The organism is Nitrospirota bacterium (assembly GCA_040755395.1).
In the GTDB taxonomy this organism is placed as follows: Bacteria; Nitrospirota; Nitrospiria; order Nitrospirales; family Nitrospiraceae; genus DATLZU01.
In genome coordinates, this window is the sequence record JBFMAX010000008.1 from 1 (window position 1) to 113,903 (window position 113,903).

The 113,903-nt window shown below is 60.5% G+C and carries 119 protein-coding genes and 2 pseudogenes (1 of these 121 running past the window's edge); 27 read left to right on the top strand and 94 right to left on the bottom strand.

What is annotated here, in order from left to right:
• Positions 1–339: 339 nt before the first annotated feature.
• The 7 genes from AB1555_12475 to AB1555_12505 form a co-directional block, all read right to left on the bottom strand.
• Positions 340–636, bottom strand: a complete 297-nt coding sequence (locus AB1555_12475; GenBank protein MEW6247503.1) for a DUF302 domain-containing protein — start codon at positions 634–636, stop codon at positions 340–342.
• On the bottom strand, positions 608–805 hold the full coding sequence (locus AB1555_12480; GenBank protein MEW6247504.1) for a hypothetical protein: 198 nt from the start codon (positions 803–805) through the stop codon (positions 608–610). Before AB1555_12480 ends, AB1555_12475 begins: the two co-directional genes overlap by 29 nt.
• A gap of 32 nt (positions 806–837) precedes the next feature.
• Entirely contained in the window at positions 838–1,788 is a 951-nt protein-coding gene (locus tag AB1555_12485) for a DUF1152 domain-containing protein (GenBank protein MEW6247505.1), read from the bottom strand.
• A gap of 76 nt (positions 1,789–1,864) precedes the next feature.
• The gene (locus tag AB1555_12490) at positions 1,865–2,422 is read right to left on the bottom strand and encodes a hypothetical protein (GenBank protein ID MEW6247506.1); all 558 of its coding nucleotides are present in this window, start codon (positions 2,420–2,422) and stop codon (positions 1,865–1,867) included.
• Positions 2,423–2,571: 149 nt separating this feature from the next.
• The gene (locus AB1555_12495; protein ID MEW6247507.1) at positions 2,572–2,955 is read right to left on the bottom strand and encodes a hypothetical protein; all 384 of its coding nucleotides are present in this window, start codon (positions 2,953–2,955) and stop codon (positions 2,572–2,574) included.
• A 16-nt stretch (positions 2,956–2,971) separates the two neighbouring features.
• The gene (locus tag AB1555_12500) at positions 2,972–3,355 is read right to left on the bottom strand and encodes a hypothetical protein (GenBank protein ID MEW6247508.1); all 384 of its coding nucleotides are present in this window, start codon (positions 3,353–3,355) and stop codon (positions 2,972–2,974) included.
• A gap of 107 nt (positions 3,356–3,462) precedes the next feature.
• Complete coding sequence (locus AB1555_12505) at positions 3,463–4,365, bottom strand: ATP-binding cassette domain-containing protein (GenBank protein ID MEW6247509.1); 903 nt, start codon at positions 4,363–4,365, stop codon at positions 3,463–3,465.
• Between the two features lie 150 nt (positions 4,366–4,515).
• Between AB1555_12505 and AB1555_12510 the strand changes: the two genes are divergently transcribed.
• Entirely contained in the window at positions 4,516–5,196 is a 681-nt protein-coding gene (locus AB1555_12510; protein ID MEW6247510.1) for a hypothetical protein, read from the top strand.
• Positions 5,197–5,215: 19 nt separating this feature from the next.
• Here AB1555_12510 and aspS read toward each other — a convergent pair whose 3' ends face one another.
• The 8 genes from aspS to AB1555_12550 form a co-directional block, all read right to left on the bottom strand.
• Positions 5,216–6,979 (bottom strand): aspartate--tRNA ligase, encoded by a 1,764-nt coding sequence (gene aspS, locus AB1555_12515; protein MEW6247511.1) that lies wholly within the window; start codon positions 6,977–6,979, stop codon positions 5,216–5,218.
• Positions 6,973–7,821 (bottom strand): pseudouridine synthase, encoded by an 849-nt coding sequence (locus tag AB1555_12520; GenBank protein MEW6247512.1) that lies wholly within the window; start codon positions 7,819–7,821, stop codon positions 6,973–6,975. Before AB1555_12520 ends, aspS begins: the two co-directional genes overlap by 7 nt.
• Before the next feature lie 142 nt (positions 7,822–7,963).
• Positions 7,964–9,520, bottom strand: a complete 1,557-nt coding sequence (gene guaA / locus AB1555_12525) for a glutamine-hydrolyzing GMP synthase (GenBank protein MEW6247513.1) — start codon at positions 9,518–9,520, stop codon at positions 7,964–7,966.
• 99 nt (positions 9,521–9,619) lie between these two features.
• Positions 9,620–11,086 carry an IMP dehydrogenase gene (guaB, locus tag AB1555_12530; protein ID MEW6247514.1) on the bottom strand — a complete coding sequence of 489 codons (1,467 nt, stop codon included), beginning with the start codon at positions 11,084–11,086 and terminating at the stop codon, positions 9,620–9,622.
• A 30-nt stretch (positions 11,087–11,116) separates the two neighbouring features.
• Positions 11,117–14,083, bottom strand: coding sequence for a 6-bladed beta-propeller (locus AB1555_12535; protein ID MEW6247515.1), 2,967 nt, complete (start codon positions 14,081–14,083; stop codon positions 11,117–11,119).
• A gap of 255 nt (positions 14,084–14,338) precedes the next feature.
• Positions 14,339–15,184 carry an SMC-Scp complex subunit ScpB gene (gene scpB, locus AB1555_12540; protein ID MEW6247516.1) on the bottom strand — a complete coding sequence of 282 codons (846 nt, stop codon included), beginning with the start codon at positions 15,182–15,184 and terminating at the stop codon, positions 14,339–14,341.
• Complete coding sequence (locus AB1555_12545) at positions 15,181–15,969, bottom strand: segregation/condensation protein A (protein MEW6247517.1); 789 nt, start codon at positions 15,967–15,969, stop codon at positions 15,181–15,183. The genes scpB and AB1555_12545 overlap by 4 nt, the downstream gene beginning before the upstream one ends.
• 101 nt (positions 15,970–16,070) lie before the next feature.
• Positions 16,071–17,168 carry a pentapeptide repeat-containing protein gene (locus AB1555_12550; protein ID MEW6247518.1) on the bottom strand — a complete coding sequence of 366 codons (1,098 nt, stop codon included), beginning with the start codon at positions 17,166–17,168 and terminating at the stop codon, positions 16,071–16,073.
• Positions 17,169–17,287: 119 nt separating this feature from the next.
• Between AB1555_12550 and AB1555_12555 the strand changes: the two genes are divergently transcribed.
• Positions 17,288–17,956 carry a S16 family serine protease gene (locus AB1555_12555; protein MEW6247519.1) on the top strand — a complete coding sequence of 223 codons (669 nt, stop codon included), beginning with the start codon at positions 17,288–17,290 and terminating at the stop codon, positions 17,954–17,956.
• A gap of 13 nt (positions 17,957–17,969) precedes the next feature.
• On the opposite strand, the gene AB1555_12560 is transcribed toward AB1555_12555, so the two are convergent.
• The 4 genes from AB1555_12560 to AB1555_12575 all read right to left on the bottom strand — a co-directional run bounded on the left by AB1555_12560 (position 17,970) and on the right by AB1555_12575 (position 21,432).
• Entirely contained in the window at positions 17,970–18,413 is a 444-nt protein-coding gene (locus AB1555_12560) for a hypothetical protein (protein MEW6247520.1), read from the bottom strand.
• A gap of 214 nt (positions 18,414–18,627) precedes the next feature.
• Positions 18,628–19,080 carry a hypothetical protein gene (locus tag AB1555_12565; protein MEW6247521.1) on the bottom strand — a complete coding sequence of 151 codons (453 nt, stop codon included), beginning with the start codon at positions 19,078–19,080 and terminating at the stop codon, positions 18,628–18,630.
• 167 nt (positions 19,081–19,247) lie between these two features.
• Positions 19,248–20,240, bottom strand: coding sequence for a PKD domain-containing protein (locus AB1555_12570; GenBank protein ID MEW6247522.1), 993 nt, complete (start codon positions 20,238–20,240; stop codon positions 19,248–19,250).
• A 13-nt stretch (positions 20,241–20,253) separates the two neighbouring features.
• Positions 20,254–21,432, bottom strand: coding sequence for an alpha/beta hydrolase (locus AB1555_12575; protein MEW6247523.1), 1,179 nt, complete (start codon positions 21,430–21,432; stop codon positions 20,254–20,256).
• Between the two features lie 80 nt (positions 21,433–21,512).
• Between AB1555_12575 and AB1555_12580 the strand changes: the two genes are divergently transcribed.
• On the top strand, positions 21,513–21,893 hold the full coding sequence (locus AB1555_12580) for a cupredoxin domain-containing protein (protein MEW6247524.1): 381 nt from the start codon (positions 21,513–21,515) through the stop codon (positions 21,891–21,893).
• A 172-nt stretch (positions 21,894–22,065) separates the two neighbouring features.
• On the top strand, positions 22,066–23,550 hold the full coding sequence (locus tag AB1555_12585; protein MEW6247525.1) for a hypothetical protein: 1,485 nt from the start codon (positions 22,066–22,068) through the stop codon (positions 23,548–23,550).
• A 9-nt stretch (positions 23,551–23,559) separates the two neighbouring features.
• On the opposite strand, the gene AB1555_12590 is transcribed toward AB1555_12585, so the two are convergent.
• Positions 23,560–23,889 carry a hypothetical protein gene (locus AB1555_12590; protein ID MEW6247526.1) on the bottom strand — a complete coding sequence of 110 codons (330 nt, stop codon included), beginning with the start codon at positions 23,887–23,889 and terminating at the stop codon, positions 23,560–23,562.
• A 303-nt stretch (positions 23,890–24,192) separates the two neighbouring features.
• On the opposite strand from AB1555_12590, the gene AB1555_12595 reads away from it, so the two are divergent.
• From AB1555_12595 to AB1555_12605, 3 genes are all read left to right on the top strand, one after another.
• Complete coding sequence (locus tag AB1555_12595; protein MEW6247527.1) at positions 24,193–24,387, top strand: type II toxin-antitoxin system HicA family toxin; 195 nt, start codon at positions 24,193–24,195, stop codon at positions 24,385–24,387.
• A 6-nt stretch (positions 24,388–24,393) separates the two neighbouring features.
• Positions 24,394–24,609, top strand: coding sequence for a type II toxin-antitoxin system HicB family antitoxin (locus AB1555_12600; protein ID MEW6247528.1), 216 nt, complete (start codon positions 24,394–24,396; stop codon positions 24,607–24,609).
• A 705-nt stretch (positions 24,610–25,314) separates the two neighbouring features.
• Entirely contained in the window at positions 25,315–27,636 is a 2,322-nt protein-coding gene (locus AB1555_12605; GenBank protein MEW6247529.1) for an SEC-C metal-binding domain-containing protein, read from the top strand.
• Between the two features lie 525 nt (positions 27,637–28,161).
• Here the strand turns inward: AB1555_12605 and AB1555_12610 are convergent.
• Positions 28,162–28,488, bottom strand: coding sequence for a hypothetical protein (locus AB1555_12610; protein MEW6247530.1), 327 nt, complete (start codon positions 28,486–28,488; stop codon positions 28,162–28,164).
• Here AB1555_12610 and AB1555_12615 point away from each other — a divergent pair.
• From AB1555_12615 to AB1555_12625, 3 genes and pseudogenes are all read left to right on the top strand, one after another.
• The gene (locus AB1555_12615) at positions 28,402–28,602 is read left to right on the top strand and encodes a phage integrase N-terminal SAM-like domain-containing protein (GenBank protein ID MEW6247531.1); all 201 of its coding nucleotides are present in this window, start codon (positions 28,402–28,404) and stop codon (positions 28,600–28,602) included. The genes AB1555_12610 and AB1555_12615 overlap by 87 nt on opposite strands.
• Positions 28,572–28,811 (top strand): annotated as a pseudogene (locus AB1555_12620) (tyrosine-type recombinase/integrase). Before AB1555_12615 ends, AB1555_12620 begins: the two are co-directional and overlap by 31 nt.
• Positions 28,812–29,024: 213 nt before the next feature.
• Positions 29,025–30,032 carry a hypothetical protein gene (locus AB1555_12625; GenBank protein ID MEW6247532.1) on the top strand — a complete coding sequence of 336 codons (1,008 nt, stop codon included), beginning with the start codon at positions 29,025–29,027 and terminating at the stop codon, positions 30,030–30,032.
• A 402-nt stretch (positions 30,033–30,434) separates the two neighbouring features.
• Here the strand turns inward: AB1555_12625 and AB1555_12630 are convergent, their stop codons facing one another.
• The 7 genes from AB1555_12630 to recG form a co-directional block, all read right to left on the bottom strand.
• The gene (locus AB1555_12630; protein MEW6247533.1) at positions 30,435–30,950 is read right to left on the bottom strand and encodes a hypothetical protein; all 516 of its coding nucleotides are present in this window, start codon (positions 30,948–30,950) and stop codon (positions 30,435–30,437) included.
• Between the two features lie 335 nt (positions 30,951–31,285).
• Positions 31,286–31,414 (bottom strand): hypothetical protein, encoded by a 129-nt coding sequence (locus AB1555_12635; protein ID MEW6247534.1) that lies wholly within the window; start codon positions 31,412–31,414, stop codon positions 31,286–31,288.
• Between the two features lie 23 nt (positions 31,415–31,437).
• Positions 31,438–31,668, bottom strand: a complete 231-nt coding sequence (locus tag AB1555_12640; protein MEW6247535.1) for a type II toxin-antitoxin system HicA family toxin — start codon at positions 31,666–31,668, stop codon at positions 31,438–31,440.
• Entirely contained in the window at positions 31,649–31,942 is a 294-nt protein-coding gene (locus AB1555_12645) for a hypothetical protein (GenBank protein ID MEW6247536.1), read from the bottom strand. Before AB1555_12645 ends, AB1555_12640 begins: the two co-directional genes overlap by 20 nt.
• A 563-nt stretch (positions 31,943–32,505) precedes the next feature.
• Positions 32,506–33,471: a Ppx/GppA phosphatase family protein gene (locus AB1555_12650; protein ID MEW6247537.1), complete on the bottom strand. Its 966-nt coding sequence runs from the start codon at positions 33,469–33,471 to the stop codon at positions 32,506–32,508.
• On the bottom strand, positions 33,468–33,791 hold the full coding sequence (locus AB1555_12655) for a hypothetical protein (GenBank protein MEW6247538.1): 324 nt from the start codon (positions 33,789–33,791) through the stop codon (positions 33,468–33,470). The genes AB1555_12650 and AB1555_12655 overlap by 4 nt, the downstream gene beginning before the upstream one ends.
• A 29-nt stretch (positions 33,792–33,820) precedes the next feature.
• Positions 33,821–36,418, bottom strand: coding sequence for an ATP-dependent DNA helicase RecG (gene recG, locus AB1555_12660; GenBank protein MEW6247539.1), 2,598 nt, complete (start codon positions 36,416–36,418; stop codon positions 33,821–33,823).
• A 345-nt stretch (positions 36,419–36,763) separates the two neighbouring features.
• Between recG and AB1555_12665 the strand changes: the two genes are divergently transcribed.
• A complete protein-coding gene (locus tag AB1555_12665) occupies positions 36,764–38,203 on the top strand; it encodes a tetratricopeptide repeat protein (GenBank protein MEW6247540.1) in 1,440 nt (479 codons plus the stop codon).
• Here AB1555_12665 and AB1555_12670 read toward each other — a convergent pair.
• The 26 genes and pseudogenes from AB1555_12670 to AB1555_12795 all read right to left on the bottom strand — a co-directional run bounded on the left by AB1555_12670 (position 38,085) and on the right by AB1555_12795 (position 58,143).
• Positions 38,085–39,032, bottom strand: coding sequence for a hypothetical protein (locus AB1555_12670; protein MEW6247541.1), 948 nt, complete (start codon positions 39,030–39,032; stop codon positions 38,085–38,087). The two genes, AB1555_12665 and AB1555_12670, sit on opposite strands and share 119 nt — an antisense overlap.
• A 141-nt stretch (positions 39,033–39,173) precedes the next feature.
• Positions 39,174–39,536, bottom strand: coding sequence for a DUF393 domain-containing protein (locus AB1555_12675; protein MEW6247542.1), 363 nt, complete (start codon positions 39,534–39,536; stop codon positions 39,174–39,176).
• Positions 39,537–39,962: 426 nt separating this feature from the next.
• A complete protein-coding gene (locus AB1555_12680) occupies positions 39,963–41,033 on the bottom strand; it encodes a methyltransferase (protein MEW6247543.1) in 1,071 nt (356 codons plus the stop codon).
• A 65-nt stretch (positions 41,034–41,098) separates the two neighbouring features.
• The gene (locus tag AB1555_12685; GenBank protein MEW6247544.1) at positions 41,099–41,533 is read right to left on the bottom strand and encodes a hypothetical protein; all 435 of its coding nucleotides are present in this window, start codon (positions 41,531–41,533) and stop codon (positions 41,099–41,101) included.
• On the bottom strand, positions 41,530–42,357 hold the full coding sequence (locus AB1555_12690; protein MEW6247545.1) for a tetratricopeptide repeat protein: 828 nt from the start codon (positions 42,355–42,357) through the stop codon (positions 41,530–41,532). The genes AB1555_12685 and AB1555_12690 overlap by 4 nt, the downstream gene beginning before the upstream one ends.
• A gap of 4 nt (positions 42,358–42,361) precedes the next feature.
• Positions 42,362–42,958, bottom strand: a complete 597-nt coding sequence (locus AB1555_12695) for a hypothetical protein (protein ID MEW6247546.1) — start codon at positions 42,956–42,958, stop codon at positions 42,362–42,364.
• A gap of 120 nt (positions 42,959–43,078) precedes the next feature.
• Entirely contained in the window at positions 43,079–43,318 is a 240-nt protein-coding gene (locus AB1555_12700; protein ID MEW6247547.1) for a hypothetical protein, read from the bottom strand.
• 115 nt (positions 43,319–43,433) lie between these two features.
• Complete coding sequence (locus tag AB1555_12705; GenBank protein MEW6247548.1) at positions 43,434–43,973, bottom strand: TlpA disulfide reductase family protein; 540 nt, start codon at positions 43,971–43,973, stop codon at positions 43,434–43,436.
• Between the two features lie 222 nt (positions 43,974–44,195).
• Complete coding sequence (gene purF, locus AB1555_12710; GenBank protein ID MEW6247549.1) at positions 44,196–45,674, bottom strand: amidophosphoribosyltransferase; 1,479 nt, start codon at positions 45,672–45,674, stop codon at positions 44,196–44,198.
• Between the two features lie 26 nt (positions 45,675–45,700).
• Positions 45,701–47,953, bottom strand: a complete 2,253-nt coding sequence (gene purL / locus AB1555_12715; GenBank protein ID MEW6247550.1) for a phosphoribosylformylglycinamidine synthase subunit PurL — start codon at positions 47,951–47,953, stop codon at positions 45,701–45,703.
• A 56-nt stretch (positions 47,954–48,009) separates the two neighbouring features.
• Positions 48,010–48,279 (bottom strand): annotated as a pseudogene (locus AB1555_12720) (restriction endonuclease).
• Between the two features lie 214 nt (positions 48,280–48,493).
• The gene (locus AB1555_12725; protein MEW6247551.1) at positions 48,494–49,126 is read right to left on the bottom strand and encodes a winged helix-turn-helix domain-containing protein; all 633 of its coding nucleotides are present in this window, start codon (positions 49,124–49,126) and stop codon (positions 48,494–48,496) included.
• A gap of 244 nt (positions 49,127–49,370) precedes the next feature.
• The gene (locus tag AB1555_12730) at positions 49,371–49,667 is read right to left on the bottom strand and encodes a type II toxin-antitoxin system RelE/ParE family toxin (protein MEW6247552.1); all 297 of its coding nucleotides are present in this window, start codon (positions 49,665–49,667) and stop codon (positions 49,371–49,373) included.
• Complete coding sequence (locus AB1555_12735) at positions 49,664–49,942, bottom strand: type II toxin-antitoxin system Phd/YefM family antitoxin (protein ID MEW6247553.1); 279 nt, start codon at positions 49,940–49,942, stop codon at positions 49,664–49,666. Before AB1555_12735 ends, AB1555_12730 begins: the two co-directional genes overlap by 4 nt.
• 86 nt (positions 49,943–50,028) lie before the next feature.
• On the bottom strand, positions 50,029–50,151 hold the full coding sequence (locus AB1555_12740; protein ID MEW6247554.1) for a hypothetical protein: 123 nt from the start codon (positions 50,149–50,151) through the stop codon (positions 50,029–50,031).
• A 1-nt stretch (position 50,152) separates the two neighbouring features.
• A complete protein-coding gene (locus tag AB1555_12745) occupies positions 50,153–50,476 on the bottom strand; it encodes a type II toxin-antitoxin system RelE/ParE family toxin (protein ID MEW6247555.1) in 324 nt (107 codons plus the stop codon).
• A complete protein-coding gene (locus AB1555_12750; GenBank protein ID MEW6247556.1) occupies positions 50,461–50,649 on the bottom strand; it encodes a hypothetical protein in 189 nt (62 codons plus the stop codon). The genes AB1555_12745 and AB1555_12750 overlap by 16 nt, the downstream gene beginning before the upstream one ends.
• Before the next feature lie 18 nt (positions 50,650–50,667).
• Positions 50,668–51,396 (bottom strand): phosphoribosylformylglycinamidine synthase subunit PurQ, encoded by a 729-nt coding sequence (purQ, locus tag AB1555_12755; protein ID MEW6247557.1) that lies wholly within the window; start codon positions 51,394–51,396, stop codon positions 50,668–50,670.
• 88 nt (positions 51,397–51,484) lie between these two features.
• The gene (gene purS, locus AB1555_12760) at positions 51,485–51,727 is read right to left on the bottom strand and encodes a phosphoribosylformylglycinamidine synthase subunit PurS (protein MEW6247558.1); all 243 of its coding nucleotides are present in this window, start codon (positions 51,725–51,727) and stop codon (positions 51,485–51,487) included.
• The gene (locus AB1555_12765) at positions 51,724–51,948 is read right to left on the bottom strand and encodes a hypothetical protein (GenBank protein ID MEW6247559.1); all 225 of its coding nucleotides are present in this window, start codon (positions 51,946–51,948) and stop codon (positions 51,724–51,726) included. The genes purS and AB1555_12765 overlap by 4 nt, the downstream gene beginning before the upstream one ends.
• Before the next feature lie 257 nt (positions 51,949–52,205).
• On the bottom strand, positions 52,206–52,913 hold the full coding sequence (purC, locus tag AB1555_12770; protein MEW6247560.1) for a phosphoribosylaminoimidazolesuccinocarboxamide synthase: 708 nt from the start codon (positions 52,911–52,913) through the stop codon (positions 52,206–52,208).
• Positions 52,914–52,925: 12 nt separating this feature from the next.
• Positions 52,926–54,260 carry an adenylosuccinate lyase gene (gene purB, locus AB1555_12775; protein MEW6247561.1) on the bottom strand — a complete coding sequence of 445 codons (1,335 nt, stop codon included), beginning with the start codon at positions 54,258–54,260 and terminating at the stop codon, positions 52,926–52,928.
• Positions 54,261–54,330: 70 nt separating this feature from the next.
• The gene (nusB, locus tag AB1555_12780) at positions 54,331–54,786 is read right to left on the bottom strand and encodes a transcription antitermination factor NusB (GenBank protein MEW6247562.1); all 456 of its coding nucleotides are present in this window, start codon (positions 54,784–54,786) and stop codon (positions 54,331–54,333) included.
• Positions 54,787–54,794: 8 nt separating this feature from the next.
• Positions 54,795–55,325 carry a 6,7-dimethyl-8-ribityllumazine synthase gene (gene ribH, locus AB1555_12785; GenBank protein MEW6247563.1) on the bottom strand — a complete coding sequence of 177 codons (531 nt, stop codon included), beginning with the start codon at positions 55,323–55,325 and terminating at the stop codon, positions 54,795–54,797.
• A gap of 279 nt (positions 55,326–55,604) precedes the next feature.
• A complete protein-coding gene (locus AB1555_12790; protein MEW6247564.1) occupies positions 55,605–56,813 on the bottom strand; it encodes a bifunctional 3,4-dihydroxy-2-butanone-4-phosphate synthase/GTP cyclohydrolase II in 1,209 nt (402 codons plus the stop codon).
• A 127-nt stretch (positions 56,814–56,940) separates the two neighbouring features.
• Complete coding sequence (locus tag AB1555_12795) at positions 56,941–58,143, bottom strand: MFS transporter (GenBank protein MEW6247565.1); 1,203 nt, start codon at positions 58,141–58,143, stop codon at positions 56,941–56,943.
• Positions 58,144–58,482: 339 nt separating this feature from the next.
• Between AB1555_12795 and umuD the strand changes: the two genes are divergently transcribed.
• The gene (umuD, locus tag AB1555_12800) at positions 58,483–58,893 is read left to right on the top strand and encodes a translesion error-prone DNA polymerase V autoproteolytic subunit (protein ID MEW6247566.1); all 411 of its coding nucleotides are present in this window, start codon (positions 58,483–58,485) and stop codon (positions 58,891–58,893) included.
• Positions 58,894–58,899: 6 nt separating this feature from the next.
• Entirely contained in the window at positions 58,900–60,168 is a 1,269-nt protein-coding gene (locus AB1555_12805; protein MEW6247567.1) for a Y-family DNA polymerase, read from the top strand.
• Between the two features lie 30 nt (positions 60,169–60,198).
• Here AB1555_12805 and AB1555_12810 read toward each other — a convergent pair whose 3' ends face one another.
• From AB1555_12810 to AB1555_12830, 5 genes are all read right to left on the bottom strand, one after another.
• Positions 60,199–60,726: an FKBP-type peptidyl-prolyl cis-trans isomerase gene (locus AB1555_12810; protein MEW6247568.1), complete on the bottom strand. Its 528-nt coding sequence runs from the start codon at positions 60,724–60,726 to the stop codon at positions 60,199–60,201.
• A 94-nt stretch (positions 60,727–60,820) separates the two neighbouring features.
• Entirely contained in the window at positions 60,821–61,120 is a 300-nt protein-coding gene (locus AB1555_12815; GenBank protein MEW6247569.1) for an RNA-binding protein, read from the bottom strand.
• A gap of 254 nt (positions 61,121–61,374) precedes the next feature.
• The gene (locus AB1555_12820) at positions 61,375–62,241 is read right to left on the bottom strand and encodes a hypothetical protein (GenBank protein MEW6247570.1); all 867 of its coding nucleotides are present in this window, start codon (positions 62,239–62,241) and stop codon (positions 61,375–61,377) included.
• A 53-nt stretch (positions 62,242–62,294) separates the two neighbouring features.
• On the bottom strand, positions 62,295–62,594 hold the full coding sequence (locus AB1555_12825) for a hypothetical protein (protein MEW6247571.1): 300 nt from the start codon (positions 62,592–62,594) through the stop codon (positions 62,295–62,297).
• On the bottom strand, positions 62,594–64,687 hold the full coding sequence (locus AB1555_12830; GenBank protein MEW6247572.1) for a thioredoxin domain-containing protein: 2,094 nt from the start codon (positions 64,685–64,687) through the stop codon (positions 62,594–62,596). Before AB1555_12830 ends, AB1555_12825 begins: the two co-directional genes overlap by 1 nt.
• A gap of 70 nt (positions 64,688–64,757) precedes the next feature.
• On the opposite strand from AB1555_12830, the gene AB1555_12835 reads away from it, so the two are divergent.
• On the top strand, positions 64,758–66,299 hold the full coding sequence (locus AB1555_12835) for a M20/M25/M40 family metallo-hydrolase (protein MEW6247573.1): 1,542 nt from the start codon (positions 64,758–64,760) through the stop codon (positions 66,297–66,299).
• An 8-nt stretch (positions 66,300–66,307) separates the two neighbouring features.
• On the opposite strand, the gene AB1555_12840 is transcribed toward AB1555_12835, so the two are convergent.
• The gene (locus AB1555_12840) at positions 66,308–66,694 is read right to left on the bottom strand and encodes a hypothetical protein (protein MEW6247574.1); all 387 of its coding nucleotides are present in this window, start codon (positions 66,692–66,694) and stop codon (positions 66,308–66,310) included.
• Between the two features lie 109 nt (positions 66,695–66,803).
• Here AB1555_12840 and AB1555_12845 point away from each other — a divergent pair, with 109 nt between their 5' ends.
• The 6 genes from AB1555_12845 (at position 66,804) to AB1555_12870 (ending at position 71,591) form a co-directional block, all read left to right on the top strand.
• The gene (locus AB1555_12845) at positions 66,804–68,357 is read left to right on the top strand and encodes a TolC family protein (GenBank protein MEW6247575.1); all 1,554 of its coding nucleotides are present in this window, start codon (positions 66,804–66,806) and stop codon (positions 68,355–68,357) included.
• Positions 68,358–68,364: 7 nt separating this feature from the next.
• Positions 68,365–69,090 carry a CPBP family glutamic-type intramembrane protease gene (locus AB1555_12850; protein ID MEW6247576.1) on the top strand — a complete coding sequence of 242 codons (726 nt, stop codon included), beginning with the start codon at positions 68,365–68,367 and terminating at the stop codon, positions 69,088–69,090.
• A 112-nt stretch (positions 69,091–69,202) separates the two neighbouring features.
• The gene (locus AB1555_12855; protein ID MEW6247577.1) at positions 69,203–70,228 is read left to right on the top strand and encodes a ribonuclease Z; all 1,026 of its coding nucleotides are present in this window, start codon (positions 69,203–69,205) and stop codon (positions 70,226–70,228) included.
• A gap of 266 nt (positions 70,229–70,494) precedes the next feature.
• On the top strand, positions 70,495–70,833 hold the full coding sequence (locus AB1555_12860) for a DUF3147 domain-containing protein (GenBank protein MEW6247578.1): 339 nt from the start codon (positions 70,495–70,497) through the stop codon (positions 70,831–70,833).
• 309 nt (positions 70,834–71,142) lie between these two features.
• Complete coding sequence (locus tag AB1555_12865) at positions 71,143–71,325, top strand: hypothetical protein (protein MEW6247579.1); 183 nt, start codon at positions 71,143–71,145, stop codon at positions 71,323–71,325.
• On the top strand, positions 71,322–71,591 hold the full coding sequence (locus tag AB1555_12870; protein MEW6247580.1) for a type II toxin-antitoxin system RelE/ParE family toxin: 270 nt from the start codon (positions 71,322–71,324) through the stop codon (positions 71,589–71,591). Before AB1555_12865 ends, AB1555_12870 begins: the two co-directional genes overlap by 4 nt.
• Positions 71,592–71,836: 245 nt before the next feature.
• On the opposite strand, the gene AB1555_12875 is transcribed toward AB1555_12870, so the two are convergent.
• Positions 71,837–72,172 carry a hypothetical protein gene (locus tag AB1555_12875; protein MEW6247581.1) on the bottom strand — a complete coding sequence of 112 codons (336 nt, stop codon included), beginning with the start codon at positions 72,170–72,172 and terminating at the stop codon, positions 71,837–71,839.
• Positions 72,173–72,506: 334 nt separating this feature from the next.
• On the bottom strand, positions 72,507–73,085 hold the full coding sequence (locus AB1555_12880; GenBank protein MEW6247582.1) for a hypothetical protein: 579 nt from the start codon (positions 73,083–73,085) through the stop codon (positions 72,507–72,509).
• A gap of 249 nt (positions 73,086–73,334) precedes the next feature.
• Here AB1555_12880 and uvrA point away from each other — a divergent pair, with 249 nt between their 5' ends.
• On the top strand, positions 73,335–76,172 hold the full coding sequence (gene uvrA / locus AB1555_12885) for an excinuclease ABC subunit UvrA (GenBank protein MEW6247583.1): 2,838 nt from the start codon (positions 73,335–73,337) through the stop codon (positions 76,170–76,172).
• A 15-nt stretch (positions 76,173–76,187) separates the two neighbouring features.
• Here uvrA and AB1555_12890 read toward each other — a convergent pair whose 3' ends face one another.
• The 7 genes from AB1555_12890 to AB1555_12920 all read right to left on the bottom strand — a co-directional run bounded on the left by AB1555_12890 (position 76,188) and on the right by AB1555_12920 (position 82,593).
• Entirely contained in the window at positions 76,188–77,390 is a 1,203-nt protein-coding gene (locus tag AB1555_12890; GenBank protein MEW6247584.1) for a PDZ domain-containing protein, read from the bottom strand.
• 83 nt (positions 77,391–77,473) lie between these two features.
• Positions 77,474–78,043 carry a YqgE/AlgH family protein gene (locus tag AB1555_12895; protein ID MEW6247585.1) on the bottom strand — a complete coding sequence of 190 codons (570 nt, stop codon included), beginning with the start codon at positions 78,041–78,043 and terminating at the stop codon, positions 77,474–77,476.
• A 55-nt stretch (positions 78,044–78,098) separates the two neighbouring features.
• Positions 78,099–78,890 carry a nitrilase-related carbon-nitrogen hydrolase gene (locus AB1555_12900; GenBank protein ID MEW6247586.1) on the bottom strand — a complete coding sequence of 264 codons (792 nt, stop codon included), beginning with the start codon at positions 78,888–78,890 and terminating at the stop codon, positions 78,099–78,101.
• 110 nt (positions 78,891–79,000) lie between these two features.
• A complete protein-coding gene (gene smbP, locus AB1555_12905) occupies positions 79,001–79,354 on the bottom strand; it encodes a small metal-binding protein SmbP (GenBank protein MEW6247587.1) in 354 nt (117 codons plus the stop codon).
• Between the two features lie 108 nt (positions 79,355–79,462).
• Complete coding sequence (locus tag AB1555_12910) at positions 79,463–80,341, bottom strand: sulfurtransferase (GenBank protein MEW6247588.1); 879 nt, start codon at positions 80,339–80,341, stop codon at positions 79,463–79,465.
• Positions 80,342–80,368: 27 nt separating this feature from the next.
• Complete coding sequence (locus tag AB1555_12915) at positions 80,369–81,652, bottom strand: multiheme c-type cytochrome (GenBank protein ID MEW6247589.1); 1,284 nt, start codon at positions 81,650–81,652, stop codon at positions 80,369–80,371.
• Positions 81,649–82,593, bottom strand: a complete 945-nt coding sequence (locus AB1555_12920; protein ID MEW6247590.1) for a histone deacetylase — start codon at positions 82,591–82,593, stop codon at positions 81,649–81,651. Before AB1555_12920 ends, AB1555_12915 begins: the two co-directional genes overlap by 4 nt.
• A 170-nt stretch (positions 82,594–82,763) precedes the next feature.
• Here AB1555_12920 and AB1555_12925 point away from each other — a divergent pair, with 170 nt between their 5' ends.
• Complete coding sequence (locus AB1555_12925) at positions 82,764–83,078, top strand: tetratricopeptide repeat protein (protein ID MEW6247591.1); 315 nt, start codon at positions 82,764–82,766, stop codon at positions 83,076–83,078.
• Positions 83,079–83,098: 20 nt separating this feature from the next.
• Here AB1555_12925 and AB1555_12930 read toward each other — a convergent pair whose 3' ends face one another.
• Positions 83,099–83,956, bottom strand: coding sequence for a hypothetical protein (locus AB1555_12930; protein MEW6247592.1), 858 nt, complete (start codon positions 83,954–83,956; stop codon positions 83,099–83,101).
• Positions 83,957–84,007: 51 nt separating this feature from the next.
• Complete coding sequence (locus AB1555_12935) at positions 84,008–84,463, bottom strand: hypothetical protein (GenBank protein MEW6247593.1); 456 nt, start codon at positions 84,461–84,463, stop codon at positions 84,008–84,010.
• Positions 84,464–84,484: 21 nt separating this feature from the next.
• Here AB1555_12935 and AB1555_12940 point away from each other — a divergent pair, with 21 nt between their 5' ends.
• Together AB1555_12940 and AB1555_12945 are read left to right on the top strand one after the other, a co-directional pair.
• Complete coding sequence (locus AB1555_12940) at positions 84,485–86,302, top strand: M3 family oligoendopeptidase (GenBank protein MEW6247594.1); 1,818 nt, start codon at positions 84,485–84,487, stop codon at positions 86,300–86,302.
• Positions 86,303–86,485: 183 nt separating this feature from the next.
• Positions 86,486–86,698, top strand: a complete 213-nt coding sequence (locus AB1555_12945; protein MEW6247595.1) for a (2Fe-2S)-binding protein — start codon at positions 86,486–86,488, stop codon at positions 86,696–86,698.
• A 140-nt stretch (positions 86,699–86,838) separates the two neighbouring features.
• Here AB1555_12945 and AB1555_12950 read toward each other — a convergent pair whose 3' ends face one another.
• The 3 genes from AB1555_12950 to AB1555_12960 are packed head-to-tail and all read right to left on the bottom strand — an operon-like array spanning position 86,839 to position 87,902.
• On the bottom strand, positions 86,839–87,540 hold the full coding sequence (locus AB1555_12950; GenBank protein MEW6247596.1) for an NAD(P)H-dependent oxidoreductase: 702 nt from the start codon (positions 87,538–87,540) through the stop codon (positions 86,839–86,841).
• A gap of 33 nt (positions 87,541–87,573) precedes the next feature.
• A complete protein-coding gene (locus AB1555_12955) occupies positions 87,574–87,759 on the bottom strand; it encodes a hypothetical protein (protein MEW6247597.1) in 186 nt (61 codons plus the stop codon).
• Entirely contained in the window at positions 87,756–87,902 is a 147-nt protein-coding gene (locus AB1555_12960) for a hypothetical protein (GenBank protein ID MEW6247598.1), read from the bottom strand. The genes AB1555_12955 and AB1555_12960 overlap by 4 nt, the downstream gene beginning before the upstream one ends.
• 132 nt (positions 87,903–88,034) lie before the next feature.
• On the opposite strand from AB1555_12960, the gene AB1555_12965 reads away from it, so the two are divergent.
• Positions 88,035–88,394 (top strand): DUF192 domain-containing protein, encoded by a 360-nt coding sequence (locus AB1555_12965; protein MEW6247599.1) that lies wholly within the window; start codon positions 88,035–88,037, stop codon positions 88,392–88,394.
• A 1-nt stretch (position 88,395) separates the two neighbouring features.
• Here the strand turns inward: AB1555_12965 and AB1555_12970 are convergent, their stop codons facing one another.
• From AB1555_12970 to AB1555_12990, 5 genes are all read right to left on the bottom strand, one after another.
• Positions 88,396–89,907 (bottom strand): mechanosensitive ion channel family protein, encoded by a 1,512-nt coding sequence (locus tag AB1555_12970; protein MEW6247600.1) that lies wholly within the window; start codon positions 89,905–89,907, stop codon positions 88,396–88,398.
• A 61-nt stretch (positions 89,908–89,968) separates the two neighbouring features.
• Positions 89,969–92,149 carry a bifunctional (p)ppGpp synthetase/guanosine-3',5'-bis(diphosphate) 3'-pyrophosphohydrolase gene (locus tag AB1555_12975; GenBank protein ID MEW6247601.1) on the bottom strand — a complete coding sequence of 727 codons (2,181 nt, stop codon included), beginning with the start codon at positions 92,147–92,149 and terminating at the stop codon, positions 89,969–89,971.
• Positions 92,150–92,157: 8 nt separating this feature from the next.
• Complete coding sequence (gene recJ / locus AB1555_12980) at positions 92,158–93,858, bottom strand: single-stranded-DNA-specific exonuclease RecJ (GenBank protein ID MEW6247602.1); 1,701 nt, start codon at positions 93,856–93,858, stop codon at positions 92,158–92,160.
• A gap of 282 nt (positions 93,859–94,140) precedes the next feature.
• Positions 94,141–94,341, bottom strand: coding sequence for a ubiquitin-like protein Pup (locus AB1555_12985; protein MEW6247603.1), 201 nt, complete (start codon positions 94,339–94,341; stop codon positions 94,141–94,143).
• A 139-nt stretch (positions 94,342–94,480) separates the two neighbouring features.
• Positions 94,481–96,538, bottom strand: coding sequence for a sodium-translocating pyrophosphatase (locus AB1555_12990; protein MEW6247604.1), 2,058 nt, complete (start codon positions 96,536–96,538; stop codon positions 94,481–94,483).
• A gap of 245 nt (positions 96,539–96,783) precedes the next feature.
• On the opposite strand from AB1555_12990, the gene AB1555_12995 reads away from it, so the two are divergent.
• Entirely contained in the window at positions 96,784–97,038 is a 255-nt protein-coding gene (locus AB1555_12995) for a hypothetical protein (GenBank protein MEW6247605.1), read from the top strand.
• Between the two features lie 8 nt (positions 97,039–97,046).
• On the opposite strand, the gene AB1555_13000 is transcribed toward AB1555_12995, so the two are convergent.
• The 13 genes from AB1555_13000 to AB1555_13060 all read right to left on the bottom strand — a co-directional run bounded on the left by AB1555_13000 (position 97,047) and on the right by AB1555_13060 (position 110,866).
• Complete coding sequence (locus AB1555_13000; GenBank protein MEW6247606.1) at positions 97,047–98,291, bottom strand: multiheme c-type cytochrome; 1,245 nt, start codon at positions 98,289–98,291, stop codon at positions 97,047–97,049.
• A gap of 68 nt (positions 98,292–98,359) precedes the next feature.
• Positions 98,360–99,655 carry a multiheme c-type cytochrome gene (locus tag AB1555_13005; GenBank protein MEW6247607.1) on the bottom strand — a complete coding sequence of 432 codons (1,296 nt, stop codon included), beginning with the start codon at positions 99,653–99,655 and terminating at the stop codon, positions 98,360–98,362.
• 43 nt (positions 99,656–99,698) lie between these two features.
• The gene (locus AB1555_13010) at positions 99,699–100,238 is read right to left on the bottom strand and encodes a PDZ domain-containing protein (protein MEW6247608.1); all 540 of its coding nucleotides are present in this window, start codon (positions 100,236–100,238) and stop codon (positions 99,699–99,701) included.
• Between the two features lie 44 nt (positions 100,239–100,282).
• Positions 100,283–101,113: an ethylbenzene dehydrogenase-related protein gene (locus tag AB1555_13015; protein ID MEW6247609.1), complete on the bottom strand. Its 831-nt coding sequence runs from the start codon at positions 101,111–101,113 to the stop codon at positions 100,283–100,285.
• Between the two features lie 57 nt (positions 101,114–101,170).
• Positions 101,171–102,427, bottom strand: coding sequence for a hypothetical protein (locus AB1555_13020; protein MEW6247610.1), 1,257 nt, complete (start codon positions 102,425–102,427; stop codon positions 101,171–101,173).
• A 47-nt stretch (positions 102,428–102,474) separates the two neighbouring features.
• Positions 102,475–102,774 carry a twin-arginine translocase TatA/TatE family subunit gene (gene tatA, locus AB1555_13025; protein MEW6247611.1) on the bottom strand — a complete coding sequence of 100 codons (300 nt, stop codon included), beginning with the start codon at positions 102,772–102,774 and terminating at the stop codon, positions 102,475–102,477.
• Between the two features lie 26 nt (positions 102,775–102,800).
• Positions 102,801–103,613, bottom strand: a complete 813-nt coding sequence (locus AB1555_13030) for a tetratricopeptide repeat protein (protein ID MEW6247612.1) — start codon at positions 103,611–103,613, stop codon at positions 102,801–102,803.
• Positions 103,614–103,637: 24 nt separating this feature from the next.
• Positions 103,638–104,756, bottom strand: coding sequence for a hypothetical protein (locus AB1555_13035; GenBank protein ID MEW6247613.1), 1,119 nt, complete (start codon positions 104,754–104,756; stop codon positions 103,638–103,640).
• 102 nt (positions 104,757–104,858) lie between these two features.
• The gene (locus AB1555_13040; GenBank protein ID MEW6247614.1) at positions 104,859–106,640 is read right to left on the bottom strand and encodes a radical SAM protein; all 1,782 of its coding nucleotides are present in this window, start codon (positions 106,638–106,640) and stop codon (positions 104,859–104,861) included.
• A 340-nt stretch (positions 106,641–106,980) separates the two neighbouring features.
• Positions 106,981–107,934 carry an ethylbenzene dehydrogenase-related protein gene (locus AB1555_13045; protein ID MEW6247615.1) on the bottom strand — a complete coding sequence of 318 codons (954 nt, stop codon included), beginning with the start codon at positions 107,932–107,934 and terminating at the stop codon, positions 106,981–106,983.
• A gap of 103 nt (positions 107,935–108,037) precedes the next feature.
• A complete protein-coding gene (locus tag AB1555_13050) occupies positions 108,038–109,000 on the bottom strand; it encodes a molecular chaperone TorD family protein (protein MEW6247616.1) in 963 nt (320 codons plus the stop codon).
• Between the two features lie 224 nt (positions 109,001–109,224).
• Positions 109,225–109,839 (bottom strand): 4Fe-4S dicluster domain-containing protein, encoded by a 615-nt coding sequence (locus tag AB1555_13055; GenBank protein ID MEW6247617.1) that lies wholly within the window; start codon positions 109,837–109,839, stop codon positions 109,225–109,227.
• A 25-nt stretch (positions 109,840–109,864) separates the two neighbouring features.
• Positions 109,865–110,866: a hypothetical protein gene (locus tag AB1555_13060; protein MEW6247618.1), complete on the bottom strand. Its 1,002-nt coding sequence runs from the start codon at positions 110,864–110,866 to the stop codon at positions 109,865–109,867.
• A gap of 222 nt (positions 110,867–111,088) precedes the next feature.
• Here AB1555_13060 and AB1555_13065 point away from each other — a divergent pair, with 222 nt between their 5' ends.
• Entirely contained in the window at positions 111,089–112,195 is a 1,107-nt protein-coding gene (locus AB1555_13065; GenBank protein ID MEW6247619.1) for a WD40 repeat domain-containing protein, read from the top strand.
• A gap of 2 nt (positions 112,196–112,197) precedes the next feature.
• On the opposite strand, the gene AB1555_13070 is transcribed toward AB1555_13065, so the two are convergent.
• Both AB1555_13070 and AB1555_13075 read right to left on the bottom strand, forming a co-directional pair.
• Positions 112,198–113,649, bottom strand: coding sequence for a sigma-54 dependent transcriptional regulator (locus AB1555_13070; GenBank protein MEW6247620.1), 1,452 nt, complete (start codon positions 113,647–113,649; stop codon positions 112,198–112,200).
• Positions 113,646–113,903, bottom strand: partial view of a PAS domain S-box protein gene (locus AB1555_13075; GenBank protein ID MEW6247621.1) — the final stretch only. Its footprint extends 2,922 nt past the window's final position; only the last 258 of its 3,180 coding nucleotides appear in the window; the start codon falls outside the window, past its right edge; the stop codon is at positions 113,646–113,648. The genes AB1555_13070 and AB1555_13075 overlap by 4 nt, the downstream gene beginning before the upstream one ends.

The window sequence follows — 113,903 nt, forward strand, 5'->3', positions numbered from 1 at the left end:
CGGTGCTGTGCTCTGCTCCTTCACGGCGGTGCCTCCTTTCATGGCCGGAATGCCTCCGGCTGGGTTTGGTCACCCGAAAGGTTGCCACCGCCTTTTTCCTATTTCCACACTTTCTGACTATACCTCCATTCTCATATTTCTGTAGGCATAACCGGTATGCTTTGACGAACTCAGCCGTTTCCTGCCTTAACTCTGCGTCGGCCTTCCGTTGTCTATACTCCTGACACGCTATAGCCGCTGCGCCCACCAACTCATCGCAGTTGCGCTGGCCAAAGACGCATCCTGCTAACACGCCTGACAAATTCCTCCGGGCTCACTGGCGAAGGAAACCAGATAGCTTCACTCCACAGCCTGCTCCAGCAACCTGCCAACAGGATCGAGCTTGTCGGCGAGTTCCGTCGGCAGGCCGTGTCGCTCTTGCAACAGCACGGGCGAGTTATAGGTGAGCCACACGTTGCCGTCCTTGTCCTGCCAGGCCAAGGCTTTCATGGGGAGATCAATCGCGACCGTTGGCTTGGCCTTCATCAGGGCAGTTCCTCCTTTGGGGTCGCCGAAAATCAGGAGCTCCGTCGGCTTCATTTCCAGTCCGACACTTTTCGCCTCTCCGCTATGATTGATACGGACGAAGATTTTCATCCCTTTCGCCGTTACGGCCTTCTTCGATACCATTGATCGTTTCGGGAACCGAATACTTGCTCGGCTTGGTCACCAGAGTGCGGTCCGCCCGAGCTAGACCAATAAGCACAACTAAGCTCCCCAAACCGACATACAGAAGGTCATTCAAGAGCGTACGAAAGGACATCATGGGCGACTCCTTCTGCTCTTTCCCATAGAATCCTACAGCGGAGTGCTCGGCGTCGTGCGCTTCGGCAACGAGGAGGTCGCCGACACGACGGCGTGAAGGGCGTCGAGAAACGTGTCGGTATTCCGAAGCGCGGCTAGGAAGTAATTGCGCCGGGCCACAGCGGGCAGATCAAAGAACCAGTACCAAGACATGAGCGGTGAAATATGTAACCGGCTGCCCCCGGTTTTCTCTGTCAGGTGATGATCGCCGAAATACCCTCGCGTGGCGGAAATGATGCACGAGTTGATCACGCTCGGGTCCTGGTAGCGTTTGCCCTGCGCATACAGGACCGCCTCTTCGTACAGTCGATACGCGTCCATTTGCGGCGCCAATGCGCAGCCGCCCAGAAAGGCATTGGTCTCCATGAGCCCCGCCACGTTTTCCAGTACTTGCGTGTGTGCGACATCCGGTTCGATAGTCAGTCCCAGGCAAGCATGAATTCGCACAGCCAACTGTTTGAGTTCGTTGACGGCGAAGAGCGAGATCGCATCCTCAACGAACGTGCCCATCCCAGACTCATCCCCTCGAACCAGACTGTCCACCCCGCCGTCGATCAGGACGATGCCGTCAATGGACAGCCGCTCGATCAGCACCCGATAGTTCTCCAGTAACGGTTTGGCACCGGTTTTGTGAAAGGACCAAATGGTGACACGTTGGTTGCGCTTCTCCGCAAACCACTGCGCCAGGGAGAGCTCGGGAAAATAGGGCAAAAAATCCGTGAGACCGGCATCCACGCCGACCAGCGTCGGCGACACACGGGTACCGTCCTGCAGCGACGCGATATCCGAGAAGCTGAAGCTGGCCAGGTGGGCCTCTTTTCCTCGATACTGCAGCTCGAAATAAATCGGCAACCCGCAGAACAGATCGAACCCGCCGCCCATTCCGGCGATCAGGAGATTTTCGCAAGAGGCCAGCTGATCAATGATCGGCAGGTTGAGGTGCACGCACACCTCTCCGCTCAGGAAGGCAAGGGGAAAGAGATCCGCCCGTTTCGAGACAATCGGGTGAAGGGAGGCCGGCTTACCGCACCGTAGTGGCGTCTCCGACCCTGCCGCGGGATTTGAAAAACACGACCGCGAACTTTTCGATCAGGCTCCGCAGGCCTTTTCGGATGCTGTCGGGCACCTGGTCTTTCGGCCCATAGCCAAGCAGAGCATGACCCCACACCGCGTTCGGCGCTTTGAGTGCCACGTACGGACCGGCGTTGCAATCCACGTGATAGGCCACGATGTACTCTTCCCCGACCGTCCACACTTCGCAATTGATAAAGCCGACCTGATTCGGCCGCTCGACTCCGTCAAGCGACGGTCCTCCGGAACCTTCCAACGCCACCCCGGGAAAATTGTTCAGGAACGCCAGTCTCGTGAGATCGGTCAACTCGGCGCTCTTGAGCCCGAGCTTCTCCGCGCTGCCCTGTGTCTGCACCTCGACAGAGACGAATTTTTTAATCTGCTGTAACTCGGCAATGGGGGCCCGTTCAGGATGCTTATCCGCCTCCGGCGCCGCCCGTGTGAGGGTGGGCGCCACACTCACGAACAAGGCGCAGAGCACGAGAGCGAGCTTACGACCCAGAACCATCGTGCCACCTCCTGCGTCGCCCGGTTAAGCATTCGAGGCCCCAGTTTGCCATAAGTCGGGCGGGCCGATCACGGCAAAAGCGATTTGGCCGCTCCTTCCCCTCCTGCCCTTCCGCTCGCCGTCACGGATCCGGATCGAAGCCATCGCTCTCACAAGGCCGGCTTCTGCACTCCGATCGTTGTATTGCACGCGAGCGGCATCAACTCACCGCCGTGGAGAAACGACTTGTGGGTCCAGTGCCTGAGCACCCCGTCAGTGTCAAACCTGAGCGTGTACTCATCGCACCATGACCCGGTGGTTGCCCACGTATTCTGACTTCCCGGCTCCAATTGCCGAACCTCGTACACCCAGACCGGTTCTCCAGCCTGAGTGATCGCCACCCGTTGCGGTTCTCCTAGTTGTTGTCTGACGTCCTCCAGGGTGGCCCGGTCCTGCGCTGACTCCAGATAACGGCTTTCCTCGGGAACGAACAGGGCACATCCCGCCGTCAGCACGCACAGACCGAGAACAGGGATGTGAAGGATGGTCTTCATCGTGCACCTCCGCCTGTTAGAGCTGGTCCGACGTTTTCACTTGATAGCCGCCGGGCACGCAATAGGTCGGCGCGTACTCGCCGCCATGAAAATAGGACTGATGCGTCCACCGCCGCAGAACGGCTTGGTCGTCGAACGTGAGGACGTATTCGTCGCACCACATGCCCGGCGCCGTCGTCCGATTCCCCGGCTGCTGCGTCCGAATCTGGTAAACCCAGAGCGCTTCCCCCGTCTGCGTGGCGGCTGTCAGCGTAGGCGGTCCGAGTCGCTGCCGGACTTCCTCCTGCGTCGCACGATCTTGAGCGGTTCGCAAGTAGGCCGTTTCTTTGGGCTCGACCATCGCGCAGCCCATGGCAATCAGCACGAAAGCCGACAGAATGATCAGACGGCTCCTGTTCAAAGAACACCTCCCGGACGCGGTCTGTCCTCGTCGTTCACCATCTGACATTCTACACCCAGGCTTTCCTCCTGGGAACAGGCTGCCTCGGCTTCGTTCGGTGCTCGCACTTACGGAGCCTTGCCCGGCAAGACCTGATAGAAGCCGTTGACCTGCATCAGCTCTACCGCGGTGTCGAACAGAGCACTGAGCGTCTTGCTTGAGAAGATCTCTTGCTTGGGCCCGTCCGCGACGATTCTTCCCTTTTTCAAGAGCACGATTCGGGAGACCTCGGGCGGAATCTCGTGAATGTGGTGGGTCACGAGGATCAGCGTCTTGCCCTGCCGCATGAGATTCCGGACGAGATCGAGGTAGTGAAAACACGCCTGCAGGTCGAGGCCGCACGTCGGCTCATCCAGCACCAGCGCGGCGGGATTGTGAATCAGGGCGCGCCCGAGCAGAAAGCGTCGCTGCTCACCCGCGGACATCCGGCCGAACAGCCGATCTGCAAGATGGGCGATCCCAAGTTCTTGCATCACCTGGCCGGCTCGCTCGCGCTGCGTCGCACCGAATATTTGGTATTCGTAAGTTCCGATGCTCGCGTCATACCCGGACAGGATCACGTCCTCCCCCCTCACGTGTTCCAAGTACTGATGCTGCAGATCATGGGACACGACGCCCAGATGCTGACGCAGGTCCCACACGTTCCAGCCTTCCTGTCCGAACAGGCGGAGAGAACTGCCTTCGCGTGAGACGGGATGAAGCTCACAGGAGAGAAGCTTGAGCAGCGTGGACTTGCCCGCGCCGTTCGGGCCGAGGATAGCCGTATGGCATCCGGCGGGAATAGTCAGCGACAGATCGGTCAAAACGCGGGTGTCACTCCGATACGCGGTGACATGCGAGAGCTCGACGATGTTCGAATACGTCATCGACCGCAAGCCGGTCTCGCGGGATTCGTCGTGCGACCCTGACGATGCCTGCGCATCCCGGGAATATCCTTCCATCCTGCCCTCTTCGCCGAGACAGGTTTCCATGAAACCTCACCTTTTCCTGAAACGCAACTCGATTGCGACGCCGCCTGTCGACAGGAGGCTCACCCGGCACTTGCGCTTCAGTCGTACAGTCGGCACTATCGGCCCTGCCACCGTCTGAACCTTCAGCCGGCAGAAAGGAGACGATGCCCCGTGTCTGTCTACAGCACAACCGCTCGACTTTTGCAGATCATCGTTCTCTTACTGGACGTTCTGACAACCATTGGCCTTAGCCATGGATTCCCACTGGGCACGGCGGAGGCGGAGATCCGGCCGCATCTGAAGGTCGGCACCATCGCCTGGGATCAACTGGGCGGCGTCGGCGGGCACAAGTCGCTGGTCGGCGCCGGGCTCACCACGAACGTGGACTGGGAACGCGTCGGAACCAGGCTTGCCGTTGAGAAATGGTGGGTGGCCGAAGGCTTGGATGACGACCGAGGGATCATTCCCAAGGAAGGCTATAGCCTCTCCGCCGACGCCAGGTACGACTTCAGAACCGGATCGGTCCGGCTCTTTCCGTTCGCCGGCCTGGGCTATGACACCTGGGAAGACCGCGGCGCGCCGGCGAGTTGGGATACCCTGCGATTTCTCAGTTGGCGGGCGGGTGCCGGCCTCGACCATGACCGGGGATACATTTCAGCGGGACTGCTTCGGCCGTTTGCCGTAAATGCCGTCGGCGGCCCGGATCCCAGAGCTCGATACGGATTCACGCTCGAAGGCGGAATCCGCGTGAACGCCGTGACGATCGGCCTGTTCTACAAATCTCTCGGGTTTCAGGACCCGGACGCCAAAATGGTCCAGAGCGGCGTGTTCGTGGGATATCACTTTAAGTGACGGCGAGCCGAGCCGGTCGTTACTCGATGAGATCGAGCTTGATCCGCAACTCTTTCAACTGGTCGGGGCTGACCGGCGAGGGAGCCTCGGTCATGGGACACTGGGCCTTCTGAGTTTTTGGGAAAGCGATCACATCGCGGATGGAGTCGGCGCCGCCCAGAATCATGATCAGCCGGTCAAGCCCGAAGGCAATCCCGCCGTGCGGAGGGGCGCCATACTCGAGGGCTTCCAGCAAAAACCCGAACTTGGCCTCCGCCTGCTCCTTGCCGATGCCGAGCAGGTCGAGGATCTTCATCTGCACATCGCGTCGATGGTTGCGGATGCTTCCTCCGCCGATTTCATTCCCGTTCAAGACCATGTCGTAGGCCTTGGCTCTCGCCCTCAACGGATCAGAATCGAGAAACTTCACGTCGTCATCCAACGGCGCCGCAAAGGGGTTGTGCATGAACACGTAGCGTTTCGCCTCCTGATCGTAATCCAGCAGCGGGAATTCGATGATCCAGAGCGGCCGCCACGCAGACTTGTCGATCAGGTTCAGTTCCTCCCCCAGCAGGAGCCGCAGCCGGCCCAGCACGTCGTGCACCACGCCGGGCTTGTCCGCCACGAAGAGCACCAGGTCGCCGACCGCCGCGTCCGGCAAGACCGCCAGCAGCGCCCTGGCGTCCAAGAACTTCGCGATGACGGAATCGAGCTGTCCCTCACCGACGATCTTGACCCAGGCCAATCCCTTCGCCCCGAAACTCTTGGCCGTCTCGCCGAGCCCGTCGATCCGCGTCCGCGAAATGGCCGCGCCGCCCTTGACGATCAACGCCTTCACGAGACCGCCTTTGGCGACGGCGTCTTTGAACACTTTAAATTCGCTCTTTGCCGCGAAGTCCGTCAGGTCATAGAGCGGCATGTCGAACCGCAGATCCGGCTTGTCGGAGCCGTAGCGGCCGACGGCTTCCGCATAGGTCATCCGCGGAAAGGGCGTGGGCAACTCGACGCCGGCGGCTTCCTTGAAGACCGTGCTGATCAGCCGTTCCGTCAACGACATGACCTGGTCGCGGTCCGCGAAGGACATCTCGATATCGATCTGCGTGAACTCCGGTTGCCGGTCGTTGCGCAAATCTTCGTCCCGGAAACAACGGGCGATCTGATAATAGCGATCCATCCCGCTGACCATCAGGATCTGTTTGAACAGTTGCGGCGACTGCGGCAACGCGTAGAACGAGCCGGGATTGACGCGGCTGGGGACGAGATAGTCCCGCGCGCCTTCCGGCGTGCTTTTGGTCAGCATGGGGGTTTCGACTTCCAGGAAACCCTGCGCATTCAGGAAGGCCCGTGTGTGCTGCGTGACCGCGTGGCGGAGGGCGATCAGGCGCTGCATGGTCGGCCGTCGCAGGTCCAGATACCGGTACTTGAGCCGGATCGCTTCGGTGACGTCGGCCTCGTCCTCGATGAGGAACGGCGGCGTCTTCGACTCGTTGAGAATCTCCACGGAATCGACCAGCACTTCGATCGCACCGGTCGCAAGGTCGGGATTCTCCGAGCCTTCCGGCCGCAGCGCCACCTGTCCGCGGACCGAGACGACATATTCGCTCCGAAGATCATGGGCGTGCTGATGCGAGGCCGGGCTCCGCTCCGCGTTGAACACGATCTGCGTGATCCCGTGCCGGTCTCGGAGGTCGATGAAAATCACGCTGCCATGATCCCGGCGCCGTTGCACCCAGCCGTTCAACACGACGGTCTGCCCCACGTGGGCCTTGGTCAGCTCGCCGCAGTGATGGGTCCGCATCAACATGCGCGCCTCCGGCGCAGGTGCGAGGCGGGGGGCGAGAGGCGAGAGGCGTGACCGGGGACGGGCTCATGGGTTTCATGGACATTCGCACCGCCAGCCGCTCGCCTCGTGCCTCTGGCCACACGATCTCGAACGAGATCGCGGATCGCGTTCGCTTCCCGATCCGTCAGATACCGAAACTCACCCGGTTCGAGGTCTCCCAGCGACAAGGGACCGAACCGAACCCGCGTGAGTTTAAGCACCGGGTGCCCGACCGCCTCCAACATGCGTTTCACCTGATGCTTCCGGCCTTCGTGAATCGTGATTTCCAGCCAGGAATTCTGCTCCGCCTTCCGGACCGGCCTGACCGTCGCCGGCCCGGTCGGCCCGTCCTCCAGCGTGACCCCGCGCGCCAGCCGATCCATTTGTTCGCGCGACAACACGCCTTTCACCTTGATCAGATAGGTCTTCGGCACATGATACCGCGGATGCAACAACGCCTGCGCGAGTTCGCCGTGATTCGTCAGCAGCATCAGGCCTTCGCTGTCGAAATCCAGCCGCCCGACCGGAAACACCCGCACGCTGACGCCGCGCAGCAAATCCTTGACCGTCGGCCTGCCTTCGGGATCCTCCAAGGTGGACACGACACCCTTGGGCTTGTTCAGCATGAGATAGACGTAAGGCTGCACGGCCCTGAGATGCCGGCCGTTCACCTTCACATGGTCACGAGTCGGATCCACTTTCGTGCCGAGTTCCCGCACGACCTTCCCGTTCACCGTGACCAGCCCTTCGGCGATCATCCGCTCCGCCTTCCGGCGTGAGGCCAGGCCGGTGCCGGCGATGAGTTTCTGCAGGCGAATTTCCATAAACCGTATCTCGTCGCTCGTGAAGCGTATTTCGTATTTCTGAACCGCCGTATCTCGTGAAGCGTTACTCGTAACTCGCGAAGTATCGCTAGAGTTAGTGGGGCGACTTCCTTCTTCACGCTTCACGCTTCACGTTCTTCCGCTACTCCCATTCTATCGTGCTGGGCGGCTTCGAACTGATGTCGTACACCACCCGATTGACGCCTTTGACTTCGTTGATGATGCGATTGGAGATCCTCCCCAACAGCTCCGGCGGCAGTCTCGCCCAGTCGGCGGTCATGCCGTCGAGGCTCGTCACGGCCCGGATGGCGATCACATGCTCATAGGTCCGCTGATCCCCCATGACGCCGACGGTGCGGATCGGCAGCAACACGGCGAACGCCTGCCACAACTCTTGATAAAGCCCGGCCGCGCGGATCTCCTGATCCACGATCATCTCCGCGTCACGGAGAATCGCCAGTCGCTCCTGCGTGACGGCCCCCAGCACACGGATGGCGAGCCCCGGTCCGGGGAACGGCTGCCGCCAGATAATGTCGTCCGGCAGGCCCAACTCTTTGCCCAGCACTCGCACCTCGTCCTTGAACAGTTCGCGCAGCGGCTCGATGAGCTTCAGCTTCATCCGAGCGGGCAACCCGCCGACGTTGTGATGCGTCTTGATCGTCGCGGACGGCCCTTTGAAACTCACGCTTTCGATGACGTCCGGATACAGCGTGCCTTGCACCAGAAACTTGATCGCGCCCAGCTTCTTGGCCTCCGCCTCGAAGTTTTTGATGAAGAGCCGCCCGATGATCCTGCGTTTGCGCTCCGGATCGGTCACGTTCTTGAGCGCGGTCAGGAACTGCGGCGAGCGGTCGAGGAACCGGAGATTCAGCTTCAAGTGCGACGCGAAGGTCTTTTGCACCTGTTCACCCTCCCCGGCCCTGAGGACGCCGTTGTCCACAAAGACGCAGGTCAACTGGTTGCCGATCGCCTGATGGGTGAGCGCCGCGGCCACCGAGGAATCGACCCCTCCGCTCAAGGCGCAGATCACCTTTTCCTTCCCGACTTGTTCGCGTATCTGCCGGACCGCCGTGTCCACATAGGATCGCATCGTCCAGGTGGGTTTGCATCCGCAAATGTCGTAGACGAAATTGCGCAGGATACGGGTCCCTTCGACCGTGTGCGCCACCTCCGGATGAAACTGAAGGCAGTAAATTTTTCGGCCGCCTCCGTCCATCTTCATCGCGGCCACCGGCGAATTCGCCGTATGGGCGATCGAGCGGAACCCCTTCGGCATGCGCTCGATGCGGTCGCCGTGGGACATCCAGACCGTGGTGGAGGAGCCCTCGCCCACGCCGTTGAACAGATCGGAGCGATCGTCGATGACCAGATCCGCGCGGCCGTATTCCCGCCTGGTCGCTTTCGCCACCTCCCCATCCAGCAGGTGCGTGACCAGTTGCATGCCGTAGCAGATGCCGAGAATGGGAATATCCTGATCCAGCAGTTGCTTGGAGATCGACGGGGCCTTGCGCTCGTAGACACTGGCGGGCCCTCCCGACAGCACGAGCCCCTTGGGACGATACGCCAGAATGGTCGCGAGCGGCGCCGAACACGGAAGGATCTGGGAATACACCTGGGCTTCGCGGATGCGGCGGGCGATGAGCTGCGTGTATTGGGACCCGAAATCGAGGACGAGGATGCGATCGTGCCAGAGTTCCATGAAGACGTTAATCGTGCGGCGTTAAACGTTAACCGAAAGAGAAAATTGACGGGAGGCTTCCTACGATTAACGATTCACGATTAACGTTTAACGAGGAGATCACTCCCAATCCGTGCGGTAGTTCGGCGCTTCTTTGGTGATGATCACGTCGTGGACGTGGCCTTCGCGCAGTCCGGCCAGAGTCTGGCGAATGAACGTCGCTTTCTGCTGCAATTCCGGAATCGTCCGACAGCCGCAGTAGCCCATGCCGGACTTGACGCCGCCGACCAACTGATAGACGACGCCGGCGAGCGGGCCCTTGTACGGCACACGGCCTTCGATCCCCTCCGGAACCAGCTTCTGCGGGGCACGCCCGCTCTGTCCGTATCGATCTCCCCCGCCCCGTTCCATGGCGGCGATGGAACCCATACCCCGATAGACCTTGTACGTCCTGGCCTGGAACAACACCGTCTCGCCGGGCGACTCTTCGGTTCCGGCCAGGAGCCCGCCGAGCATCACGGCCGACGCGCCGGCCGCTAGAGCCTTCGTGATGTCGCCGGAGTATTTGATTCCCCCGTCGGCGATGATCGGGATGCCGGTGTCGCTCAGCGCCTTCGCGCAGTCCGCCACCGCCGTCAGTTGCGGCATCCCGGCGCCCGACACGATGCGGGTGGTGCAAATGGAGCCCGGGCCGACTCCGACTTTCACCGCATCGGCGCCGACTTTCGCCAGATCCTTCGCCGCTTCGGCCGTCGCGATGTTGCCCGCCACCACGTCCAGATCCGGATGCTTCTTCTTGATGAATTTCACGGTATCCAATACGCTCTGCGAATGCCCGTGCGCCGTGTCCACCACCACGAGATCGACGCCGGCCTTCACCAACGCCGCGACCCGCTCCTCGGTATCCGGCCCGACGCCGACCGCCGCGCCGACCCGCAGCCGGCCGTGCGCGTCCTTGCAGGCGTTCGGATACTTGATCCGCTTCTCGATATCCTTGATCGTGATCAGTCCCTTCAGCTCGAAGTTCTTGTTCACGACCGGCAGCTTCTCGATCCGATACTCGTGAAGAATCTCGCGCGCCTTTTCCAGGCTCGTGCCCTCCGGCGCCGTGATCAGCTTTTCCCTTCTCATCACCTGCGAGACCTTCAGGTCCATGCGCGTCTCGAAGCGCAGGTCCCGGTTGGTGAGGATGCCCACCAGTTTCCCGTTTTTCGTCACGGGAATGCCGGAGATCCGATACTTCGCCATCAGGTTATGCGCGTCGCGGATCGTCTGGTCCGGCGAGATCGTGATGGGATCGAGAATCATCCCGCTTTCCGACTTCTTGACCTTGTCCACCTCGGCGGCCTGGTCGGCCGGCGCGAGCACGCGATGAATGATGCCGAGCCCGCCCTCCCGGGCCAAGGCGATGGCCAGACGCGCTTCGGTCACCGTATCCATCGCCGCGCTGACGATCGGAATGTTGATCGTGATATGTCGGGTGATCGAGGTCCGCGTGTCGACTTCGCTCGGCAGAATCTGCGATTTGGCTGGCACCAGTACCACGTCGTCGTAGGTGAGCCCTACGCGAACCTCTTTGTCGAGCATCACGCCTCTCCGTCGGCTCCGACCCGGAGCTTAAACCTGCGCTGCACCCTGCGCCTTTTCGAGTTCCGCAGCCGCTTCGGCTTCTTCCCTCAGCCGCTCGCTGCCTTCCTCGGCTGGCATGAACTGTTGCACGCGCGTGTTGCCGCTGTCGACGACATACACGCTGCCCTTGGCGTCCACGGCGATCCCGTACGGGAAGTTGAACTGCCCGTCGCCGTTGCCGAAGCCGCCCCATTGGGTGACAAAGTTGCCCTCTCGATCGAACTTCTGCACGCGATGATTGCCGGTATCGGTGACATACACGTCGCCTTGGCTGTCGACGGCGATTCCCCACGGCGACCGCAACTGGCCGGCTTCCTGGGCCTGCGGGCTGCTCGCATGGCCTGGCTCCGAGCTGCCGCCCCACTTGGTCAGCAACTGCGGCAGTACGTTCGTGCTGGTGTCGAATTTCTGAATCCGATGGTTGCCCATGTCCACGACGTAGACCGACCCGTCCGCCTGATCGACCGCGATGCCGCGTGGAAAATAGAACTGGCCGTCGCCGTTGCCGAAACTGCCCCACGACATGATGAACTCGCCGGTCATGTCGAACTTCTGGACCCGGAAGTTCGCGCTGTCCACGACGTAGATGTAGCCCCGCACTCGGTCGATCGCGATCCCCCAGGGCGAGTTGAATTGGCCTTCGCCGTTGCCGCGCGAGCCGAACTTCATCAGGTACCCGCCCAGCTTGCCGTCGAATTTCTGCACCCGGTGGTTGTTCGTATCCACGACGTACACGTCGCCCTTGGCGTCGCAGGCGACGCCGGTCGGATTATGGAAATTCGCGTTGGCCGACCCGAAGTTGCCCCACAGGATGATGAAATTGCCGGCGCTGTCGAACTTTTGCACGCGGTTGTTGCCGTTGTCGACCACGAAGAGGCAGCCCTGCTGGTCGATGGCCAATCCATAGATCGGCGCCATGAATTCGCCGCCGTGCAGCAAGGAGGCGCCGCGTCCCGGCTTGCCCCATTTCGACACGCAGAGATAGCCTGACGTATTGACCAGGATGCTGGCTGAGGCGGGGGTCGAGACGTTGTTGCCTGCGTCCTTGAACCACACATAGATGGTTTTTTGCCCGTCCCCTGGAGAGAGCACGAACGGAATCGTCGCGCCGAACTTTTGCGCCGGCTCGACATCGACCCAGCCGGGCGTGCCGGCCATGGGCGTCACAGGATTCTCGGAGATATAGTACGCGGCGACTCCCGTATCCACATCGACCGCGGAGATCGTGACCACCACCTCCGGGGAGTTCGTCATGAACGCCCCGTGGTTGATCAACGCGTTGGCGTTCTGCGGCGCGGTCATGTCGATAAGGACCGGCGTCGCCGTCACTTCCTCCGACAGGGGGCTTTCGGCCCCGTCCTCATAGACCGCCGTGAGCGCGTAGTAATATGGGATATCGTTCGTCAGGCCGGTGTGGGTGAAGGGGCTTGTGACGCCTTCGATCTTGGTCGCTGTCTGCATCGCCAGGTTCGGCGACGTATTGAAGTAGAGGTTGTAGGAGACCGCTCCCGGCACCTCCAGCCAACTGATATACGTTTCCGTGTCTCCGGGCTTGACGGCAAGACTCCTCGGCGGCGCATGCTCGCCCGATTCTTTCGGCGCGGCCTTTTGCTCCTGCGCCAACTGCTCTTCGGTCGGCACGTACTTCAGAACACGGTTGTTGCCGCTGTCCACCACATAGACGCACCCTTCTTTGTCGACCGCGATCCCGGAAGGGAAATTGAGCTGTCCTTCCGTCTTGCCGCGGTTGCCCCACGCGCACAGGAAGGTGCCGTTGCCGTCGAACTTTTGAATGCGGTGATTGCCGCTGTCCACCACATAGACGTTGCCGAGCGCGTCGCAAGCCACCCCCCAAGGGGCCTTGAATTGGCCGGGGCCGCTGCCTTCGCGACCCCACTTGGTGAGGAAGCTCCCTCTGGCGTCGAACTTTTGGATGCGGTTGTTTCCCTCGTCGGCCACAAAGATATTGCCGACGAAATCGACGGCCACCCCACGGGGGAAGAAAAATGCGCCGTCGAAGCTGCCGTCGCGTCCCCATTTCAGCAGCGGCGTCCCGTCGGACTTGAACTTCTGGATGCGGGAATTGCTGGTGTCCGAGACGTAGATATTGCCTTCCTTGTCGGTGGCGATACCCCAGGGCACGTCGAATTTCCCCAAGTCGGCGCCGCGCCACGCGAAGCCGAACCTTCCCCAGGCATGCATGCAGTTGCCGTCGGAATCGAACTTCTGCACCCGGTTATTGCCGCTGTCCGCGACATACACTTCGCCGTCGGGACCGATCGCGAGGCCGCGCGGATAATAGAACAGGCCTTCTTCCTGGCTCGGTTCGCCGCCCCAACGCGCGATGAACTTTCCGTCCTTGTCGAATTTCTGGATCGAATGATTGTCGGTATCGGCGACGTAGATGTTGCCGTCGTTGTCCAGCGCGATACCGGTCGGCGAGCTGAATTCCCCGTCGTCGACGCCCTCCTGCCCGAACTGCATGGCCAGTAGATAGGGCGACGGGATCGCCATCACTTCCTGCGACTCCGGGCTCTCGCCTTTCGGCGTCACCACCGTGACGACGTAGTGGTAGCAGGTGCCGTTGGCAAGATCGTCGTGTACGAACGGAGAGGCCGCGCCTTCGATGCAATTGCCTTTTTCCTTGGTCACGCCGATGGTGTGTTTGAAATCCTCGGGACCGGCGATCGGCCGGGTGAGCTCCGAAAACTTGATTTGAACGCCCTTGGACGTCATGAAATAGAGGTTGTAGTACATGGCGTCCGGCACGGGATCCCAGGTCAGGGTGACCCGGCCGTTCCCCGGTTTGGCAGTCAACCCGGTCGGCGGCGGCGGTGGCTGCTCCTCTTCCTCGATGACCGAATCCCCCGCGCCCCACTCTTCCGGGCCGCCTTCCGCCCGCAACGCCGGCCGATCGAACCTGAACATCTCATCGAGTAACCAAGCCTTCATCATGGTTGTTGCCTCATGTGGTTCACGCCCGTTCGAAACAACGAGAAATCGCGGATTTTTCGAGTAGATAAGCGGGCAGTCTAACAAAGCGAAAAGAAGGGAGTCAACGGGGGCCCCGATCGCCCTTTGTGCTCGCGCAACGCGCGGCCTCAGAAGGCCCTCGTTGGACGAGCGTAATTCAAGGGCTGATCAGGGTACCCGGCAGGGGAAAGAAGCGCGGAAGCGGAAAACATCCGACGCGCAGGCGATCACAAGAAATTATTCCGCGGTCTCCAGGTCGAACGAGGGCGAGCAACCGACGGCGGTCGCGCACGACTCCCCGTCCGTCCTGAACGGTCCGCTGTCTGTCTCGCCGTTCGCATGCCCGGCAGGACGATCGTCTTCCGCGAGGTCTTCGTCCATCGGCAGGAACGTCTGCTCCGCCTCGCCCAATTCTTTGAACTCCTTGAGCGGCGGCAGTTCCGACAGGTCGCGGAGGCCGAAGTGTTCCAGAAAGAATTTGGTCGTGCCGTACATGATCGGCCGCCCGGGGACGTCTTTGCGTCCGACGATCCGCACGAGCTTGCGTTCGAGGAGGGTCCTGAGCACACCCGACGTTTCGACGCCGCGAATCTCTTCGATCTCCGCCCGAACGATCGGCTGTTTGTAGGCGATGATCGCCAACGACTCCAGCGCCGATCGCGAGAGTTTGGGCGCCGCCTTGGTTTTTTCGAGCCGGCGAATCCAGGGCGCATACTCGGTCTTGGTCGCCAGACGATAGCCCCCCGCTACCTCGATGAGCTGCAGGCCGCGGCCGTCCTGTTCCAGTGCCTGGCGCATCCGTCCCAGCGCCTGCTCGATCTCGGCTTTCTTCACGTCGCCCACCAGCGCGACGAACCGATCGAGCGAAAGGGGCTCGTGCGCCACAAACAACAACGCTTCAAGGATGGCCTCGAGCTCCCGTTCCTCCCGCAATTCCGAAAGGCCGTCGGCCGACGCGCCGGCCTTATTGCGGTGCTCTGCCCGCCCGTCGGCGATGGAATGCTCATGCCCGTTTTCGCCGGGCGCGTCGAGTTCCGTGTCCTGAGCCGAGTCATCCATGGCGGGGAGCAATGTCGCACTCATAGGTTCCTCCATTCCGACTCTTCCAGCATCTCCGGCGGCTCCGTTTCGTTGACCAGCGAGAACGCGCGCGAAACCAGAATCGGCCCGAACGTCTCGGCCTGAAACGCCCGCACCACCCGGATCCGGATCAGTTCCAACAGCGCGAGAAACGTCACGATCACCACCAAGCGATGACACGATTCCTCGAACAACGACACGAAGGTCACCGAGTCCTTGCCTTCCAGCGCATCCAGAATGGCGTTCATGCGGTCCCGAACCGTCAGGTTCTCGGGCACGATCTCGATCAGCCGCCTGCCCGGCGTCCTGGCGATGACCTCCTGCAACGCATCGACGAGGTCGAACAGGGTGATGTTCTCCAGCAGCGCCTCTTCCGAGCGGACCCGCATCGGGGGTCCTTGTTCCCTGACAAACACATCGCGCCACAGGCGTTCCCGGCTGTCGAATTGGTTCGCGGCCTCCTTGAACCGCTTGTACTCGAGCAAGCGTCGGACCAGTTCTTCCCGAGGATCCGGACCGTCTTCCTCGTCGGTTTCTCCCTCCTCCGACGGCAGCAACATGCGGGACTTGATGTGCAGCAGGGTCGCCGCCATCACCAGAAATTCGCCCGCCACCGACAGGTTCAGAGCCTTCAGGGTGTTCAGATAGTCGAGGTACTGTCGGGTGATGAGGGCGATGGGGATGTCGTAGATGTTGATTTCGTTCTTTTTGATCAGGTGCAGAAGCAGGTCCAACGGCCCTTCAAATTTCTCCAGGCGCACCTGATACGCCAGTTCCCCCTGTTCCACGGCACTCTCCACTTCGAAACTGCGGTCGGCCCCTTATATCAGCTTATGGTGGTACGAGCAAGCCCCAAATCTACATATAGGGGATGCACAGCCTGCGTCTGTTATCTCGCCCTGATGAGATACGCCACTAAGGCTGCGGCGAACAACAACAAGACGGCGGTGAAGGCGAGTTGGAAGATCGAGCCTCGGGCTTGGAAGGGCGTGGAGCGACCACCAACCAGTTGGGCCCTTGTAAACTGTGGCTGCTTCTCAAACCGGGTGTTTGTAAAATCTTCGCTCCCCTTGAATTGGCTGTCCGAGAAGTCCGCAACCGACCGAAAGGTGGCTTGGCGGAACGAGGCGTCTTCCCCGAACATGGAGAACAGAAAAAACGCTTCCCGCTCGAAGACGGCTTCGGAAAAGTCGGCCCTCTTCAGAAACTCGCTCCCGGAAAAGCCGGTGCCCATTTTGAAGGTTGCCTGCGAGAAGTCGACATCCTTCTGAAACGTGACCTCCAGAAACTCAGCCAGGCCGTTGAATTCGGCCTGAACATAGGTCACGGGTTCGGCGAAGACCGAACGGAAGAACCGTGAGTGGACGCCGAAGGCGGTTTGGGCAAACCGGGCTTGGCCGGTGAACCGGCCATGAACAAAGAACCCTTCCCGAAGGATCACGGCCTTCGAAAGGTCCACCGGTCCGAGAAAGACACAGCGCGACAAATCCAGCAAATGCTCAAAGACCGTGCCGGTCAAGATGACGGGCCCGCGCATCAGCACGTACCCCTCTTTGATGCCGGTGCTGATCGTGCCTTTGACCACCGAATCCCGAATCGACAGAGGCCCTGAGACCAATCTGACTTCCCGCACGTTCAGCCCCGAGACGGCATTCCGCTCGTCTGCCGAAAGACCGAGGATCGCATCGACCGGCACGGGGGTCAGCTCATCGAGCCTGAGATCGCCGCTGACGACAACCCCGGCGAGATCGACGCCTTTTCCTGAATTCAAGGCGGCCAGCAACTCCTCGGCCGTGACCGCGCGAGCCGTTTGCTCCTGCTCCGAGCATCCGGTCAAATGCCTCACGAACATCTGTTCCGCCGTTCCGGCGATGGACTCTTCCGTGCAGGCCGCCGGAAGAGGACTCGCGCACAGGAGACCGATGAGCGGCGGCAGACACCCACCGGCGACGACGAAGGAAGACCGGAACCACATGAGTCGTTTCACGCGGAGACCTTGCGCGAAGCTCCACCGACCAGGAGCAAGGTGAGCGAATCGTTTACAGAGTCACCCCGGCCTCTTACAATAATTGCGACGGACTCGTTTGGACGAGGAGCTGCCCGTTCATGCCGCGCCGCAGCATCCGCTTTTTCCTGGCCGGTCTCACAACTTTCGTTCTCCTCTGCATCGCCGTCGCCTGCGCGCGGCCGACGGACGCGGCGGCCGAATCGGTCGGCGAGATGCCGGTGTTGGCCTCCTACAAGTCCAACGATCGCGGTGTCTTTGAGATCCTGCTGTTGCATTGGGACCAGAAACCCGACCCAAACCCCGTCGCCCTGAAATGGCTCGACGCTGGCGTCACCCTGGGGCAAGCCCATTTGGACGCGATGGTGGTCGCCTTTCGCTACGCGGTCGAACGGACCCCTTCCGTCCCGCATACCGGGACCGTCTCAGTTCAAGGAGTGACGTACCTCCCGACCACCAGCGACGGTCCCAGCGCCGGAGCCGCCATGGCGGTCGGATTTATCGCGATGTTCAAAGGCGATCCGATCCAACGCGGCGTGGCCCTGACCGGGACGATCCGACCGGACGGCACCATCGGACCGGTCGGCTCGATTCCCGACAAAGTTCGCGCCGCCGTCCGCGAGGGCTATCGAACGGTTCTCATCCCGGCCGGTCAACTATACGAACCGCGCTGGAATCTGACCGGGCTGGGCGTCGAACTGAATGCCACGATCAAGGAAGTGCACACGGTCGAGGAAGCCTATGAACTCGTGACGGGCCGGAAGCTGTAAGGAGTTTCTCTACTTACCCCAACGCTCCGAGAATCGCCTCATATTCTTCTTGCGTCAGCACGTGCATTCCCAGATTCAACCGCCGCGCGAGTTCCGCCTGGTCGGGGATCTGAAGGACCTTTTGTAAGAGCGCCTGGCTCTCGCCCGGCGACGACTCCCATCGGTTGACGAGCCTGATACGGATGAAGCCGAAGCGAGCTTCGTTACGCAACTCATCCTTGAGCAGATCGTCAAGCCGGTCGAACGGCAGGACGCCCGAGACGATCCGAAAGTGCGCGCAGATTCCCGATTTGAGGACATAGACCAGGCCGCAGGACTCCGCGGTCAGGAGCCTTTGCAGGTTGTCCCGAATGAGCGCAGTCCTGAGTCCCCACAGCTCATGAGTCAATTGCAGTTCCGCGCTTTCGCCGGAGCTTCGTTCACGAAGGGCGCCGGCCACGAACAGAAAATGGCTCATCGGAGTGAAACATCTCTTGAGATAGCGAGAAGCCGGCGGGTCGGCGTCGAGCTGGAAAAAGCGTCAATGACCGCGCTGAAGATCGCCGGCGAGGAACCGTCCTTGCCGGCAATCCAGCCGACGAGCGATTCCTCGCTGCGATACGACTCTGCATTCGCTCAAAGGCATCAGCGCAACCGGGGCGGCTGTTTCCTGCAGAAAGAGAACATCCTGGTCAATTATTCCGAAAGTCGTCGTTATCGTCTAGCAAGTCTTCGGATTTCTCGAGGTAGTCCACGTCGTCATCCTCGTCCTCGAGCGAGAGATGCTCCTGCATGTCCTCTTCCACTTCGTCCACGTCTTCGGGCATCTCCATGTCCTCCGCCATCTCTCGATCAAGATCAGGCAGTTTCGGCTCCGCCGCAGCCTTCTCCGGCCCGGCCGCCGCTTTCGGCTCAGCGGACACCGGGGCCGGTTTGGCGGCCTTTTTCGCCTTCGCCGGAGCCTTCTTCTTCGGCGCCTTCGCAGCGGCCTTCGCTCTCCTGGCCTTGGCCGCTTTGGCCGATGGGCGCTTGGCCGTCGCTTTTTTCGCGGCAACCTTTTTCTTTGGTCTCGACTTCGCCTTGGCCCGCGACCTCGTCGCGGCGGCCTTCGCCTTTTTCTTCATCGCCTTTTTCTTTTTCGCCATCGGCAGTCCTCCTCAATGAGCCGCTGCGCGGCTGGAATTTTTTCGGGGTCTCCATCTAGCACGAATGAGTATCGCGATGCAACCGTCCATGGCAAACACTCTCTACGTAGAGGGCATCAGTTCCCCCGGCGGAATACCTGCGCGGGAGCATCGGCCCGCCTCTGGCGTCACGGTTCTACCCACACACTGACCACGGACGGAAAACTGTCGGCCCCTTTGACGGTATCGGGTCCCGTCATGTCGGTGACTCTGAGCCTGAACTGCAACAGCCGCCTGCGTGAGACCTTCGGCGCCACGAACGTCGCCTTTGCCTCGTCCACGTTGAAGAGGGTCACCTTGTGACCGCGGATCTGCTTCCATTCGTAACGCAACGGATCACCGTCCGGATCCGTGCTCTGTATGCCGTTCAGCACGACGGTCGCCCCGGATTTGACCGTCAAATCCGGGCCGGCTCGCGCGATGGGGGCTCGATTGGGCTCCGAGTTGCCGTCCACCACAACATCCAGAGTCCCGACTTTGCCTCGATTGGCCACCGCGATCGCGGCCCGTCCGTTTCCGACGACCTGGGCCAAACCCTCCGGGAATACCCGGACCACCCGTTCATCCGAAGAACGGTATGTGCTCCCGGCCGACGCGCCTCCGATGCGTCGCAGGACCCCGTCGGCGAACTGTCCGACCACGGGAATATCAACTATTTTTCCGATCGTATCCAGTCGCCAAGGTTTCTCCACCGCGAACTCGATGGTCGACAGCTCAGCGGCGGGCTCGACGTGCACCAGGATTTCATCGAACTCTTCCCGGCCCTCCAGCCGGCCACGCACCACTTCGCCCACTGCCAGAAGACGCAACGTTCCGATTGCATCCACGGGCACGCGGAGTATCCCGCCGAACGGCGGAGTCGAGGCCTCAGTCGCCACGAGGGCGGGAGTCGCCTGCTGCGTGGCGACCGGCTCTTCTCCTTGACGAAACCACAAGTACTGTACGCGGCGGAGGCCGATCTCGGACCCGATATCGACGGAGACCGGCACGTCCTGCCCGGCCTGCAACACCGCATCGGAACGGGGCGAGGTGATCGAAAATGCCGCGGCGACCGAAGGGGCGATGAGCCAGACAGCCGCCGCCTGAAGGATCAGGAACCTGTACCGAAGACCGAGCCGCATCGCCGCTGCGAGCTTATCGCAGGACGGCGGCCAAGAATCGCTCAATCGCATAGGTGCTGATCTGCCCGCACGGACCGTTGAAATTGACATCGCAGCCATGGGTTGCCCAGGGCAGTCGGATATACAGATGGGAACTGCCTGTTTGCGCAAGCTTGGCGGCCAACCGCGCGCTTTGTGCCGGCAAGACGAGCTCGTCCCGCTGACCATGAATCAAGAGGGTGGGCACCGTCTTGGTTACGACCGCATTCAACGGGGAAGCAGCTTCATACAAAGCGGGCGCGTCGTCAAGAGACATGCCGATATAGGCCCTCAGGAGTCCGCGAGTATCGATGACGGCCGGGTTGCCGGGATTCTGATAGGCGTATGAGAGATCGGTCGGAGCATACAACGCCGCCACGCCCTTGATCGCAGGATCTCCAGAGGCATAGGCCGTCAAGAGTGCCAGTTGGCCTCCAGCCGACCGGCCGACCAGCGCGAAGCGGTCCGGATCGATGCCGAACTCAGCCGCACGCGTCTTGAGGTAGCTGATCGCATCGGCGACATCATCCCTGGCGGCAGGAAACCGCCACTGCGGGGCGAGCCGATAGTCTACTGCAGCGACCACAGAGCCACGGGCAGCCAGGTAGGCGTTGAAACGGCTCTGTTCAGTCCGATCACCGGCCTGCCAGGACCCGCCATGCAAGACGACAACGCAGGGCGCCTTGGCCGACACGGCACCGTTGACAACCGGGGCCGGGGAGGAATCAGAGGAGTGATACACATCCATCCGAAGTTCAGTCCCCTCCTTGAGCGCGTAGACGACGGTTCGCATGAGCACTTCCGGAGTTCGCACACCGGTAAACAGCTCGGTCAGCACCAACGCAGAGGGCCTTGGAGCAGCCGGCTTCGGCTCCGGCACTGTCACGTCGCCGAAGGCGGCGGTGAGCTGAGCCGGCAGGTGTCTGGCGAGAGAAACGGCTTGCAGCACCGGGTTCAGCAGTAAACCGCAGGCCACCAGTCCCAGGAACGCCCCGATCAGCCGAGTCGTCTTCTCTCGCCAACCGGGAAGCCAGAGCAGGAGCAATGATAAAATTAACCAATAGCCCCATTCGGTCACGGCGAGCGAGATCAACCAAAACGCGTGAGCAGGAGGACGGATCACGGTCATGGCAGAAACCGCCACGGCCAGGACGCCGAACAGGAGTCGCCCCATCGGTGACGAATCCTTTCCGCCTTTCTGAGGCTCTTATCAATTAGGAGCGAACGGCCGCTTGCGCCGGATGAGACGCCAGCATGAGAACGTTGCCATTGATCACCATAGTGACCTGTGCCCTGGTCCTTGCGGCCGCTTGGCCGGGTGTCGCCGCGGCGCCCCAGCTTCACATCACGATCGAGAACGGGTCCCCCTATTTTGTGCCGGCGAAAGCGGTGGTCTCGGCAGGCGCGCCGATCCGCTGGGATAATCCCACACCGACGCATCACACCGTCACCCACAACGGCTGCGTCGAAGAAGGGGCGGTGTGCGCGTTTGACTCCGGCACCATGGAACCTGACGGGAGCTACACGATTCCCAGCCTCCCACCAGGACAATATCCCTACCATTGCCGGGTCCACCCGATCATGCAGGGTATCCTCACGGTCGTCGAGCACGTACCCGTCTCTTCTCAGACCTAGCACGAATCGACACGTCTGTCGATCTCTTTTGAGGCCACCCCCTGATCTCGCCCTCTCCAATATCTTAGCCGCTTTCCCCGCCGAACCGCTTGCCCGACAGCTTGCGATAGCCGAGTCCATCGTGTACTCTGGCACTCCCCGAGTCCATCGGTAACAGAACCGAGCCCGCTCGATGAAAACGACCGCCGCAATCCGAGAACCCCTGGCGTTGACCGATGCGGTCCTCAAGCTCCGAGCTTGGCGCATGCCTGACATGGTGGCCTACCAGCACGGCTCAGACGAATGGTGGCTGACTCCGCTGGATGACAACCTTCCCCTTGTTCGCCTGAACGGACTCGGCATCGAGTTGCTGACCTCGATGGACGGACACATCACCGTGGAGGCGCTGCTCAATAAGTACGGCAGATGGGTCTGCGGCCCGGACGGGCAGACCGGCCGCTGGTGCTTAGAACATTGGTCCCTGCCGGGCTACTCCCTCTGCTACTTCGGGGTGAACCCGCCGGCCGGCGACCACCGTCTCGGCGCCAAGTGGGACCTGCTCCTGCAACAGATTCGAGACAAGTGGTCGGGTCAAGAGGGGTTCGAGGGAGAAGAGCACCTGTCCGAATTTCATCTGCACGACATCGCCAAGGAGGAAGGTCATTTCGACACGATCGAAACGACCGTGTCACACCTGTTCAGAGAGCCCTCCGACGCCCTCCAAGGGCAAACCTATGGACGCCTCCTCGCCAAACACCTCCGCCGCTTGGGTTGGTGGTCGCCGAAACCGCGGGTGCTCCTCGAAGTCGGCGGCGGCCTCGGGTACGTGGCGCGGGAGATGGCACAGGAACTTTCTCCGCGCGAAAAGGAAGACGTCCACTACCTCTTTCTGGACGTGACGAAGCCGTTTGTGAAGTCGCAACTCGCTATGGCCCACAGCGCCGGCTGGAAGCGCTCCGCAACACAAGCAAACGCGGAATGGTTGCCCTTCAAGGATGCCACCGTCGATCTTGTCATCGACAACGAGAACCTCGCGGACATGACGCCGGTGCAGTTGACGAAGCGGGAGGTGCAGGCGGACAAGGGCGAGACGCCCGCTCACCAGGAGGCGATCGACTGGATCAGGCGCACCCGTCTTCCCCTGGGACAGGATCTGCCCGACGAATTCATCTTCAATCTCGGGCCGTTCCGCTTCGTCTCGGAGCTGTGGCGGGTTCTCAGACCGGGCGGGCGGGCCATCCTGATCGAGTTCGGCATTGACACCGGCTGGCCGGCTCCCGTGAAGCTGCCGGGCCACACCGAGTACGAAGTCCAATACACGCACTTGCGCCATCTGGCGCGCTGGCTCGGCTTTCAGGAGCAGTATGTCGCCTTGCCGCAGTTCCTGGGCATCAAACCTGATACTCCTGTCCTGTGCACGGGCGCCGCCTACGCCATCCAGCGATTCTGTGAAGCGCAGGGCAAATCCTTCGCCATCCGGGCTTATACCGAGCCAGAACTGGCCAAGGCGCTGGGCGACATGTTGCCGAAACTGCGCGGCTGTCACTATCACAAGATCGGCGACCCGGCCTGGTTCGGTCTGTGGGATTTCAAAGTGCTGCTGCTGGAGAAACCCGGCGCGGCGCCCAAACCGGCGTTCACGGAGGCGAAGGGCTTCCGGTGGTATTCCCAGCGGTAGGGCAACGCACTATGTTCGAAAACCAAGTCTAGCGCTCCATTTCTCAGCATAGTTCCAATCGATGTGCAAGTCGTCTTGGCGAGCTCTGATTTTTTCCAGATCGGCCTGATCCTGAAGACGCCCGGCCAAGGTTTTCAGCACAATAAGATCCTCTATAGTCAAAATGGGCGTCTGTAGTGAGTCGAATTTAACGATCCGCCGACGGGACAACGCGGTCCGAAGATACTCCGAGTCCGCCAACAGCAGATCGATGACGACTTCCTGAATCGAAGAAAAGGGGTCGGGAGTCGTTTTATGACTGAGCACTATTAAGACTCCCGACCCCTTTTTCTCTGCCACGACCCCTTTTTCTCTGCCACGCTAGCTCTTCCATCTGTCCAAGCCCCTGATGGGAAACGCCTGACCCGGCGCGGCGCATTCTCCGCCGATTCATTGAGCACGTCAAGGACCACTTAGGGTTGTGTCCCTGAGATTGTTAAAGAGGTGGCGAGGAGAAAGGGGCGGGCGGGAGTCGTGTTATGACTGAGCACTATGAAGACTCCCGACCCCTTTTTCTCTCCTTGAACCGAAGCGCCACCCGGACGGCCCCGAGGCTAGCGCGGGCCGTTTGCGGCACGCCTCCTCCTCGTGTAGAATTCTTGGATGAAGGTACGTGAACTGATCGCCTTGATCGAAGCCGATGGCTGGTTTCTTGTTCGAACGAAAGGCAGCCATCGTCAATTTCATCACCGAGTGAAGAAAGGGACGGTTACGGTGTCGGGAAACCCTGGCGTGGATGTACCGCCCGGAACACTGAACAGCGCGCTCAAGCAGGCGGGTCTCAAGAAGCAGGAGTGAACCTCTATGCGATATCTTGTCATCGTTGAAAAAGGTCCTACGTCCTACGGAGCCCACGTCCCGGACCTTCCCGGCTGTGTCGCTGCCGGAGAAACGAGGGAGGAAGTACTGGACCTCATCCGTGAGGCCATTGAGCTCCATCTGGAAGATCTGAAACATGAAGGGCAGCCGATCCCGCCTCCCTCATCGACGGCCGAAGTGGTAGAAGTCAAAGCCGCATAACAACCGGTTCGAGCCGGCTCCGGGAGGTATAAAAGGGGTCGCCCATCTCGAAGGCTCTAGTCAAGGGGAAAAGAATCCTCTGCGCGCCGCGCTGGGTGCACGCGGCGTGCGTCCTTCACGTCTAGCCCTCCTCCCCGGAGGCGAGTGCTGACGCGCATCCCCGTTCTCGTTCCGGTGGTGTCGACTCAGGATGCTGAGTCGCACCCGTCACTCATCAGGATCAAGGCATAGAAGGAGCGTGTCGAGCGGCTCCTTTCGCCCCTGGCACCTCGTGTGCCCCAGAGAACGGGAGGGAAGAAAAGGGGTCGGGAGTCGTTTTATGACTGAGCACTATTAAGACTCCCGACCCCTTTTTTCTTCCCCCTGTGCGTATCGTGCGCACACACCGTGACGGTATACGCCACATGAGGAGCCTTCGAGATGATTATCAGGAGTCGTTGTTGGCATAAGGGCTTGGCCATCTTGACGACAGTGCGATCGCATGTGCCTCCAGTTCAATACACCGCCACCACCGCCAACCTTGCGCACGATGATCGAATCTAAGACTCCCGGCCTCTTTTCTTTTCCCTGAATTGTTAAAATATCAAAGCCTGACCTCGCCTCCCCGGACGATAGTTCCCTCCCTTCGATCTTTCCTTTGCTCCTGGCCCCTTGAAAAGCCCGGTACTGGCTCTATACTACGAATCCTAAGGTGGGATCCGTCCGGTGGAACAAAGAGAATTGGATAGACTCTTTGCGGAAATTACAGTCAAGGCGCAACAAGTAGAACAGGCCGCCATAGCCGAACTTCAATCGCTCGCTCTCGAAGTAGGACCAGAGCGCCTTTTTACGACCGTCATGGTCATGCTCACGCTGGTCCCACCAGGGAGTGCCTCAGATGCAACGCACGGCACTGTTTCGGTCAAGACGGAACTGCTCGCCTACCATCTCCTTCCACTCTTCGGGAATCCTCCCAAAGGCCCTCTCACACCGCAAGGCGTAGAACGAACTCTGGAACTCGTCGAGATACTTCTCGGATCGTATATCCAAGGGAACAGTTTTCGGGAGGAGCAGACCGAAGGGAGCAACCTACCGCTTGACCTCAAGGCTCTCATCAGACATGTCGTGATCGATACAAGAGTTGTTCGTGGATCGGCCTATCCCGAGCAAACCATGCAAGAGATTTCCGAAGTTCAAGGCCACTTCGAGGAATGGTTTTCAAGCCGTGCCGGCATTGGTCCGCGCCGAGCAATTGATCTGCTCCTGGCCATCTTGCGTGCCGAAGAGGATCTCGGAAACGAATGGCGCTTCAAATTAGTGGATGGTCGTCTGTCGGCTGAAAAGGCCTGGAAGGAGGCACGGCGAACAAAGAAAAGCCAGCTGAAGGTCGAACAACAAACCCTCCTATCCACTGCCCACTCTGCCCAACAGGCAGGGTTTCTTGGCTATGCACAAACACTGGCCAATGTGCCTCCAGATGCGGTGTCTGTGCCCCGGGAACTTACCAAGTTGTCACCAGAACCCACCCTGAAAGAATGGGAAGGACTGATCGCCCTAATTGGCTGTACACCGCAAGCCAGAAAGGTGATGCACGATCCAGTGGAAGTGAGACACCGCCCGCTGTTCGTGCTGCCCGGTAATCGTGTCTTGCTTGGCGATATCTCGAATGCCGTGGATCAACTCTGGCGTGCATTCGAGGACATCGCTCGACAGGATCAGGCTTTCTACAGCGGTGCCTACCAACAACACAGAGGCCGGTGGCTTGAGGATAGACTTGCGGTTCTGGTTCAGCGCGTCTTCCCGGCCGAAACGATTTACCGAAAGCTGACCTACCCCGACCCCGACCGAGGCCAGGGGGCTACGGCAGAATTGGACGCAGCAATCCATTGGCTGCCCTTCCTGGTGGTGATTGAGACCAAGGCTGCGCAGTTCCGGTTTGCATCCCAACTCGGCGATCTGGTCCGTCTCAGGAGCGATGTGAAGGCAAACGTCACCGATGCCTTTGAACAGGCGAGACGCGCTGCCCGGTACATTCAGTCGGTCCCGGAGGCTGTTTTCCTCGAAAATGGTACAGGCAGGACTCTTGTCGTTCGGCGTGATGAGATCCAGCGCACATACCTGATCACGGTATCCCTCCACCATTTGGCTCGCATTGCAACACGATTGGCGTCGATTCAAGGGTTGGGACTCTTTAGAGACGGGCAATACCCGTGGGCCATCTCGGTTGCAGACCTTGACCTCGTGACTCAGTTTTGCCCTGGGCCGGACGCGTTCCTACATTATGCAGAGCGAAGACTGGCTATACAAAGAGAGGTGGTTAATATCCAGGCCGACGAGATAGATCTGTTCGGTGCCTATTTAAAGACCAGACTTCAGGCCAATCGGATATGGGAACGGGAAGGCATGAAGAAGCCTGATTGGGTAAGCCTTTCCGGCTTTCAGGAACCATTCGATGAGGTGATGGCTCACAGAAGAGGGGATCGTAAAGATGCGCCCCAGCTCCGCCTTGAAATTCCCCAAGAGGTGGAGGATATCCTTCAGGAACTCCGGAGGCATGAAAGCGATAAAGATGCACGCTGGATCGCATTTAGTCTCCTTTCCCTGTCTGATAGGGCGCTGGAGATTGTCGCAAGGATGTTCAGAGATTTACGGTCTCAATCACTCAATGCCGACTCATTCCGAAGGCTTACTCATACTGAACGCGATCTGGCCATTTCGATTGTTGCGACAAAAGGTCAAGCTGCAGACGCCCTCCTGCGGAACACTCAATCTCGCACCCTGTTGGAGAAGTACAGGAGAAAATGCACCACGAGCATAGGATTTGGAGTCGTAGTGTCTGATCCCTCGAAGCCGTTTCACTGTGCAGCATGGGCTGAATGGCCTTGGGCGTACGATCCTGAAATGGAGAAGTTGATCGAGACAGAACCGGCACCCACGCCGGCGCCGGGCAGTAAGATTCCCGGCAGAAATGATCCTTGTCTCTGCGGAAGTACGAAAAAGTTTAAGAAATGTTGTCTGCCGAAAATGGAAGCCTCTCGGCGAAGGTAAGCCAACGACGTGCCTCCTGAATCTCCTCAGGTATGACGCGACCGGATAAACTCAAACAGTCACAATTCCGCAAGGTAGGGTTCGGAAGGCAGCCTGGCTGAACCACGAATCATGCCTGTCGATTGGGCGCCGCCCTATTAGACGATGCTTCCAAGCTCGCTCGCCTCTTCTGTTTCCGGGACTGGCACCCGCGTTGGCTCTACTGCGGCCGTCGGGAAACAAGAAAAGGGGTCGGGAGTCGTTTTCTGACTGAGCACTATTAAGACTCCCGACCCCTTTTTCTCTCCTCAAAAAACAGCATTTCTCAGGCCGATTGGCTAGATGGGCCTTGACGGAGCCAGCGAATCGACGGAGAATGTGCCGCGCTGGTCCATGCGTTCACATCGGAGGTGTGGACAGATGGAAGCGCTGGCAAGAGCAACAAGACATGCGGAGGCCAGTGCCGGTGAAGGATTGAGCATGCCGACAGCGCCGATTCGGCATCAGGCGAGGGACGGAAGGAAAGCTGATCGTGTCTCTGCCGTATTATCGCGAGCGTGTCGCCAAGGTTAAGACCGTGGCCGGGCGACGGTGGCACAGCAGCAACAACATCGGACCGCACCTCACACGAAGGGGATCATCACACACCTGCTGGCCCTCTTCGCCGGAGAGCCGACGGAAGTCGATGCTGCTCTTCGTCCACTCAACGGCGCTCACCATGACATGTCTGCAGGTGTCCCAGTCGTCCGTCCGACCGTTCCGGGAGACCATCTGCTCCTCAATCAGGTGCGTCTTGCCGCCCGCGCCCGACATCTGAGCCGCCACACCGAGCAGGCCTACAGTCAGTGGGTCAGGCGCTTCATGATCTTTCATGGCCCGCGGCCCTTGGCAGACATGGCCGAACCGGAAATCGGGCAGTTCCTCTCAAGCTTGGCGTCGCCGTCTCATGTGAGCGCCTTGACGAATCAGTCATGCAAAAAGCCATGAAGGAGGCCCCGCTCAAAGCAGGGATGCCCAAGCCGGCGAGTTGTCATACCTTGCGGAACTCGTTCGCCACTCATCTGTTGGAAGACGGCTACGACATGCGCACGGTGCAAGAGCTGTTGGGACACACCGACGTGAGTACGACCATGATCTACACACATGTCCTGAATCGAGATGGGCAGGGCGTAGACAGTCCTGCAGATCGTTTCTGACTGCAACTTGGTGGCTGGATATACTGCGGGCTGATAGCCGGATAGACCGCAGGATTCGCAGTCTATCTCAGACAGCTTAACGGCGCGATGTCTTGATAAGTGTCGGATTTCCTTTTAGGCTTGCCATCCAGTGAGCTGCGTAGGTTCCCGTGCTATGCGTCGCGGGTAACCTGCAGCAGACTTAATGGTTAGATTGCGCAAGGGAGAATTGACATGGCCACACAAGAAGCCGCGAAGACGCTCCGTGAAAAGATTGGCGGCGCGCTAGCGTTTCGCGAGAAGAGTCTGGAAGCTCGGTCTCAGTGGGGGTCGATCTCCTTTGAGAAGGCCTCGTCCGATTTTCGTCGGATCTTCGAGATTCTTGCTCACCTTAGTGTGCTCCCCCTTGATTACCTCACTGACTCCGCGATGGCGCAGATTCAAAGTGAGGTGGATCAAGTCGTAACGCTCTACACCCGCATCGATCGGTTCAATATCGAGCAGCACGCACCGATCCAGGTCCGAGACCAACTCGTTCAAGAAGTCCATAGTCGGGCGGATCAGCTCTATTCTGTGTCAAGTCCATGGATCCCCTTCCTCGCGTACCAGAAGGGCGATGTTGCGAAGAATATTGAAACTCTCACAGCAACTGTGACCCAAGCGCAGGCCTTGGTGGACACCGCGAAGACAACGATTGAGAATCGACAGCGAGAGATCGAGACGATAATCACCCAGGCTCGCGAGGCCTCCGCTGCAGCTGGAGCAGCGGTTTTCACGCAAGACTTCAAAAATGAGGCAGCCACTCTAGACACTCGTGCCACGAAGTGGCTTTGGTTGACAGGCGTGCTAGCTCTCATAACCCTAGCTTTCACCGCCGCCATGTGGCTTTGGCCTGTCAACACGTCCGATCCGACCGTTGTACTTCAGCGCTTCGGGGGAAAGGTGGCCGTCTTGATTGTGCTCTTCACGGCGACCTTGTGGTGTGGCCGGACCTATAAGTCGCTCATGCATCTCGCTACCGTCAACCGGCACCGCGCCCTGAGTCTGCAGACTTTCCAGGCCTTCTCCCACGCTGCAAGCGATGATGCCACCAAGGACGCCGTTCTCATGGAAACCACCCGGGCTATATTCGGGTCGGTGCCCACGGGCTTTCTCGATTCCAAGGGCTCGGCCGAAACTGATCTGAAGGTAGTTGAGATTGCTAGATCCCTTGGTGGCAAGGCAGCCACTACGCAGACGTAGATGGCGCAATTTAACTTCGGGTTCCAGGGGGGCGCAGGCCAGCGGCGCTCCGCTTGCTGGCCTGCGCCCCTGAACCCGGCCATTAGACGGCAGATAAGATACAAAGAAAATCAAAGAAAATCTGGCCCAGAGTGCAATTTCTGAACGGCCCACCCCTTTCGGGCGCCCGCGAGTTTCCCCTTTCAGCCGCCTGCCTGTACTGGGAAAGGGGAAAAGGTGTGAGCGACCTTTTTGACGGGTGTGGGAGAAAAAGGGGTCAGAAGTCTTAGCCGGGAGTATTAATAGTGCTCAATCATAAAACGACTCCCGACCCCTTTTTCTCTCAATCAAGTTTTAGTCTGCACCACGCCCACCGGCGAGTTTAAAGAGGTTTGACCAAGAGAGGGGACCAAGTACAGTGCATTAGCTCTTCAAGCTGAAATCAGCAGGGAGGGTATAGCCACTTGCCCAATGTTTTCGATAGAACTGGAAAATCCAGCCTGAGGTGAGCGGATTATCTTTAGCCCTTGCAAATCTGTAAAGAACGATATTCCCGCCTATGGAGTTCGAGTGCCACCCTTGCGACGCCCAATCCATATCAGAAGTCAGTTTTCGTAGCCATTGCACCTTCATCGTTACACGGTCGCTAAGAATTTCACCAAAATGGTGAAAATAGAGCCCCCGTATGATCCGCTCTATTGTCTTGTCGTGTGCCTGGCTATCCCAGAGAACTCGACAGCCTTTATCGAAAATAACGCCTGCCTTGGTTGTTAGGTATACGGGTTCAGTTCTGGCGAGAATTTCGTTTCTGAGTGTTTTGTTATGACGCATTGTCCTCACTGCATGATTTTCCCAGAGCTTCTGCGCTTCGGGTGAATCCACTCCCGCTTGAAGACTGAGGTACATTCTGAACTTCTCGTCAAGCCCCGACATACCCATGTTGCAACTTGCGCAAGCAGGGACCGTGATCAGATCACTTGGTCGTGGGGTGGGGAAAATGCTCCTGGGAGGGATATGGTCTCTGGTAGTTGCCACATTTCTGCCGCAAATGACGCAAAGTTGCTGGGATCTACTTGGTGTCATCGATTGAGAGTCCTTAAGCTTCTCGATCTGAAGGGAGATTTGGTTCAGACATGGCGCTTCTTCATGCCCTCACACTAATCCGCGAGGATGTGGTGGGTGCGCTTAACTACGCGCGTCCAACGAGGGGTGTCCGAGACCGGGCGTTGCGTGAGCATGAAGCGCCGCGCCCAGCTCAGACTCGCGCCCCCTATTCACCGTTCTGTGATCCGCTTCGCCAAAGCAATCAACACCCCTTCGCGGAGTCCTAGATCGCTGACCAGACAGTCCGACTGGCCCAATGTCTCCATCACCGTGCTCAGGATCAACGCTCCGGCGACGATGGCGTCTTCGCGGCCTCAGGCCCTTAAGAGTCGAGCAACGTCCGAAATTCTTCGAGCGTCAGCCCTGCTTGTCGAAGCATTTCGTGGAACAGCCACTTAGGAATGTCTCGTTTGTGCCGGTGGCTGATTCGGACTCGCAGGATCGAGCCGTTCGGCAGGAACTTCCGCCAGGTTTCGTGTTTTTCTGATCGGAGTTTTTCGAACCCTGCGCGTTTGAGGACAACGCGGAAATCGTTATACGTGAACGAGGCCATGCTTGATCTCGATCAACGTACGCAACTCCCAATCAGTCTTACACGCAGCAATGGCTTCGATGTAGGGAAGGTGGTGGGCTCGGTTGGGACTCGCGGCGTACCGATCGCGATCCCGGAGATATTCCTTGGCATAGTCCTGAATGGCCTCAATGAGATCTTCCAAAGCGGCATCGGCGGTCGGGAGTTCTGTCACGAGATCCAATTCCGGACACTTGGCACAGAAGTAGCCGTTGTCCTTCGCAAGCAGAATCGTCAGGAGAGGCTCGGCAACCACGATCTTCGGCTCTCTTCTGCGATGCCGGCTTACCTTTGTGCTTGTCATAACCGCCCCTTTCAATGGCCTGCATTGTAGTTCAGCACGCCGGTGCGAGCAACTCGATATTCGTTCGATCACAGCCTAAGCATCAGTGGGATTTTCTGGAAACCGTGCGGGTTCAGCACTGGGGCTGGAGCGGCCTGCTTCGCGAATCGCGCTTCACCCGTTGCAACCCAGGAGCAACGGGTACCCGGGCACCGCGACTTAGCGAGCAGCAGCGGTCCGCGAAGCGGACGGCGAGCACTGTCCGAAGCTGCGTTCGTGCGACGCACAGAACGCAGCCGGTTGCGCAGCCGAGCAGATGCGACGCTTAGTGCGGTCGTACGACCCATTGCACGCGGCAGGCAATGGGTACCCCGGCGTCTGAGCAGAGCAGGCCGCCCCAGCCCCGGCTCATGGATGCCAACCGCCAACCGGCTTGAACAGAAGCTGCGCAATCCACAGGATCAGGACGATCCGATCGACGATTGCCATCATCGTTACGGGATCGCGATACAGCTCTGCCAGCGCTGGCTCTTCGTTTACCGGTCTCCCATCCGCCTCGCCAGATCGATCAACACCCCTTCGCGCAATCCCAGATCGCTGACCAGACAGTCCGACTGGCCCAATGTCTCCATCACCGTGCTCAGGATCAACGCTCCGGCGACGATGACGTCTTCGCGGCCGCGCTCCAGACCAGGCAGTCCCCGACGCTGCGTCTTGGTCCGGCGCAACAACTCCTGCTCCAGATCTCGGATTGTTGCTAAGTTCAGCCGGTAATTGTGAATCCGCGCCGGTTCGTAGGCCGGCAGGCGCTGGGCCATCGCAGCCAAGGTCGTGATCGTGCCGGCGGTTCCGACGAAGGTGATGCCTGCCAGATCGCCGAGCTGAGCCTGCACCGTCTCCGTTTCTTTGCGGATCAGCGCTCGCGCCGCTTGTACTTCGTCCGCCGCCGGCGGATCATGATGAAAAAAGCGCTCCGTCAGACGGACGACGCCGAGATCGATCGAGCGGACGAACGGAGCCGAGCCTGGACGATCGAAGATGAACTCCGTGCTGCCGCCGCCGATGTCCAGCGCGAGCATCGTGGAGACATCGGCCGGCAGTCCCGACCGGATCCCGAGCATCGTCCGCCGCGCTTCTTCTTCCCCGCTGATCAGCTCCACTTCCCAGCCGATGTCCCGCTTCACCCGATGCAGAAACTCGTCGCGATTGACCGCGTCGCGGACGGCGCTGGTCGCCACGGCGATGGTCCGTTCGACCGGATAGGTGTCGATCACCTGCTTCCATTCTCGCAAGGTCTGAATGACGCGGGTTATCGCTTCAGGACGCAGCGTACGCGCGCGATCGACGCCTTCGCCCAGCCGCAGGATGCGCCGGTCCGAGCGCAACTCGGTCAGTCGTCCTGCCTCGGACACCCGGGCGATCAGCAGCCGGCACGTCAAGGTTCCGACATCGACCCCCGCCAACACTTTTTCGTCCGGATATTCGGGTTGCGTCGCGCTCACAGACCGCTCCTGATGTCATCCATCTCGGCCTCGATCTTCTTCCGTTGCTCCTGAAGCGATCGGACTTCTTGGACCATGCGGCTGATCTCCATGTCGTTCATGACGCGTTCGACCGGTTCGCCGCGCTCGTGCAGTCCGACGGCTCGTTCGCCGATGTCTCCGCACAGGTCCCGAATCCGTTCGTCCAACTTGCGCAGGTCCAACCGCAGGCGCAACAATTCCGCCTCTTCCATCGCGCGATTCGCCGCCTCGGCCGTCCCCCGCCGCACCGTCGCCCATCCGGCTTTCAGGTCATGTTTCAGTCGTTGCAGGAGGCCCACGGTCGCTTCGCTCCCGGCTCGCCCTGTTGTCAGCTAATCGACCCCAATTCCAATTTCGCCTGCCATCGCCGCAACATCGTCGCTCGCAACACGCGATGCTCGGGCTTGGCCAACTGCGGATCCTGCTTGAGCAACGCAAAGGCTTCCTCTCTCGCCCGCTGCAGCAGGTCCGCGTCGCGGATCAAGCTTGCCGCCCGAAACTCCGGCGCGCCCCACTGTCGCACGCCGAAAAATTCCCCGGGACCGCGAATCTTCAGATCTTCCTCTGCAATGACGAACCCATCGTTGGACTTCACCAACGCTTCCAGGCGACGCCGCGCCTCCGAAGAGGGGGCGGCAGGACGACCTGACGTGATGAGGAGGCAATACGCCTGCTGCCCCCCGCGCCCGACCCGCCCGCGCAACTGGTGCAACTGCGCCAGCCCGAACCGCTCCGCATGCTCGATCACCATCACCGTGGCGTTCGGCACATCCACACCCACTTCAATGACAGTCGTCGCCACCAGGATGTGAAGTTCGCCGGCCTTGAAGGCCGCCATCGTTCGCTCTTTTTCATCCGTGCTCAGACGTCCGTGCAACAGCCCGATGCGGGCGTCGCGGAATTCTCCCGCTTGCAGCCGTTCCATCCCTTGAATGGCCGCCTGGAGATCGCTTTTCTCCGACTCTTCGACCAGCGGATACACAATGTACGCTTGGCGACCGGCCTTGAGTTCGTCGCGAAGAATCTGATACGCGCGCCGCCGCTGCGACTCTGTAAACAGCCAGGTACGGATCGGCTTGCGGCCGGGCGGCAGGGCATCAATGACCGACACGTCGAGATCGCCGTACACGGTCATGGCGAGGGTCCGGGGGATCGGCGTCGCGGTGAGCACCAACACATCGGGATGATAGCCCTTGTCCAGCAAGGTCTTCCGTTGCAGGACGCCGAACTTGTGCTGCTCGTCGATGACCGCCAGGCCCAGGTTCGCGAACCGGACCTCTTTCTGGATCAACGCGTGCGTGCCGATGACGACCTGGGCTTCGCCGGAGGCGATCTGTTGCAACGCCGCCGTCCGCGCCTTGGTCCGCCCCCCGCTCTTCAGCAGCACCGGTGTCAAACCCAGTTCCCGGAGCAACCCGCGCAGAGTGAGATAATGCTGCTCGGCCAGAATTTCCGTCGGGGCCATCAACGCCGCCTGATAGCCTGAGCCGCAGGCCGTGACCAGCGCGTGCAACGCCACGACGGTCTTCCCACACCCGACGTCGCCCTGAATGAGCCGGTTCATCGGACGCGGCGACGCCATATCCCGCCGGATGTCGGCGATCACCCGCTCCTGCGCCGCGGTGAGGGTGAAGGGAAGCACGGTGCGAAGGCGGCCGAGCAGCGGCGTCCTGACGTCGAACCGAATACCCTTGACCTCTTCCTTCACCGATCGTTGACGGCTTCCGAGCGCCAACTGGAGCACAAACAGTTCTTCGAACGCCAATCGCCGATGCGCCGGCGTCGTCCCGCGCTCCAAAGCCTCGAGATCGGTCCCGGGACGGGGAAAATGAACCTCCTGGATCGCCGCCGCCATACGAGGAAGCTTGAGTCGGAGGCGAACGGGCTCCGGGAGGATGTCCGGCATCGCCGCCGCATGCTGGTCCAGCAGCGACTTGACGAGCACCCGCATGTGCCGCGACGTCCAGCCCTTGGTTTCATGATAGATCGGCACGATCCGGCCGACATGCAGCGGAGCGTCACCCTCCTCCAGCAATTCGTATTGATCGACGTCCAGCCGCAGGTCGGCCCAGGATTTCCGGCCGACCTGGACCCGCCCGGCCATCATCACGCGGACGCCGGGCGCGAGCAGTTCTTCCAAATATGCCTGATTGAAGAAAATAGCGTGGAGTCGGCCGGTCGAGTCGGCGAACGTCACATCGAGCACGCTCATCCGGCGGTGCGGAATGCGCTTCAGCGAACGAGCCGTGACCGTTCCGCAGACGGTCGCCCGCAGACCGGGGCGGAGCCGTTCGATCGGCGTGATCACGGATCGGTCTTCATACCGCCACGGCAGGAACCACAGGGCTTCCTCCACGGTTTTGACGCCGAGCCGTTCCAAAGCCGTGGTCCGTTTGGGCCCAACGCCTTTGGCGAACCGGATGGGCAGATTCCACAACTCGATCGCGGCCGAAGAGCCGGAGGGGGTCAAAGCCCCTTCCGGGTACCCGGTGCGCTTCCTGGTGCAACGGGTGAGGTTCGCGTGGGGTCTGGCTCCCTCGCGTGACGCGCGCGTCTCGCCTTCCATGCGAGTGCTTGTCTCCCTGGCCTCGCGCCGCTCGCCCATTGCCTCCGCCTTCGCAAGCCGCTCGATGATCGCTCGCGCCTGTTCCACGCGACGCTTCTGTTCGGCCGGAGACAACCCCGCATGGAAATCGGCGAACAACTGGCGAAGCACTAGCAACTCTCCTTCCACCTGTGGCGAGTAAACCGCTTCGGCCAGGGCCTGCACCACCTGAGCCGAGACGAACTGGCCGAGATTTTTCACCGTGGCCAAATGGGCGTAAGCATCCCGACTCGCGAACTCGATGGGGCGGGCGAGGCGATGCACGATGTCCCGAAGGCGATCGGTTTGGTTGGCGCCGGTAGCGGCCGGAGAGGCGGGCATGAATCAGGGCATCCCTTACCCCGCGCGACGACCGCTGACTACCGAGGACGGAAATCAGCGGCGACGGCATTGCAGGTGCGCGAAGTCGTCAGATGGTAGCACAGGCCCCGGAGCGGCACAACGACGGGCAGGCTGCCTTTCAGCGTGAATTCCATACAGTCTTCATGAGCCTTGGGTTCCCCTACGCAGGATGACAATCATGGCTGGGCGAGAGGCGGGGGGCTCGGGGCAAGGGGGAAGAGACTCCGACCTCTAGCCTCGGGCCTCTAGCCTCGCGCCCATTTTTAGAACAATATTTGGAGCGGCTGATCGGCAATGGTACACTTCCCGTCAATAGGGAATACCATGTATCGGCGCAACATCGCCCATATTCTCGGACCGTTCGCCTTTCTGTTGGCGCTCTTCGTCGGATATCACGCCTGGTTCAAGCCGACCTTCCGACCGCCGCCTCCGCCGCCTCAACCCAAGACGGAACCGACCAAGGCGCCGGCGCCCCGACCGACCGAACCGGCTCCGGAGACCGTGTCTCACGCGGAAAGCCCGCAGGCCCGCCTGATGGATCCCGGCCATATCCCGGACTCGCAGTTCGCCGCGACGCTCAAGAACATTCATGAGGAACTGGAAAAAGCCAATTACGCCGACGCGGAGGCCAAGCTTGCCGACCTTCCCCCCAAGGCGCTGGCCCAGCCGCAGCTTCGCCGGTACGCCGCCGTCCTGTGGAACAATCTGGGCGTCCAGCAAGAGAAGACGGGCGGCACCGAGGCGTCGGTCAAGGCGTTCAAGACCGCGGTGTCGTTAGACCCCGCCAACCCGGTGGCCCATCTCAATCTCGCTCACGCGTATTGGGAGCTGCGCGATCCCGCGCTCACACCGGAATTCCTGGAAACCGTGATCCGCCTAGCGCCTGCCGAACCGTTCCCTCACCTCGCGATGGCCGATCTGCTGCAGGAACGGGACGACTTGGCGGCGGCGGCCCGACATCTGGAACAAGCCGCCGATCGCGCCGGGCAAGATCCCGCGCTGCGCTCCTACCTGCAGACCGTTGCCGCCAAGGTCAAGCGCACGGAGAAGACCGAACACCAGATGACCGCCCGCGGCAGCACCCATTTCACGGTGAAGTTCGACGGCGGGGATGACCAGACGACCTGGGTCAGTGTGCTTGAGATTCTGGAAGAGGCCTATCGAGACATCGGGCAGAAGTTCGGCTATTTCCCCGCGAAACCGATCATCGTCGTGCTGCATACGAAAGACAACTTCCTGAGCGTGACCGGCAGCCCGATGTGGGCCGACGGGTTGTTCGATCCGGTCCTGGGGCGCATCCAGATCCCGACCCAAGGCGCCTTGACCGATCAAGTCTGGTTGACCCGCGTGTTGCGCCATGAATTCGTGCACGCGCTGCTGCATGAACGCATGGGCCTCGAAGCCGCGGCCCTTCCCACCTGGTTGAACGAGGGGCTGGCGATGCAATTGGCGGGCGATCCCTGGCCTGATCTGGATCAGATCATCCAGGGCGAAGTGAAACTCTTGCCCCTGACCGCGCTGGAAGGAAGTTGGGGCGGGTTGTCAACGGAGACTGCGGCGGTGGCCTACTTTGAAGCCAACTCCGCCGTGCGTTACCTCATTGACCGCTTCGGCATGCATCGGATCGGAGAGATGCTCGCCATGCTCAAGGCAAGACACACGCTGGCGGCTGCGATGCAAGACAAGCTGTTTCTCTCTTATGACCAATTCCAGCGCCAGTGGGCGGACCAGTTCCACGCGAAGCCGAAAACCGGCAGGACATAGATCCGGCGTTCCTCCAGACCACGAGGGTGGCTGTCGCCTTCCGCTGCCGCCCCGGCCACAAGGGCAACACGCTGGCGCGCTCCTCTTCTTCCGGCGCTGCTTCTCGCTCCAAAGACTCGAAGGTGTCCACCCATAACAGGATTTCGCTTGTCCGGTCGTACGCGCTCACCATGAATTCAAACTCATGGCCGAGGTTGCGGAACGCGGCCGTCGGGACCAGCCGATATCCTGTCGGCTTGCCGGCTCCGCGACCGCTTCCGGTGAGCGCGAATTGGTCCTGCCACACCATGCTTCCCGTGTTCGGATCGAGGGCTCGAACGAGGTAATAGGGCTGGACGGCGGCGCCGCTCTGGTTCGCAGTCCGTTTGAGCGCGACCGTGGGCCGGACCAGCCTCGCGATGGGCCTGGCTGTTTCTCCTTCGCCGCCGGTCGTCAGATTCAATTGGCCTTCCCACAGAAAGCTTCCGGTCTGAGCATCATAGACCCGCAGAAGGAATTTCGAGAGACCTTCTCCGCTTATAGAGCCCCCGCCGCCGATCCCGCCCGCGAAGATCCGTCCGGTCGTCTGGCCGGATGTCGGGGCTCCGTCCTCGATCACCGCCAAGTCGAAAGACTCTTCCGAGAGCACCTGGCCGGTCCGGGCGTCGTAGATCCTGATCACGATGATCGATTCCCCGCCGGCTTGAAAACCGAACCCCGCCGCAAGCACGGGGGTGTCGGCATGAAAGCCGCGCGGCTGCTCGCCGCCCCATCCCTGTCCTGCCCACATCAGCAGTCCTATTCCTGCAATCGGCCATGCAGCCCGGACGTTGCGCAGCAAGTTCTTCATGTCACAAACTCCGTGGATGAGTGTTGATGGATTCTGGCTGTGCGGGCATCCGGAGTAAATTCTGCTTAGGACAGGCAAACCCCTCGAAAAGGGGGGAAAGCAGCATGGATGTTTTAGGGAGGGAGAGCAGGATCGCTGAGATCAGCGTGGCGGATGGACTTCGCCGAACCAGCGATACCGATTTCTGGCGACGATCCAATAAGCCAGATAAGCCAGGGGCTTGAGCAGCGGTACCCGCATCAAGGCCAGCATGAGACGGCCGCCTCGAAGGCCCGGCAAGAGAGGCAGGAATGCATCGAGCCCGCGGCGAAGCTGACCGTCGGACCCGACCAGGAACGCCATATCGGGACGGCCGGGACGGTACTCCGCCCCCAAATACCGCGCCGCTTCCTCGCTCTGATACGGAACGAACCGGACGGGGGATTGCTCTACGTTTCTATCGAGCCGTTCGATTCCCGCCTTGGCCGCCACGCACAGACGGCATTGACCGTCGTAAATCAGCACGCACGGCGATTCAGGCTGTGAGGGGTGCCGACGCATAAAGCAAAACAGCGTTCTGATTGAACCCGACCGACCCTAACACTGGGCCGGTGCTCCTGCAAGCCCCGGCTTGCCGACCTTAGCCATCGGCGTTATAGTCCCGACCCATGGATCATCATCGGCTCATGCTGGGGCTGCTCGTCGCGTTGATGAGTCTGGCCGTTCTGTCGCGCGTTGCGCATCCAATCGCCGCGCTTTCGCTCACCGCGCAGGTGGTCTGGAACGGATTTCTGTTCGGCGTTCCGATTGTGCTGGGAGGGTTTCTGCTGGCGAAGGCCAGGTGGGCTTTGATGGTCGGAGTCATGTATGGAACGGTCGGGCTTGCGCTGGACATTTCGACGTTGGTCCAGGAGGTGACCAGACCGGAAACCCGGACCTCGGTCCTCGCGCTCAGCGGATCGACCGGCCTGTTGAATTTCCTCTTGATTGCGCTGGGCGGGCGCGGGTTTCTCGACGTGCAACCGGACGTGAGGCCTCCAGCAGGCCGCCCTCCCAATCTTCGGCCCCCTTCTTCATCCTCACACGTCTGATCCGCCCGTATCCGGCTTCCCGCAACCACCGGCTCGTCTCCGCGATCGAATAGGTGTTGCCTCTTTCGGTGAACAGCAACATGGTCACGGCGAAGAGACTCGCCTCCACCGGATACAACCCTTCGCGGTCCAGCAGGAACGCATCCTGGATCAGGAGACGGCCTCCCGGCGCGAGCGCCGGGAGGAGGCGTCGAAAGAGACCACGATTCTCCTCCGGCGAGTAAATGTGCAGAACATTGGAGTACCAGATGACGTCGTATCGGCCGGGCACAGGCTTGCGCATGAAGTCCAGGGGGAGATAGGAGAGCCGGTCGCCCGCCTTGTGGGTGGCCGCGATTTCCCGCGCAACGCCCAACGCCGGCGCCCGGTCGCAGACCGTCGCGCGCAACCGCGGATTGCGGGCCAGAAAGGCCAAGGCATAGGTGCCCGGCCCGCCGCCGAGATCCAACAGCGTCCGGGCGTTCCGAAGATCGACCTGCGCAGCGACCTTCGGCGCAATCGCCGTCGATCGATGGTGCATGGCCCACGTGAATCGGCGGCGATATGCCGGTTCATCCGGGTCCTGCCGGTCCACCGGTTTTCCGCGCTTCACACAGGCGGTGAGTTGCGACCAATCGTTCCACTGATCCCGCAGAAGCTCGAGATAGGCGCCCCGATAGTGCGGGCTCTTCGCGTTGAGGGCGTCGGCGGCCGCCGGGCCGTTCCGATAAAGCCCGTTCCGCTTGCGAAGCAGACCTGCGGCGGCCAGATTGCGGCAGAGAATGTCCATCCCTCGCGGACTGGCGCGCAGCTTTTTTGACAGCTCCGCGATCGTCCAAGCGCGTGAGCCGACGACGGTGAAGAGATCGAGGTCGAGCGCGGTGAGGATGATGCGCGGCACGCGGTAGGCGAACACCGCGTCGCGGAATTCTTCAAAGGAACGGATGAGCACGTGATGAACGCTGAAAGAGAATCAGGCGGCGGACCGGCGCGCCGGCGTGGTCCGGCGCGTCACGCTCACGCGAATTGTTGCTGGCACCACAGGACCATCTCTTTGAGTTCTTCCGGCTTCTCGAAATCGACCATTTTGTGGAACGTGACGGCCACGTATTGGTTCGTCATCTCGGTTTCCTCTTCGAACCCGGCTTGGAGGAGAAACGGGCGGCACTTGGCGACGGCGGGCTGGAGATAGTATTTCGCCTGCTTGGCCAACTCATCCGTCCCCAGATCTTCCGTCGTGCCGCCGGACATCAGGCTTTGGATGTCCTCCATCGCCAGGCCGTTCTGGCAGATCAACCGCCCGTCGGGCGTCACCTCCAACATCCACCCTTCGCTGCCCAGGTCCAGAGCCAGCGCTCCGCCCGGCTCCAATTCGTAAAACTCTGGCGCAATCCGGCACAGCAACGATCGGACGTGTTCCCACGACGGAGCGGAAGACGACGCCCCGTTCATCTGCGGCTCTCTCGCGGCTGGGGTTGTTGTCGGGCTTCGACGGCAAGGCGGGCGCGGATGGTCGCCAGGCGTGTCTCATTCTCCTCGAGTTTCGGCAAGCGGTACTTCCGATCCATGTGGACAACCTGCTCCAGCAGGTCGGCGGCTTCCTGCAGCCGACCTAACTCTTCGTAACACTGCGCCAGCACATAGCGGGCGACGCCGGTCCGTAGTTCGTCCTTGGCCCGCTCGGCGATGGCCTGGCTTGTCTGGCAGCAGGCGATGGCCTCGTCGTAGCGCTTCTGGAGCAGATAAGTCCGCCCCATCATGCGCCACGCGTCGGCGACTCCGCCCTGATCGCCCAAACGCCGCATCAGGACCAGCGATTGCTCATAGTAGCGGATCGCTTCTTCAAACTGTCCCGTCTCCCTGGCCACCAGCCCGAGGTCTGAGAACAACACGGCCTTGCCGGCCTCGTCGTGTGCGCGCGTCATGATGTCCAGGGCCTCGAGGTAGTAGGCGCGAGCCCGGTCCCATTCCCCCGCGTCCGCGCGCAGGTTCCCGAGATTGGCCAGCGTCGTCCCGATGCCCCGTTCGTCGCCGAGAATCTTTTGCAGTTCGAGCACTTCCTGATAGTAGGCCTGCGCCGCTTCGCGCCGCCCACTGACCGCGCAGATGTTGCCGAGATTGCCGAGCGTCGCCACCAGCGAGCGACGGTCGCCGGTCAGGCGGTCGCACTCCAACGCTTTCGCGTAACAGAGATAGGCTTCGGTGTAATGACCGCGCGCGAAATGCTCGTTGCCCTGGCGGTTCAGTTCTTCGGACAGCCCGTTGCGCATGACCATGGAGTCAACTCTGGACAACACGCTCGACGGCCTGTTTGGCCCCGCTGAGGATGGAGACGCCGTCCCCGACCAGGATCGCGTCGAAATTGTATTTCAGCAAGCGGCGGAGCCCTTCCTTGGCTTTAGCGACATCGACATATTTCTCCGCCGGGAGCATACTGAGCGAGCCGGACGGTTTTCCGATCACCGCATCGCCCACAATGAGAATCCCCTTGCCTTGCTGGATAAAGAGCGCGCATTCTCCAGGCGATTTCTGATCCTGTAGATGGACGACCCAAATGCCGCCGGGAAGCAACTCTCCGTCCCTGAAGGTCTTGCTCGGTTTGAGCTGCATCTCCGGCGCATCGACCTCCGGCACCTGCAGTTGGCACTTGAACTCGGCCTGATACGTCGCCGCCTCCCGCTCATGGTCCCGATTGGTGACAATGATGTAATCGATCGGCCCGCCGCGTTTGACCTGTTCCAGATCGTCCGGCGTCATGGGAGGCGGATCGACGAGGATCCGATGTTCGCCGACTGTCAGCAACAGCCCGTTGAAGTCAAGCTGCTTCTCCTGGGAGAACCAGGACCACTGCCAGATGCCGGGAAAGAGCTGCTTCATGGGAGAACCGCGCGAATCGCGGGAAAGGCGCGAAGAGCGAGAATCGCCGGCGACATCTCGTTGAATTCTCCCATTCTTCCGCTTCGCGCCTTTTCCGCCCGTCCCGCTCGCCGCGCCGTCTCAGAGCGCCGCCACGGCGTCTGTGACCACCTTCGTGACTTTCGCCAGAATGTCCGCTTCATTGGGGAGGTCGATCATGTCGTCTTCGGGAATGGTAATGAATTTGCGGTTGGGGCCTTTGGTCAGGGAAATCAGGAACATGCTGTTGGACGGCGTCACGGGGATCACCACCTGCACGGCGGCGTCGATCCCCTTCACGAGATCAAGAAACCTCTGCTTCCCTGCTTCCAGTTCATCCATATGAGTCCGTGATCCGTAACGCGTGACGCGTGACGAGTCAGATCGCCTATACGGACAAAGCAGCCCATTGAAGATAGACAACCGCTTCGTCGTGTGACATGTCACGTATCACGCATCACATCCCTTGTGATTTGCCCCCGCTCGCCAGCAACTTCTCCACTTCCTGAACGATCACCTCCGCCCCGGCCAGATCCATGTTGCCGACCCGCTGCCAGCGGATGACGCCGTGCTGATCGATCACGTAGACGTTCGGGATGAACTTCCCTCCGCCGTACAGTTTGTCCGTGACCTTGTTGGGGTCGAGCAGATACGGATAGGTGACCTTCACGGGAAAGGCGGCCACGAACTCGCTCACGTCTTTCTTGGAGTTGCCGGCGGAATTCACACCGATCACCGCTACGTCCTTGCCCTTCGTCGCCTCATACACTTTCTGCAGATTCGTCCCTTGAATCATGCAGGGCTCGCAGATGTGAAAGAGCCCCAGCACGACGACCTTGCCCTTCAGGCTCTCCAGCGAAACGGTTTCGCCGTTGATCGAAGTCAGCGTAAAGGTCGGCGCTTTCTCGCCGATCTTGAAGAACCCGGCGGCGGACACGGTCCCTACCGCAGCCATACAGATCGCTGCGACCATCAAGAAGATAAGTTTCCGGTTCATGGCAGCCTCCGCACCTTTCAGGAGTTCTGAGTCGTGAGTTCTGAGTTCAATAAACCATTCGGAATTCAGCGCTCAACACTTCTCACTCATCATGTCGCGCTTATCCTAGCACGCGGTTTTTTTCAGGAGCAACAGGCTGGAAAGAACGTCAAGCGTCAACCGTCAACACCCGGTCGCTCAAGCTCCCGCTATTAACGATTGACGAATGACGGTGACGGTTTTTCAGTGTGAGGGATCGAAGAGCCCGAGCTGCAGTTCTTCGGCTCGAGTGAAGGAGATGGGGTAGCGTTCGGTGAAACAGGCGTCGCAGTATTGCTGCGGCGTGCCCGGCGCGGCCTTCAGCATGCCTTCCAGACTGAGATAGGCCAGGCTGTCGGCGGTGATGTACTTGCGGATTTCCTGAACCGTATGGCTGGACGCGATCAGCTCCTTCTTCGTCGGAGTATCGATCCCATAGAAGCACGGGGACACGATCGGCGGGGAACTGATCCGCATGTGCACTTCCTTCGCGCCGGCGTGGCGGATCATCTTCACGATCTTTCGGCTGGTGGTCCCGCGCACCAATGAATCGTCCACCACCACCACTCGCTTACCCGCCAACACTTCGGGAACGGCGTTCAGCTTGATCTTCACGCCGAAGTGCCGGATCGACTGTTCCGGCTCGATGAACGTCCGGCCCACGTAGTGATTGCGGATCAACCCGTTCTCGAACGGAATGCCGGAGCCTTCCGCGTAGCCCAGCGCCGCGGGCACGCCGGAGTCCGGCACGGGGATCACTACATCGGCCTCTACCCAGGCCTCCTGCGCCAACTGCCGGCCCAACGCCTTTCTCGTCGCATAGACCGCGTTGGCGCCGAAAATCCGGCTGTCCGGCCTCGCGAAGTACACGTACTCAAAGACGCACATGGCCGGCCTGGTCGGCGGGAACGGCTTGTAGCTGGTGACGCCCTTGTCATCCAGAACGATCAACTCGCCGGGCTCGATCTCCCGCACATAGTCGGCGCCGAGCAGATCGAACGCACAGGTCTCGGACGCTACCAACCAACTGTCGCGCAGGCGAGCGAGGCACAACGGCCGGAATCCGTACGGATCGCGCGCGGCGATCACGCCGTCATCGGTCAGCAGGACCACGGAGAACGCTCCACGCACCTGGCTCAACGCATCGATGACCCGCGCGAGCAGCGTGTCGGCCCGCGAGTGAGCGATCAGATGGATGATGACTTCGCTGTCCGACGTGGATTGGAAGATCGCCCCATAGGCCTCCAACTCATGCCGTAGCATGGTGGCGTTGATCAGATTGCCGTTATGAGCCAGCGCCAGATTGCCGAAGGCGAAATTCACGATCAGGGGCTGGACGTTTTTGAAATCGCTCCCGCCGGCGGTCGAATACCGGTTGTGGCCGATGGCCATGTGCCCGGGCAACCGCTTGAGGACGGACTTGGTATAGATGTCCGCGACCAGCCCCATGCCTTTTTCGACATAGAAATGGTTCCCGTCGCCGGACACAATGCCGGACGCTTCCTGCCCCCGGTGTTGGAGCGCATAGAGGCCGAGATAGGTGAGATTGGACGCTTCCTTGTGGCCGTAAATCCCGAAGACGGCGCACTCGTCATGGAATTTGTCTGGAGTGATCAAAGGCAGACGTGACGCGTGACCCGTGACGCGTGAAGCGATAGGAAGATTCTTGCGCGCGTTGCCCATTGCCCTCACCCCTAACGCCTTACCCCTCACGCCCGGACCAGCGCCTTTTCGATCGCATACGCCCAGCGGTCATAGAGCGTCTCGACTGGCACATCGATCTTGCAGCCGGGCATGCCCCGATCGCCCGCGACCTCGATTACCAGCCGATCCCCGCCCACCGTCCCGATCACTTCCACCGGCACATTCGACTCCGATGCGACGCGCAAAACCATATCCCGATGGTCGGGGCTAACCGACAGCACCACCCGCGACTGGCTCTCCCCAAACAGCAGCGAGTCCAGGCGAAGCCTGCGGGCATTCAATCTTACCATAGCGCCGAGGCATCGCGTGTGCGAAGACATCGTGCATTCGGCCAGCGCGACCGCCAGCCCCCCATCGGAACAGTCGTGCGCCGATCGCACGAGGCCTTCCCGGATCAGCCGCAGCACACAGGCATGGAGGGCATGTTCAGCCTCCAAGCTGAGCAACGGCGGCGAACCCTGCTCGCGCGAATGGATCACGCGCAGATATTCGGTTCCGCCCAACTCATCGTTCGTCGCGCCGAGCAGCACGATGTCGTCGCCGGCCTCCTTGAACCATTGCGTCGTCGCCGCATCGGCCGGCTCGATCAAACCCACCATGCCCACGATCGGCGTGGGATAGATCGAGAGCCCGTTGGTCTCGTTGTAAAAGCTCACGTTGCCGCTCACGACGGGAATGCCGAACGCCTCGCAGGCGTCTTTCAGGCCCTCGATCGAGAGGATGAACTGCCACATGATGTCCGGCCGCTCGGGATTGCCGAAATTCAGGCAATCGGTGAGTCCGATCGGCTCGGCACCGGAGCAGACGAGATTGCGCGCCGCCTCCGCCACCGCGATCTTGGTGCCTTCATACGGATTCAGCAGACAGTAGCGGCCATTGCAGTCCGTCGTCACCGCCAGCGCCTTGTTCGTGCCCTTGATACGGAGCACCGCCGCATCCGACCCGGGCCTGACCATCGAGTTCGTCCGCACCATGTGGTCGTACTGCTCGTAGACCCAGCGTTTGCTCGCGATGGTCGGCGACTCCAGCAATGCGAGCAGCGCGCCTTGCGGGTCTTTGACGTCGGACAGCGCGTCGTAGTTGAGCGCCTGGATCCAGTCCTGATAGGACGGCGGCGCGCTGGGCCGCTCGTACCGCGGCCCGTCGTCCGCCAGCGCCTTGGCGGGAATCTCCGCCACGACCTGCCCGTTCTCCTTTACACGCAACATGCCGTCGTCCGTCACCCGGCCGACCACGGCCACGTCCAGGTCCCACTTGCGACAAATCCGGATGACCTCGTCTTCTCTGCCGGCTTTCGCGACTATCAACATGCGCTCCTGCGACTCGGAGAGCATGATCTCGTAAGGCGTCATGCCAGGCTCGCGGCGCGGGACCTGGGTAAGATCCAACTCGACGCCGGTCCCTGCGCGCGACGCCATCTCGCACGACGAGCTGGTCAAGCCCGCCGCCCCCATATCCTGAATGCCGACCAGCAGATCGCCGGCCATCAACTCCAGACACGCCTCCAGGAGCAGCTTCTCCGTGAAGGGATCGCCCACCTGCACCGTCGGTCGTTTGGATTCGGATTCCGCATCGAAGGAGTCGGACGCCATCGTCGCTCCGTGAATGCCGTCGCGGCCGGTCTTCGAACCGACGTAGATCACGGGGTTGCCGACGCCGGCTGCCTTCCCCTTGAAGAGCTTGTCCTTCTCGGCGATGCCGAGGCAGAAGACGTTGACCAGCGGATTCAACGAATAGATGTCCGTAAAGACCACCTCGCCGCCGACCGTCGGCACGCCCATGCAGTTACCGTAACCCGCGATCCCCGCTACCACGCCTTTGAAGAGATGCCGGTTCTTGGGATTGTCCAGCGAGCCGAACCGCAGCGAGTCCAGCAACGCGATCGGCCGCGCGCCCATCGTGAAGATATCGCGCAGAATCCCGCCCACGCCGGTCGCCGCACCTTGGTAGGGCTCGATGAACGAGGGATGGTTGTGCGACTCCATCTTGAACACGGCGCACAGCCCGTCTCCGATATCCACCGCGCCCGCATTCTCGCCGGGTCCCTGAACCACGCGCGGCCCGGTCGTCGGCAGCCGCTTCAGATAGGCGCGGGAACTCTTGTAGGAGCAATGCTCCGACCACATGACCGAGAACATCCCTAACTCGGTCAGGTTCGGCTCCCGCCCCAGAATCTCGACGATCTTCTTGTACTCGTCGTCGGTGAGATTATGCTGCGCAATGAGGTCTTTGGTGATGGACTGTCCTTGCCCCCTCATTCGCCCTCACGCCTTATCTTGTTCCATAGCCCGTAACCGATCCGCCTCGTTTCCCTTCATTCTTCCTCGAAGTAATCCGAATCGATACGTTTCACCGCGTAGCTCGCTACTTCCGTCACACCGATCCCATGATCGATCATCAATTGCGCCAGTTGCTCGCCATCTATCAAGACAATCTTTTTCTCGATTCTGTCCACATAGTCTTTCGCGTCTTGAGAAAACCGCGAGGTTGTCATGAGAACGCCCTTCCGCGCCCGATGCCCCTCCAGACTACCGGCAAATTCCTGGACAGTGGGCCTGCCTACTGCCCCCTCCCAGCGCTTCGCCTAGCCCACATTATTCATGAACGCTTCTACTGCACCCGCCGATACGCCGCTGCGACAAGCCAGCATGCGGCTTCGAACGCATGCTGGCGGGCAGGCTCGCCCATCGAGGCCTCAACATACTGTTTCAAGTATGCCTCGGCCTCTCGGGGCTCCGCGTGCCCGTCTCGCTTGGCGTCTTGGCGGTTTCGTCACGAACCGTCATGAATAATGTGGGCTAGATATAGACGACATCCAAACCCAGTTTGTCTTCTTTGATAATCCCATCGACCCCATCGTCACCACGCCGCCCGAGAGCTTGGCCGGCATCTTTCCTCGAACCTCCATAGCCAATAGCAACCAAGAGATCGACAACGAGCTTCTCAAAAAACTTTGGCGAGCAACGCTTGACGCGATCCAACACGTCCTGTGCAAGCGCGCGCCTAAGGTCCTGGTAGGCGACTTCAAGGGTTTCGAATGGAGTGCGCTGAGTATCTTCGATCTCTTCCTCCTTTTGAGAAGAGCGAGTACCTTTCTGGAACTCCAGGAATTCAGGAAATTGTTTCAAAAACTTGGCGTCTATCTCTGAGGGTCTGCTGCTCAGTACCTTCAGGCCACGATCAGTAATTCTGAACTTGCCCCTTCCCGTTCGCTCGAGGAGCCCTGCCTTGGCAAGATAAGTTACCGCCCACACTACTCTATTAGGGAACTTAGCTTGCGTTCCGCTTGGAAGCATTTCGCCTAAGTCCTGTTCACTCAGACTAAATTGCCGGGCCACGGTGTCGATGACTTCCCCGGAACTATGCTCCTCGCGGTCTCCTGCGATCTTCAGAATCGGAAGCATGAACTTCTGATAGTCCGGAACGGCCATGTTCAAACCTCGTCGCTCATCCGTAAATCGCTACAGTTCTGGCTCAGAAGGTTGACCGCGGGTGACGCTAACCTGGGTACCCGTCCGCCCGGAGCGGGATCCCTCAGGTACCCGCCTTGCGGGTGCGGGCGGGGTGCGGGGACGGACAGGCTAATCAGCGGCACGACCCGCGGTCATCTCCCTGCTTCCACCATCTTCGGCTGCAGCATCGCCTACCGCAACACATCCGGGATTGAGAAGACAATCAACCTCCGGTCCGCTGTCGCAAGAGCAAGGCCCTCAGCTCTTCGTACACATTCCGCCGCGGACCGACAAATACGATATCCACCGTCGCCTCTTCCTCATTGATCTGGTAAATGACGCGATGAGTGCGGACTCGATAGGACCGGTAACCGGATAACTCAAACTGGAGCTGATGTCCGGCCAATGGAGAGGTCAGGAGCATACGGATGCCTTCCTTGATCTCCTGCTTGATCTGCGGATGAAACTTGCGAATTCTGCTGGCCGCCTCCGGAGTGTAGCGGGCGCGGTACCCCTTCACGCTTCCTCTCGACCGAACACTTGCTCATGAGTCACCCACCGTCCGGCACCGGCCTGTTTGATTGACCGCCTCAGTCGGCGCATGGCGCCCTGGTCGCTGAGAATCTCGACTGTCTCCATCAGGCCCTCAAATTGATCCATGCTGAGCAGCACGGCGGTCGGGACGCCGTCTCTGGTAATCGCGACGATGTCCCCACGCGTCTTTAACCTGCGGATCAGATCCAGCAGCTTGTTCTTCGCCTCGGTAATGGAGACGAACTGGTCAACTTGTGGCATGAGAACCTCCTGGGACCGCCAGTTTAATGGCCATTATACTGGCCATCCTCAGAACTGACAAGCACATGTCGGGAGGTCCTAGTTCGTCACGCCACGACCGTGCGGCGCTGTCCTTTCGTCTTCTTCAGCGCATCCAGCATCGACAGGAAGATCAGCCGGCCGTCATCGTTGCCGAGCGCCGCTTCGGCGCAGCGCTCCGGATGCGGCAAGCTAAGTCGGTAAGGGACGCCGCCCTTCACGCTCCCACAAGGCCTTGAGGTCCCGCGATCCATGAACGATCCCGACAACATGGACGACAGGACCTGCCACCTGATAGATGAGACGATAATTTCCCACGAGCAGTTCGCGAGTGGTTTGCTCATGCCATTCAGGCACCACGCGCCCCCGTTCCGCCAACTGAGCCAGAGAACGGGCAGCATCAAGCAACTCGAGAAGAAAGGCTGCGGCATAGTTTGGTGAATCCCTAGCGATATAGTTCGCGATTGTGTCCAGATCGTCTAAAGCCGCTTGAGCCCACTTTACTTCCCAAGCCACTTAGACATCCTTTGCTCGACTTCTTCCTGGCTGAGCACCCGGCCTTCTTTGATATCCTTGAGGCCACGCTCAATCTTTTCCCGAACGTAAATGTGATATTGGATGTCCTCAAAGGACGAATCATCGGGAATCCGGTCAAGCAACTTGCGGACTTCTTCTTTAGGAGTGCTCATCTTGGACTCCTGTTCATATCAGCCTGGCGCCATAGCCGGCTTGGGTTGGAGTTTCGCTTTCTTCAGCGCATCCAGCATCGACAGGAAGATCAATCGGCCGTCGTCGTTGCCGAGCGCCGCTTCGGCGCAGCGCTCCGGATGCGGCATCATGCCCAGCACGTTGCCGTCGGAATTGCGGATGCCGGCGATGTTGTCGAGCGAGCCGTTCGGGTTCGCCTCCGCCGTCACCCTGCCGTCCGGCGTGCAGTAGCGAAAGACGATCTGCGCGTTAGCCTGTAAGGCGGCGAGCGTCACAGGATCGGTGTAGTAATTGCCGTCGGCGTGGGCGATAGGGATTTTCAGGATCTGACCGGGCTCGCAGCGCCCGGTAAAGGGCGTGGCGGCGTTCTCGACGCGGACATAGACGTCCTTGCAGATGAAGGTGAGCGACGTATTCCGCAGCATGGCGCCCGGCAACAATCCCGCCTCCAGGAGGATTTGAAACCCATTGCAGATGCCGAGCACCAGCCCGCCGCTCTTGGCGAATTCTTTCACCGCCCCCATCACGGGCGAGAAGCGGGCGATGGCGCCGGTCCGCAGATAGTCGCCGTAGGAAAACCCGCCGGGCAGAATGACCGCATCGAGGCCGGCCAGCGAGGTCTCCTTGTGCCACACCATCGTGACCGACTGCCCCAACACGTCGCCGAGGACATGCGCGCAATCGTGATCACAGTTAGAGCCGGGAAAGACGACGACGCCGATATTCATGCCCAAATGAGGAATGAGGAATTAGGAATGAGAAATTGTGGACCCACCATTCTCATTCCACATTTCACATTTCTAATTGCGCGCTGTATCACGCGCTCAGCTCGTATCGATATTCCTCAATGATCGTGTTCGCCAGCAGCTTCTCGCACATGGCCTTCACCTCGGCCTCGGCCTTGGCTTTATCCTTCTCGCTCAGGTCCAATTCCATGTACTTTCCCACCCGCACGTTGCTCGCCGACTTGAAGCCCAAGGTCTCCAACGCATGCTCGATCGCCTTCCCCTGCGGATCGAGAATGCCCGGCTTCAACGTGACATGAATCTTCGCTTTCACGGTTTGCTCTCCTGCTCCGACGCTTTAGCGAGTGCGTTGATGTACCGACGAATCCAGAGAATCCCCCCGACGGTTGCGAGCCCGCCCAACGAGAGCGCAACGAACGCCCACCGCCACGTCGAGTCGGTCAGATGATAGGCCATCAGGCCGACCACCCCGGCCCAGATGAGAACCGCGGCTATCAGGCCGTAATTCAGGAAAAGCTGCAGAAACCGCTTCACCGTTTCCCTTTATTCTCTCCCTCACAAAGAGGAGCAGCACGACAATCAGCGACGGCCTCGGCCTGCGTCGCGAATCACACGAAGGCTCGGGTCACCGCACTTGGCGAACTGAAGCGGCCGCCGCAAGGCGGCGGCGAGGACTGTCCGACGTTTCGTCCGGGCGAAGCCTTGAACGGAACGAGTTCCGCAGCCGAGCGGCAGTGAGCCGTAGCACGGTCGAGCCGCAGTGTCTGAGCAGCGCAGGCCGAGGCCATCGCTCATCCGCACACTCGCCGCAACACCTCTTGATACGCCTCCTCAATCCTCCCCAAATCCTTCCTAAACCGATCCTTGTCCATGGACTCCCCCGTGGCCATGTCCCAGAACCGGCAGGTGTCCGGCGAAATCTCGTCGGCGAGGATCAGCTTGTTGTGATACACGCCGAACTCCAGCTTGAAGTCCGCCAGCAGCATCTTCCGTTCTTTGAAGAACGGCGTCAAAATGCGGCCGGCCTTGAGCGCCAGTTCCTTGAGGTCCCGCACGACCGCCGGCGTCGCCAACTTGAGCAGCCTGACGTGGTCGTCGGTAATCAACGGATCGCCGAGCGCGTCGTTCTTGTAATAGAACTCGACGAGCGGCGGCTCGATCGCGTCGCCTTCTTTCAACCCCAGCCGTTTCGCAAGGCTGCCGGCGACGACGTTCCGCACCACCACCTCGATTGGCACGATCATGACCCGCTTGGTCAGCATCTCGCGATCGCTGAGCCGTTCGATGAAGTGCGTGGGCACGCCGCCCTCTTCCAGCAGCCGAAAGAGCCGCTCCGAGACCTTGTTGTTGACCACGCCTTTCTCGACGATCGTGCCGCGCTTCTGCGCGTTGAAGGCTGTGGCGTCGTCCTTGAAGTACTGGATCACGCGATCCGGGTGATCCGCTGCGAACAACTTTTTGGCTTTCCCTTCGTAGATCAGCTCGCCCTTGATCGTCATGTCCTGCCCATCCTATGCCCGCCGCTTTCTCGGACGGGCGCGCCGGATCGAACCCCGACCGAACACCCGCCGATAAATCTTGTCCAGATGCCGCAGATAATACCTGGGATCGAAACAGGCCTTGATCTCGGCCTGGCTGAGATACTTTGCAATGAACGGATCTTTGCCGACCAGATCCTGAAAGCCGGCGCCGCCTTTCCAACCTTCCATCGCGTTCCGTTGCACCGCCTCGTAGGCGTCCTTCCGTCGAGCCCCTTTCTCCACGAGCGCCAACAGCAGCCGCTGTGAATAGACCAATCCGCCGGTCAGATCGAGATTGCGCCGCATGCGATCCGGATAGACGAGCAGGTTCTTGATGATGTCGGTGAACCGGACCAGCATATAGTCCACGAGGATCGTGCTGTCCGGCAAGATGACCCGCTCGACCGACGAGTGGCTGATGTCCCGTTCGTGCCACAACGCCACGTTCTCCATCGCCGCCAGGCTGTTGGCCCGAACCACGCGCGCCAGGCCGCAGAGGTTCTCCGATGCGATCGGGTTGCGCTTGTGCGGCATGGCCGAGGATCCCTTCTGTCCCTCCGAGAAAAACTCCTCGGCCTCCAGCACTTCGGTCCGTTGCAGGTGTCGGATTTCCGTCGCAAACTTTTCGATGCTCGCCGCGAGCAGCGCCAGCGCCGACACGTAGGCCGCGTGGCGGTCCCGCTGGACGACCTGGTTGGACACCGGCTCGGGCTTGAGCCCGAGCCGCTCGCAGACGAACTCTTCCACCCCCGGTCCCAGATGGGCGAAGGTCCCCATCGCACCCGACAGCTTCCCGACCGCGATCTCCTCGCGGACCGCCTGCAGGCGATCGCGATGGCGGCGGACTTCCTGGTACCAGATGGCCAGCTTGAAGCCGAACGAGATCGGCTCGCCGTGAATGCCGTGCGAGCGCCCGATCATAATGGTGTCGCGATGCTCCAACGCCCGTTTCTTCAACACGTCGAGCAACGCGTCCAGATCCTCCAGAATGATGTCCAGCGCCTCGGCCATCTGGACGGCCAGGGAGGTATCCACGATGTCGGACGAGGTCAGACCCATGTGGAGAAACCGCGCATCCGGTCCCACGGAATCCGCGAGCGATTCCAAAAAGGCGATGACGTCGTGCTTGGTGACCTTCTCGATCTCCGCGATCCGTTCCGGATCGATCCGCGCGGCGCGGCGGATCCGGGCGGTGACCCCGCGCGGCACCTGACCGGCGCGTTCCAGCGCTTCGCAGGCCCGCAACTCGACTTCCAGCCAGATCTCGTACTTGTGCGCAAGATCCCAGACGGCCTTCATGCGCGGCAAGGTGTAGCGGTCAATCACATGAACCTCGTGAGGCGTGATGGGTGATGCGTGATGCGTGCGAAGGGGAGAATGCTAAACGCATGAGGTCTTACGCTTCACGCTTCACGGCGGCAGCCGCCGCTTCCGTCCGCTTCGTTTCGAGACGCGGCTCCTTGTTCAGGACCTGATCCAGCACGCCGTTGACGAATTTCGAAGCTTCTTCATCGCCGAAGCTCTTGGCCAATTCGATTGCTTCGTTCATGGTGACCTTGGCCGGCACGTCGGGCAACCAGAGCAGCTCGAAGAGGCCGGCCCGCAGAATATTCCGATCCACGATCGGCATCCGGCTGACCTTCCAGTTGGTGGCGTAGGACCCGATGAGCGCGTCCAACTCTTCCCGATGACTCAGCACGCCCTCGATCAACCGCTCGGCGAACGCCCGGACATCTTCCTTTTCCGGATAGTGCTTCCAGAATTCGTCCAGCCACTCGCCGCCCTTGCCGTGAATGTCATATTGAAACAGCACCTGGATGGCCCGCTCACGGGCCTTGCGTCGGGAACCCATAGGTCGGATCAACCCCTCCGGCGGCGCGACGCGGCGCGCGCGCCCGACGGCTTGCGGACCGCAGGCCGGCCGTCGCCTTTGAGCTGTCGCATCACCGTCGCCATTTCAATGGCCGTCTTCGCAGCCTCCGCGCCGCGGTTGTGCTTATTCGGATCGGCACGCTCGATCGCCTGCGCCACCGTGTCGGTCGTGAGCACGCCGAACACCACCGGCACGTCGGCGTCAAGACCTGCCTGCATGATCCCGCGGCTGGTTTCCGCGCTGATATAGTCGAAATGGGGCGTGTCGCCTCGGATGACGGCGCCGAGGCAAATCACCGCATCAAACCGACCGGACTTCGCCACGGTCCGAGCCGCCAAGGGAATCTCGAACGCCCCCGGCACCCGTACTACCTCGATCGCTTCTTCCTTCGCTCCCGCCTTCGTCAGCGCCTGCTCGCAGGACGTCAGCAACCGGCTGGTCACGAATTTGTTGAACTTGCTGACGACGATCGCGAAGCGCAGGCCGGTCGCATCGTGCGAGCCTTTCCGGAGTTTCATAAACGGGTCCTGGCGATGGGCGATTGGCTCGGGCCCGATGGGACGTTCCGCGATTGTCTTTCCTATAGCCTCTAGCCGCTCGCCCCGCGTCGTCTGGGAGCCGGTCCGACATTACGCATTCTGCTGCGGCGAGCGATGCACGAGCATCTGCTTTGTTCTCGGCCCCGAAAATTCCTCAACGTATTCCGGCGAATACGCCTCCGGTTTTCCGGGGCCTGCGGCCGCGCATTTGCTCACGCCTCCCTCGCCTCGCCACGAACGGTAATATCGGACAGGCTCCTAGACTTTCTTTAAGATGTGTCCCAACTTCGCCTTCTTGGTGCGGAGGTAGCGTTCATTGTGCGCCCGCGGCGGAATTTCGATCGGCACCCGCTCGACCACGCGGAGGCCGTAGCCCTCGATGCCGACGATCTTGCGCGGATTGTTCGTGATGAGCCGGATTTGCCGAAGGCCCAGGTTGACGAGGATCTGGGCGCCGATGCCGTAGTCGCGCAGATCGGCTTTGAACCCGAGCTTGAGGTTGGCTTCGACGGTATCGCTCCCTTGGTCCTGCAGATGGTAGGCCCTGATCTTGTTGAGCAGCCCGATGCCGCGCCCTTCCTGGTTGAGATAGAGCAGCACGCCGCGCCCCTCTTTCTCGATGATCTCCATCGCGCGGTGAAGCTGGTCGCGGCAGTCGCAGCGCAGCGAGCCGAAGACATCCGCGGTCAAACATCCCGAGTGGACCCGAACCAACGTCGGCGCCCCGTCGTCCACCCGACCCTTCACGAGCGCGATGTGGTTTCCGCCGTCGATTTCGTTTTCGAATGCGACCGCTTCGAACTCCCCGAACACCGTCGGCAACCGCGCGCTGGCGACCCGCTTCACGAACGTTTCACGGCGCAGACGGTATTCGATCAGCGCCTTGATCGTGACCATCTTGATCCTGTGCGCCTTGGCGAACTTGGCCAGCTCCGGCACCCGCGCCATGGTGCCGTCCTCGTTCATAATTTCGCAGATCACCGCGGCCGGATACAGTCCCGCGAGACGCGCCAGATCGACCGAGCCCTCGGTCTGCCCGGCCCGCTTGAGCACGCCGCCCTTCTGCGCCTTCAACGGAAAAATGTGGCCTGGCCTGGCTAAATCGGACGGCTTCGTCCTGGGATCGATCGCCACATGAATGGTGGTCGCGCGGTCGGCCGCCGAGATGCCCGTGGTAATATCCCGCCGCGCATCGATCGAAACTGTGAAGGCCGTGCCGAACGTCGCCGTGTTCTCGGGGGACTGAGGCGGAAGCTGGAGCTCTTCGACGCGCTCGGGTGTCAAGGCGAGACAGATCAACCCGCGCGCATGTTTGGCCATGAAGTTGATGGCCTGGGGTGTGACCTTTTCGGCCGCGATGACGAGGTCGCCTTCGTTCTCCCGGTCCTCATCGTCGACCAGAATGACAAAGCGGCCTTTCTTAATCTCTTTGATCGCCTGTTCAATGGTATCGAAGGGAGACGGCATGACTGAAGCCTAATTCTGAATTCTGAGTTCTGAATTCTGAGTTGCGGTCAATACCTTACCAGAAATGCGGCCCCCAAGTAACCTTCTTTACGGTGCCCCTGTCAATGGGAAACCAGCCTGGATCGCCCTATGGCTGGGCGGCTGCCCGATTCCGTCTGATGACCCTTGTCACACTCGCCGCCGCCCCGGCGGCCAGGACGGCGAAGAGCCACAGCCCGGGCTGAAAGGTCCCCGTCGCATCCTTCAAGATCCCCAACCAGACCGGCAACAGAAATCCCCCCAAGCCGCCAGCCGCGCCGATCAACCCGGACGCCAGACCGATCTGCTTTGGGAATCGGTCCGAGACGACCTGGAACACAACGCCGTTCCCGAATCCCATGCCGGCCACGGCCAGAACTGCGAGGGGCACGGCCCACGTCAAGGCGGGCAGTTCCCCGACGCCGACGACGAGCCCGGCAATAACCAGAAACGCCGCGCGCAGGACGCGAAGCCCGCCGATGCGATCCGCAACGTACCCACCGAACGGCCGGATCACGCTCCCGACCAGCCCGCACAGGGCCGTCACCGAACCGGCCGTCACGGGGTTCAACCCGTATTGATCGTGCAGGAAGATGGGAAAGACGCTGCAGAACCCCACGAATCCGCCGAACGTCACGGCATAGACGAAGCACAGCCAATACATCGACGGCCGCCGGAGCAGTTCGGCCATCGGCGCCCACGACCGCCACTGACGCTCGACCCGCGAGTGGGTCACGTGGTCGTTCCGCACCAACGCCGCGAACAGGACCAGCGTGAGCAGGATGGGCGCGATCATGACCCCGAACACCCCGCGCCAGCCGACCACTTCCGCCAACCTCGGCGCGAACAGCATGGCCAGCACGGTGCCGCTGTTGGCGGAGGCCGCCACGCCCATCGCCAGTCCCTGGTGCGCAGGTGGATACGCGCGGCTGGCGATCGGCAATGCTACCGCAAAACTGGCCCCGGCCACGCCCAAGAGCAGCCCGACCGCCAAGACCTGCCCATAGCCGGCCGCTCCCAACCAGCCGCAGCTCACCGCGATCAGCTCGCAGGCCAGCAGCGCCAGTCCGGTCCGCTTTGTCCCGTACCGGTCGCTGCAGAATCCCACGATGACCCGAAGCAGCGCGCCTCCGAGCAAAGGAACCGCGACGAGCAACCCTTTCTGCGTCGGCGACAGCGCGAACTCCTCCGCAATCGACACGCCGAGGGCGCCGATCAGGAGCCAGGTCATGAAGCTGACTTCGAAGTGCAGCCAAGCCCCGACCAGCGACGGCCAATGTCCGCTGCGCAAAGCTGTGACAAGTTGTCTCATCGTGCACGCACCGCTTGCCACTATAGGGTACCGTGTTTCACCCCTGCAACCTGCAGCGACTGACGTCGCGCTTGGCCCCTAGCCCGGATTATTCATGAACGCTTCTGCTGCAAACGCGGATACGCTGTTCCGACGGGCGTGCTCGCCGTTCAGTCCCTCGACGTACTGTTCAAGTACGCCTCGGTCCCTCGCGGCTGTGCTTGCCCGTCTCACGACGCGTCTGCGCGCTTTCGCGACGAAGCGCCATGAATAACCCGGGCTAGACATCCCTCGCCATTCCGACTACCATTTGGGGGCCATCGCTCAACCCGCAGAATCATGCCGCCGGAGGTCGCGACCATGCATCAACCAGACCGATCTTTTACCTGCGAGCGGCCGTTGTTCGTCGCCTCGATTCCCGCGGGATTTCCTTCGCCGGCAGACGATTACGTCGAGGGAACGCTCGACCTCAATCAGCACTTGATCAAACATCCGGCCGCGACGTTCTTTGTCCGCGTGACCGGCGATTCGATGATCGATGCCGGCATCCATCCCGGCGACCTCTTGATCGTGGACCGGGCGCTGACTCCGGCCGAGGGTGACGTCGTGATCGCGGTGCTGGACGGTGAGTTGACGGTCAAGCGCCTGCAGCGGGTCAACGCCAAACCGGTCCTGGTCGCGGACAATCGACGCTATCCCCCGATCCGGCCGCGCGAGAACCAAGAGTTCGAGATGTGGGGCGTCGTGACCTACGTCATCCACAAAGTCTGAACATCGATGCAACCGGTCTTCGCCCTGGTCGACTGCAACAATTTCTATGTGTCCTGCGAACGCGTTTTCAACCCGTCGCTCGAAGGCCGTCCCGTCGTGGTGCTGTCGAACAACGACGGATGCGTCGTGTCTCGGTCCGATGAAGCGAAGGCTTTGGGCATTACGGTCGGCGTTCCGGTCTATCAGATCCGCGCACTGATCCGGACTCACGGGGTGAGACTCTTGTCTTCCAACTACGCCTTGTACGGAGACATGTCCCGAAGGGTAATGGAAACGCTGGAACAATTCAGCCCGGAGGTCGAGGTCTATTCGATCGACGAGGCGTTCCTGAATCTATCCGGCTTGTCCCGCATCAACCGGACCGAGTATGGCCGCCGGATTCTCATGACCGTGAAGCAATGGACGGGTCTGCCGGTCTCGGTCGGCATCGCGGCAACGAAAACGCTGGCCAAGTTAGCCACTCGGTTCGCCAAACGAGCCGCTGAAGGCGCCGGAGTGCTCGACCTCACCGACACGCCGAATCGCGAACATGTTCTCGCCGAGGCGGCGGTTGGCGGGATTTGGGGGCTCGGAGAGAGCGCGGCCCGTCGATTGGAATCCCACGGCATCTGTACGGCCTTGCAGTTGCGCGACGCGGACGAAGGCTGGATCGGAAAACATCTGGGCGTCGTCGGTCTCAGGCTTGTGCGCGAGTTGCGCGGACTGTCCTGTTTTTCGGTGGAGGGTTGTCCTCCGCCCAAACAGGGCATTGCCGTCTCCCGCACGTTCGGACGCCCCGTCGAATCCTTGGAGGAGCTGTGTGAAGCCGTCGCGGCCTATACGGCGCGGGCCGGGGAAAAGTTGCGTCGGGAACGCTTGCTCGCCGGAGGGCTGTGGGTGTTCCTGACGACGACCCGGCTCACGGACGACTCGCGCGACTCGCAGTCCGTGTTTCTCGACCTGCCCGTTCCCACCGAGGATACCGGCGATCTCATTCGTTACGCTTTACGCGGAGTCGAGCGCGCATTCACAGCCGGATGCCGATACAAAAAAGCGGGCGTGGTGCTGACTGAGCTGACGCCTGCGGATCGACGACAGATCGACCTGTTCGATGCGACAGATCGCGAGAAGTCCCGCCGCCTCATGCAGACGCTGGATCGTCTGAATCAACGGATGGGCGCGGGGACGATCCGCTATGCCGCCGCCGGACTGGCTCAACCCTGGCAGGCGAAGTTCGCGCACCGCTCGCCCGCCTACACGACGAACTGGCAGGATCTCGTTCAGGTCCGCGCTTGAGAAGCCCCCAGGGAATGCGTCTGCCCAGGGCTAAGGCTTCTCCGTCGACGCCTCGGGCGCCGGTTTCTCCACTTTGAGCACGGTGACGTCGAAGATAAGATTTTTGCCGGCCAGCGGGTGGTTCAGATCGAGCACGACGGTCTCTTCTTTCACTTCCAACACCTTCACCGGCCGGCCGTCGGCGGACTGCAACCACATGCCGGGCTTCACGTCGGCCGGCACGTGACTTTTCTCGACCTCCATCCTGGCTCGCATGCTGTATGCGCCGAATCCCTCCACCGCCGATACCTCCACCCGCTTGCTCTGCCCGGCTTTCATACCGACCAGCGCCTTTTCCAGTCCGGTGACGATCTGATGCGCGCCCTGGGTGAACGTGAGCGGGTCTTTCCCCACGTTCGAATCGACCACCGTCTGATCCGGCAGCGTCAGCGTATATTCCAAGGTGACCACGAGCCCGTCGGCAACGGTCAAGCCGTCTTTGGCGCGGGCGCAACTGCCCCAGGGAAGTACTCCCAGAAGACCGACGACGCCAACCAATCCCCAGACCGCCTGTTTCATCCGCTCCTCTTTTTGCCGGTCAGAACGCGTGAAAGAAAACGGGGCCGCCCTCCCACACGGAGGGCGGCCCCGGAGGCTGCCAGAACCGCATCGATCAGCGTCTGCCGCCGGCGTTCGCGCCCATTCGGCCGCCGCCCGAGCGCGGCTCCTGGGGACGCGCTTCGTTGACGGTCAGGGTGCGGCCGCCGAGTTGAGTGCCGTTCAGAGCGGCGATCGCGGTCTTGGCTTCTTCGTCCGTGGCCATCTCCACGAAACCGAAGCCCCGCGACTGACCGGTAAATTTATCGGTGATAATCCGTGCCGATTGCACGTTCCCGTGCGCAGCGAACAAATCGCTCAACTGTTGCTCGGTCGTGGAATACGGCAACCCTCCAACATAGATCTTCGAACCCATCGGGTTCCTCCTTTGCGAAAGTGATATTGTCTTGGATGCGAGAACGAACCAAGGAAGGAACGGCCCGAAGACGCGACCACTGCGGCGACTTAGGTCTGGCTTCCAATCAGATCCCGAACACTACCAAAACAACATCGGTTCAGGCCCTGCTCCCGTCCCCCGCTCCACTGCCGGGCCCATTACAGTAAAGCGGCCTCACTCTAACCCACGCGATGCGCAAAAGCAAGTCGGAGGCGATTTTGCGACTCCTGATCTCAATAGGCGGCCGGCGGCGAGAGCGGCCGATGGGAAAACAGCGGAATCGCATGGAAGTTGTCGAATTGCACGGTCGAATCGCCGCGCGCCACAAGTCCCACCTGCCCCAGCCCCAGGGTCTGGTCCTCGACCGAGAGCGCCAGTTCCCCGTCGACAAAGGTTTCGATGAAGTCTTTGCTGATGATCGTATTCCGCTGGACCCGCAACGTGTGCCAGGGCAGCGGCTTCAGCTTGACGGTCGCGCGGCCGAGCACGCTCTCCTTCCCGTCCACCACCCGGATCACCTCCAGGGATTGCTGAGTCAAATCCACCACCGCCGCGTAAAAGTTCTTGGCATCCTGGACGCCGAAGACGACCCCGCCGACGCTCCGGCCTCCATCCGATCCCGAACGCAGGTGCATGGTCAGATCCGGGTATTCATACTGCAGGCCGTCCGCCACCAACAGGCGGTAGCACGCCTGGCTCGGACAGGGTGACGCCGACAGGACCACATTAGGCGCGGAAAAGGCGGTCGTGTCGGTCTGCACCTGCCAGGTCCCGGCCGGACCGTCTCCCAAGTTCAGCGCGGAGAAGCCCAGCGGGACGCTCCCAACCGTCTGTTGATCGAAGTTCCAAAGCTTAAAGAGTCCGGCCTCGGCCTGCTTCTTGAGATTCTCGGCCTTCTCGCTCGGACTCTCCGCCCGGATGGCGTGCGCGACCGGCGCGGACACGCCTCCCCAAAGCAAGGCCGCCGCCAAGGCGGTCGCCACGGCTGCGCCCCGCCCGCGCCGCCCGATGTGCCGTCCCGGTTCTCCGCTCCCTTCTCTCTCCATCTCTACCGCCATCGTCCGCACGGAATCGTCCCCTCCTCCATCCCATATCTCCACATCTCTGTCCTTTACTTTCTCCCGTGACGCGCCCAACAGGTCGCAAGCGAATCTCAGGACCGGCGATCCGAACGGGTGTTGACCGTATCGCCTTCCGATCCAGACCCCGACCGTTGAGGCGCCTCTCTGATCCGGAGAATCTCCTGCTGCAGTCGGTCTCGCTCCGCCCGGACCCGTCGCAGGCGTCTCCACCGATCCAACGTCCACCACTTGAGCCGTGCTGCGAAGGTCACGGTCGGCGGCGGCACATTGCCGACCGGCGCTTGCTGAAACTCATACCCCTGATGCGCGTCGCGCTTCTGCACATACCGCTTATAGAGATGGTCGTACAGCCCTCGGTCCGATTCGCTCATCACTCCGCCTCCGACTTCGCGCTTCTCACGCCCAGCAGTGATGCCAACTCCTCCCACTCGGTCACCGGCCGGGAGCAGGTGAACCCATGACAGACGTAGACGGTCGGCTTGCCGTTCACTGCGACTTTTCCGGCGGCCGGCCCCGGGACCCGCACCGGTCCCCCGTTCTGAGTGTTCGCCTGCACAATGAGCGTCTTGTTCGGAACATAGCAGCCGTGAATCTGCCTCAGCAGCGCCTGCACGGCCGGATCGGTCCCCGCCCCCACCAACACGATCTCCTTGGGCTTCGCGAGAAAAAGGTCCAGCGCGCACAGCAGGGCCGCCGAGCCATAGGCGTTTTGATCCATCTGGCCGCGAAAGACGCGGAGCGTCTGCTCGGCTCGGTCCCAATAGCGCGGCTCGCCCGCGTAGGAAAACAGCCGCAGCAGATTTGTCGCCGCGACCGCGTTGCCGGACGGCATGGCGCCGTCGGTCCCGGATTTCATCCGTTGAATCAGCGCCTCGTGGTCCCGCCCGGTGTAGAAACAGCCGCCCGTCTCGTCGTCCCAGAACTGTTCCAGCATCATTTCTGTCAGCTCGACCGCATGCTCGAGATACCCTCGCTGCAAGGTCGCCTCGTACGCGTCGATCAACGCCGCCGCCAGGAACGTATAATCGTCGAGATAGCCGTTCAGCCGTGCCCGTCCGCCCGTCACGGTTCGGTGCAACCGACCGTTCACCCACGCCCGTTCCAGCAGAAAAGCCAGCGCCCGCTCGGCCATATCCAGATACGACGGAGTCCCGAAGGTCTGGTAAGCGTCCAGCAAGCCGGAAACCATCAGGCCGTTCCAACTCGTGAGGATGTTCTCATCGCGCTCCGGCTTCACGCGCCGGTCGCGGACCTCCCGCAGCCGCCGCCTCGCCGGAGCCAGAATGGTTTCCAGCTCTTCCTGCTCCTCGGGTTTCAGATTCAGGCCGGCCAGCCGATTCAGAATCGACCGGCCTTCAAAATTGCCGTCCGCCGTGACCCCGTACACCCGGCAGAACAATTCGCCCAATTCCGGTCCCAGTTCCGATTTGATTTCGCCCGGTTCCCAGACGAAGAACTTGCCTTCATGGCCTTCGCTGTCGGCATCCTGCGCCGCATAAAACCCGCCGTCCGGATGGGTCATCTCCCGACGAACGTATTCCAGCGTCTCCTCGACGACTTGCTTGAACCGGACCTCTCGTGTCAGCCGCCAGCCATCCAGGTAGATGCGGACAAGCTGGGCGTTGTCGTACAGCATTTTCTCGAAGTGCGGGATCAGCCATTGCGCGTCCACCGCGTATCGGTGGAATCCCCCGCCCAGATGGTCATAGATCCCTCCGGCCGCCATGCGCCGGAGTTGATGGATGACTTTTTCCTGAGAGGCCAGGTCGCCGGTTCGGTAGAACTGCCGTAATAGCAGGCTCAGGGGCGGCACGGTCGGAAATTTCGGCCCGTCGCCGAACCCGCCGTGCAGGGAATCGTAGAACAAGCTCAGGTCCTTGACCGCCTCATCCAGCAACGCTTCCGTTAACGGTTCCGACGACGGCTGAGGCGCGCCGGCCCGCTTCAACCCGTTCCTCACCCGCTCGATGTTCTGCCGGACCTGGTCCGGATGTCCGCGGTAGGCCTCGACGACGCCGAGCAGCACCTGGGGAAATCCCGGCAAATTGTAACGCGGCACCGGCGGAAAATAGGTGCCGCCATAGAACGGCTCCCGATCCGGCGTGAGAAAGACCGTCAGGGGCCACCCCCCGCCGCGCCCCAGAAATACCTGGGCCGACTTCTGATAGATGTCGTCCAGGTCCGGTCGCTCCTCCCGATCGACTTTGATGTTGATGAACTGCTCGTTCATCAGCTTGGCGATGTCCGGGTTTTCGAAACACTCGTGCGCCATTACGTGGCACCAATGGCAGGCCGAATAGCCGATCGAGAGCAGGATCGGCTTGTCCTCCGCCTTCGCGCGAGCCAAGGCCTCCTCGCCCCAGGGATACCAGTCCACCGGATTGTGCGCATGCTGTCGAAGATAGGGGCTGGTCTCGTGAATGAGCCGATTGGGAGCTGGGGGAGAACCGACGGTCTCAGCCATGGGTCACCTTGGAAGTCCGTGTCCGGCATGGTACCCTGCCGGCGCGAAGCTGTGCAACGGGGGAGAGACGATGAAGAACGCCGTCATCGGTCTGACCGCCGTGGGGCTACTGGCTGTGGTGACCCGCATGGGCGTGTTGCTGGCCGGAGCCGACGCCGATACCGGCGCGCTCGTCAAGGCGCTCAATCTTATTTCAGGCGAACGCCTCCTGGCCGACGTCGCCAAGCTGAGCAGCCCAGAATTCAACGGCCGGCAGACCGGCTCGCCTGAGGACTTCCTGTCCGGTCTGTACCTGGCGAGCCAGTTCCATGCGCTCGGTCTTCAGCCGCCGCGTGCGACTTCCATGGCGGCACACCCCGCCGAATCCGTTCCGACCATGACCCGACCGGTCACGGTGACGCGGATCGAAGACGGTCCGCTGCTTCAGTGTTCTCTCGGCGATCAAACCGTCCGGCTCCGCCCCGGTCCGGACTATCTCCCCGTGCTGGATTCCCCCTCGGTCGATGCGACCGCTCCGGTCGTATTCGTCGGCTATGGTCTCTCCGACCCGGATCGCGGGTACGACGACTATGCCGGCCTCGACGTCCGCGGGAAGGTCGTCCTGTTCCTGCGCGGGAAACCGGAACACTACCCCCGGCCGGTGACGCATGCCGACAAGGAGCAGACCGCGCGACGGAACGGCGCGATCGCCTATCTCACGGCGACCGGCCCGATCCTGAGCACCTATGAAGCGCGGCGCGGCATCTCGGGAAGGCCCAGCGCCTATTACGGATCAGCTCAGGACGATCAGGCGTTACCCGGCGCATGGATCGGCACGGAGGTGGCGGAACGGCTTGTGACCGGCCAAGCACCGGAAGGTCGGACGTTACGCGAGCTGCAGGAGCTGTTGAACCGCGATCCGGCGCCCAGGTCGTTCGTCACGCGCGCGCTGGTCCGCATGCAGTGGACCAGCCGGCGCGCGCCCGGCACGCTCTACAATGTGCTTTTCCTGTTGCCAGGCAGCGATCCCGCGAGGCAGGAGGAAGTCGTCATTCTCGGCGCGCATCGCGATCATTTCGGACAACAGGCCGGGTTGTTGTTTGCCGGCGCGGACGACAACGCATCGGGCACAGCGGTCTTGCTCGAAGTCGCGCGGGTCTTGATTCAATCCGGTTTGAAACCCGAGCGTTCGATCCTGTTCCTCTCGTTCAGCGGCGAAGAACAAGGGCTGCTCGGGTCCAAACTCTACGTCGCACAGCCGGTGTTTCCTCTGCAGCGCACCGTCGCCATGATCAACGTCGATCACGCCGGCATCGGCAACGGCCGGCTCACCGTCGGCGTCACCGGGTTCGACAAATCAGTGGCGGCCTTGGCCGGCCAAGCGGCAGGGTTGGCCGACAAACTGGACCTGTTCGGGTTCTTTCCGGGAGGCGACCATGTGCCGTTCAAGGAAGCCGGCATCCCGACCATCACCGTTGTGACCGGCGGACCCCATCCGCACTTCCACCAGCCCTCCGACACGGTTGACACCATTCAGCCTGACTTACTTCAGGCAGTCACCCGTTATGTTCTAGCGCTAGCCTGGCGCCTGGCAAACCAAGAGGGGCTAGAAGCAGGAAGCGAGGGGCAATAGGCTGGACACTACGGAATATCGTCTAAGAGTGTGGACTGGATCGGCGGAAGCGGCGGGGGTTGCCGCGTGGGACCGGGCAGCACGATCGGCGCCCCAACCTGGTTCGCCCCCTGAATCAGTCCGATGGAGAGCTGCGGACCCAAGGTCGTGACGGCGCCGCTCCAGGCCTGACCGGTCGTCGGATTACGGAAACTGAAGGATTGAAAGTTGTTCCCCGGGTTGTACAGATAGCCCTGGGTCCCTTGATTATCCAGGTACAAACTCCCGGGCCCGGTCAGGGAAAACAGCACGCCGACGCCGCCGTCAAAGGAACGCACGCCCGACACCGTTTGCGCCTCCGCAAGGAGCGGGAACGTTGCCAACAGGATCGCCGACAGCCACGTTCGAATCCCCATCGCGTGTTCCCTTCGTCGCCGGCCTCTGTGAGACAAGTTAACCGATGACACTTTCCCCATGACGCATTATAGTATGGGTCTCTTTCGAATCCAGATCAAGGGGGGCTTTATGAAAACGCATCGCGCCGGACTGTTGGTTGGAGCCATCCTGACCTGTTGGACGTTCATACCCTTGGATGCATGGAGCGAATTGCCGCCCCAACCGGCGACCCAGCCGGAGCGGCGCGAAGCCATTTCGCTGGCCGATGCCGCGCTGCGGGCGCTGCAAAATAACTTGGACATCACCATCAGCCGGCAGACGAAGGAGAGCCGCCTCAGCGACATCATCATCGAACAGGCGAAGTTCGACCCCACCTTCAGCCTGAACGGTCAATACAACCGGATCGTCAATCCGCTGAACCGGCCGGTCTTCGGCGGCACCGGCGGGGTCCTCCAAGAGATCACCATTTTCGATCAACGCAACCATTCCGTCACGGTCGATCTGACCCAAAACCTCTTGACCGGTGGAAACGTCGACCTCAATTACAGCCCGCAGCGAAGCAACATCAACGCCAACGTCGCGTCCGGCTTCCTCTTCAATCCGGCCTATACCGGCGGTCTGGCGCTGACGCTCACGCAGCCGCTGCTCCGCAACGCCGGCGTGGATCTCAACAAGACTTTTATCAAGATCGCCCAGAACAATGCGACGGTCGAAGAGCATGTCTTTCGGGACCGGGTCATGACCGTGCTGGCGACCGTCGAGCAAACGTACTGGGAAGTCGTCTTCGCCAATGAAAATCTCAAGGTCGCGCAAGCCGCGTTGAAGGCGGCCGAGGAACTGCTCGCGAGCAACCGCGCCAAGGCCAAAGCCGGCGTGATGTCGATCGTGGATGTGCTGCAGGCCGAAGCGGCGGTCGCGTCCCGGGTCGAACAGATACTGGTCGCCGAAAAGGCCATCCGCGACCAGGAAGATCAACTCCGCCGTCTGCTCAATCCGTCGGAAGAAGAGCTGCGGCAGGACGTCCGCCTGACGCCGGTCGATCAGCCGGTCACGGTGCTGGAGCCGATCAGCCTGCAGGAGGCGATCGACGTGGCCATCGAGCGGCGGCCCGAGATCATTCAAGCCGGCAAGAACGTCGAGACCAGCGAACTGAACATCAAGTTCGCCAAGAACCAGCTTCTCCCGACCCTCTCGTTTCAGGGGACGATGGGGCTGGCGGGGTTGGGCAGCGACTATCCGAATTCCGTCAACAAGAATTTCAGCGGCGATTTTTACAACTACGGAGCCGGCCTCGTCTTGAGCTACCCTCTGGGCAACCGCTCGGCCTGGAGCACCTACAACAAGCGGCAGCTCGAAGCCAGAAACGCGCAGGCGTCGCTGCAAAGCGTGAGGCAACAGATCATCGTCGGCGTGCGCGAGGCCGTGCGCCGCGTCCAGACGGACTTCAAGCGCATCGAAACGACCCGCTCGGCCCGCATCATGGCGGAAAAGCAACTGCAAGCCGAGCAGGAGCGGTTGAAGGTGGGCTTGAGCACCACGCGCTTCGTGCTGGACTTCCAGCGGGATTTGGCCACCGCGCAGGCGAATGAATTACGGGCGATCGTGGATTACAACAAGTCGCTTTCGAACCTGGCCCGGCATAAGGCGACGACGCTCGAGCGCTATCACATCGAACTCCAGTAGCCGGGCCGTGCGAGCGACCGCCGAACGCGTTGCGGGCGGCCACGGCCTGGAAACGGCGCCGGCGGCGGAGCGCGCCGCGGCGCTGGCGCTTCTGCCGATCGGGGGAACCGCGCTGTTCTACGCCTTGCCGGCGGAACTTCAGCGGGAGCCCTGGCTTCAATTTCTCCCGCAATCCCTCGCCTACCTCGCGCTGATCACGTGGCGCTTCCGAAACACCGGCGTCGTCGAACGCCTGGGGCTGAAGATCGACCGTTTTCCCGAAGGGGTGCGCTGGGGCCTGGTCACCGGGCTGTTGCTCGGCGCCGTGAACACGCTGGTCATCCTGCGCCTGATTCCCTGGCTTGGGCACGACATTGCCTTCCTCAAAGACACGCCGCACGCCAAGGTCCCTGCTGCCCTCATGCTGCCTTGGACCATTGTCCTCATCGCGGTCTTCGTCGAGCTGAACTTTCGCGGATTCATCCTGGGTCGCCTGTTGGCGCTCGGGAGGAACACGCTTGGCGCGCGTGCCGACCGGTTCGCTCCGCCGGCGGCGGTCATGACCAGCGCGCTGGCATTTGCCTTTGACCCCTTCATGGTGGCAACCTTTCAGCACCTCCATTGGATCGCGGTGTGGGACGGGCTGATCTGGGGAGCAATCTGGATTCGCTTGCGGAATCTGTACGCCACCATCGTCGCCCATGCGACCGAGGTCATGGTGATGTACGTGGTAGTGAGGGCTGCGCTGGCATAGGAATCTGCCGAGCTGATGATCGATTGATCTGCTGATCTGTTGACCGATTCATCACTCTCTGAAATTACATTCGTCAGATCGGCAGATCCTCAGATCGTCAGATAGTCCACCCATGAATCCTTCGTTTTCCAGCTACCTCGTCAACGATGTCTTCGGCGATCCCGGCGTGTATGTCGAGGTCCGCTGGTCCAAGCGCGCGCTGCTCTTTGATCTCGGCCAGAACGACGCGCTCGGGCCGACACGCCTGCTGCGGGCCAACGACATTTTCGTCTCTCACACCCACATGGATCACTTTATCGGCTTCGACAAGGTCCTACGGGTCGCGCTGGGGCGCGGCAAGACCCTGCGGCTCTATGGCCCGCCGGGTCTCATCGCGAACGTGCAGGGAAAGCTCAAAGGCTACACCTGGAACCTGGTGGACGGGTATCCGCTGTCCATCAAGGTCCAGGAATTTCACGAAAGCGAAATCAAGCACGCCACCTTTCTGGCCACGGATGGGTTTGCGCTCCATGAGGACCAGGCGAGACCGCGCCCAACACAGACCGCGGGAGCCTTCCCGGTGCTCGAAGACCCGATGTTCACGGTGCGCGCCGTTCCCCTGAACCATCGTGTCCCCTCGTTCGGCTACGCTCTGCAGGAGCCGTTTCATATCAACGTCAACAAGCAGCGCCTGCACGACGCCGGGCTGCCGGTCGGCTCCTGGCTGAAGGATGTCAAACAATACCTGTGGCAGGGCAAACCCGACGACTTCCGATTCACGGCGACCTTGTATTTCGAGCACCATCGTCAAGACCTGGAGTTCGTGCTGGGGGAGGTGCGTGAGCGGTTCCTGACCATCACGCGCGGCCAGAAGATCGCCTATGTCGTGGATGCCCGGTACGACGACGAGAATGAAGCCAAGATCGTCGAGCTGGCCCGCGGCGCGGACGTCTTCTATTGCGAGGCGCCCTATTTGGATCGCGATGCCGACAAGGCCTATGAGCGGTACCACCTCACCGCCCGCCAGGCGGGGCTGATGGCCAAGAAAGCCAACGTGCGCGAACTGGTCGTCTTTCACTTCTCGCCTCGGTATACGGGCATGGGCGACGAGATCGTCAGAGAAGCGATGGAGGCGTTTAGAGGCAATGGTGGCGAGTGACGGATTTGGCTATGGTGAAGCCTTCCGCTCCTGCGCCTTTCGGAGCGACCCTTCCGGACTCATCACCCGTTGCAGGCCGCAAGAGCAACGGGTACCCGGCGGAAGCCTTCGGCAATTCCCTCGAAGACTCGGTCAGTTTCCGCTTTCCTTCTCGGCCGAGTCTCGGTGGGACCCTGCTTCTTCGGCGAAGTCCGCTCCAGGCTTCACCACAGCCAAACGGGCGTGCTGGTGCTCGGTCACTAAAAAGCCAGAAGGGGGAAGGGCAAATGAGCGAGCTGGCGAAGTACGCACTATATTTTGTGTTAGGAGGCCTGCTGGTGAGTCTGTCCACTTACTTGGGGGCGCAGGGGCGAGGATTCTTGGCGGCTTTCGTCAGCACCTTCCCGGCCATCACCGGTGTCACGATCGTGCTGATCTACCTCAACGGCGGGAGCGAGCCCGCGGCGATCTATGCCAAGCACCTCCTGTGGCTCGTCCCCGCCTGGCTCGTCTACGTCGGGTTTCTCATTCTCGCCATCCACCGCCTCGGCTTCTGGCCCGCCATAGCCGGCTCGCTTGCCCTCTACATGTGCTGCGTCGGGCTGCTCAAGCTGGCACTGCGGTAGTCGTCCGGCGGGGCGGGATCGAATCAAGAACGTCCTGCGACACCTCGCTGAGCATCCCCTCGACGGCAAACTGCCCAAAGACAGATTTCAGCAAGAAAGGTATGGCCTTACCGTGCGCGGTCCTATCGCATCCTCTATCGCCGCATCGGGTCAGAATGGCTGGACGTGTTCGCCATTGAACATCGGAAGGATGTGTATCGATAACGCGGAGTGGCAGTTTCTTTGTCCGCACCTTGCTTGCCCTTTCACCTGTTCCCACCTACAATGTGCCGCAGGTTGTCGCATGGCTACCGTCAGGGAGGGATTCACATGGGCGCGGTGATTTCAAAAGAGAAAATCCTGCAAGCCCTCCAACCACTGCCCGGCGAGACGACGATTGAGGGCGCTATTGAACGTCTCTGTTTTCTCGCCAAAGTCGAAGAAGGTCTTCGACGGGCGGACCAAGGCGAGACCGTTCCGCATGAGGAGGCAAAACAGCGCTTGACCGCATGAGACGCTTCGTTTGGACACGCCGTGCCATCGAGGACACGCAAGCGATCAAAGCCTTCATCGAGCGAGATTCCCCCCACTCCGCCGAGCTGGTTGTCACGCGCATCATCGCCGCCGTCGATCAACTCCCGGCCTTCCCTGAATCCGGCCGTGTCGTGCCCGAATACCGGGAGCCCACCATACGAAAGATCATACGGCCACCCTATCCACTTCAGCCAATCAGAATAAGCTTCCTCACGCTCCGGTTTAAGCCACCGATGCACCCTTAGATCTACAATAAAAGGATCATTGAGACACGGCAGCAACAAACTGTTTGATTTCTTAAGAAAGGCTTGGAGGCTGCAATCATAAGTGCTGCAGACCTCCAACCATTTTGCTGTTCAATCGTTCTCCAGATTAAGTCACCAAGGCGAGCCCATTTCCTCAGAAATCCTACTCGATTCTCAGAGCTAATTCTCATGACACCCGCCGTACGAAATCCATCGTTCGCATGCGGCGATCTTATCACATCTGTTCACCCTTCGTTACAGCCCGCTACAGTTCTACACGACAGAAACAGTTTCAGCGATCTTTCCTGATACCGTTGTATTGTGTCCGGTTTCTTAGAGCTCAGCTTGACCGTGAGCTGAAGCAGAAGCGCTGTGCGAAGCTGTCGTAGCAAATCGTTCTTCCCGGCATACGACCGCGTCCCTCGGTGAACCGGTGCAAAGACCCGGACAATTCGTTCGAGGGGATTGGCCGTCTTGGCCGGCAAGGAGGCCGCCACTTTGGCAATCACGGCATCCAGGTCTTCCGTCAACGGCGTGCCGTTCAGATGGCTCAGATTCGCTCTGGCCAACTGAAGCGACATGAGTTCGTACCGGGAAAGCGCAACCGACGGGAAACCTTCATACCCGAGCGGTAGCTGCCAGGTCTTTTCGCCTGGATCGTCCGAGCACGTCAGCGGGTGTCCTTCCGCTTCGATCTTGATAAATCCCGTCGTATCTGCCGCGGGACAACCTGGAATTCCGCAGCCAGATTCTTGATCGTGCAGGCGTGCGACGCCAGTGCCTGCATCATGCGAGCAATCCGCTCGGCCTGGCTATACGGTTTTGGGCGTCTGCCTCTTGGTTTTGGGGGAGGTTTCATGGCGGCGGATTCTAGCATCCGCCCAATGAGGTGTCGAACCGGAGGACGTGGAGGAACTACCCGTCATCTCGGAAGTGGAGTCGGCTTATTTCTTCGAGGGCTTCCAGAAGCGTGCCGAGGGTGTGCGTCACGGAGTTGCCGGCTTCAAAAGAGAGGAGTTCCGTGGAAGGCCCTGAGCCGGTCGGCCCGGCTGTTCCGCTCACGTTCCGGCAAAACCGGGCAAGCGTCCGTTGCCAATGGAGAGCATCAGGCGGTTCCGCCAAGAACTCCCGGCGGTCGAGAGAAAAGGGCGGGTCGAATTCCTGCGCCCGATCGAGCCACATCTGTTCCATCGCCGCCAACCGCTCTTGGCCGATGTCGAGGCGCGCCGCCCGTTCATTCAGCACCGCGAAGAGCCCGCCGACGACGCCTTCAATATGCCGCTCCGGCAGGACGTCGATGCAGGCGCGGACGACGAGGTATTTGTGGAACAGGAACACTTCGGCGTTGATGCGGGCTTCGCCGGCGGACGGATCATAGGACCGCGCCAGTGCCCGCAGAGCCTCCGCTGGCTGCCCGTCAAGGCTGGTTCCCAGGAGGTCGGCCAACTGTCTGCCGAGCTTCAAATAGTCGGCGTCCGACAAAGGCTGAGTCATAGGAGGTTCCGTTTTCGACTTTCCCGGACAGCCTAGCCCGGTCGCGTTCAAATAGCCAGCAGTAATTCAGGAGCCTGCGTCTCGACCTCAGGCGTGAAAATGCCCCTCACCCTTCCCCCCAGGGGGAGAGGGAAGCTGCTGGCTGTTCGCTATTTTTTCACCAGATCTTCCTCACGAGCCCGGCGCCGGTTGCACCACCCTTGAGCGCTTGCTAGGATGACGGGATTCGATCCATCCGAGGGCTCCTTTGTGCCGGACACTCTGAAGTCGGATCATGTCTCCGGCGACCTGATCGTCGAAGGCGCGCGGCAGAACAACCTCAAGAATATCTCCCTCCGCATCCCGCACAACGCGGTCACGGCCATCACCGGCGTGTCCGGATCGGGCAAGTCGTCGCTCGCGTTCGATACCTTGTTCGCCGAAGGGCAGTGGCGCTATGTGGAATCGCTTTCGACCTACGCGCGCATGTTCCTGGAGAAGGTCGATCGTCCGGATGTCGATCGCCTGATCAACGTTCGCCCAGCCATCGCGATCGAGCAGAAGAATCCCGTCCGCACGGCCCGCTCGACGGTCGGCACGGCGACCGAGATCGCCGATTTGCTCCGCTTGCTGTTCGCCAAGGTCGGCCGGCCGGTCTGTCCCGACTGCCGGGAAGAGGCGCGCGGGTTTCATCCGGGCTCCGTCACGGACGATCTCCTCGCACGGTTTCCCGCTGCCCGGGCCATGATTCTGTTCCCGATCACGGACCTGGGGCCGGGACATGACCGCTCCCTGGTGGAGTCCCTGCTGCGACGAGGCTTCACCAGACTGAAATGCGGCGACGAGGTGGTGGACCTGCGGCCGAGCGTCACGATTCCACGTCCCCCTCACCCCAACCCTCTCCCGCGCAGGGAAGAGGGTCGAAGCGAGACGAAGGCCGGCCTCTATGTTGTCCTCGACCGGCTGGTGATCCGGCCCGACAACCGCAACCGGCTGATCGAAGCGATCGAGACGGCGTTTCAGGAAGGCGACGGGCTCTGTCGCGTGGACGTGATCGGGCAGGGTTCGCAGACCTACAGCACGCATTTCCGTTGCCAGCGTTGCGGCCGCACGTTCGAGCCCCTCAGGCCGGTCCTCTTTTCGTTCAACCATCCCTTGGGCGCCTGTCCGGAGTGCAAGGGTTTCGGGAACATCCTTCGCTACGACGAAGACCTCGTCGTTCCCGATCGGACGCGTTCGCTGGCCGAGGGCGCCATCGAACCCTGGACGAAACCCGGTGCGGACTGGTGGCAGAAACAGATGCTGCTGGCCCTGAAGCGGCGCGGCGTGAACCTGACGACGCCCTATCACAAGCTCCCGGCCGAGGTGCGCAGGCTCCTGTGGGAGGGTGATGAGAAGCTGGAAGGCATTCGGCAGTTCTTCGAGTATCTGGAAACGAAGCGCTACAAGCTGCACGTCCGGGTGTTCCTGAGCCGCTACCGCAGTCCCTTCCCGTGCCGGGCGTGTCGAGGAACCAGGCTGAAACCCGAGGCCCTGTACGTCAAAGTGGCCGGACTGCACATCCATGAGATTGCCGAGATGACGGTTCAAGACGCGGCCGCCTGGTTCGGCGCATTGACGCTCTCGGACTTTGAAACCCGCGTGGCACACGACATCCTGCGCCAGATCAGGGACAAACTCGGTTTCCTCTTGCGCGTCGGGCTCGGCTACCTGACCTTGTCCCGCCAGACGAAGACGCTGTCGGGCGGCGAAGCGCAGCGGATCACGCTGGCGAACCAACTCGGCTCCCGTCTGGTCGGCACCCTGTACGTGCTGGATGAGCCGACGATCGGCCTGCATGCCCGCGACACGGCCACGCTGGCCGGCATCCTGCGCGACCTAGCCGCCCACGGCAATACCGTCGTGGTCGTCGAGCACGACCGCCAGATGATCCTCGCCGCCGACCACGTCGTCGAGCTTGGTCCCTGGTCCGGCGAGAAGGGCGGCGAGGTCGTGTGCGCCGCTCCGCGGGAGGCGTTTCTGCAGGACCGCCGCTCGCTTACGGCGCGGTACCTGCGGAGCGAGGAATCCATTCCGGTCCCGCGCACGCGCCGATCCGGGAACGGAAAGGCTCTGGTGCTCGCCGGCGCCAGCGAGCATAACTTGAAGGACCTCCTGGTCAGGATTCCATTGCGGATGCTGGTCTGCGTCACCGGCGTCTCGGGATCGGGCAAAAGCACCTTGGTGGAAGAGACGCTCTACCGTGCGGTGGCCCGCGCGTTCCGCGTGGAGTCGCTGCCGATGGGCCGGTTCCGCGCGATCAAGGGGCTGGAACACCTCAAGGGCGTCCGGATGATCGACCAGCAACCGATCGGCCGCACCCCGCGCTCCAACCCCGTCACCTACCTGAAAGCCTTCGACGACATCCGCACCCTCTTCGCGGCCACGCCGGAAGCTCGTCGCCTGGGGCTCACCTCCGCGCATTTTTCCTTCAATACGTCCGGCGGCCGTTGCGACCGGTGCGAAGGCAACGGCTACGAGAAGCTCGAGATGTATTTTTTCGAGGACATCTACGCGACCTGCGAGGAGTGCAACGGCCGGCGGTTCAAGCCGGAGGTGTTGAGCGTCCGCCTCCGCGGGAAAACCATCCACGACGTGCTGGGCATGACCGTGAACGAAGCGCAGTCGTTCTTCTCCGGCTCGCCCAAGTTGACCGAAAAACTCTACCTGCTCTCGTCGATCGGATTGGGTTATCTGCGACTGGGCCAACCGGCCACGACCCTGTCCGGCGGCGAAGCGCAGCGCCTGAAGATCGCCGCCGAATTGAAAAACCCCTCGGCCCGCGATCTGCTCTATATCATGGACGAGCCGACCACGGGCTTGCATTTCGAGGACATCAAGAAACTTCTCGCCGTCCTCCATAAATTGGTCGACGCCGGCAACACGGTCGTCGTGGTCGAGCACAATCTCGACGTGGTCAAGACGGCCGATTGGATCATCGACCTGGGACCGGAGGGAGGCGCGCAGGGCGGTCAGATCGTCGCGGAGGGGAGGCCGGAACAGGTCGCGCAGGCGGCCGGCTCACACACCGGGCGATTCCTTGCCCAGGTTCTTTTTGAAAGAGCGTGAGGCGGCAGGTACGACCTACAGTCCAGCCCGCCTTTCCGCCGTCGCTTCGATCAGCAGGTATTCGTTGCCGCGTCTGACTTCGAGCGCGAGCGTCTGGCCGACCTCGACTCGGCACAACCGTTTGGCCTCGCGCTCGTGTTTGACGGCGGCGATCGGCGAGCCGTTGCACGACAGGACCGCATCTCCGACCTTGAGTCCCGATTGCTCGGCCGGAGAGCCGCTCTTGATCTCTCGCACCAGGTAATACCGCGATCCGGCCGATTCGCGCAGTTCCCAGTTCACACCGATTCGTCCGCTGCCGAGCAAGCCCGTCTTGACCCCGAAACGGGCCAGAATGCGGTGGGCGATTTTCCGCGCCATATTTTCGGGTTCATCGCCCGTCGCATCGAACCCATGCCCTTCCCCGTTGAACAACAGCCGCCCCGTCTCCACGTCGATCATCCGCAAAGACAAAGACACGCGGCTGGTGCCCTGCTGTCGGTCGGTCTCCCACTGTTGCACCTCGCCGATCACGATTGCGTTCGCCCCGACCAATCTGCCGATCTTCAACGCATCGGTGTCATTCCCGTAGGTGAGCAGCGTCACCTGTTCGTTGAGAACCTGTTCCAATCTGGTGCGTTCGACGAGGCTCAGGTCCAAATCCAGAAGCAACGTCGTCACGATCCCGGCGACGCGCGAGCCGCTGCCCGTCACGCCGGGGGCGTCTTCGAACGTCAAGACGGCCATGGTGCGATAGCGATCGATGCTCTCGCCGTCGATGGGTCCGACGCCGGTGACGACCGGCTCCGAGCCGGGCGTGGAGCCCGGCAAGGCGGCAGGACTCGTGCAGACTTTTCGCTTTTGGAGAATGGCGAGCGGCGAACCCCAGGCGCAAAGCTGTTCGTTCACCAGTACGACGTGGAAGGGATATTCCCGGTAGCGTTCCAATGCGGTATTGGTGAACGGATAAAACAGACAGCCGCCGACCCAGACGGAGACGGGACAGAGCGCAAGTTCATACACCCACTGCCTGCGGGCGGTCAGAGAATACTCCCAGATCAACACCCGCCCGTCGTCACGGAGGACTCGATCGGGCTTGCCGATCTCCGCCAACACTTGGTTCTTGGTCATGGGGACGGACAGGCGGTCGAGTCGGGATTCCGAGTTCACAACGGTGTAGATGACCCCGCACCCGGACACGCTCAGCGCCGCGATAACCAGCATGAGGTTTCGGACCACGGCTCACCTGCGGCGTGAACCAACGCGCCGACCGCGGATACGGTAGCAGCCCGGCGGGCGAGCGTGCCATGCGCCGGGTCCGGTCAGTTCAGGCTGGGATCGGGCGGCATGTCGGCGTAGCGCCGGAACGGCTCGCCGAGCGAGGCGAGGATGTCCGGCCAAATCCTCGCCGGATCTTTCTCAAAGACGATCGCGTGGTCGGCCGGCAGAGTGATCCAGGAACCGGTCTCCATCTCCCGTTCCAGTTGGCCGGGCCCCCACCCGGAATAGCCGAGATAGGCGCGGAAGGCTTCGTTGCCCCTCGAACTCGTGAGGATGCGCTCCAACACCGACAGATCTCCGCCCAAACAGACGCCGTCGAATATGTGGTGAGAATTCTCAGGCATCTGATCCAGCCGGTAGAGCAGCATGATCTGATTGGTTTGCACCGGACCGCCGGCGAACAGCACGTGCTTCTGCCCTTCGAGGACAGGCACCTGCGGCAAGGCTTCCGCGATGTGCATGGCGGTCGGCCGGTTCACCACCACTCCCAGCGCCCCCTCCGGTCCGTGCTCGCAGAGCAGGACCACGGTTTGCCGGAAATTGGGATCGCGCAGCGCCGGCGAGGCGACCAGGAAGATGCCCTTGCCGAGCGGGGCCATCATCGGAGCCATTTGTATCGTCTGCCTTTCCATTCGCGTGATCGGATCTGCAGAATTGTCCGCGCAATCAACTTGCGTACAGTTGCGGGCGGCGACCTTGCAACAGATCGTTGTACGGGTTGAGGGATTTGTTCCGGGCTTCGGCGGGATCGATCTCCAGCACGGTCACTTCTTCCCGATCGCGTGGAGCCCGATGCAGGATGCGGCCGCTGGGCGCGACAATTTCGCTGCTACCGATAAAGGTCAGACGGTCTTTGCCTCCGCGCTCCTCGCTGCCGATGCGGTTGGCCGTGACGCTGAACACCCGGTTCTCCAGGCAGCGCGTCACCATGGCGTCCGGACAATGGGGCAACACCAAGTTGGATGGATGGCAGAGAATGTCGGCCCCTTTCAGCGCCAGCGTCCTGGCCGACTCCGGGTAAAACCAGTCAAAGCAGATGAGCACACCGATCTTCGCCTGCCCGATATCCCACACCTGAAAACCCGTATCGCCGGGGAGGAAGAACAAGGTTTCTTCGAAGAACAGATGGGTTTTCCGATAGCATCCGATGAAGCCCGAGGGTCCGACCAACACCGCTGAATTGTAACACCCGCGCTCGCCCCGTTCCGCCACACCCGCCACCACGTACATGCCACGGCTCCTGGCCGCTTCGATGAGCCGTCCGGTGGTTTCCCCGTCAGGAACCGGCTCGGACAGCCGCTCGACTTCTTCCCGTGACACAAACTGATAACCCGACGTGAAAAGTTCAGGCAGCACCATGAGGTCGCACTCGACCTTGCTCAGACGCTCGACCATATGATCGAGATTGCGCTTGACCTCACCGAACTCCGGATTGAACTGGCAAAAGCCGACCTTCATAGGCAAGAGGCACGAGGCCAGCGGCTCGCGGCAAGGGAAAGAAAATAGCAAGAGGCGAAGGATTGTGTAGGACCTCGAGCCCCTCGCCTCTTGCCGCTGGCCTGGTATGGCTATTTCACTTCGGACAGATGCATGACCGCGCTTTCCGCTGCCTCGGTGGCTTTGTCGGCATGGCCGGCCTTACCGTGCTCCACCGCATCCTTCAACCCTTTGACTCCCTCGGCAAGATGAGGGCTTTTCACTTCTTTCTGCGCGGCCTCCGCATGCTTCAACGCGCCTTCCGCGTGCTTGACGAGCGCGTCCGCATGACCCTGTTTCCCGTGCGACACCGCCTCCTTGGCATGTTCGATCGCTTCGGACACGTGCTTGTTACCCGCCAACGCCTGCCCACCCGTCAACGGAACGGCGATGAAAGCCGTCATCACACCGCCGATCATTGCTCCACGGAGAATTGTGCTGCGCATAATCGACCTCCTCGATGGATGTGTGCGATACTTCGCCCGAACGTGAACCCGCTCCATTCGGGCAGACTGCCCACGCTCGATTCACCATACACACGCCTTTCCGCAGTGTCAAGAAGGCTTACTGGCTTCATCGTATCCGAGAATTTTCTGTAGCATTTTGAAATCTTTCTCGACGGGACAGGCGAAATCCCGGCTCCACTCCCACCACGACCCGGGATAGTTGCGCACCTTGGGATAGCCCGCCACTTTGAGGATAAAGTAGAGCCACGCCGACCGGACGCCGCCCGTGCAGTAGCAGACAATCTGATGACTTTCTTGCAAGCCCTTTTCTTCAAGCGATTCCCTGATCTTGGCCAGATCCTTGACGGTGGCGTCCGGATTGAGGAATCCGTTCCAGGGCACGTGGACGGCCGATGGGATATGGCCGGGCCGAGGAATCCCGGACACTTCCTTGCCTAGATACTCTTCCAGGCTGCGGGCATCGACGATCATGGTCTCCGGATGGGGTCGGCGGACGATCTGTTTCAATTCGTCCTTCATGATGATGAGCTCCGGGACCGGTTGCGCTTTGAACGAGCCGGGCTGCGGCTGGACCCGTCCATGCTCGTACGGCCGCCGTTCCTCGGTCCACTTCACCCATCCTCCGTCCAGGATTTTGAGGTTCTTATGGCCGAGATACTGCAGCATCCAGAACATCCGGCCTTCGTCCCCCCAGTTGTCGAAGGGATTCGAATAGATCACCACGTCGCTGTCGTTGTCGATGCCCAATGCGCGGAGCCTCTGTTCGATCCGGGACAGATCGGGGTCCAGCAACCCCTTGGCCACCGCGTTGGGATCGCTGTACTCGTGCCAGGTGGAATGCACCGCACCCGGGATGTGGCCGCCGAACTCATAGGCCGCCCGGCCCCGTACGTCGATGATGGCGAGCCCGGGACGGCCCAGGTTCTGGTGTAGCGTTTTCGTATCGATCAACCAGGGATGAACCATGGTGCTCCTCTTCTTCAGTCTCCGCGATCAGCCATCAGTTTTCAGCAAACAACTCTCTGACTGGCTGCTGACAACTGACGGCTGACGGCTTTCTCGGCGCAATGCCGCCGTCAACTCGTGGGAAAGCGGGAAGTCTCGCTCATAGATGGTGAAGACATAGGGATCGTCCGCCGTCAACCCGTATTTCTCCCGCAACATCTCGTGTTGCCCGTCCGTCAGAATATGGTACCGCACACGGGTCTTCACCGTCAGCCGCTCGGACCCAGCCGGCACGCGATACTCATAGGTGTAGTCCCGACCGGCCAGAGGGAGAAGACGATTGTCGTACACCTCCACGATCGCCGGTTGCCACAGAATCCACCGGCCCATCGTATCAACCCGCCGGTCCAACACCTGCCGAGCGCCGTTTTCGACCAGGAATTCGACGGTGAAGTGACGGTCCGGATCGCCGGTGGGAATCTTATGGCCGGCTCCGGCGTTGATCAACGTCAACGTAAACCGGACGCGATCACCTGGCCTGGGCGCGGGCGGGTCAGCCTTGACCTGAATCGCCACCGCGCGCTTGATCATGTCCGGATCGTGCCCCCCACGCCAGAGATGCCGACGCCCGCGCCGGATCGGCCCTCCGTCCGCCACCGGCCGGTCTACCTCCGGCATGTGACAACTTTGACAGATGTATCCCCGTTCCTGCATGAAATACTTTCCCTCGTACTCCGCATAGGTCCCGCAGGGACCGACACGATAAAATTGCACCGGTCCCGACACGACGTTGTGGCAACGATAGCAGACCTGCGCGGTGCGAAAGTTCGGATCAAACTGCGTCGGATGCGGCGCGACAGAATCGTCGAACGGACCCAGGATGACGCCGTCCCGGACATGACAGGCGGCGCACGTGACGGCTTCCAGTTGATACTCGGGGTCGTATCGAGTGTTCGGCTCCTGGACCGCCTTCTCCACCCGCCCGCGCGGGATGTCTTTGAGCAGCGTCGGCTGCTGATTCTCCAACGGAGTGTGGCAGTTCAGGCAGACCCAGATGTTGCGATCTTTTTTCCAGTAGGCCTGAAAGAACGGGTCGCGATAGGCATAGGCGTGAATGCTCGATTTCCATTCCTCATAGATCTCGCGGTGGCATGTCCCGCAGGATTCCGCCCGCAAGCTGTCGAGGCCTTCGGGAACTTTCTGGTAAGGGATCGCCCGCGCGTAATCCGATCGAAGCCCGAAGATCACCACCGGCTTCACTTCGGTGTAGTAGACATAGACCAGCGCAGCGACTCCGACCACGGTCAGGGCGATCGTTTTGGCTTTCTTCATGCGTCCAAGAGGGCGAGCAAATGACGTTCGACTGAAGCGGAAAGCGCGGCAAGGTTGTACCCGCCTTCAAGGCAGGAGAGAACCCGATTGCGGCTGTGACGTCGCGCGATCGCAGCGACGATCCTGGTCAATTCGGCATAGCCCTCCTCGGTCAAGCCCATGCCGGCCAGTGGATCGTCCTTATGCGCGTCAAACCCGGCCGAGATGACGACGAAGGCCGGCTTGAACGCGTCCGCCGCGGGGACCAGCACCCGCTGAAACACGTCGAGATATTCTTGATCGCCTTCTCCCGCCGCCATGGGAACGTTGATGGTCAGGCCTTCGCCCGGCCCTTTCCCCCGCTCCGTCGCGCGGCCGGTGCCCGGATAGTGGGGATACTGGTGGGTGCTGAAGAAGAGCACCGACGGATCGTCGTAAAAACTGTGCTGCGTCCCGTTGCCGTGATGCACATCCCAATCGACGATCAGCACGCGGCCGATTCCGTGTTTGCGCTGCAGGTAGCGGGCGGCGATTGCCACGTTGTTGAACAGACAGAACCCCATCGCCCGATTGCTTTCCGCATGGTGCCCCGGCGGCCTGAGGGCGCAAAAGGCATGGTCCACCTGCCCCGCCATGATCGCGTCCGCCGCGGTCAGCGCCCCCCCGGCCGCCAGATAGGCGGCGGCCAGCGAGCCCGGCGACATCGAGGTGTCCGGGTCCAGAGAAGCACGACCGCTCGACGGCGCCCGTGATTTCAAACCTGACATGTAGTCGCTCGTGTGGATCTGCATGATCCATTCATCGGCGGCGCTCATCGGTTCGATGCGAACCAGTTTCTTCAGCGTGCCGGTGGACTCGAGCCGGTTCACGATGGCCCGAAGACGTTCCGGACTTTCCGGATGTCCCGGTCCCATGTCGTGGTTGAGATAAGCCGGATGATAGACGAACCCGGTACGTCCCATAAAAAGCGTGACGCGAGATCCGTGACGCGCAAGGCGTCAAGAACGCCCTTTTCCCCCCGCGCGTCGCAGCCGTTGATCGTAACACGCCGGAAATGCGATAGACAACGAGTATCGGGGCGTGGTACGGTCACTTCCGCCTCTTTATACGCCGGTGAAGGAGGAAACAATCCGTGGCCAATCCGCGCATTGAGCCGCTCAAGAAAGTGCTGGCGATCGACCCGAACGACGAGGTCGCATGGTTCGGGTTGGGAAAGGCCTACATGGAGGATCAGAACTGGGACGAAGCCGCCAAGGCGCTGGAGAGTTGCCTCGAGGTGAAGCCGACATACTCCGCCGCCTATTACGCGCTGGCCCAGTCGCTCGCGAAGCTGGGACGCATCGAGGACTGCCGCAGGGTCTGCAATCAAGGGATCGAGGTCTCCACCAAGAACGGTGATGCCATGGTCACCAAGAATCTGACCCTGCTGAAGGAAAGTCTAGGCTGACCACCGCCCACCCGCTGAACTTACAGCAACCGCGTCAGGGTTTCGCGCTGCACCTCGCTCACCGGAAACCCCGCCCACGGATTGAGAATCAGCGCGCGCACCCTCGGATAGGCTGACTGCTGGCGCGAACGCTCCACCATCAGGACATTGGCCAATCGGACGCCGGACTGCGACACTATCGGCTCCACCTCCCACAACGACAGCAGTACGGCGCTGAGATGAGGCAGCTTCGACAGGAGGAGGGTCACGGCCCCGGCCAGCAGCTTGAGATCGACTTCCTCGACCTCATGTCCGCGCCCTCTCCGCAGTTCCGAGTCGCCGCGGGGGACCGACACAGCCAGGAGCACCGGTGCACGGTAATCGGCCAGCTGCTTGGCCTTCTGCGCCACTCTGGCCAGGACGCGGTCGATCAGCCTTTTCCCATCCGTACCCCTTTCATGTCCTTCGGCCGTCTCGTGATCCTGACGCGCGGGCGGCAGGGGCGGCCGGCGCCGGAACGCCTGACCCACCATGGCCGTCACCTCGACAAACAGCCGTTCCTGCCCCACCACACACTCCAGATCGGCGGTTCTGGCCTGAGACTCCGGCAGGAATGACACCGAGGCATTGGCGCGGATCAGCAGCGTGGCCAATTCCAATTCCGCCAGGGCCGATTCCTGAACCCCCCGGTCCGCGCTCGCCAGCCGATCGATCAATCGCGCCAGCCGGGCCCGGCTGGCGCGATCGGCGCACAATCGGTGCAAGGACGTCCAGCGGGCCTCGATCTCTTTAGGAAGCCGACCGGCCCGCACAGCACGAAACGTCCGGCCGGGCCGCCAGGCGACGTCAGAGCGGTGCAGCGGACGACTCCGGCTCCGCCTCCATCGAACACGACGCATCGCGTTGTTCCCAGAAGTCCTGCCGCCGGTCATCGAGGAGCGCTCCAGCGCTCAGTTGTCTTGAGTTCCCAGCCATTCTGGATGCTCCGCGGCAATCGTGTCGTACAACTCATCCAGCCACCGACCGGCGCAGCTCAGGATTTCGCGCACCAACGGCTCGGGCTGTCCCGTCCGTTTGATCGTCCATTGGCAGACATATTCTAACAAGGCTTCACGCTCGAATTGTCGCGAGGTCTGCGTCGCCAGCGCGGACAGTTCGTCTAGACCTGTGCGGATGACCTCCGCCACGGTTTCCCGCGCGTACGATGTGCTGGCCGTCACGTATTGGACGGCGCGGTTGATTTCCTGCTCCGTCACGGAAGAACCCGCATCCCGGCCGGTGATTCTAACATCGCCGCCGACTCTGTCAATGCGGCTTACGGCGAGGCGGCCCCCGGCGTTCACCCGCTGATCGAAGCCGAGATTTCCGGCCGCCGCTTCGGCTATGATACGTTTCGCAACTTTCAACCATCGTTGAGGAAATCCATCATGCCTCTTGTCGCTGCGCGCAAGCCGACTTCAACCAAGGCCGAACACCCGGCCCTGGAACAGATCCCGGATCGGTGGAACTTGTCGCACCTTGTCAGGGACCCGCTTCGGGATTTCGACCGGCTCATCGCCGAGCTGGACCGAAAGGTGACCGCTTTTGAGTCCTGGCGGGATCGGCTGAATCCTGCCATGTCGAACGAAGCCTTCCTTGAATTGCTCCGTCTCGACGAGGAGATTGCTACAGGCTCATCGAAGCTGGGCGCCTATGCCTACCTCTGGTTTTCCGAGGACACGAAGAACCTGCCGGCCCGGTCGTTCAAGACCAAGGTGGAAGAACGGTTGGCGGCGTTCCAGAATCGCTTGCTCTTCTTCGAGCTCTGGTGGCAGGACGTGGATGAAACGAACGCCGCCCGGTTGCTCGCCGGCTCCGGAGACTACCGCTATTACCTCCAAACCATCAGACGTTTCACACCGCACACGCTGTCGGAGCCGGAGGAGAAAATTATCAACCTGAAAAACATCACCGGCCGGAGCGCGTTGAATACCCTCTACGAGGTGGTGACCAACGGATTCACCTTTACCTTGACCGTCAAGGGCAGACACAAGACGCTCAACCGTGAAGAGTTGATGGCCTATGTACGGAGCCCCCTGCCCCGCCTGAGGGAGGCTGCGTATCGCGAGCTCTACCGTGTCTTTGCGGCCAATCACGACCTGATCGGCGAGATGTATAAGACCCTGGTGAACGACTGGAAGACCGAAAATCTCCGGCTTCGCAAGTTTGCCACGCCGATTGCCAGCCGCAATCTGGGGAACGATGTGCCGGACGCCGCCGTCTCCGCCCTGCTGTCGGTCTGCGCCAAGAATGCCGACGTCTTCCAGGAATATTTCCGACTGAAAGCCCGCATCTGCAAGATCAAACCGATGACCCGTTACCACATTTACGCGCCGCACCGGGTGGAACAGAAGCGGTTTCGCTATCCCGACGCCGTCCGGATGGTGCTGGATGCGTATCGCACGTTCTCGCCGAAGTTGGCCGACCTCGCCGAACGCGTGTTTCGCGACCGTCACATCGACGCGAAGACCAGACCGGGTAAGCTGAGCGGAGCATACTGCTATAGCGTGGTGCCTGGGCTCACTCCCTACGTGCTGCTGAACTTTACCGGGGAAGCCCGCGACATTGCCACCATGGCCCACGAATTGGGGCATGCGGTCCACGGCATGATGGCCTCCCATCACTCCGTGTTTACGTTCCACGCCACCTTACCGCTCGCGGAAACCGCCTCGGTGTTCGGCGAGCGAATCCTGTCGGACGCGCTGATTTCTCAAGAGCGAAACAAGGCTGTTCGGCAAAGCCTGTTGCTGTCTCAGATCGACGACCTGTATGCCACCGTTCTTCGGCAGGCGTACTTTGTCCTGTTCGAGCAGATCGCCCATGAGATGATCGCCAACGGCGCAACCGTCCAAGACTTGGCCGCTTCCTACCTCGAGAGCTTGCGACGGCAGTTCGGCAGGGCCGTGCGCGTCCCCGACGAGTTTCGCTGGGAATGGTTGACCATTCCGCATCTTTTCGCCAGTCCCTTTTATTGCTACGCGTACAGCTTCGGTAATTTATTGGTGCTGGCGCTCTATCGGATGTACAAGAAGCAAGGCTCCGCCTTCATCCCTCGCTATCTGGCCCTCTTAGCGGCGGGAGGGTCACAGAGCCCGCAGGAAATCCTTTCGGAGGTGGGTGTAGACATGACGTCCGAGGCATTTTGGCAGTCGGGATTCGAGACGATTAAGGACATCGTCGAGCAACTTGACCGAACAGCCCTATAGTTTCAACAGCTTACAGCAGCACAACACTGCCAGTGTCTACAGGATCCTTCGCCTTGGGTTCTGACGGATGAGCGCGCAAATTTACCCTTGACGGAAAAGAAAAGAGCTTGTAGAATGAAACCAGTTGATAACGGTTATCATAATCGTTGTTTTATAGATATCCAGCTATTACGAGGCTCACGTATGTATGTCTGCCTCTGCAAAGGCCTCACCGAATCGGATGTGCGGGCGGCCGGACGAGCGGGCGCAGTCACGCCCTGCCAGTTGATCGAGACCTTTGGACTTAAGAAAAACGGCTGCTGCGGTCGTTGCGCCAAGAATATCCACGAATTCGTTTCGCTGGCGACGAGCCATCTCGTCGCTCCCTGCCGCAATTCAGCAACGCCTACCTCCTAGCCTGCCAGGGTGCCTTGCAGATTCTCGAGAGATGCATCTTGTTCGTGGTCTGTGCCGGTCCTCGACTTCGGCTTGCAAACAGTGGGAGAGTCGTCGTTTCCGCACGGTGAGAAGAAGCAGGGAACACAAAACGCAAACGGTTATCGCGCCATTCCTCGCTTCATCACCGCTGTGATTTCTGCGACGCGTCGACCGAGGGCTTTTGCGGCAGCCAGTTCGTTTTGATCGATGCCCGGACTCTCTCCTTCAGTCGTCGCTGAGGCGCCGAACGCCCCGCCCCCGCTGACCACGATCATCTGATTGCCCAGCATAGCGGCCAAAATGGTCAGCATGGTGACTTCCTTGCCCGATGCAATCTGCCCGCCGGTCGCAAAGGCCGCCCCGACTTTGTTGCGCATCTTGAACTCCGGAAAGACGCCGAACTTCAACTGCCAATTATCGAAGAAGGTCTTCACCTCTCCGGCCATATTCGACCAATAGACGGGCGAGCCGACGACGACAGCATCGGAGGAAAAGAGATCATCGGCCGTGACCAGTCCTACGCGCTTCAGCACGACAAGCGTTCCCGGAACGCTCTTCGCTCCCTCGCTGACCGCTTCGGCCATTTTCTCGGTGTTTCCGGTCATGGAATGATATGCGACCAGTACCTTGACCGAGGGCGTTGCCTTCTCAACCGCCTCGACACGACCGCCAAGCGCGGCAAGGGTTGTCGCCAAAACCACTAAACCGATTGTTTGACGCATGCGGGATCCTCCACAGCGACTGCGATCACTTCGACAAGAACGGGAGACAGGAAAGATGACGGCGGGACTCGGGAGAGACGAATGCACATTGGCGGCCAACAGCCAAGCTGGCCGCGTCGGCCTCGTATGCGGCTAATACCGGACGGTCTCTTCATCCATGTGTTCCTCGACGGAAATCTCGGTCAATGAGCCGCGATAATCGCACTTGTGGCAACGAATCCGCCACTCCTCAAGCCACTTCTCCTGGACATAGGATTGGTTGCACTTCGGACAGACAAACACGCCTTTCTTATAGAGGACCCTGCGTTTTTCCTTCATTCCGCCCCTCCCTTCTCCTGCGCGGGCGTCGCGCCGGACAGAATGGCATAGGAGCCGATGGGATTGCAAGACAGCGTACGACGGTCTTCAACTTGACAGTCAAAAGACGCGCCGACTAGGATGCGCACATGCGTCTTCGTCATTCCTGTTCACCTACCCGTCACCGCCGGGCCGTCCCCTGGTTGAACCACGCCATATTCTCTTTGCTGATGAGTGTCGGCGCCGCCGCATGGGCTGTTCTTTCTCCGGCTTCCGCGCAAGAAGGTCTCATTCCCGTGAAAACGCCGGGCGGCGCGATCATCTATGCGGAGCTCGCCGATACGACCGAGAAGCGGGCGCGCGGGCTCATGTTCCGAAACAGCCTGGCTCAAGACCGTGGCATGCTGTTTGCGTTCTCCGAGCCCAAGCCGTGGACCTTCTGGATGAAGAACACCAAGGTCCCGCTGGACATCATTTGGCTGGACGGCAAGAAACGTATCGTTCACATCGAGCGAAACGTGCCGATCTGCACGCGCACCGACGACTCCTGTCCCCAGTACCAACCGACCGAAGACGCGATGTACGTGCTGGAGATCGCCGGCGGGATGGCCGATGCCTTGAAGCTGCAGCGCGGGGCCACGCTGCAGTTTCCTTAAGCTAGACTGTCGTTCCGCCCCACAGAAACCGCCGAATGCGCTCGGTCAACGACCGCGTCTGATTCGCCACCGCGATGGTGGCGCCTTCTCGGGCGAGTTGCTCCTTGGCGGCGGCAGTCGCCAGTTGGCGGCGAGCGACCACTTCGCCGATCCGGTCGATCACTCGGCCGTCCTCTTGCGCCACCCGACTGAGTCCTTGCTTGCCGACGACCACGACCCGTAGCGGCGTCGCCGCCACAACCGTCGCCGAACGGGGCTCTCCCGTCAGCAACGACATTTCTCCGAAAAACTGGCCCTTCTGGAGCGTGGCCACCGTCATGCTTCGACCATCTTGCTGGAGGCGGACCTCGGCCGTACCGTCTAAAATGATGTAGAGTTCCTGACCGGCTTCGCCCTGCCGGACCACCCGCTCGCCAGGCAAAAATTTCTGGATCGTCGCGTCTCTGGCGAGAACCTCGATTTGTTCAGGAGCCAACACCGCCAGAAAATCCACCGCGGCGAGATGGCTGACGATCTGGTCCGACTGCCGCGTCATTTGTTCAGGCGCCGCCCCGGCCTGCGTATGAACCACACGCTGCGGGAATGGAATCTCGATGCCGTTGCGCTGAAACGCGTTCCACACATAGGTCCGCACCTGGCTCTCGATCAAGGGGCGCAGGGAATAGTCGTCGACCGAAAATCGCAACCGATATTGCACGCCGGAATCGTTGAACGAGGACACCAGCGCAACCGGTTTGGGCTCGGGCAAGACCCCTTCCACCGCCAAGGCGGCTTCGACCAGCACGGCGCACACCTGGCTCGGAGGCGTGCGATAGGCGGCCTCGACCGTCACCGAGCAGATGTGCGCCGTCGTGGGGCGGCTGTAATTGATCAGCCCGGCCTGAATCACCGCGTTGTTGGGCATGGCGACGTGATCGTGCTCGCGCGTCAGCAACGTGAGATGGCCGAATCCGATGTCGGTCACCAACCCCTCTCGGTCGAGCACGGAAATCCAGTCGCCCACCCGCACCATCTTGCCCAACGCGATTCCGGAAAAGAACCGCACCAACGTGTCCCGAAGTGCGACGCCTACCACGGCGGTGGCGACCGTGGGCAACGCCACCAGCGCGATGACGTTGATGTTCATCACCAGCCGGAGAATGACGAGGGTGGCCGCCGTCAGCCCCGTAAAGAGAATCAGCGTTCGCACGACATCGGGAATGTAGGTCCCCTTCCGACCGATCAGGTAATCCCCGATGACGAACAGATCGATCGCTTTCAACAGAAGAAACGAAGCCCCGCAGTAAGCTCCCACCTCTATCCAGTTGAGGACGGTTTGTGGAGGCGAAGGCGTCACGCCGCTGGTGAACACCAATGCTGCGTCAGCCAGCACGGCCGTGGTGCCGGCGACGATAAAGACCGCCGGGGGAAGCGTCTTCTCCCGCCTGCGCGCGAGATAGGCGAGCCCGACGACGACCGCGATCACGCCGGCGGTCGTGAGAACGATTTTGATGAGCAGAAGTCCAAGGCTCACGGTTGGTTTATCCTGACCGACTCCGATCGAGATCCTCAGCGAAGGGCCGGGCTGGTGCAGCTCACCGCTCCTGCCATGCTCGGACACGCCTGGCGGTGATGACGCCGTCCACCCGCTCGATGGCCTTCAGCACCCGGCTGAGGTGGGTCGTATCGGTGACCTCGATCACGAAATCCAGCACCGCCTTCCGATCTTCGCGCGTCGTGATTTCGGCCCGGCTGATGTTGGCCTGGCACTCCGCGATCGACGACGAGACATTCGCCAATACGCCGGTCTTGTCTACGGCGATGACCGACACCTTGACTGCATGCGTGCCGGTCGCGGTCGTATCCCATTCCACTTCCACCAACCGATCTCGGTCGTAATCCAGCGCCTCGAGATTGGGACAATCCACCGTATGGATCGTCAGCCCGCGACCGCGGGTGATGTAGCCGAGAATGCGATCCCCGGGAACCGGGTTGCAGCAACGTGAGAGCTGCATGAGCAGATCCCGCGCGCCCTTGACCTTGACGCCTTTGTCGTCGGCTCTCCCGGCGACCGGCTTCGACACCGGCGGTCCTTCCGCTTGCGCGATGGTCTCGGCCCCCGCGGAGGACGGGAGCAGCTTGCTCACCACCTGTGCGGTCGCCAGATGCCCGTATCCGACCGCCGCAGCCAGCTCGTCCGTCGTTTCAAACCCGGCTTGCCGGGCCACTTCCGACAACTGCTCCGATTTGAGCATCTGCGCCGGCGCCAAACCGTGCCGGCGGAATTCCGCCTCGAGCAGCCGCCGGCCGATCTCGACGCTGCGTTTTTGCTCCTCGGCTTTGAGCCAATGCTTGATCTTCGTCTTGGCGCGCGACGTGCGGACAAACTTGAGCCAATCCTTGTGCGGTGTCTGGCTGGGCGAGGTGAGGATCTCGACGGTGTCTCCACTGGTCAACTGGTGTTTGAGCGGAACAATTTTGCCGTTGACTTTGGCGCCGACGCAGTGATCTCCGATTTCGGTATGAATGGCGTAGGCGAAGTCGACCGGCGTCGAACCTTTCGGCAGCTCCTTCACCATGCCTTTCGGGGTGAAGACATAGACGACATCGTGGAACAAGTCCAGCTTGACGGAGTCCATGAACTGCCGATTGTCCGGCAGGTCCTGATGCCACTCCACGAACTGTCGCAACCAACTGAAGACCTTGCTGTCGCGCTCGTCGATCCGGCCCTGTTCCTTGTACCGCCAATGCGCGGCGATCCCGTACTCCGCCACGCGATGCATCTCCTCGGTGCGGATCTGAAATTCCACATGCTCCCCCTTCGGTCCGACGACCGTCGTATGGAGCGACTGATACAGATTGGACTTCGGAATCGCGATATAATCTTTGAATCGGCCCGGAACGGGGCGCCAGAGCGAGTGGATCACCCCCAACAGCGCGTAACAGTTCATCTTGGTGTCGGTGATGATGCGGAGCGCCGTCAAATCGTAGACCTCCTCGAACGAGATCGATTGTTTCTCCATCTTCTGATAGATCCCGTAGAGGTGTTTCGGCCGGCCGTACACCTCGCCCGGCAGACCGGCGTCCGCCATGGCTTTCTTCACGAGCCGGATCACTTCGTCGATGTATTGCTGGCGATCTTCATCGCGTTTGGCCACCCGCACCCGGAGCGTCTCGTATACGTCCGGTTTGAGATGCTTGAGACACAAGTCTTCGAGTTCGTTCTTGATCCAGCCGATTCCCAGCCGGTTGGCCAACGGTGCGTAGATCTCCAGCGTCTCCTGGGCGATTTGCCGGCGCTTGGGCTCGCTCAAGTATTCCAGCGTCCGCATGTTGTGGAGTCGGTCTGCGAGCTTGATGAGAACGACGCGGATGTCGTCCGCCATCGACAACACCATCTTGCGAAAGTTCTCGGCCTGTTTTTCCTCGTAGTTCCGGAAGGAAATCTTCCCTATCTTGGTCACGCCGTCGACGAGATGGACCACCTCCTTCCCGAATTCCTGTTCCAACTCTTCGGGAGTCGCCAAGGTATCTTCGAGCGTGTCGTGGAGCAGACCGGCGACCACGGCGGCCACGTCGGTCTTGAGCGAAGTCAGCACCCCGGCCACGGCCAAAGGGTGATGGAGATACGGCTCGCCGGATCGCCGCGTTTGGCCTTCGTGCGCTTTCGCGGAGAACTCGTAGGCTTTCCGCACGAGCGACACATCCGCGTCGGCGTGATACCCCTTCAGCCGCTCGATCAACTGTTCGATATCGGTAATCGTCTCAAACGGCATCGTGGCGCTCACATTGTCTGACTGGCCTTGACATCCCTGATCCGCAACTGAATGCGGTCCAGCCCGTTCCATCGATTGAGTTCCGGCACAAAGGCCAGGTCGACGGGCTGTCGTTGTGAAAGGCCGAGGTCGGCCAGCGAGCCCATGCGGAATCCGATACTGTCGAAGGGAAACGACGTTCCCTGGCGAACGGTCAGCTTGAGATGCCCCTCGCCCACGACCCGCGCGTCCAGAATCGCCAGATTCCGCACAGCCAGCGTCGGCTCCGGATTTCCCGCACCGAAGGGATGGAGCGAGCCCAATTCCCGCACCAACCGCATATCGACCTCGTTCAACCGCACTTCGGCATCCAGATGGAGAGTCGGATGCTGCGGCTCCTTTCCCGACCACTCGGCCGCCAGTTCACAGAATCTCTCACGGAAGGCGGGGAGATGTGTTTCTCTGACCGTCAGCCCGGCCGCGTTCGGGTGGCCGCCGAATGCCACCAGCAGATCGCGGCAAGCGGCGAGCGCCTGATAGAGATCGAAGCCCGGCACCGTTCTGGCCGACCCCTTCCCGATTCCCTGCCTGTCCACCGCGATCACGATCGCCGGGCGATGGAAGCGTTCAACCAAGCGGGCCGCGACGATCCCGACCACGCCGAGGTGCCAGTTCGGCGAGGCAAGCACCAGGGCCGGCGCGTCGCCCCCTTCGCCGACCGAGGCCAACGCCTCGGCCATCATGCCCTCCTCGATCTCTTGGCGCTCCCGGTTGAGCCGTTCCAGTTCTTCAGCCAGTTGCTTCGCTTCAAGCTCGGACTCCGTCGTCAACAACCGGACGCTCGTAAGCGCATGGGCCAATCTTCCCGCCGCGTTGATACGGGGCGCGAGCCGAAAGGCGACGGCGTCGGCGGTACAGTCCCGATCGATGCCGGCCGACTGCTTAAGCGCTCTGATGCCGCAACGAGCGCCGCGCGTCATCTGAGCCAGCCCTTCCCGGACGAACCCGCGATTTTCATCTTGCAACGGCACGACATCCGCCACGGTGGAGAGGGCCACCAGGTCCATCAAGGACTCGAGCGCCACATCACCGCCGTATTTTTGTTCATAGGCTTGCACAACCTTCCACGCGAGCGCGCCGGAACACAGTCCTTTGAAGGGGTAACGTGAATCACGCCGGTGAGGATTGAGGACGGCCAGAGCCGGTGGCATCGCTCCGTCGGTTTGATGGTGGTCGGTTACCACGACATCCAGCCCCAACGCCCGGGCCGTTGCAATTTCACGATGCGAGGTGGTCCCACAGTCCGATGTCACGACCAGCCCCACGCTTGCCTGCTGGAGTTGGCGCAGCGCCGCTTCATTGAGTCCGTAGCCTTCCCGAAGACGGTGTGGAATGTACACCAGCGCTGTCCCGCCGAGTGATCGAAAAAAGGTCAGATACAGGCTCGTGGCCGAGATGCCGTCTACATCGTAGTCGCCGTAAAAGCAGATCTTTTCGCCGTTTACCGCCGCCTGATGCAGCCGGTCCACAGCCCGTTCCATGTCCGGCAAGAGAAAGGGATCGTGAGGCGCCTGCGCGCTGGACGAGAGCCAACGGCTGGCTTCATGGGGCGTCGCCACGCCGCGAGCGAGGAGCACGGACGCAGTCACAGAAGAGATCGAGAGCGCACGGGCCAACGCGGCCCGCTGCGTCTGGCAGACATCCCTGAACACCCACCGTTTCTGGCGCATTGCGCACCTCCGAGAGCGAACAGGTTTCCCGCTCACAACCCTCTGAGAACTAAAGGGAATAGCACAGGAATAGTATAGAGAGCAGGAGACTTTGTCAAACCGGCCGAAAGACCGAGTGCCGGTGTAACTTAGGTAAAAGTTCCAATCTTCCGGATGTCCCTCTGAGGACACACCCGACACGTGGAAATGACTTCGAAGAATGGAGCGGTCAGCCGGAACGAGATCGGATAAACTGGACGAGCAGCGGAACGAGATGGTGGGAGCTTTTCCGGGGCGAGCGGGTTATTCTCCTCCTTTCTGGACGTAGTTCTTCACGAATTCCTCCGCGTTTTCTTCGAGCACGTCGTCGATCTCATCGACCAGCTTGTCGATGTCCTCTTTGAGTTTCTTGCCGGCTTCGACGACCTTAGGATTCGGTTTGACCTCGTCCTTCGCCTGCGGTTCCCTTTTGGTGGATTCCGGTCTCCTCTCTTGTTTCTCCATAGGAGCACCTCCCACGCTCCCGCGGAACAGCATCCGACGCGGTTCCGAACAGGATGCAAATCTGATGAGTCACCATACTCCAGCGCTGTTCAATCCGTCAAGCCGATCCCTCCTTCTCGGCATGCTCGTCTCGTTTTCGTCAACCCACGAGCAGGGCCACGATCAACAGCGCCACGATGTTGATGACTTTGATCATTGGATTGATCGCCGGCCCAGCCGTATCCTTGCAGGGATCGCCGACTGTGTCGCCGGTTACCGCAGCCTTGTGCGTCTCGCTGCCCTTTTTGCCTTGTTCTTCGATGTACTTCTTCGCGTTATCCCAGGCCCCTCCTCCGCTCGTCATGGAAATGGCGACAAATAGCCCCGTGACGATGCTACCGACCAAGACCCCGCCAAGCGCTTGAGGCCCCAGGATCGCACCGACCAGAATCGGGGACACCACGGGGATCAGGCCGGGCACCATCATCTTGCGGATCGCGGCTTGGGTGACGATGTCGACGCACGTGCCGTATTCGGGTTTCGCTGTCCCTTCCATGATCCCTTTGATGGTCCGGAATTGACGGCGCACTTCCTCGACCACCAGACCGCCGGCTTGCCCGACCGCTTTCATGAGCATCGCCCCGAACAGGAACGGCAGCATGCCGCCCAGGAACAACCCGACCAACACGGATGGGTTCGAGAGATCGAAGCCGCTGGACTGGCTTCCCGCCTCCACGGCTCGGGCGTACTCCGCGAAGAGCACCACCGCCGCCAAACCGGCCGACCCGATAGCATACCCCTTGGTCACCGCCTTGGTGGTATTGCCCACCGCGTCGAGCGGATCGGTAATGTTGCGCAAGTCCTTGCCGAGATGCGCCATCTCCGCGATGCCGCCCGCATTGTCGGTGATCGGTCCGAACGCGTCGATCGCAACCACGATCCCCGCCATCGATAACATGGACACAGCCGCGACCGCGACGCCGTAAAGCCCGCCGGCCGCCGCCCCGCCGCAGACCCAATAGCTCGCCAAAATCGCGGCGGCGATCACGACGACCGGCCAGGCCGTCGCCTGCATGCCGACCGCCAGCCCGGCGATGATATTGGTCGCATGGCCCGTTTCGCTGGCTTTGGCGATCTCCTGAACCGGTGAGAAGCTCTTGGACGTGTAATAGTCGGTAATGAAGACCATCGCCAGGGTGACGACGAGCCCCAACAGCGCGGCCGCATAATAGTTTGCGCCGCTCACGCCGCCCATACCGTCCATCATCTTGACGGTGATCGGGTAGAACGCGACCGCTGCGATCCCGCCAGCCACGAACAGTCCCTTGTACAGCGCCGACATGATGCCGCCGCCGGGCCCGACTTTGACGAACAGGATCCCAATGATCGTCGCGAGGATCGTCATCGCGCCCAGCGCCAGCGGATAGAGGATCGGCTCCGTCTGTCCCTTGAACATCGTAAAAGCCAGCACCATGGCCGCCACCGTCGTCACCGCATAGGTCTCGAAGAGATCCGCCGCCATACCGGCGCAGTCGCCCACGTTGTCGCCGACATTGTCAGCGATGACCGCCGGATTGCGAGGATCGTCTTCCGGGATGCCCGCCTCAACTTTTCCGACGAGGTCCGCACCCACGTCCGCCGCTTTGGTGTAAATTCCTCCGCCGACCCGAGCGAAGACAGAAATGAGACTTCCTCCGAAACCCAGGCTCAGCAGCGCGTGCACCGCCTTTTCCTGACCGGCGATCGCCGACGCGATCGCGTAAAAGCCGGTGACCGCCAGCAGGCCCAACCCGATCAACAACAGCCCCGTGACCGCCCCGCCACGAAACGCGACGGTCAACGCGGAATTCAGGCCATTGTGGGCCGCTTGCGCCGTCCGCACGTTCGCCCGCACCGCGATATTCATCCCCACATAGCCGGCCGTCGCCGACGCAGCCGCGCCAATCAGAAACCCGACCGCTGTGAGGAAACCGAACTTGTCTGACCAGAATCCCGCCGCCCACAACACGATGAACAACCCAGCCGCGACCATGCCGACCGTACGATATTGCCGGTTCAGATACGCCGCAGCGCCTTCCTGAATAGCCTGCGCGATCCGCTGCATCTCCGCGTTGCCCGCGTGGAGTTTGAAGATCCAGAATGTCAAATAGAGTCCGTAGGCGATTCCGGCCGCCGCTGCGGCGATGGCGAAGATCACGACTGCTGATGCGCTGTCCACCGAACGATCCTCCTGGTTATGGGGTCATGAGAATCCCGCTCCGATCTGCGTCGCCGACGGGGAGCATTCACCGCTGAGGATGCACTGCCGACTCGGGCGGGATCGATTTTCCGTCGAAGGAAGTACAAAAAGCGGCGTCATTCTATACAGAGCGAGGCAAATGATCAAGAACAAAGGGGAAAGTCGGTCCGTTTGCGAGACGAAGAGAAAGTCTGTTATAGTCCGCGCTTCGGAGGGGCCAATCGATGGGTATCGAGCCGAATTACATCGTCGTGGAAGGACAGACCTTCAAACAGCACAAGCTCTCGCTCGACAACCATGTGTTCAAGAACTGCACGCTGGATGACTGTGAGATTTACTACAGTGGAGGGCCTTATGAACTGATCGACACCCACATCACCAATTCCCGCTTGATCCTCAACCAACCCGCCAAGAATATCTACTCGGCGATTCAAATTTTCAAAATGAAATCGCCCGGATCGTCGATTATAGCCGACTGAACGCTTGCCTAGTCGATTTTCACCAACGGGACGTTCTGCGTCAACTTGACGATCGGGATCGGTTGGAAGACCGGGTCCTGGGCGCCTTTGGGAGATTCCGCCTCGATTCGCTGCAAGAACGCGGGTGGACCGGTCACCGGCGCGTAGTTCAGTGCGACCTCGATGTCGAAGCTCTTGGTATCCTTGGGCGTCGGGAAGGTGAACGTCTCCACCCGGATCTCTTCCGGTTTCAGCACCGTGTCTTCCAACACCTTGACCGCCTTGAAATCGAACACCGTCTTCTCGCCTTTGGCATCCGCATACGTCCGCCCATAGACCCGCTGCTCGCTGAAGACGGTTTTGAGATTCTTGCCCTTGATCACGAAATCCAGTACGACGCTCGCCCAGGCGGGATGGGTCGTCGGCAGATTATGCGGCACCAGACTCTGCACCGTCACCTTGACAGTAGACTTGTCGCCTTTCACATCCGCCGACACATCCAGCTTGGCGGCCTCTTGGCGAAGTTTCCCGATCCGGCCCGGAAAGGTATGATTCGCGACCTTACGCTTGCTCTCGCCGTTGGCGGATTCCCCGATCTGTTCCGGCATATGGCAGGTTTGGCATTCCTTTCCCGATTTGACCGCCTTGCTCTGATCCCAGTTGCCCAACAAGTCGTTGCTCTTACCGAGGTTCGCGGCGGTAGGAACCCCTTGGTGGCAATTCAGGCAGAGATCGGACTTGCGGAACAAATCCAATTCCATGGATTGGTGCGCCAGATTTTGGACGAAATCTTTGTAAGGGCCGTAGAGCGTTTTTCCCGGTTCGTATTTGGGGACCGGCGGAAGGCTGCTTCGATCGACCTGTTTGATCAGGTGACATTGGGCGCAGCCGACTCCGTCGATCGTCGGATCGCCGGATTGCACCTGGGTGATGAACATCTGCGCCGAATCCGCAAACTCCCGTACGTGCGGGGCATGACAACGGAGGCACAGCGCTTTGTCTTTGCCCCCGGAGAACGCCAGATACTCGTCCAATGCAGCCCGGAAGGCCGGAGAATGGATGGACCGCGAGAGGGGCGACGTTTCCCATTCTTCAAAGACTCGCTCGTGGCAGCGTTTGCACTTATTGGAATTGGGGAACACCTTCTCGATGACCGCCTGCGACTTGACGGAATCCTGCGCGACGCTAAGATCGGCCGAGTTGCCGGCTACCATAGCGCCCACTAACACCGCGCCAGCGACGCCCAGTCGCGCTACACTCCTGCTCGGAATCACCGTGATCCCCCTTCTTCGGTAGAGCGCTCGTGGAACTTTCTTCTAGCTTTTGTCGGATGCGACGCGACCTAGAGCGACTTCGTCCGGAACGTCAGGACGCGAGGCTGCGTGTATTCCTCGATGACTTTGACGGCCGCCGCCCGGTCTTGATCGTTAGCCAAGGTCGCGAGGTATCGTTCCTTCAGCGCGGGCGCAGGCTCGGGAATCAGCGCGTAGGTCAACACCGCTTCCACGCTGGCCGGCGGCGCACCGCTTGGGATCGTCAATGAAAACGGCACCCGCCGGGTCGTGCCTCCCTTGACGAAAGGATCGGGAATCGGCCCGCGCAGGATCTGCTCATAGGGCAATCCGAATTTCTTGACTTCCTCGGCCAGCACCAATCCTTTCGGATCCTTGACGGTGATCGTCACGAAGAATTGCTTCAGGACCGGGTCTCCGTCAGGAAAACTATGCGGCAGGCTCCCGACCCTCACCAGGACCGTTCCTTCCACGGCCGTTGCGGACTTGGTGGCTTCGATGTCCACCCGCGGCATCCATTCGGCCTGCAAGTTGCGGTTCTTGAGCAGGATGCCGGGAATCACCACGCCTCTGAACCAGTGGCGGCCGATGGCCCGTGTCATGGCGCCACGCTTGGAGGTCGAGCTGCCTGTGGACGGTTCCATGTGACAATCCTGGCAGATGGTACCCTGAAGAATCTCCCCGGGAAGATCGCGCCGGGTCACATCTTTGACCTTGTCGAAATGACAGGCGGCGCAGTAATTGGCCCCTCTGTAGAGATCGGATTGACTGGCCGGATGGACCAAGTTCTCCTCCGGATCCGCGTACGGTCCGTAGAGCACCTTTCCCGGCTGAACTTTGAATGTCGGCGGGGGGCCTGGGTTTTTCTCCATCGAATTGATCAGATGACAGGAGGCGCATCCGATCCCCTCCACTTCCACTTTTCCCGACAGAATCTGGTTGACGATCTTGTCGGCATGTTGCGGGAACACCGTCACCGCAGGCGCGTGACAAGACAGACACCGGGCGCGCTCCTCGGCCGTCGGGTTGGTCTGCATCCATACACCCAGCACCGTTCTGAACACCGGCGACTCAAAAGATGTGCCGTGCAACAGCGCCGCATCGACCCGCCCGAACGTTTTCAGATCGGGCGTCTGCTCGCGCATGCCTTTCCATTCTTCGAAATGCCGGTCATGGCACTGCTTACAATCTTCCGAACGGATGAAAATCTTCTCGATCTCGGCCACCCAGTCGCTGGGCGTCTCGGGAGCCTGTCCGTCGGCTTTCTGCGCCACGGCCCTTCCGTGATGGAAGGCATTCACACCGACGATAAGCGCCAGCAGCGTGCCGACCGCCAGCTTGTTCATCAGTCTCATATCGCGCTCTCAGACCGCCGGCAGTTAACCGGCTTCAATCCCGCTTGCATCCGACAAAATGAAAATTGAGAATGCCCCCGACGCCTTGATTATCGGGGTCGGCCGGCTCGTAGGTGCCGACCGTGAAGTTACAGGTAGGAATGGCGCGTTTGAGGGCAAGGCCGAAATCCTTCAAGGTCCGAACTTCCACCTTGTCGATTTCTTTGATGACCGCCCGAACCTTGATGCCGGCAAGATCAGCCGGAGTCCCGCCGATCACTTCGAAGACCACCACCCCTTCCGGTCTCTGCAGCTTCAATTCTTTTTGAATCTCCTCATCGACCGGCCCGACCACAATACCGAATTCTTCGCCGATCTTGAGTGCTTCTTCCTCAGTCATCTCTCCGTCGGTCGCGGCCCCGACCAGCGGCGGAAAGAAGCTGCCGCCGAACCAAAACGCCACCAGGCAGACGAACATAAAAAAAGCCCTGCCGGGGAGGAGGGCTTTTTGTCCGGCCGACCGATTGGTGGTCCCGCCAACCTCCAAGTCGTCCACTCCGATGCTTATGCTCGATTCCTGAAACGTGACAGTCAATCCGTTCGTCGGTCCTTGCCGATCCGGGACCGATCCAAGGACAGCTATAGCTTCACCGGATCAATCGCCAACTGAAACCAGGGCGCCACCGCCTTCTGTCCGTTCCGCTCCTTGTTCTCCCCGTTCCAAACCGCGAACGCGATGGCTTGCATCCGGCCCGGAATCAGTTTGGCTTCGTTTTCCTGTTCCTCGGTCGAAAGAGGGCGCCTGATCACGACATGCCATACGCCGTCTTTCCACGTCGCCTTGCCTTGGACCCGCCCCTGCTTCTCTTTGGTCGTCAATGTGCTGAATCCGCCGCCGATCAAGTCTTCCACCGAAGAAACCCGTCTCGGGATCACTTCAAACCGTCGCACTTCGCCGCTTTGCTTCTCCGCAGCCCGGGCGGCTCGACGATCGATGTCGCTCTGCCAATCGGCTTTCCAATGCCAGATGTTGATGTAATGATCCAACTGGCCCATGCAGAAAAAGGCCGGGGCGTCTCCGAGCGGCAACCCGACCGCGACTCCGTCACGGAACGTGCCCGGCGTCAGTCGGTCGTTCTTGGTGTTGTCCTGCCACTCCAACAGAAAGGCGATATCTTTTCCGTTATGCACGGAGCGCACGACCAACGCTCTCGCGGTCGGTTCGGGCCACACCGGCCGCGTGATGATCTGGCCGCTGAGCGGCAGCGTCATCGGCGGAATCTTGTTCCACGCCGGATCTTCCGGGGCGGTGGGAATCTCACCCTCAATCAAATGGGAACGGATGATCATCCCCTCGGAACTCACGACCGGAATGCCGAGCCCTCCAAGCACAAACGCGCTCATCAGGACGAGGCACAGCAGACACAACCCGAAAGGATGGGCGGTCCACAACCGGGTCATTCGCGCCATCGCGCAGTCTCGGCAACCGTCAATGGACAACTGAGTGTGTGGAGACAAGATTCGCCGCTACCACAACCGTGTACGGCGGATCTTATTCTCTCCCCGCTCGCAGATATACAAGTACCCCTGGGAATCGAGCGCCAAGCCGACGGGAGAGTTGACGACGGCCTCAATCGCCGGCAGCCCGTCCCCGTGCTTGAGCGCGCCCGCCGCTTCTTTCGCCACGAATCGAGCGGCGCCGCATCCGCCCATGTTCTTGTCTTCATAGCCACTGTCGCCGTTACCCGCGACCGTGGTGAGAATCCCGGTCTTGACATCCACCCTTCGGACGCGATGGTTCATCGTGTCGGAAATATACATATTGCCCCATGGATCGAACACCACCGCTTCTGGCGCGTGCAGCATGGATCTGTTCGCCGGCTTGCCGTCCCCGTCGAACCCGTAGCGGCACACTCCGGCGACCGTCGAGATGACGCCCGTATATCGGTCGATCTTGCGCACCCGGTTGCTGCCCTTATCCACGACATAGAGATGCCCTTCATAATCCACAGCGATTCCGACGATGTCGTACAACTTCGCTTCCAGGGCCGACTTCCCGTCGTCCAGATAAGGCGAGAGGTCCAGGCCGTCCGAGCAGACCGGCATCAGCCAACCATGATCGTCGCTAAAATCGATCCCGATCGCATCACCGGAAAGGACGACAAGGTTCCTGGCGACAAGCGGCTGCTCCCGGGCGTCATCTTCGGCCGACCAGGTGCCGGCAACAGTCGTCACCATTCCGGTCCGGGGATCGTACCGACGGATACGGTGAGCCTGCGTATCCGCGATGTACATCACATCGTCCGCATCGAACGCGATGGCGGCAGGCCACGTCAGATTGACCTCCAAGGCCGGACCGTCTCCGTTGAATCCATGCTGCCCGGTTCCGACCACGGTTGTGATGATTCCGGTTTCATGGTCGACTTTTCGAATCCGGTTGCTGCCGGAATCGCAGATGTACAGATCGTTCCGGGAATCAAACGCCACATCGAGTGGCAGATAAAGACCGGCTTCGCCACAGGGGCCGGAATCACCGCTGTAACAGGTTTCGCCGATCCCGGCATAGTTATGTACCGTACCCTCGAGCAAATTGATGCGCCGAACCCGATCCGAACCGGATTCGGCAAAGTACAGCCACTTCTCTTCCCTATCCAACGCGGCATGATGAGGAAGAGGAATCCCGGCCTTCACGGCCTTCTTGCCATCACCGGTGCTGCGCGCCTTGCCGTTTCCGGCAAACGTTTCGATACACCCGACGGCCAATTGTTGAACGTCAGTTTCCATTGCACGCCCTCGCCTGAGCGCCCTCCCGGCGCCGTTGTCCCAACTTCCTACGCATGAGACGGCGGCGTGAGGGTCGCCGCAGGCTGTTCGGCCACTGGAGCAGCGGCAGCAGGTTGGGCCGGCGGCGGAGCTGGCTGGGACTGTGGAGCGGCAACCTGCTGAACCTGAGCCTGGGCCTGAGCTTGAGCTTCGGCTTCGATTTGATCCGCTTCATGAACGGATTTCTTAAAGCCCTTGATCGCCTTGCCGAGTCCCTCGCCGAGTTGGGGCAGTTTCCCGGCTCCGAAAATGATCAACACGATGAACAGAATCAGAATCAGCTCCGTGAATCCGATACTTCCAAACATTGTGCTTCTCCTTCGTGGGGATTGAATCAGGTTGCCGCTGTGTCTTTCGACCGCTTTGCAAACCGTTCCTTCAACCGCTGCCTGGCCTGCTCCGCCTGTTCGAACATTTTACACTTGTCGTAGACGCTGATCAGATTGTAATACGCGAGCGGCTCATCCGGGTTGTGTTCGACCGCGCTCTCCATGACCTTGATCGCCAGGTCGGTTTTCTTGTGATTCAGCGCGATCTCCATGAGCTTGAAGCTTGATTCGAGATGCTTCGGGTCGAGCTCCAATACGCGGAGATAGCACTGCATCGCCATATCCATCGTGTTGTAATCCGAGACCTGGGGGTTATCAAGTTCCACATAGACTCCCGCCAGGTTGTACCACGCGATCGGATCCTCGGGTGTGATTTCCACCAGCTTCTCGAAGTACTTTTTGGCCTCCATGTATTGCCGTTTTTCGGCGTGAACGCGGCCGAGATTGAAAAGGGCGAGCACGTCGCTGCCATGAATCTCGAGCGCCTGCTTGAATTGCGCTTCGGCTTCTTCCATCATGCCTTTGGTGGCGTAGATTGTTCCGAGATTGGAGTAATACATGGCCAGCGATCGGTTCATCTCGGCCCGCAGCCCTTCAGCCATCTCGATGGATTTTTTCACTTCGGCGAGCGCATCATCCAACCGACCCTTGCTGAAATACAACTCTCCCAGTCGGCAGCGAGCTTGGAAATCGTCGGGCTCAGCCGCCAACAGCTTTTCCAGTTCCGCAATTTCTTCCTCGGGCGTCAGCGGCTGCTCCGCCTGTTCGACCGCCGCTCCTCCCGGATCCGGTGAAGGTGTCGTTTTCTGTTCATCCATAGCTATTCACCAGGCTTTTTAATGTTAAGTCCGCTCGCCGACAAGCGAAGGTGGTGCGGCGACCAGCCGAGACTCGCTTGCGGGATTCTCATTCACCGTGACCGCCCGTCGCTTGTCCAGATTGAGAAGCATCAGGCCCAAGATCACCATCAGGGTCAAGTGCGAAAGCTGCAGCGCGTAGCCGGCAATGAATAAGAGTCCCAGCCCATAGCCGGCCATACGGCCCATTGAAAGCAATTTGATGACAGCGTATGACCAACACAGCAGGCCGGCCACGTAGAAAGCGAAAGGCAGATAGAACGTATAACCCATGCCCATCTGGAAAATCCAACTGATGCCCTCACCGGCCCTCCTCACATTTTCCGCCATCGCGGGCCTGTACAGACTGAGCGCATAATCCATAAACAGCAGCGCGGCAAAGACCGTACAGGCGATGCCCCAGAACCACAGCGCGCGCCGACGCAACCGGTAATTCTTCGTACGGAACGACACGCCGCCCCCATAGGCCCAAAATGCAAGAATGCTGGCCAACACCATGAACGCCTCACCAGCCCGGTTGACCTCGTGAACGAGTGGCGGCGGTGTCAGAATGCCGAGCAAGCCGAAGCCGGTCGAGAAGGTCTGGTAATAGAACCAACCGGAGATCCCGAGGAAGAAACAGAGGCCGAATGCGCGCTGGGACGGAGACTGATGTGAAGAAAGGTACTCCACCATCAACAGTGCGATCACCGCGAACGCGACCAGGTTGTACAGCACCGAACCGAGCATCGCAGGCGGCACGATGAGAAACCCGATCGTCAAGAGCAGTACGAACACGACCGTCGGGACAGCGAACTTGTCGATCCCGGCAACCCAGCGCTTTGCGGTGATTTTATTCAGCAACAGAATCAGGAGGGCGAAAAACACGAGGAGCGACACCACGTTCAGCAGGGCGAATCCGATCGAGGAAAGGGCTTTGAAAGCAAGGCGAACCGACTCGTGCTTATCGAACACCTTGCTCAAGTGCATGCCGAGGCGAGATACCAAACGATACAACACCAGTTCGAGGAAACCGGCCAACAGCGCCAACTTGATCGTGTATTCGAAGAGCAGCCCCTGCTCGTCAACCCGTCCGCTCTTCTCAACAGCCGTTTCTCCGATCATAACTAAAACCAAAAGACCCAACCGGTTTGCCGATCATCCCGTCGTGAAGAAAGCTGATTATAGCTGGACGAGAAAAATAGCGTCAATTACCGCGTCCCTGACTCAAGAACCAGCCGGCTGAGGAACCTGGTCCGCCTGGGCCTTCGCGCGGGCGATGTAGAGCAGCCCGTCGGCCATCGAATAGTTAAACGGCAACTCGCACACCACCTCGCTGACTTTTTCGTAGACGTATTGGTACACTCGCTCCGCCTGGTCTGGCGTCATGCCTTCCTGAACTTCATAGAAGAATCCCAAGCTCAAATCCTCGGCGGCCGGGCGCATGATCCGCCTGATCCCGTAACCGCCCGGATCGCTCATGATCGGCGCTTCCTTCTCCAAATCGAACAGGCACGGCTGGCAGGAGAAGCCGAACGAACTGTGCAGTTTTTTGTTCTCCACGATGAAATTCATCGTTTCGAGCGCCTCCTCTTCGCGCTCGGTCGGGAACCCGACAATGATATAGCAGTGGACGGCGATGCCCAAATCCACGCAGTCGTCGGTAATGCGCCGGACGCTCTCCTGCTTGATTCCTTTCTTCATGAAATCCATGACCCGCTGATTGAAGGATTCGAGTCCAAACACGATTTTCAAGCAACCGGCGTCCCGCATCAGTGCGAGGAGATCGCGCGTGAGATTCTTTTCGAATCTCATCTCACAGGTCCACCGGACGTTCAGATTCCGGTCGATCATCTGCTGGCACAGCCGCTTGGTGGGCGACAGCGCAAAGCATTCGTCCGTGAAGAAGAAAAAGCCGGTGCCGTATCGCTGTTTGAGCCATTCCAATTCGTCGACCGTTCTCCCCGGATCCTTCTGTCTGAAGTTCTGATGATCGAGAGTCAGTGCGCAGAACGCACAATCCTTGTAGTAGCATCCGCGGGAAAACTGGACCGGCAGCACCGGTTCCGGCGACAGATAGCGGCCGAGAGGGAACCCGTCGTAGTTGGGAGCCGGCAACTGGTTGATGTTTTCTGAATAGAAAGGCTGGTTGACCGTGATCTTGCCGTTCTGCCGGTAAATCAGATTAGGCACCTTGCTGAAGTCCCGCTTCCCCTCCAACTGATTGACCAATTCAAGGAGGGCCGTTTCACCTTCGAACACCACGAAGTCGTCGGTGAGATCGAAAAGCCCGGGACACCGCCGCAGGTTGTCGACGAGGCGTGTAAAGATGCTGCCTCCGATTGTCAGGTGAATATCCGGATTGGCCTCCTTGATCAGACGACAAAGAGTCAGACCGGGCACGATTTGAGACGTGGCCGTAATGGACACTCCGACTAGGTCCGGCTGGTCACCAAGAATCGACGGCAGGCTCTTCTCACGGAACAGGCTAATGTAAGGATTCTGCTCTTCGTCGCGGATCGCTTTGAGCAGATCCTTCGAGGAATAGATCGAATAGGAGCTAAACTGGTTGTCGACGACTGTGATGCGCGTCGGGAAATAGAGCGTCGAGAGCAATTCGAGCCACTTATCGATCAGGAAAAGACTGTCGCGGTACTGATCGAGATCGTAAAATTCTTCTCCTCGTAACGTCTCCTTGGCCAGATCAATGCGATCGATCAAATACGGGAATCGCTCGAGGGATTCCACCACCCGAGCATAATGCTCCGCACTCGACGGACCGGTCTCTCCCCTCCGCTCTCGCTCGAGGTCTCTGACCTTGTCCACCAAATGCTGGTAAATCTCTTCGCCATAGGTTCGTGTCAGCATGACATCGAGCAGTTCGATACCCAAGTCGCGCTGCCCAACGTTCCTGATTCCGGCTTGCGAGAGAAATCCTGTGAGGGACGGCAAGCTCAGGTAAGGTTGAGACGGATGCCAAGTCGGCGGGAACAACAACGAGATCTTCATGAGCGGCCTTCTTTACCGGACTAATTCTATAGAAGAATCCAGGAATTAGCGGAGCACGCAGAGCGGTTACTCAAGTTTTATACACCCCGTAATTTAGCAAAAGCAACCCTGTAGGATCTGCCCCTTTTCCGAGTCTCACAATAATCCTTGCTTCCTTCAGAAGAAAGCGCAAAGGAACCCTCACCAAGGCCTAAATCTAAAAAAAGAGAAGCCCCGAACCGCCTCCCGTCATCATTCGACGGGGCGGCTCGGGGCTTCTCTCAGACTACCAACTCGAGGCAATGCCAGCCTTACGCCGAGGCAATGCCCTCAACCGCCCTCAACCGCACACCCGACCCGCTCACGGAAGCTTCAGCGTGAACCACGTGGAGATGCCTTTCATGCCGTTTCTCTCCACGTTGGTGCCGTCCCAAACCGCAAACGCCACAGGCACGGACATACCGGGCTTGAACTGCACATCGTTCGGATCGCTGGTCTCCAAGGCCCGCTTGACGACGATGCGCCAGGTCGGACCCGTGCAGCATCCTCCCTTCACGGAACCGGCCGGTTCCCACACGCCATTACCGATTACGTCCTGGTGCGCCTGCGTGGTGAGCGTGCTGAACCCGTTGGCGTTGAGATCTTCCACGGAGCTCACGCGCAACGTCGGATCCGACAAGATATTCCCAGACCAGATACCAGGATTAAAGGGGCCGAGGCTCCGACCGATCCGGTCCGGATAGGTGACACCGCCAGCGGGCTCTTCGAAATAATAATCCCAGAAGATACCGGGATACTGATCATCCACGTCCCAAATCCCGGCACTATCCTTGCCCAAGTCCTTTTGCCACTCCGCATTCCACCGCCAAATGTTCACGGTCCCACCCGACTGCCCCATGCACTGGAACGGAGGTGCGCCGGACGTGTTCACCGGGAACTGAATCGCCGCTTGATCCCTGAAGTCCTGGGGCCCGATCGTAGTATCGTTCTTGGTCTGGTCGGCCCAATCGAGGCGGAAACCGATTTCTTTGCCGTTGGTCACGGCTTTGACGAACACCGACTTGACCGAGATGTTCGGGTGCATCGGAGTGGTAATCGTCTGCCCACTCAGGGGCACGACGACACCCGGCACACCTTCCCAGATCGGATTGGCACCGTCCATGGGAATGGGGCCTTTGATGGCCTTCACTGGGATCGTGACCGGCTGGCTGACCGCCAGCGGCACTTGCCCAATCGTCAGCATTACGCCAACAACCAGGGCAGAGAGAAGAATGCCAAACACCAAACGCTTGTTGCGTGTCTGCACCAGTCTCATACGAGTATGCCCTCCTCTCTTAAAAGATTAAAAAAAAACGACTCCGCATTACGCCTCGAACGGGCTCAACCCTGTGAACGATAAAACAAAAAATGCGTGGGCCTTATGCTGTTCCAACCGGCCCGCTCTCCTCCTTTTTCTCTTCCTTTTCCAAAAACGTCTGGGCACCAACCTCGTTGAGCAACATGTTCAACTCATTTCCCTGATCCTGTGCGCCACACTCGTACGTTTGACCTTCAGGAGCGCTGAAGGTCGCAGGACGGTAATCGGTTTCAGAATACGGCTGTGGATTCACGCTAAGAAAGGCCACTTCGAAGTCCATCCAATCGCTCGTGACGTCTGCCATCAATTTGAAGAATCCCGAATCGGCCTTCCTGGCCAACATCCGACAGAAAAGTGGGACCCAACGACCGATATGATTCTTGACGAACTTCTTTTGGGCATCGACGACTATCTGGGTTTTATCCGCTCCGTCGTGGCAACGGGAGTAACTCTCCTTGTACGCCAAAAAGTGCATAAACTCCAGCTCGACGCTCAGATGGTCGAGCCGTTCATGGATATCCCGCGAGAGTTCGACGCCGAAGGCTTTGTAGAAGCCGGCGATATCTCCCATGACATGAGACTGCGCAAACACGTGATCATTGCCGAACAGGGTTTCGTAGGGAGGACAATCTAGAGTGATGACATTACTGAACACTCGACGATGCTCACTTTGCAGATCACCGAGTTGCCAGTTGACGCATTCCGACGCAACCCACTTCTCGATCAAGTCGAAGTGCTTGAACAGTGCCGCAATCTTCTGCTTCGCACGCTCTCCCCCGACTCCGTCTAGCGCCGAGCGAAGGCTCTCCAATGCGGATCGACCGTCCTCCACAAATTCCCCGCTCTGGAGGTAATCAAGAAACTCATCGTCTTCCGGATACAACATGCTCCAGGAGATCAGGAGATAAATCTTGCTGCGGTTCAATGCCCGTTCGACTGCGGGAGTATCTTTCACTACTTCCGTTCTGGGAATGACCGCCGTAGAACCTTCCGACTGCTTAACTTGAGATTGCTTTGCCGTCATCAATACCCCTCCTCAGTTCGATGCTTGAAGCCGGCGTTCGAACCAGAGCTGTTCGGTTCAAGATTTCGAACTTTTGGCATAGGCTCGTGTATCATAGGTAAAGGCCACAGCGAAGTCAAGCATGTTCTCGGCCACCCAATGAATGACGCCGCCTAACCACTGATTTTCATGTTCCTTCGCGCTATCAAAGGCTTCTGATCGAGGTCCGCAGCACCAGTCAGCGACTATTCTAACCCCGCGTGAGAACGGCCCTTTGTGAGCCATCGCCCGGGGGAAACCTTGATAGCAATCCTGTCGTTGACGGTCTTACACACGGACTCGCAAATCCCGCAACCAACGCACCGGTCGATCGTGACCATAAGACGCATCGACTCGAAGTCCATTTCCACCGCGCCCATCGGGCACTTTGAGACACAGGCGTGACACCCTTGTCCCGCAGTACAATCACGGTGCGACACCACAGCCTGCCCCATCCTGACCTCTTCCCGTCTTGCCACTGGCAACAAGGCATCCGTCGCACAGGCAGCGATGCAGGGAAAATCCTCGCATAAGTAGCAGGGGACTTGATCGGGGAAGACGACGGGCGTGCCGTCCCGTTGGTCGAACCCGATGCTCCCATAGGGACAGACTTTGGCGCAGTCACCGCAACGCGTGCAGCGTTCGAGAAAGAGGGCCTCCTCCACGGCTCCCGGCGGTCTCAGCCAATCCGTTCGCGGAGGAGTCTCGGCTTTTTCCCGAGGTGCCTCTTTGTGTTTCACGAACTCATGCGCGGCCTTGGCGACGGAAATCACGGAATCTTTCAAGAACTGCCGTCGACCGTACTGCGGTTCAGAGGCCATAAGATGGACTTCCTACAACTAGTGATTATCCCATTACCCCATCGGCGCGGAGCTTGTACACTTCGACGCAGCGATCGCAGGCGCCGAATTCCGTATCCCAACCCGGATGATTCTCGCGGATATAGTCCAAGACATACTTCTCCACTTTATTCTCCAAGTCTTCGACCCAGGAATACGTCGGGAAGCGGCAGAGCGGGCAGGGGAACCCGGGCATCAGCATGAGCTTGTTTTGCGTTTCCGGCACCTCTCCGCCCTCAACTTCGACTGCGCGGTCCATCACACGCAACGTATCGGTGGCCATTTCCACCAACTCGGAATGGGTGAAGAATTGCGTCTGCCACAAGCCTTCGAACACCGACTTGAGCTGAGCCGGCGGAATTTTTCGATACCACGAGCGGAATTCTTTATACCGGTCTTCCTTAGCGAGCATCGGTTCTTTGCCCGAGGCCTCGAGGCGGCTGTCAATGCTCAAACACCACAGAACCCGGTAGCGATGAAGGATCAGCGTTTCCTCACCGGGGTTCTGCCCGACTTTGGTGTCCGGATCGTAATTGAATGCCGGATCCAGCATATCGGAGATGTGAGTCAATTCGTGTCGGCAATAGCGGGTCAGCGCGGGATCATAGAATCGACGGGGGATGAGCTTGATGCCGACGCCCTTAAGGCCCTTCTCCTCAAACTGCTTGGCCAATTCGTGCTCGACGGAACCCCATTTTCTCAGGATGTCGACCCCTTCCTGATCTTCCTTCAGCACGCCTTTGACCAGGACAATGCCGATTTTCTTCTTCAACTCCGGGAACTCGTCGAACGCGTCGCGAATAATATCCGAAAACCCCCAAATGCCGAAGAGATATTGATAGAGTTTCTTGAACTCCGGTTCCCGGTCTTCGAGTGAAAATTTCTCGTAGATCGGGTCGGCAAGCTCGTGAAACTCCTTATAGTAGGTGGGATCGCCTTCTCGCTCGGTCTTTTCAATGAACGAGTCGATCACTTCCTGGAGCAGGGCAGGCTGAAATCGGATTTCCATCGCATACCTCGGCGGCTAGAGCTGAATGAACCACGTCAAATGCGGAATCTCCTGAAGATCCGGATTCCTTACGAAGCCAGGTTATCGGATCGCTTGACTTGACCGTGTGGCATCTCTTACCATCTTCTCGGCAGAGTTGGAATTATACTCGCCCCGAAAACCGTTTTGCAATTTGCGCGGAAGGGCGGCCAACCGGTCCAGCCAAGGAGTGAAAACGAGCCCATGGGCGATCAAGTGACTTCCGCGCATCCTCAGACGTGGCAAACAGGCCCCGCAACCGAACGAGCCGAAAGCCTGCAGCCGAAAGTCGACCTGCTTGAATATTGGAAAGCGGGGGCGCGCGAAGTGCGAACCTTTCGCGGGCATTCCCACGGAGTCTGGACGGTCGCCTTTTCACCGGATGGCCAGATCCTGGCCTCAGGGGGAGTCGATCGTATGGTGCGCATCTGGGACATCGAAACCGGACGACTGCTCCGGTCGTTGCGCGGTCATACTCACGACATCAGGGCGGTGGTCTTCACGCCAGACGGCCAAATCCTCGCCACCGGCAGCGATGATCGAACGATCCGCCTGTGGAACCCCAAGACTGGCGAACCTTTGAAGCTCCTGTTCACCCGCTACGACCACAACGTCTGCAGCCTGTCCCTCTCTCCCGATGGCCTGATGCTGGCTCGCGGGAGCCATAACAAAGATATCAAGATCTGGGAAGTCACGACCGGCACCGAGTTGATGACCCTCCTAGGTAAGGACCCGTATGACCATCATTGGTCGGTCTGCGTCGCCTTCTCGCCGGACGGTATTCATCTGGCCAGCGGCAGCGACATCGGCAAGATCAAAGTGTGGGAGGTATTGCCGAGCGGGGAGGAGAAGATCGTCCACAACGGACATTGGCGGAAAGACGAAGAAGATACTCCGGAAGCACGCGGGTACTTTTTCGAGGACGACGGCGGCTTTCAAAAGCCGATGGACTACTGGATCGGTGCCATGACGTTCACGCCCGATGGAAAGATTCTCATCACCGGCAGCCGGGATACGACCATCAAATTCTTCGCCATGCCGGAAGTGACCGAACTGAGAACGCTGAAAGGCCATGGCGGCTGGGTTCGGTCGCTGGCCGTCTCACCCGACGGCAAGGTGCTGGTGAGCGCGAGCGACGATCATACCATCAAGCTGTGGGATATCGCCTCAGGGCGGCACTTCAGGACGCTAAAGGGCCACACCAGCTACGTCCGGTCTGTGTGCTTCTCCGTCGATGGATTGCGCCTCGCCAGCGCTTCCTGGGACCGGACGGTAAAGCTTTGGGAGGGTGGTCCGGAACCGACGGAATAAGCTTAATCTTCATCGGACTCCGGTTCTGCGTCGTTTCTCCCTGACGGAATTCCGTAGCGCTTGCATTTCTCCCACAGCGCCTTCCGCGAAAGCCCTAAAATCTTGGAGGCTTCGGTTCTGCTTCCACCGACTCGCTCAAGCACGGAGACGATGTATTCCCGTTCGAACTGTTCCCTTGCCGCTGACAAAGAACACGTCGGTGCCTCTTTTCGCGCTGTTCCCGTCAGACCTTCGCTGCAAAAGCCGCATGATTCTTGGGGTGCCCCGCCCAGGTAGGGACAAGATTGGAAGCCACAGAGATCCCATGGCTGAATCTCCTCCTGCGCACGCCCTAACGCAATGGCCCGTTCAACCATATTCTCCAGCTCTCGCACGTTGCCCGGGTACGAATAGCGCAAGAGCAGTTCGCGAGCCGCCTGCGAAAATCCTTTGAGGTCTTTGTTCATGTGGGCCGACCTCGTGTGGAGCACATACTCGGCGATCAACAGGATATCTTCCTGACGCTCCCGCAACGGAGGCAAAACCACCTGCACGACGTTCAGCCGATAAAACAAGTCCTCGCGGAAGCGGCCGGCTGCGACTTCCTTCTTCAGATCCTTCTGTGTCGCACACACCAGACGTACGTCCACTTCGATCGTCTCGTTTCCCCCGACCCGCTCGAATTGCCGCTCCTGCAGGACCCGCAGTAATTTGACCTGCACCACCGGAGAAATCTCGCCGATCTCGTCCAGGAACAGCGTCCCTTTGTTGGCCAGCTCGAACCGTCCACGTCGCTGTCGCAACGCCCCGGTGAAGGCCCCCTTCTCATGGCCGAATAGTTCCGCCTCCAGCAGGGTCTCCGGCAGAGCCGCGCAACTGACTTTAATCAGCGCATGATCCTTTCGCGGGCTGATGTGGTGAATCGCATTCGCAACCAATTCCTTGCCAGTCCCGCTCTCCCCGACGATGAGGACGGTTGAATCGGTCCCGGCCACCAGCTTGATCTTTTCCAGCACCGCGCGCATTCGCTCGTTCTTGCCCAGGATCCCCTGGAAACTGAACTTGCCGGCCAATTCCTCTTTTAACTGCAAATTCTCCTGACGGAGCGCGAGCACTTTGGCCAGTCGATCGACGATGAGCAACAACTCGTCCATCTGGAAGGGCTTGGTGATGTAGTCATACGCTCCCAGTTTCATCGCGCCGACTGCCGTCTCGACCGAGCTATGCGCAGTGATCACGACGACTTCCGTTCGGGGCGAAACTTGCTTGCATGTCTGCAGAAGCGTCAATCCATCCGTGCCCGGCAAGCGCAGATCGGTAATGACGATGTCGAACTGACGTTTCTGGATGGCCTCGACGCCCTCGGTCCCACTGGCCGCCGCCTGAACGTCGTATCCGACGGCCTTCAATGCGTCGCTCATAGAGAGCCGCATCAGCGGCTCGTCATCCACAATGAGTAGGCTGAGAGGCTTCACGACAGTCTCCCGATCGCGACCCGGTCCCTTGCGACAGGCAAGCAGAGCGTAAACGTCGTGCCTTTCCCGACCTCGCTTTCAACAAGAATCTTCCCTCCGTGCCGCTCGACGATGCCGAGACTGACGGAGAGCCCCAGTCCGGTCCCTTCTCCTTCCCCTTTCGTGGTGAAGAATGGGTCGAAAATCTTCGGCAGCACGGACCCCGGAATGCCGCACCCGGTGTCCTTGATCTCGATCAGGCAGAGGCCCTCGTC

Bases quoted from the DNA above. Each gene is read 5' to 3' on its own strand.
- AB1555_12475 (MEW6247503.1), bottom strand. From the start codon at position 636: ATGAAAATCTTCGTCCGTATCAATCATAGCGGAGAGGCGAAAAGTGTC.
- AB1555_12480 (MEW6247504.1), bottom strand. From the start codon at position 805: ATGATGTCCTTTCGTACGCTCTTGAATGACCTTCTGTATGTCGGTTTG.
- AB1555_12490 (MEW6247506.1), bottom strand. From the start codon at position 2,422: ATGGTTCTGGGTCGTAAGCTCGCTCTCGTGCTCTGCGCCTTGTTCGTG.
- AB1555_12495 (MEW6247507.1), bottom strand. From the start codon at position 2,955: ATGAAGACCATCCTTCACATCCCTGTTCTCGGTCTGTGCGTGCTGACG.
- AB1555_12505 (MEW6247509.1), bottom strand. From the start codon at position 4,365: ATGGAAACCTGTCTCGGCGAAGAGGGCAGGATGGAAGGATATTCCCGG.
- aspS (MEW6247511.1), bottom strand. From the start codon at position 6,979: ATGTTGATGCGGACCCATCACTGCGGCGAGCTGACCAAGGCCCACGTG.
- AB1555_12520 (MEW6247512.1), bottom strand. From the start codon at position 7,821: ATGGAAATTCGCCTGCAGAAACTCATCGCCGGCACCGGCCTGGCCTCA.
- guaA (MEW6247513.1), bottom strand. From the start codon at position 9,520: ATGGAACTCTGGCACGATCGCATCCTCGTCCTCGATTTCGGGTCCCAA.
- guaB (MEW6247514.1), bottom strand. From the start codon at position 11,086: ATGCTCGACAAAGAGGTTCGCGTAGGGCTCACCTACGACGACGTGGTA.
- AB1555_12535 (MEW6247515.1), bottom strand. From the start codon at position 14,083: ATGATGAAGGCTTGGTTACTCGATGAGATGTTCAGGTTCGATCGGCCG.
- scpB (MEW6247516.1), bottom strand. From the start codon at position 15,184: ATGAGTGCGACATTGCTCCCCGCCATGGATGACTCGGCTCAGGACACG.
- AB1555_12555 (MEW6247519.1), top strand. From the start codon at position 17,288: ATGCCGCGCCGCAGCATCCGCTTTTTCCTGGCCGGTCTCACAACTTTC.
- AB1555_12560 (MEW6247520.1), bottom strand. From the start codon at position 18,413: ATGAGCCATTTTCTGTTCGTGGCCGGCGCCCTTCGTGAACGAAGCTCC.
- AB1555_12565 (MEW6247521.1), bottom strand. From the start codon at position 19,080: ATGGCGAAAAAGAAAAAGGCGATGAAGAAAAAGGCGAAGGCCGCCGCG.
- AB1555_12570 (MEW6247522.1), bottom strand. From the start codon at position 20,240: ATGCGGCTCGGTCTTCGGTACAGGTTCCTGATCCTTCAGGCGGCGGCT.
- AB1555_12575 (MEW6247523.1), bottom strand. From the start codon at position 21,432: ATGGGGCGACTCCTGTTCGGCGTCCTGGCCGTGGCGGTTTCTGCCATG.
- AB1555_12580 (MEW6247524.1), top strand. From the start codon at position 21,513: ATGAGAACGTTGCCATTGATCACCATAGTGACCTGTGCCCTGGTCCTT.
- AB1555_12585 (MEW6247525.1), top strand. From the start codon at position 22,066: ATGAAAACGACCGCCGCAATCCGAGAACCCCTGGCGTTGACCGATGCG.
- AB1555_12595 (MEW6247527.1), top strand. From the start codon at position 24,193: ATGAAGGTACGTGAACTGATCGCCTTGATCGAAGCCGATGGCTGGTTT.
- AB1555_12600 (MEW6247528.1), top strand. From the start codon at position 24,394: ATGCGATATCTTGTCATCGTTGAAAAAGGTCCTACGTCCTACGGAGCC.
- AB1555_12610 (MEW6247530.1), bottom strand. From the start codon at position 28,488: ATGAAAGATCATGAAGCGCCTGACCCACTGACTGTAGGCCTGCTCGGT.
- AB1555_12625 (MEW6247532.1), top strand. From the start codon at position 29,025: ATGGCCACACAAGAAGCCGCGAAGACGCTCCGTGAAAAGATTGGCGGC.
- AB1555_12630 (MEW6247533.1), bottom strand. From the start codon at position 30,950: ATGGGTATGTCGGGGCTTGACGAGAAGTTCAGAATGTACCTCAGTCTT.
- AB1555_12640 (MEW6247535.1), bottom strand. From the start codon at position 31,668: ATGGCCTCGTTCACGTATAACGATTTCCGCGTTGTCCTCAAACGCGCA.
- recG (MEW6247539.1), bottom strand. From the start codon at position 36,418: ATGCCCGCCTCTCCGGCCGCTACCGGCGCCAACCAAACCGATCGCCTT.
- AB1555_12665 (MEW6247540.1), top strand. From the start codon at position 36,764: ATGTATCGGCGCAACATCGCCCATATTCTCGGACCGTTCGCCTTTCTG.
- AB1555_12670 (MEW6247541.1), bottom strand. From the start codon at position 39,032: ATGAAGAACTTGCTGCGCAACGTCCGGGCTGCATGGCCGATTGCAGGA.
- AB1555_12685 (MEW6247544.1), bottom strand. From the start codon at position 41,533: ATGAACGGGGCGTCGTCTTCCGCTCCGTCGTGGGAACACGTCCGATCG.
- AB1555_12690 (MEW6247545.1), bottom strand. From the start codon at position 42,357: ATGGTCATGCGCAACGGGCTGTCCGAAGAACTGAACCGCCAGGGCAAC.
- AB1555_12695 (MEW6247546.1), bottom strand. From the start codon at position 42,958: ATGAAGCAGCTCTTTCCCGGCATCTGGCAGTGGTCCTGGTTCTCCCAG.
- AB1555_12700 (MEW6247547.1), bottom strand. From the start codon at position 43,318: ATGGATGAACTGGAAGCAGGGAAGCAGAGGTTTCTTGATCTCGTGAAG.
- AB1555_12705 (MEW6247548.1), bottom strand. From the start codon at position 43,973: ATGAACCGGAAACTTATCTTCTTGATGGTCGCAGCGATCTGTATGGCT.
- purF (MEW6247549.1), bottom strand. From the start codon at position 45,674: ATGGGCAACGCGCGCAAGAATCTTCCTATCGCTTCACGCGTCACGGGT.
- purL (MEW6247550.1), bottom strand. From the start codon at position 47,953: ATGAGGGGGCAAGGACAGTCCATCACCAAAGACCTCATTGCGCAGCAT.
- AB1555_12725 (MEW6247551.1), bottom strand. From the start codon at position 49,126: ATGGCCGTTCCGGACTATCAGAAGTTCATGCTTCCGATTCTGAAGATC.
- AB1555_12735 (MEW6247553.1), bottom strand. From the start codon at position 49,942: ATGCCACAAGTTGACCAGTTCGTCTCCATTACCGAGGCGAAGAACAAG.
- AB1555_12750 (MEW6247556.1), bottom strand. From the start codon at position 50,649: ATGAGCACTCCTAAAGAAGAAGTCCGCAAGTTGCTTGACCGGATTCCC.
- purQ (MEW6247557.1), bottom strand. From the start codon at position 51,396: ATGAATATCGGCGTCGTCGTCTTTCCCGGCTCTAACTGTGATCACGAT.
- purC (MEW6247560.1), bottom strand. From the start codon at position 52,913: ATGACGATCAAGGGCGAGCTGATCTACGAAGGGAAAGCCAAAAAGTTG.
- nusB (MEW6247562.1), bottom strand. From the start codon at position 54,786: ATGGGTTCCCGACGCAAGGCCCGTGAGCGGGCCATCCAGGTGCTGTTT.
- ribH (MEW6247563.1), bottom strand. From the start codon at position 55,325: ATGAAACTCCGGAAAGGCTCGCACGATGCGACCGGCCTGCGCTTCGCG.
- AB1555_12790 (MEW6247564.1), bottom strand. From the start codon at position 56,813: ATGCCGTCTCCCTTCGATACCATTGAACAGGCGATCAAAGAGATTAAG.
- AB1555_12795 (MEW6247565.1), bottom strand. From the start codon at position 58,143: ATGAGACAACTTGTCACAGCTTTGCGCAGCGGACATTGGCCGTCGCTG.
- umuD (MEW6247566.1), top strand. From the start codon at position 58,483: ATGCATCAACCAGACCGATCTTTTACCTGCGAGCGGCCGTTGTTCGTC.
- AB1555_12805 (MEW6247567.1), top strand. From the start codon at position 58,900: ATGCAACCGGTCTTCGCCCTGGTCGACTGCAACAATTTCTATGTGTCC.
- AB1555_12810 (MEW6247568.1), bottom strand. From the start codon at position 60,726: ATGAAACAGGCGGTCTGGGGATTGGTTGGCGTCGTCGGTCTTCTGGGA.
- AB1555_12815 (MEW6247569.1), bottom strand. From the start codon at position 61,120: ATGGGTTCGAAGATCTATGTTGGAGGGTTGCCGTATTCCACGACCGAG.
- AB1555_12825 (MEW6247571.1), bottom strand. From the start codon at position 62,594: ATGAGCGAATCGGACCGAGGGCTGTACGACCATCTCTATAAGCGGTAT.
- AB1555_12830 (MEW6247572.1), bottom strand. From the start codon at position 64,687: ATGGCTGAGACCGTCGGTTCTCCCCCAGCTCCCAATCGGCTCATTCAC.
- AB1555_12835 (MEW6247573.1), top strand. From the start codon at position 64,758: ATGAAGAACGCCGTCATCGGTCTGACCGCCGTGGGGCTACTGGCTGTG.
- AB1555_12840 (MEW6247574.1), bottom strand. From the start codon at position 66,694: ATGGGGATTCGAACGTGGCTGTCGGCGATCCTGTTGGCAACGTTCCCG.
- AB1555_12845 (MEW6247575.1), top strand. From the start codon at position 66,804: ATGAAAACGCATCGCGCCGGACTGTTGGTTGGAGCCATCCTGACCTGT.
- AB1555_12855 (MEW6247577.1), top strand. From the start codon at position 69,203: ATGAATCCTTCGTTTTCCAGCTACCTCGTCAACGATGTCTTCGGCGAT.
- AB1555_12860 (MEW6247578.1), top strand. From the start codon at position 70,495: ATGAGCGAGCTGGCGAAGTACGCACTATATTTTGTGTTAGGAGGCCTG.
- AB1555_12865 (MEW6247579.1), top strand. From the start codon at position 71,143: ATGGGCGCGGTGATTTCAAAAGAGAAAATCCTGCAAGCCCTCCAACCA.
- AB1555_12870 (MEW6247580.1), top strand. From the start codon at position 71,322: ATGAGACGCTTCGTTTGGACACGCCGTGCCATCGAGGACACGCAAGCG.
- AB1555_12875 (MEW6247581.1), bottom strand. From the start codon at position 72,172: ATGTCGCTTCAGTTGGCCAGAGCGAATCTGAGCCATCTGAACGGCACG.
- AB1555_12880 (MEW6247582.1), bottom strand. From the start codon at position 73,085: ATGACTCAGCCTTTGTCGGACGCCGACTATTTGAAGCTCGGCAGACAG.
- AB1555_12895 (MEW6247585.1), bottom strand. From the start codon at position 78,043: ATGGCTCCGATGATGGCCCCGCTCGGCAAGGGCATCTTCCTGGTCGCC.
- AB1555_12900 (MEW6247586.1), bottom strand. From the start codon at position 78,890: ATGAAGGTCGGCTTTTGCCAGTTCAATCCGGAGTTCGGTGAGGTCAAG.
- smbP (MEW6247587.1), bottom strand. From the start codon at position 79,354: ATGCGCAGCACAATTCTCCGTGGAGCAATGATCGGCGGTGTGATGACG.
- AB1555_12910 (MEW6247588.1), bottom strand. From the start codon at position 80,341: ATGGTTCATCCCTGGTTGATCGATACGAAAACGCTACACCAGAACCTG.
- AB1555_12915 (MEW6247589.1), bottom strand. From the start codon at position 81,652: ATGAAGAAAGCCAAAACGATCGCCCTGACCGTGGTCGGAGTCGCTGCG.
- AB1555_12920 (MEW6247590.1), bottom strand. From the start codon at position 82,593: ATGGGACGTACCGGGTTCGTCTATCATCCGGCTTATCTCAACCACGAC.
- AB1555_12930 (MEW6247592.1), bottom strand. From the start codon at position 83,956: ATGCGTCGTGTTCGATGGAGGCGGAGCCGGAGTCGTCCGCTGCACCGC.
- AB1555_12940 (MEW6247594.1), top strand. From the start codon at position 84,485: ATGCCTCTTGTCGCTGCGCGCAAGCCGACTTCAACCAAGGCCGAACAC.
- AB1555_12945 (MEW6247595.1), top strand. From the start codon at position 86,486: ATGTATGTCTGCCTCTGCAAAGGCCTCACCGAATCGGATGTGCGGGCG.
- AB1555_12955 (MEW6247597.1), bottom strand. From the start codon at position 87,759: ATGAAGGAAAAACGCAGGGTCCTCTATAAGAAAGGCGTGTTTGTCTGT.
- AB1555_12960 (MEW6247598.1), bottom strand. From the start codon at position 87,902: ATGACGAAGACGCATGTGCGCATCCTAGTCGGCGCGTCTTTTGACTGT.
- AB1555_12975 (MEW6247601.1), bottom strand. From the start codon at position 92,149: ATGCCGTTTGAGACGATTACCGATATCGAACAGTTGATCGAGCGGCTG.
- recJ (MEW6247602.1), bottom strand. From the start codon at position 93,858: ATGCGCCAGAAACGGTGGGTGTTCAGGGATGTCTGCCAGACGCAGCGG.
- AB1555_12985 (MEW6247603.1), bottom strand. From the start codon at position 94,341: ATGGAGAAACAAGAGAGGAGACCGGAATCCACCAAAAGGGAACCGCAG.
- AB1555_12995 (MEW6247605.1), top strand. From the start codon at position 96,784: ATGGGTATCGAGCCGAATTACATCGTCGTGGAAGGACAGACCTTCAAA.
- AB1555_13005 (MEW6247607.1), bottom strand. From the start codon at position 99,655: ATGAACAAGCTGGCGGTCGGCACGCTGCTGGCGCTTATCGTCGGTGTG.
- AB1555_13015 (MEW6247609.1), bottom strand. From the start codon at position 101,113: ATGGCGCGAATGACCCGGTTGTGGACCGCCCATCCTTTCGGGTTGTGT.
- AB1555_13020 (MEW6247610.1), bottom strand. From the start codon at position 102,427: ATGGAAACTGACGTTCAACAATTGGCCGTCGGGTGTATCGAAACGTTT.
- tatA (MEW6247611.1), bottom strand. From the start codon at position 102,774: ATGTTTGGAAGTATCGGATTCACGGAGCTGATTCTGATTCTGTTCATC.
- AB1555_13030 (MEW6247612.1), bottom strand. From the start codon at position 103,613: ATGGATGAACAGAAAACGACACCTTCACCGGATCCGGGAGGAGCGGCG.
- AB1555_13035 (MEW6247613.1), bottom strand. From the start codon at position 104,756: ATGATCGGAGAAACGGCTGTTGAGAAGAGCGGACGGGTTGACGAGCAG.
- AB1555_13040 (MEW6247614.1), bottom strand. From the start codon at position 106,640: ATGAAGATCTCGTTGTTGTTCCCGCCGACTTGGCATCCGTCTCAACCT.
- AB1555_13045 (MEW6247615.1), bottom strand. From the start codon at position 107,934: ATGAGACTGGTGCAGACACGCAACAAGCGTTTGGTGTTTGGCATTCTT.
- AB1555_13050 (MEW6247616.1), bottom strand. From the start codon at position 109,000: ATGACGGCAAAGCAATCTCAAGTTAAGCAGTCGGAAGGTTCTACGGCG.
- AB1555_13055 (MEW6247617.1), bottom strand. From the start codon at position 109,839: ATGGCCTCTGAACCGCAGTACGGTCGACGGCAGTTCTTGAAAGATTCC.
- AB1555_13060 (MEW6247618.1), bottom strand. From the start codon at position 110,866: ATGGAAATCCGATTTCAGCCTGCCCTGCTCCAGGAAGTGATCGACTCG.
- AB1555_13065 (MEW6247619.1), top strand. From the start codon at position 111,089: ATGGGCGATCAAGTGACTTCCGCGCATCCTCAGACGTGGCAAACAGGC.